The following is a 113,233-nucleotide window of genomic DNA, read 5'->3' on the forward strand; positions in this document are numbered from 1 at the left end:
GCGGAGAAGCGGAGAAGCGGAGAAGCGGAGAAGCGGAGAAGCGGAGAAGCGGAGAAGCGGAGAAGCGGAACAACAGGGGCGGGCCGGACTTTCGACAGTCCGGCCGCGTTACGCCTCAGAGGCGTTCAGGTGAAGCGTGCAACGCTTGTTGTACTCATTGCGCCTGCTGCGGCTTGTTCGACAACGCGAGTCGCAGCAGATCGGCGACCGTGTTGACGTTGAGCTTTTCCATGATGTTCGCGCGGTGTGCTTCGACCGTCTTGATGCTGATGCCGAGATCGTCGGCGATCTGCTTGTTCAGGCGGCCCGCGATGATGCGCTCGAGCACCTGATGTTCACGCGCGGTCAGCTTGCCCAGACGCTCGGCGGCGGCGCGTTGTTGCTGCACGCTGGTGCTTTCGCTGCGCGCCTTGTCGAGCATGCGCTCGACCAGCTTGCGCAACTCGGCTTCGTCGAACGGTTTTTCGATAAAGTCCATCGCGCCTTTTTTCATCGTCGACACCGCCATCGGCACGTCGCCGTGACCCGTCACGAAGATGATCGGCAGCGACGCGTTGTCGGCGATCAGGCGTTCCTGCAACTCGAGCCCGCTCATGCCGGACATCCGCACATCGAGAATCAGACACGCGATCTGGCCAGGGTGCTGATGCGGTTGCCAGGCGTCGATGAACTGCTCGGCGCTGAAGAAGCATTGCACGCGGTAGCCGTTCGCCTCCAGCAGCCAGCGCAGCGAATCTCGCACGGCCTCGTCGTCGTCGACGACAAAGACAGTTTCCTGGGTGGTGACTGGGCTGTTCATAGCTCTCCCGTAACGGTTTGTGGTGTCGGCGCCTCTGACCCGCCGTTGCTCGGGCCGTCAGGCTCTCCAATAGGCAGACTGCAATGGAACGTGGCACCTGTGATGTGGCCGTCGGATTCGACGTTGTTCACCACCCACAAGCGGCCGCGGTGCGATTCGATAATCGAACGGCAAATGTTCAGCCCCATGCCCATACCGTCGGACTTGGTACTGTAAAACGGTTCGAACAGCCGCTCGGCTGTCGCTTCGTCGACGCCCGGTCCCTGGTCGACGACGCTGATGCAGACAAACCCGCTCTCCAGTCGCACGACCACGCGTATCACCGGATCGACCGCGTTCGGCCGTGCTTCGGCCATCGCTTCGGCACCGTTCTTCAGCAGGTTGACCAGCACCTGCTCGATCAGCACCGGGTCGACATAGATCACCGGCAGGCGCGAGCGCAGATCGGTGACGATGCGAATGCGCCGCTTGCGCGCTTCGATTTCGGCCAGACCCACCGCGTCCGCGACGATATCGGCCACGCGCGTGGCCTGCCGTTTCGGCTCGCTGCGTTTGACGAACTCGCGGATGCGCTTGATGATCATGCCGGCCCGCACCGCCTGTTGGGCGGTCTTTTCGAGCACGGGCAACAGATTGTCAGGCGTCGTTCGACCGGATTTAACTAGTGCCACGGTTCCGGAGCAATAGTTATTGATGGCGGCGAGCGGCTGATTCAGTTCGTGAGCCAGCGACGACGCCATTTCGCCCATCGTCATCAGGCGGCTGGTGAACTGCAGCTTCTCGTCCTGCTGACGCGAGAGTTCCTGAGCCTGCTTGCGCGTGGTGATGTCGGTCGCGATCTGCATCTGCGCGAGGTGGCCGTCCACCCATTGAATGTACTGACGGCGCACTTCGAACCATTTCTGGATGCTTTGCACATAGATTTCCTGTGCGTCGGCGGTGCTTTCGGTCAACGCGGCGGCAGGCAGGCCCGCATAGGCGTCCACCATATCGATCGAATCGGACGACGCCTGTGCGCTATCGAACCCGGCGCCCGCCAATTCCAGATGACCGTCCGGGCGGATGCCGAAGAGGTGGCGATAGTAGCGGTTGGCGAACAGCAGTTCGGCCTCGTCGGCGGCCAGCACCGAGACGGCGGCGTCGAGGCTTTCGAGCACGGTGGTGAAGCGCTCGTGCGCGGCCGCGAGTTCCTCGCGTGCGCGTTTCGGCTCGGTGATGTCGGTCATCGACGACATCCAGCCGGTCTGGCGGCCCGAGCTGTCGATCAGCGGCGACACATAGAGACGTGCGTGGAACAGCGAGCCGTCCTTGCGGCGCACCCGTAATTCGAAACCTGAGGAGGGCGCCTTGCCGCGCAAGGTCATGTCGAGCTGCCGCTGCATCTCAGGGTAGGCGTCGCGCGGCCAGTAGGCGAACGGCGCATTCTTGCCGACCAGGTCGCTTTCGTCCCAGCCGGTCATGCGGCAAAACGCCGGATTGACGTGGGTGATGCGGCCATGCATGTCGAGCACCCGCATGCCGATCAACACCGAGTTTTCCATCGCGCGGCGAAAGAAGGCTTCGGCGTACAGCGCCTGCTGCGCTTCGAAGCGTTGCCGCGTGTGTTTCCACAGGCTCCACAGACTCCACAACACGAAGCACGACAGGCCGGCCACCAGCCAGACCAGCGTGTTGTTGGTGAAGTTGGTCATCTGCGGGAACGCGTATACGCGCACCGAAACGCCCTGGCCCGGCGGGTCGAGCGGCAGGTCGTAGAACATGTCGCGCGGCAGGCGCGGGCGGGTCGACGTGGTGGTCAACTCGCGGTTGTTCACGTCGATGATCGAGATTTTGTATTTGGCCGACAGCTCGGGCGGAATGTCGTGCTTCAGGATCCCTTCCACCGAGAACACTGCAGCGATCGTGCCGAGGAAATCGCGGTCGCGGTACACCGGCGTTTGCAGCGTGATGTAGCCGTTGCGCAGGTCGTCGTAAATGAGCGGCGAGTACACCTGGCGGCGCGTGCTGCGCGCCTCGGCGAACGCTGCTTTGACGGCCTCGTCCATTTGCGAATCGTTCGGTTTGGCAAGCCGCTGGCCGAACACCGGCAGTGCAGTATTGGGCCAGCGTGGCTGCTGCTGGCTCGTGTACCAGTTCATGTAGAGGATTTCGGGATGCCCCTGCATGATGTCCGTGGTGGACACCTGGAACGAATGCGGATCCGAATGGCCGGCGGCGAGGTCGCGGGCGAGCGCCTGGATCTGTTCCTGCGCGCCCGTCATGGACAGGCGGATCTGCTGCTGCGCCCACGCGACGTTACGGTAGAGGGTGTCTTCCTGCTGCTGCTGTTCGCGCCGGTTCAGGCTCCACAGAATCAGGCTCATGACGACCAGGAAAACCAGGATCGACAGGAGCGGCGTCAGCAAATAGGAGTTCGACCACCATGGTCCATGGTGCCAGCGGGAGGACGGCGTCGAATCCGCCGGCGAACCGGCGGTGCGCGCCGAGCGTGCGAAAAGCCGTTCGGTCAACATGCGTGGCATTGTAGCGCAGCGTGTCACTAGCAAATGGCGCAAAAAAGCACTGAAAGTAACGATAACCGGCGCAAACTAGCCGACGTATCCGTCGATCGGCAGTCAGATCAGGGTGCGCCGCAACAATTTTCCGCATTATGAGAAGTGATCTCGTAATTTGAAAATTTTGTTGCGCGGACGTCGGGACCCTTATTACAATCGGCCGAAGCTGCCGCGGCCGTGCCTCGTCCGCGTCGTCTGTCCAAAGAGCGTTCCTCTATATCCAGGAGACGAGCATGTCCGCTGTACCCGACGAAGTCATGAAATATGTCGCCGCCGAAAAAGACGACGATCCCCAGGAAACCGGCGAATGGCTGGAAGCGCTGGATGGCGTGATTTCTGCTGTGGGCCCTGACCGCGCTCACTACCTCATCGAAAAGCAAATCGAATTTGCCCGCGTGCACGGCGAACATCTGCCGTTCTCCGCCAACACCCCGTACATCAACACGATTCCGGTCACGCGCCAGACTCCGATTTCCGGCGACCAGGACCTTGAACACCGCATCCGCTCGTACACGCGCTGGAACGCCATCGCAATGGTGCTGCGCGCCGGCAAGGACACGAATGTCGGCGGCCACATCGCATCGTTCGCGTCGGCCGCCACGCTGTACGACGTCGGCTACAACCATTTCTGGCATGCGCCGTCGGATAACCATGGCGGCGACCTCGTGTTCGTGCAAGGCCACTCGTCGCCGGGTGTGTACTCGCGCGCATTCCTGCTCGGCCGTCTGACCGAAAACCAGCTCGACAACTTCCGTCAGGAAGTGGGCGGCGAGGGCATCTCGTCGTATCCGCATCCGTGGCTGATGCCGGACTTCTGGCAATTCCCGACCGTCTCGATGGGCCTCGGCCCGATCATGGCGATCTATCAGGCGCGCTTCATGAAGTACATGCAGGCGCGCGGCATCGCGAAGACCGACGGCCGCAAGGTCTGGGCCTTCCTCGGCGACGGCGAAACGGATGAACCGGAATCGCTCGGCGCAATCGGCATGGCCGGCCGCGAACGCCTCGACAACCTCGTGTTCGTGATCAACTGCAACCTGCAGCGCCTGGATGGCCCGGTGCGCGGTAACGGCAAGATCATCCAGGAACTCGAAAGCGAATTCCGCGGCGCCGGCTGGAACGTCATCAAGGTGATCTGGGGCAGCCGCTGGGATGCGCTGTTCCAGCGCGACAAGTCGGGCGCGCTGATGCGCCGGATGATGGAAGTCGTCGACGGCGAATATCAGACGTACAAGTCGGAATCGGGCGCGTACGTTCGCGAGCACTTCTTCAATTCGCCGGAACTGAAGGCGCTGGTTGCCGACTGGTCCGACGAGGACATCTGGAACCTGAACCGCGGCGGCCACGATCCGCACAAGATCTACGCTGCGTTTTCGGAAGCCACCAACACGAAGGGCCAGCCGACCGTGATCCTCGCCAAGACGATCAAGGGCTACGGCATGGGCGAAGCCGGTCAGGCGATGAACATCACCCACCAGCAGAAGAAGATGCAGGTGGATCAGCTGAAGAAATTCCGCGACCAGTTCCGTCTGCCGATCTCCGACGAAGACATCGTCAACGTGCCGTACCTCAAGTTCGAAGAAGGTTCGAAGGAACTCGAGTACATGCGCAGCCGCCGCCAGGAACTGGGTGGCTATCTGCCGGCGCGCCGTCAGAAGGCGGAGTCGCTGCCGGTGCCGGAACTGTCGGCTTTCGAGCCGCTTCTGAAGGGCACGGGCGAAGGCCGCGAAATCTCCACGACGATGGCGTTCGTACGGATCCTGAACATCCTGCTGAAAGACAAGGCGCTCGGTAAGCGCGTCGTGCCGATCGTGCCGGACGAATCGCGTACCTTCGGCATGGAAGGCCTGTTCCGCCAGATCGGCATCTGGAATCAGGACGGCCAGAAGTACGTGCCGGAAGATTCCGACCAGCTGATGTTCTACCGTGAGTCGGAAACCGGGCAGATCCTGCAGGAAGGCATCAACGAAGCCGGCGGCATGTCGGACTGGATCGCAGCCGCGACGTCGTACTCGACGCACGGCGAGATCATGATCCCGTTCTACATCTTCTACTCGATGTTCGGCTTCCAGCGTATCGGCGACCTGGCATGGGCGGCGGGCGACATGCGCTCGCGCGGCTTCCTGCTGGGCGGCACTGCCGGCCGTACGACGCTGAACGGCGAAGGCCTGCAACACGAAGACGGCCACTCGCTGCTGTGGGCCGCTTCGGTGCCGAACTGCATCAGCTACGATCCGACCTTCGGTTACGAACTCGCGGTCATCATGCAGGACGGTCTGCGCCGCATGGTCGCCGAGCAGGAAGACGTGTACTACTACATCACGGTGATGAACGAAAACTACGAGCACCCGGCGATGCCGCAGGGCGATGCTGTAGCGGCCGACATCATCAAGGGCATGTACGCGTTCAGGAAGGCAGAAGCCGACAAGAAGGCGCCGCGCGTGCAACTGATGGGCGCGGGCACGATCTTCAACGAGGTGATCGCCGCCGCCGACCTGCTGAAAAACGACTGGGGCGTCGCCGCCGACCTCTGGAGCGTGCCGAGCTTCACCGAGCTCGCGCGCGAAGGTCACGAAGTGCAGCGCTGGAACCTGCTGCACCCGTCGGAAGAAAAGAAGCTCTCGCACGTCGAGAAGCTGCTGAAGGACGCACAAGGTCCGGTGATCGCCTCGACCGACTACGTGCGTGCGCTGACCGAGCAGATCCGCGCGTTCGTGCCGCAACGTTTCGTCGTGCTGGGCACGGACGGCTACGGCCGTTCGGACACGCGTGAAAAGCTGCGCCACTTCTTCGAAGTCGACCGCTACTGGGTCACGGTTGCCGCATTGAATGCACTGGCAGATGAAGGCACGATCGAACGCAAGGTCGTCGCCGAGGCGCTCAAGAAATACAACCTTGATCCCGCCAAACCCAACCCGATGACCGTCTAAGGGCATCATTCCCCGTGTGCCACGGCGTGCGCGCCTGTCCCTGATCGTCAGGGGCGGGCCGCGTGCGCGGCCCAGGAGACACTAACAATGAGTCAAGCGATCGAAATCAAGGTGCCGGACATCGGCGATTACAAGGACATCCCTGTGATCGAGGTGCTGGTGAAGGCGGGTGATACCGTCGAAAAAGAGCAGTCGCTCGTGACGCTGGAGTCCGACAAGGCGACCATGGACGTGCCGAGCTCGGCTGCGGGCGTCGTCAAGGAAGTGAGGGTCAAGGTTGGCGACAACGTGTCGGAAGGCTCGCTGATCGTCGTGCTGAATGGAGCACAAGGCGGTGCCGCTGCTTCGCCTGCACCGGCTCCGGCTCCGGCTCCGGCTCCCGCGCCGGCCGCTGCTGCGCCCGCCCCGGCGCCGGCTGCAAGCGGCGGCGGTCTGCAAGAAGTCAAAGTGCCGGATATCGGCGACTACAAAGATATTCCCGTGATCGAAATCGCGGTGAAGGTCGGCGATCGTGTCGAGAAAGAGCAGTCGCTGGTGACGCTCGAATCCGACAAGGCGACCATGGACGTGCCGAGCACGGCCGCGGGCATCGTCAAGGAGTTGAAGGTCAAGGTGGGCGATACCGTGTCGGAAGGCTCGGTAATCGTCGTGGTGGAAGCCGAGGGTGGCGCGGCTGCGCCGGCTCCCGCGCCGAAGCAGGAAGCAGTCGAGAAGCCGTCGGATGCGCCGGCCGTACCGTCGCCCGCTCCGGCGTCGCCGTCAGCGCTCGCGCAAGCGCCGGTGATTCCGGCCGGCGAAGGCGGCGCGCGGCGCCCGAGCCATGCATCGCCGTCCGTGCGCAAGTTCGCGCGCGAACTCGGCGTCGATGTGACGCAAGTGCAGGGCACGGGTCCGAAGGGCCGTATTACGCAAGCGGACGTGACCGCCTTCATCAAGGGCGTCATGAGCGGCCAGCGTGCTGCTCCGGCAGGTGCGGCTGCACCGGCCGCGGCCGGCGGCGGCGAGTTGAACCTGCTGCCGTGGCCGAAGGTCGACTTCACCAGGTTCGGCCCGATCGATCCGAAGCCGCTGTCGCGCATCAAGAAGATTTCGGGCGCGAATCTGCATCGCAACTGGGTCATGATTCCGCACGTCACGAACAACGACGAAGCGGACATCACCGAACTCGAAGCACTGCGCGTGCAGTTGAACAAGGAAAACGAAAAGGCCGGCGTGAAGATCACGATGCTGGCGTTCGTGATCAAGGCTGTCGTGTCCGCCCTGAAGAAATTCCCGACGTTCAACGCCAGCCTCGACGGCGACAACCTCGTGTTCAAGCAGTACTACCACGTGGGCTTTGCTGCCGATACGCCGAACGGCCTGGTGGTTCCGGTGATTCGCGACGCGGACAAGAAGGGTCTGGTCGAGATCGCCAGGGAAATGACCGATCTGTCGAAGGCGGCGCGCGAAGGCAAGCTGAAGCCGGATCAGATGCAAGGCGGTTGCTTCTCGATTTCTTCGCTGGGCGGGATTGGCGGCACGAACTTCACGCCGATCATCAATGCGCCTGAAGTCGCCATTCTCGGTTTGTCGCGTGGCGCGATGAAGCCGGTGTGGGATGGGAAGCAGTTTGTGCCGCGATTGATGTTGCCGCTGTCTTTGTCGTATGACCATCGCGTGATCGATGGGGCGGAAGCGGCGCGCTTCAATGCGTACCTTGGGTCGATTCTTGCCGATTTTCGGCGTGTGATTCTTTGATCTTTTGATGATTGCCTGCGGCGCGGATTGTTTTTTTGTTAATTGGTTATCCGCGTCTCTTCGTTGAACCTGCTTTCTTATCGGTCTATTGGCGTCGCCCCTGTGCGGGGCGGCACCTACTTTTCTTTGCCTTGCCGAAGAAAAGTAGGCAAAAGAAAGGCGCGCACCCCAAGGGGACTTCCCGCGGGGCGTCCTTCGGTGGACGGCAAAGGCTGATTCCGTTCGGCGCGCCGCCAGCTTTCAGGCTGATTTTTCTCCGGTTCTTCGCTTCATCAACGATCAATAAGAGAAGGGGACACTATGAGTCTCGTCGAAGTAAAAGTGCCGGATATCGGTGACTTCAAAGACGTCGATGTCGTCGAAGTCAATATCAAACCGGGCGATGTCATCGAGAACGAACAGGCGCTGATGACGCTCGAGTCCGATAAGGCCTCCATCGAAGTGCCGAGCGATATCGCCGGCACCGTCATGGAAGTCCGCGTCAAAGCCGGCGACAAAGTCTCGCAAGGCACGATCATCGCGCTCGTCGAAACGTCAGCGGATGCAGCTCCGGCTAAAGCACCAGAGAAAGCGCCCGCTCAAGCGGCACCGCAAGCCGCGGCCGCGCCTGCACCTGCACCCAGGGCGGCCGCTCCCGCACCGCAGGCCGGTAGTTTCTCCGGCAGCGCCGACATCGAGTGCGACATGCTCGTGCTGGGTTCGGGCCCCGGCGGTTACTCCGCTGCATTCCGCTCGGCCGACCTCGGCATGAAGACGGTGCTGGTCGAACGCTATGCAACGCTCGGCGGCGTTTGTCTGAACGTCGGTTGTATCCCGTCGAAGGCGCTGCTGCACACGGCCCTCATGATCGACGAGGCGGAAGCGCTCGGCGCGCACGGCATCACGTTCGCCAAGCCGCAAATCGACCTCGACAAGCTGCGCGACTTCAAGTCGGGCGTCGTCAAGAAGCTCACCGGCGGTCTCGCCGGCATGGCGAAGATGCGCAAGGTCGAAGTCGTGACGGGCACCGGCGCGTTCGTCGATCCGTATCACATGGAAGTGCAGACCGAGGGCGGCAAGAAGGTCGTCAGGTTCAAGCAGGCCATCATCGCCGCGGGCTCGGAAGCGGTGAAGCTGCCGTTCATTCCGGAAGATCCGCGCGTGGTCGATTCGACCGGCGCGCTCGAACTGCGCCAGATCCCGCAACGCATGCTCGTGATCGGCGGCGGCATCATCGGCCTCGAAATGGCGACGGTGTATGCGACGCTCGGCGCGCAGATCGACGTGGTCGAAATGCTCGACGGTCTGATGAACGGTGCGGATCGCGATCTGGTCAAGGTCTGGGAGAAGTACAACAGCAAGCGTTTTGCCAACGTCATGCTGAAGACCAGGACCACCGCGGCGGAGGCGAAAGACGACGGCATCTACGTGTCGTTCGAAGGCGAAAAGGCCCCGCCCGAAGCGCAACGCTATGACCTCGTGCTGGTCTCCGTCGGCCGTACGCCGAACGGCAAGAGGATCGGCGCGGACAAGGCTGGCGTCGCGGTAACGGATCGCGGCTTCATCGGCGTCGACAAGCAGATGCGCACGAACGTGCCGCACATCTTCGCAATCGGCGATATCGTCGGTCAGCCGATGCTCGCGCACAAAGCCGTGCATGAAGCTCACGTGGCCGCCGAAGTCGCACACGGCGAAAAGGCCTACTTCGACGCGCTGCAGATTCCGTCGGTGGCCTACACCGATCCTGAGGTGGCATGGGCCGGCAAGACGGAAGACCAGTTGAAGGCCGAAGGCATCAAGTACGGCAAGGCAGTGTTCCCGTGGGCCGCGTCAGGCCGCGCAATCGCCAACGGCCGCGATGAAGGCTTCACCAAGCTGATCTTCGACGAAGAAACGCATCGCGTGATCGGCGGCGGGATCGTCGGTCTGAATGCCGGCGACCTGATCAGCGAAATCTGCCTCGCGATCGAAATGGGTGCGGACGCAACGGATATCGGTAAGACGATTCATCCGCATCCGACGCTCGGCGAATCGATCGGTATGGCCGCCGAGTTGTATGAAGGCGTCTGCACCGACTTGCCGCCGCAGAAAAAGAAGTAACGCTGAAGGGGGCCGTTCGCATCTGAGCGGCCTTCCAGAAGCAGGCATCAAAGAAAAACGGCGCATCCTGTAAAGGGATGCGCCGTTTTTCTATTGCAGCAAGCAGAGCAGAGCGTTTGCCGGCTGGGACATGGAACCCGCGGAACCCGCGTAAAACTCAGCAAGCCGCGGGAAAAAAAATCCCGGCCTTCGCCGGGCAAACGATACGCTGTTCAACGTATCGGAGCGTTCGGCCGTGCAGCGCGACGTAAGGCTACGTGGCACCGCGCGGCGCCGTTGCTTTCGATACCGCCGGCCTTGCTTGGCGCGAGGCCGGCTCGTTGTTGAACCTTAAACCGCCTTCTTGGTCGAGCGCGATGCTTGCGCCGCGGCTTGCGATGCAGCCTTCGATGCGGCCGTAGCAGCTGCATTGAAGTTGCTTTCGGCGATTTCGACAGCTTGCTTGGTCGCCTTGTGAACCGTTTCGTACGTGGTGTTGGCGGCGGTGATAGCCGACTTCATCACGGCGACTGCGGTTTCCGAGCCGGCCGGTGCATTCTTCGCAACGTTTTCGACGAGCGATTGAACCTTGCGGTTCTGCTCTTCGAATTGCGCTTCAGCAACGCGGGTGAATTCACCTTGCGTAGCCGAAACGATTTCATACACGTGACGACCATACGACAGCGCCTTTTCAGCCACCGGCTGCGCGAGGCTGGCTTGCAGCGCCAGCAGTTCCTGCGCGTCCTTCACCGACAATGCACGTTGCGCGTTTTCCTGGCTTTCCGCGAGCGTCGACTTCACGACTTGCAGGTTCAGCTCAACCAGCTTTTCGACACCTTCAAATGCTTTGGTCGTCAGGCCGAACAACGTTTCAAAGTTGGCTTTCTGGGCTGCGGCGAATTGCTCAGGGGTCAGCAGAGTCATGGTTTACGCTCCTGGATTACGGTCTGTCTGTGCGGACCGTATTGGGTTGATGGCGAGACGCATCAATTCGTCTCCTCCGGGCCGCGATGTTTGTGCATCGCAGCAATGGTTCCCATTTTAGGATGATGGCGAGGAATGTCAAGTGCTTTTTGTGCGTTGCACAAAATTAAAAAACTGCTTATAAAACAGCACGTTATGCGGCACGCATGACATTCTTATGACGCAGGTCAATTTAACTTTCGCCCCGCATTGGTGCGTAAAGAATCTGAACTTTTTACCGAAAAAGGGGCGGATTCTGGTCGGCGTTCGTGAGCGGCGAGGAGGGCGCAACACCCTCTCTGGGGACAAAATTTGCGCCGTTGCCCATTTGGTGTAAACCGGGAAGTGTCACGGAACGTTAATGTTCCATGCCGGTCGAATGCGCGTTGGCGGTCTCCAGCGGGTATTTAACAACCTGCGGCGAGTCCCCGGCGACGTTCCGCTGCGCGGGCCACGCTATGCAGGTTTGCGCTCAGACCGTATTTCCCCTGATCAAGGTTGTCTCGAAATTGCCGTTATGCTGAAAAGAATCACGTCGATTCCGGCGGATAGCGGCGGCGAGACGAGACGCGCGGCGATCGTTTTTTTCGATCGACGCGCAGCACTTATTCGTGTTTTTGCGATCGGAGCTTACAAGCCGGTTTAAGGAGCGCGTATAAGTGCTTAAAATTGCTAATTTTTCGTTGTTTTACTACACTTGCGGAAACCTCTCGCCGCTCCCTAACGAACACCAATGAAAACCGACATGTTTTCGTCGCTAAAAGTGATCCACGGCGCGGCTCGCAGCACCGCTCTGTCGGTGGCCGCCTCCATGGTCATCGCGGCGGCGTTCGCCACACCTGTGACTGCTTTTGCCGCAACGCCCACTGCAACTGCACAATCCCCTAAACACGCGAAAGCAGGCAAGAAGCCGGCAGCCGCCACCGCCAAGGTGTCGAAGGCCGGCAAAAGCGCGGCTGCACAGACCGGCGCCGCCGCTGGTGACGACGCGCCGCGCGCAAGCGTCAAGCGCAAGCGCGTGACGTACACGACGAACGGACGCCATCACTCGGTGATGCGCCGTGTCGCGTACGAACCGCGCCAGCCGACCGTCGGCCAGGCGTTCGGTCTGCACGAGACGCCTGACGCGCTCATGTTGCGCTCGAGCGTGGCGTACGTGATCGACCAGAACACCGGCGAATCGCTCTTCGACAAGAACTCGCGCGCCGTGGTGCCGATCGCGTCGATCACCAAGCTGATGACCACGATGGTGGTGCTCGACTCGAAAGAGCCGATGACCGACCAGATCGAAGTCACGGACGAAGACCGAGACTACGAGAAGAATACCGGCTCGCGTCTGTCGGTAGGCTCCGTGCTCTCGCGCGAAGACATGCTGCACATCGCACTGATGGCGTCGGAAAACCGCGCGGCGGCGGCTTTGTCGCGTTATTTCCCGGGCGGCCGTCCGGCGTTCCTCGCGGCGATGAACGCGAAGGCCAAGCAGCTCGGCATGACCGACACGCATTTCGAAAACCCCACAGGCTTGACGAGCCAGAACGTGTCGAGCGCGCGCGACCTCGTGAAGATGGTCAACGCGGCGTATCAGTATCCGTTGATCCGCAAGTTCTCGACCGACCGCAGCTACGAGGTGTACACCGGCAAGCGTACGCTGGCGTACAACAGCACCAACGCACTGGTGCGTAATCCGACGTGGGACATCGGTCTTCAAAAGACCGGTTTCATCAACGAAGCAGGCGAGTGCCTCGTAATGCAGGCGACCATTCATGGCCGTCCGATGATCATGGTGCTGCTCGACTCGTCGGGTAAGTACTCGCGCTTCGCGGACGCCACGCGTCTGCGGACGTGGCTCGACAACGGCGGTGACCAGCCGCGCATCACCAGCGCGGATGCCGGCGGTGCGGGCACCTGAAGCAATCTGAAGCATCTCGCCGGCAGCCGGTTTTCGGACCGGGGCTCAGGGAAGCAAGCAGGGAAACAAAAAAGCCTCGCGGACGCGAGGCTTTTTTGTTGATCGGAACCGCCGGCTTACGCGTGCTGCGAGTTCGATTGTTCCTGCTGCGCTTGCGGCCGATAACCGAGCGACTCGGAAATCATGAGCGCAGTCTGGCTGAGTTGCCCAAGCCACGAATCCTGCAGGCGATCCGCCGGCGCGGACAGCGACAGGCCCGCAACCAGCTTGCCGGTGTCGTCATAAATGCCGGCCGCGATGCAGCGCACGCCCAGTTCCAGTTCTTCGTTATCGCGCGCACAGGCTTGCTGGCGCACATGCGACAGTTCGCGCTCCAGTTTGCCCAGATCGGTAATGCTGTTTTGCGTATGACCCGACAGCCCGGTGCGTGTGGCGTAGGCCCGCACGCGGGTCGATTCGTCGGCGGCGAGGAACAGCTTGCCCACCGAGGTCAGATGCAGCGGCGCCCGCCCGCCGATGGCTCGCACCACCTGCATGCCGGAGCGCTCGGAGTAGGCGCGTTCTATATAGACGATCTCGTCGCCCTGGCGCACCGACAGATTGACTGTCTGGCCAGTTTGACGGTGCAGCTCGCGCATTGGCGTGAGCGCCGCATCGCGCACCGACAGACGCGCCTTGACCAGATTGCCCAGTTCGAGCAGGCGCATGCCGAGGCGGTAGGTGCCGGGGTCCGACCGGTCGACCAGCCGGCACATCACCATGTCGTTCAGGATGCGGTGGGCGGTGGACGGATGCAGCTCCGTGCGGATGGCGAGTTCTTTCAGGCTGACCGGGTCGCTATGCGCAGCGAGTGCGTCGAGCAAGCGCATCATGCGTTCGATCACCTGGATCGAAGTTTTGGGATCCGGGTTCGTATCGCTCATAGGAGGAATCGGTTGACGCGTCAAACAGCGGAAAATTGATTGTATCTCGTATCGTGAAAAAAGCGAACGCGGTTGGAAGGCCTCTTCCAATTTAATGTGGCGTTCGTCTTATGCCTTCCGGCCGTTGGTATTGTGCGGCAAACAGCGGATAATCAGGGACGTTTCCCCGAAGGAGGGCTCATGCGAGTCGGATTGTTCGTCACCTGCCTGATCGACCTGATGCGCCCGGAGATCGGTTTTTCGGTCATCAAGCTGATCGAGGGTGCAGGTTTCGAGGTGGTGGTTCCGCCCGCGCAAACCTGCTGTGGGCAGCCCGCGTACAACTCCGGCGAGCGGCGCATCGCGCGCGATCTGGCCGAAAAGACCCTGCGCGAATTCGAACAGTTCGATTACGTGGTCGTGCCGTCGGGTTCGTGCGGCGGCATGATCCGCGCGCATTACGGCGATCTGTTCGCCGACGATCCTGAGTTGATGAGCCGCTTCGGCAGGCTGCGGCCCAAGGTGTTCGAGTTGACCGATTTCCTCGTCAACGTCGCCAAGGTGCAATTGCAGCCGGGCGAGTTCGCGGGGCAGGTGACGTACCACGATTCCTGTTCGGGGCTGCGTGAGCTCGGCGTCAAAACCCAACCGCGCGCGCTGCTCGCGCAGGTAGGCGTGGCGGTGACCGAAATGAAGGATTGCGAGCACTGCTGCGGCTTCGGCGGCACGTTCGCGATCAAGTACGGCGACATTTCGACGGCGATCGTCGACGAAAAATGCGCGAATATCAGCGCGAGCGGCGCCGGCACTGTCGTGCTCGGTGATCTCGGCTGCATGCTCAACATCGAAGGCCGCTTGCGGCGCACCGGCGACACCGCCACACGAGTGCTGCACATCGCCCAGGTGCTGGCCGGCGATGTCGCGTAAGCGTGCTCGCCGCATTCGATTTCGTGCACGCCGGTTCGCACGTTTCAGTTCGCGCACTTTAGTTCGCGCACTTCAGTTCGAATACGCACAAGGCCGCCATGCAAGTCCAATCGATGCAATTCAAGGCCCGCGCGGGTCAGAAACTCGCCGACCAGCGCCTGCAGCAGAATCTCACCAAGCTGTCGACCAAGTTCGTGTCGGCCCGCGCCGCCGCCATTACCGCGATCGATTTTCCCGCCACCCGCGCCGCTTTGAAGGAGCGCCGCAATCGCGCGCTGGAAAATCTCGACGTCTGGCTCGAAACCTTCGAACGTGAAGCTGCCCGGCGCGGCGTCACGGTGCTGTTCGCTGAAACGACTCAGGAAGCGGCGCGTCTGGTCGGCGACATCGCGCGCCGGCACGATGTAAAGAAGGTAATAAAAACCAAGTCGATGGTCACCGAGGAAATGCGCCTGAACGAAGTGCTCGGGCAGATGGGTGTGCAGTCGATCGAAACCGATCTGGGCGAATACATACTGCAGATCAACGGCAACGAGCCGCCGAGCCATATCATCGCGCCGGTCGTCCATAAAGATAAGGACGAGATCGCCGATCTGTTCGCGAGGACGCACGATCGGCCGCGCCTGACCGAGATTACGGATATGACTCGTGAAGCGCGCGAGATGCTGCGTCCGCACTTCATGACGGCCGACATGGGCGTGACGGGCGGCAACTTTGTCGTCGCGGAAACCGGTTCGGTGGTGCTGGTCACGAACGAGGGCAACGAGGGTATGTGTACGGTGATGCCGCGTGTACATGTTGCGGTCACCGGTATCGAGAAAGTGTTGCCTACGCTGGAGGATCTGGCTATGGCAATGCGTCTGCTGCCGCGCTCGGCAACCGGGCAGGCAACGTCGAACTACTTTTCCGTGCTGACCGGGCCGCGGGGTGCGGGCGATCAGGATGGCCCCGAGCATATGTACGTCGTGCTGGTCGACGGAGGGCGCACCGGGCTGATCGGCGGCGACTTTCAGGAGATGCTTCGCTGTATCCGTTGCGGCGCGTGCATGAACCACTGTCCGGTGTATCAGAAGGTGGGTGGTCACGCGTACGGCTGGGTCTATCCGGGGCCGATGGGATCAGTGTTGACGCCGAGTTATGTCGGACTCGACAAGGCGCTGGATCTGCCGCAGGCCGCTACGCTGTGCGGCGAGTGCAATAGCGTCTGCCCGGTGGGGATTCCGTTATCCGATCTGTTGCGCAAGTTGCGCGAGAAACAGGTGGAGCGTCGCCTGCGGCCGTGGCGGGAACGGGTGGGGCTGGCCGTATGGGGTTTCCTCGCGCTGCATCCGGATGCTTATGCACTGGTGACGAAGCTCGCCGTGCGCGTGCTGGAACAGATGGGTGGGAAAAATCGTTCGATCGCGAAGCTGCCGCTGGGTGGCGCCGGCTGGACCAATACGCGCGACATGCCTGCGCCGGTGGGGCGGACGTTCCGGGAACTGTACGCGGCGCAGCGCAGCCATATTGGTTGAGCGAGCGGCTCTGCCGCCTGCTGTTGTCTCCGCTTGCCCTCGTTGTCGCCATGAGAGAGGCAAGCGGAGCAGCGCGCCGCTGGGACGCCCTGCATCGCGCTGTATGCTGAAGCTTCTCTATCGCCAGATCTCCGTCCGACAATTGCGCCGCGGACCGCGGCACACATGCACTGCGACGGATCAATGGTCCGTCATCCTTTAGCCCCCATTCATCTATCCTCGTCTTTAAGGTGCCTTGCCAGAAAGGGCTGGCAGCGAATATTCACCTTGATTGACCCCCATTGATCCAATAGAATCCAACGATAGAGTGTGGGTACAGGTGGGGGTAAATCGTGGCATCCAGAGCGGGAAAGAGCATTCACAAGCTGTCGGCAGTCGGCATCACGAAGATCAAGGCGCCGGGCTACTACGGAGACGGCGGGGGCTTGTATCTGCAAGTCTCGCCGAGCCTTTCGAAGTCGTGGATTTTCAGGTTCAAGATGCATGGGCGATCGCGCGAGATGGGCTTGGGTGCGCTCACCGCGCTGGGCCTGTCGGACGCACGTGAAAAGGCCGGGGAATGCCGGCGCCAAGTGCTCGACGGCGTCGACCCAATCGAGGCCCGCGAAGTCGCCAAGGCGCAAAGCCGGCTGGATGCGGCGAAATCCATGACGTTTGCGGCGTGTGCGACTGCCTACATCAACGCGCACCGCGCGAGCTGGAAGAACGCCAAGCACATCAGCCAGTGGGAAAACACGATTGCCACGTACACCACGCCTGCGTTTGGCGCGCTGCCTGTCCAGAGCGTCGATACGGGACTGGTGATGTGCGTGCTCGAACCGATGTGGAACGAGAAGTCGGAAACGGCCAGCCGTCTGCGCGGGCGCATCGAAGCGATTCTCGACTGGGCGACCGTGCGCGGATTGCGGCGCGGTGAGAACCCGGCACGCTGGAAGGGGCATCTTGACAAGCTGTTGCCGAAGCGTTCGCGCGTGAAGACCGTCAAGCATCACCCGGCCCTGCCGTATGACCAGATCGGAGCGTTCGTCGCTGCACTACGCCAGCGCGAAGGCGTCGCCGCGCTCGCGCTCGAGCTTGCCATCCTGACCGCCGTGCGCTCGGTTGAAGTGCGCGGCGCGCGCTGGACTGAGTTCGACCTGGCGGCAAAGGTTTGGACAGTGCCCGCCGCGCGCATGAAAATGAAGATTGAGCACGCCGTGCCGCTGTCGCCGCGCGCGGTCGAGATCATCGAGCGGCTGCGCAGGACGGCGAGCGGCCCGCTTGTCTTCCCTGGCAGCGGCGACAAGCTCCTGTCGATCAATGCGCTAGGTGCCGTCCTCAGGAGGCTGAACGGCGACACCGAGCCGCCCATCTGGCGCGACCCGAAGCAAGACGCGGCGATCGTGCCGCACGGGTTCCGCTCGACTTTCCGCGATTGGGCGGCTGACTGCACGTCATTCCCCGCTGCGGTGGCCGAAATGTCACTCGCGCACGCGGTGCCCAATCTCGAGGGCGCCTATCGACGCGGCGACCTGTTCGAGAAGCGGCGCCGACTGATGGACGCGTGGGCGCAATACTGCTCTAGCCCGGCGAAAGCGGCAGGCGTTACGCCGATCCGCAAGCCGGCCGCATAGGCGGCGACCGCCGCGCCGTCCCCTTACCGGAGGCCCAAGTCATGACCGACGTCCGTATGCCCACTCTGCTCGGCCAGATGGCCGCGCTTGCCAACTTCATGCACGTCGATGGCCGGGAGTGTTTCGCCTCGTTGAGCGAAGCCAGTCAGACGGAGATGCGCGGCGTGTTTGAGCGGCTCAGCGGCGAGCTGCAGGCGCTCGTCACCGAATCGGAGCAGCCCGCAAAGGGAGCTTTAGCGCGAGCGGGTCAGTCAGCGTCACCCCGCAAATAACTCGCAGTAGTAGATTTTATTAAAGCTATTACGTCTTTTTATTATTTTGCTGTTGGCTCAACGTCATACGCGCTGATCCACCAATCGGTCGGACCTAGAGAAATCTGAGCATTGAGGTAATGGCAATACTCTGGCACGGATTTTTCCAGCGTCGCTGTCACAGCACGTTGCGCAACTACATCAGGTTGCTCTAAAGTGCATCTCACGGGCACAAACAAACCCGTACTAGAACATCTACGCCGCACCCTCACCGACAGCCTAGATGACATTGAAATCCCTCTTGCCCGACCAGGGCAAAGGAAATGTCATCCATGCGCACCGATCATCCTGTTTCCGAAACTAAAGCGGCGCTTCGGCCTAAAGAAGTCGCGACCTATTGTGGCATTGGCAATAGCACCGTCTGGTGGCTTACGGTCAACGATCCGACCTTCCCGAAGAAAATCAAGCTTGGCACCAAGACCACCGTATTCCTGAGAAAGGACATCGACGCGTGGCTTGAGAAGAAGGCCAAAGAATCGAGGGCCGAGCAATGAAAACGGCGACCCTTGAAAAACGAATGGGCCGCTGCCGGGCGACCCAAACGAACCAAACCAAACCTTCTTCCCCCCGGATTTTACGCGATTTTCTGCGTACTCCAAAGCATCGCCGCGCGATTGCCAACACGATCGTCGGCGGTGGGGCGGCCATAGCTTTTTATGGTTCGGTTGGTCTGTTGGCTTTGGTTATGCGGGGTGGCCTATGAAATCGCGCCGGCCCGTCCGCAAGGCACGCAAAGCGCGCGGATCCATCTTTCTGTACGAGTATCTGAAGGCTTCGTGGGTCGCACGGAATCCTAAAGCCACGCCGTCCGAGTACAACCGCGCCATGCACGATATCGCGCGCCGTGTGGGGGTGTGACATGGCGAGAATCCGCACGATCAAACCAGAGTTTTTCACCAGCGAGGATATCGTCTCCCTGTCTCCCCACGCGCGTCTGCTTTACATCGCGCTGTGGTGCGAGTCAGATCGCGAGGGGCGGCTCGCGTGGAAGCCGCTCACCTTCAAGATACGGTATTTCCCTGTTGACGACGTATCCATCGAGGACTTGTGCCAAGAACTGATCGAGCGAAAGCTCGTGGAGACATATGGGAACGGTTTGGCATTCATCCCCACCTTCCTCCGGCATCAGCATATCAATCCCCGCGAGTCGGCTTCTGTGCTGGCCCCTCCCTCTACGTCGCCACGCGTCACTAACGCGTCGTCACGCGTCACTAACGCGTCGTCACGCGTCACTAACGCGTCGTCACGCGACAGTGACGTACAGGTAGGAAGGGAAGGAAAGGAAGGGAAGGATATGTCGGGCTCACCCGACGATGCAGCCGAAGTGCTGGCGCACCTGAACTCCAAAGCCGGGCGTAATTACCAGGGTGTCGCTGCCAATCTTGACCTGATCCGTCATCGAATCCGCGACGGCGCGACGGTAGACGATTGCAAGGCGGTGATTGATGCCAAGTGCGTGGAATGGGGCAGCGACCCGAAGATGGCTTCATACCTGCGCCCTGCAACGCTGTTCAACGCATCGAAGTTCGCGCAGTACATCGGCCAGCTCGGAACCGGCAATCAGGAGTTCAACCCTTGGGAGCCTGTCGTATGAGCAACTATCCGAGAAATTCCGAGCGGCTGATTGCCATGCGCAGGAGCGGTCATGTGCCCGAACTACCGGTGTTGGTCTCGATGATCGGCCCGCTGCCGGAGTTCAGCAACGTGACGCTGCTGGCAGACCCGAAGGTCGACTACGACTGGACGCCGGTTATCGCGCTCGACGTGGATTTGATCGTTGACACGAAAGTCCCGGTCACGCGCGTTCTGGCAGCTCTGGCCGCGTTGGCGAACAAAGTGCCCAGGCAGATGGTGCTCAGCTACGCCGAGGGCGCCCAGGTCGATTGTGGTCAATGGCGGCTCGCTGGAGAACAGACCTATTTCGACTGGTTCCCGATGGCTGTCAGTCCGCGTCGAGCATCGCCGAAAGATCACGTAAGGGCATACATCGAAGGCACCCAGCTCGCCCGCAGATTGTGGGAGGAACTGGGTAGAACACTGCCGATTCCGTTCGATATGGAAATGGATCGCATCCTCAACAGGATCAAGGAGCAGCAATGCGCGTAATTCCCGACAATATTAACTTCGATGCGTACCTGCGCGATGAAAACGATGGCCGCGCGGATGTACGCCCGGCATCGGAGTGGTGCGATGAAGTGATCAAGTTTTTTCATGGAGACGGAGAGGCGAGCGGCGACGAAACACCATGGTCGCACCTCGGCAACAATCTGAAATTCCGTCCGGGCGAGGTCACGTTATGGGCCGGCATCAATGGTCACGGCAAATCCGGCGCGTTGGGCTACGTCATGTTGCACGTAATGACCCAAGGGCGGCGGGCCTGCATTGCCTCCCTTGAAATGCCGATGAAAGATACCATGAGCCGCATGTGCAGTCAGGCAGCAGCCGGCAATTCTCCATCGATCGAATACATCGAAAAATTCCATAAGTGGACTGATGATCGTTTGTGGCTATATGCACAGCGCGGGCAGGTTACGCGAGACCGGATGATTGGCGTTGCTCGCTATTGCCGCGTGGAGCTGGGAATCGATCACCTTGTAATCGACAGCCTGATGAAGTGCGGCATCGCTCCCGATGACTACGCCGGCCAGAAGAATTTTGTCGATGCCCTGTGCGTGCTCGCTCGTGACACCGGGTTGCACATTCACCTCGTGCACCACATCCGCAAGGGCGAGTCAGAAAAGGCCGCGCCCGACAAGTTCGACATCAAGGGTGCTGGAGAAATTACGGACTTGGTTGATAACGTCCTGATCGTGCATCGGAACAAGACCAAGGAAACGGGTATGCAGGCTGCGCGGCAGATCCCGCAGGAGGACAAGCGCGTCGCGAAGATCGCGGAACTGCGCAAGATGCCGGATTCGCTTCTGCTGTGCGAAAAACAGCGTCATTTTTCGTGGGAAGGCCCGACGCGCCTTTGGTTCGACAAGGAAAGCCAGCAGCTGCGGGACGACCCGAACGCGCCGTTGCAGACGCTGGACATGGTTGCAAACGCATGGAAAACCACATGGGGGAACAAATGACATCCGATCAACAGGCATCGATCGCAGCAACCATTGTGCAGCTTCAGGCTCAACTCGCGGTACAGCAGCCGATCGCGGTGTGGGATCAGATAGTTGCCGCACGATGGAATCCGAGCTGGCTGGATCTTGAGCGATGCCGCACTTCGACGAACACTGTGCAGGCGCTGAACAACACGATCGCAACGCTGCAACGGCAGCAACTTGGATACTGACCATGACCGACATCACCAACGTCCAACTACTGCACACCCGCGTCATCAATGCTGAATCGAGGCTGCGCGACGCCCGTAACGCTCTCGAACGTGCCGACGCCGATCCAGCCGATGTCGGGTGCGACCTGTTCGCGGGTTTAGATGTCGAAAGCATGCGGGACAACGAAGAGACACGGGAGCAAAACCGTCTGCTCAAGGAAGAAATCCGGGCAAGGGTCGCCGATCTCGAGCAGAACGTACGCGATTTACGCGCCGAATTTGAGGCGGCGAAGCAGAAACTCATGGGCGGGTAACCCACTCTGGCGGATGCAATGTCCGCCGCACAGCCTTATCTGGAGCGGGTTTCCGGCTTGCCGCCCGTTCCTACCCGCACGCTTACCCACCGTCTGCGCGCTCGCACGGGCTCGAAACAACCCCCCGATAACCAGCCATTTATCACGCGCTAACTCTTGTAAACAATCTTAAGTACTAGGATAATGATATATCGATACTAGGATAAATGGAGTCAGCATGGCCCGCCCACGATTACCGCGCGATCCCGCCGGCAACCCGATACGCGACGCCGACGATCCCTATCTGATTGCACGGCAGACCGTTCGTGACAGTTTCCCGGACCTGATGAAGGTTGCGCTGGAACAGGCCCTGAAGGGCGATTCGACGCTGCTCGTGCGTCTTCTGAATCACCTGGAGCAGCAACCTACCCGCCTGCCCACTATCAGCGCTGACGGCGACCCCGCAAACATCGCCTCAGACATTGCACGCTGGGCCGCTGTAGGCGGCATTTCAGTCGAGACGGCCCGCAAGATGATCGCCTTGCTGCGCGAGACGCAGGCCTTCGTGAAGCGCAGTAAGACCATCGAGGCGCTGATTGCCGCGTATGAAGCCTCTGGGCAACCGATTCCTGAGCGCGTGGACGCGATGCGAGACGCCGCATGAACGATCTGACCGCACTTGATCTGGTGAAGGCACAGCGCGCGCTTGAGAGCGCCAACGCGCCCGCATTCAGCCTTGCCGATGCCATTCAGGACGCCCGTGCGCGCTTCGAGCGTGGCGAACTCGGACCTTCACGCCTGATGGACCCGGCGCGCCGCCCGCGTGACGCCAGGGGAGCGGCGTTTTGGGACTGCCTGCAACGTGCCAAAGCCCGCGTGATTGCGTACGACGCACAGCCGCAGACGGCCGCCAAGCGCCCCGAGCCGGCGCCCGAGGCAATGAGCGACGAGGAATTGAAGGCGCGCATAGCAGAGCTTCGAGCACAGCGAGGCACGCAATGACCGAACTCGAACGACTCGAAGCTGAGCTAGCCGCCAGAACGGCACCCGCACAGCCCGTCAAGCCTGCCATCAAGCCTGACGACGAAGCCGAGGCCCGTCGCATCGAGGCCGCTGAACGCAGACGTTGTGCCCAGCTGCAAAGACAGTTGGCCCAGCAAAAGATGTTGGACGGCATGGCAATGCGACAGGCCGCAGAACGCCGCGAGCGCCGTGACTGGCTTGACGACAACCCACACTGGAGAAACGACTAATGTCCCTCACCCCTGATGACCTGGCAATTCAGGCTTTGTACGGCCGCGCATACGGTCGCGCGCATCAGGATCAGGTTGCCGGCGACGAATCCGCTCGCAGCGCTGCCGATCCCAGCCGGCGCAATGCGGAACCGGAGAACTTAAGCCAACAGGCAGGCTATGTTCCGTCCCGCAGCATCTTCGGCGCAGCGCTCGATCAGGAACTCGGCGTGAAGCCCGGCGCCGCCGGTTTGATGCCGGTCGATGAGGATTGGCACGACTACGCGGAACCAGCATACGAAGCCAGCAGCGAGGCCGCAGAGCCCGTCAGCGAGCCTGCTGAGCCCGCCATTGATCCGGTGACACTCGACGACTTGGAGCCCGGCATCGATCGCGACATCCGCGCATGGATCGCGGCTAATCCCGACGCCGTGCTGACGACGCAAGCCCTCCTGAGCGGCGCGCTGCATCTCGTTGGGGAGACGACGCGCGGCGACGAAATGGAACTGGCCGCATCGATGGGCCGCCTTGGCTATACGAAAGCGCAACGCCGTATTGATGGCGCACGGGTCTGGACGTGGGTGTCACGGACCTCCGAATCTGGTGTCACGAACCTCGAACAGGAGTAACCATGCAGACCCTCGAACAACTTCGCGCCGAACTGAAGCGCCTTCAGGGCGAGGCGATCGCCGCTCATTCCCGTGCTGTCGGCGGGGACAAGTCAGCTGCCGGCCGTCGCTCCGAACTGATGACGGCCGTGCAGTTCGTGCAGGTACAGATCGCCGATCTGGAAGTCGCTGAGAATGCGACCAAAGCCGACAAGCAGATTGGACGCCTGAAAGACGGCGCTGCTGCATCGCAGTCCCTGACTGACCGCGTGCGGACCACGCTGGCCGGTCGTGCCGAACTCGCTGCTACTGCGCATCGGTTGACAACCGAGCTGGGCGAAACGCTCAATGAGCTGGCCGCGCTGCACCTTGAAGCCGGGTCTGAAGTGCGCCGCTCGATGCCGGTCGACCATGCGCTGGGGCTCGACACGGACGACGCCGGCTGTGTGCGTGCAGTGCTGTCCACGTTGTTCGCAGTCGCCAAAGTCGGTACCGCCGATGCCGTGCGCTCGCTGGAAGCGCTCAACTTCGGGATCATCTACGCGCCGGAAGACGTGCGCAATACGGTGAAAAATCAGAACTCCATATTGCTGACGATCCGCGAGAACGCTGACGCACGCTGGGCCGATCACCTGGCCGAACTCGAATCGAGCCAGCAGACCGAGCAGGAGGCCGAAGCATGATCGCCAGCGCCAAACTCGTCGCGAAGATTCGGGCATTGCACGTCGAGGCCAACGCGCTGCGCGTGCCGGCGGTGCTGGGCGACTTCGCCGCCCGGATGCGTCGCTCTGCTATTCAGACGACGCTTCTTGCAGCCGAACATGATCTCGAAAGCATCCGCGCTCTAGCGCAGGAGGAAGCGTAATGGACGCACTCGCCGCACTCTATCCGTCATCGAACACGGGTTCCGGCATCACCAGCAGCCCGCTCGCGACGCCCGCTGCTCCCGTAGCCGCGCCTGTCGCTGATGTCGTCACGGTGGTGGCCGAAGTGGTCGCGCCCGCCGAAGTGGTCGAGCAGGCACAGCCAGAAGCCGGCGAACCGGTCGAATCCGCATACGTGGAAGATCGCCCGAAGCTGGAAGCGGCGTTCAAAGACATGCGGGACAACGAAATACCGGCCGATTCTGTCACTGCATATGCACCATTTGCGCGCCCGGTCGAAGGCGTCGAACCGATTCCTGAAGGCTTGCAAGCGATGGTCAAGCTGGGCCTTGGTGTCACGCAGGCCCGCGCCGTATGGGATGCCAGCGTCGATGCAGTACGCGCCCCGGTGCAGACCACACCCGCCGGCTGCCGTCAGGCTCTGGAATCGGTCTATGGCGACAAGCTCGATTCCAATCTCCAAGCCGCCAACGCCGTGATTGATCGCGCTGCGAAGACTTATCCGGGAATCCGGCAATGGCTCGCGACGACCGGACTCGGGAATAGCCCCGCATTCGTTCGGCAGGTAATCGATTTCGCCAACAGGAACAAATAAGATGGCCGATCAAACCGCCCAGCCCGTCATCCCGTCCGGCTCGCCTTTCACCAATCCCGAGCCTGCGCCGTCCGACAACGTTTTCGATCTGGCGTCGGCCAAGCCCATCGGTGCGTTTGATCTGGCATCCGCCAAACCTGCCGCCGCGCCTTCTGGTAGCGGGTTCGATCTGGCGTCTGCGCGTCCCATAGGCGCTCCTGGCCCGAGCGAGACGCTTCAGCAGGCACAGACAACCGTTGTTGCGAACAGCCAGCAAAGCACGAGCGCAGCGCTACAGGCGGCCGGCATCGCACGTCAGACGGGCATACCGCAAGCGGCTGTCGAGGCGGACGTACCGCGCTATCAGGCACAGGCGACTGCCCAGCAGAACGCTGCCGCTGTATCGAGCAGCCCGAAGCTGGCTCAATGGGTAGCGGACAATCCGGCGAGCGCACGCGCGGCACAGGATGATCTGCCGGCGATGGCGACGATCGAGAACCTGCTGTCGGCTGGGTGGAAGGGCCTGGCAGGATATGCCAGCCAGGCGGCGCTAGGCTTTAACCGCGCCATCGCTCAAGGCATTGCGAACCAGACCGGTTATCAGCCGACGCCGGCCGAAGCCAGTTCGGACTGGTTCACGCGCAACATGATCGCGCCGGCCGCACAGAACGTTGCTGCAAATACGCTGCCGGCCAATGCAACGTTTGGCGAAAAGGCTGCGAACACTGTCGGTAGCCTGCTGGGAATGATCGGCAGCATTGCTGCGACCGGAGGCATGAGCGAAGCCGCTCCGGCGGTTGAAGCCGTTCCATCTGCGGTGAATGCCATCACGCAGGCTGTTACGCACGGTGCTCGCGCTATGGCGTTTCCGGCCCTGACAGCAGCCGTCAACACAGGCACGGACGTCTACCAGAAAACTGGAGACATCAATCAGGCCCGACTGGCGGCGCAGGGCTCGTATCTGACGACCACGCTCGGCGGCATTGTCCCGCTTGGCGTTCCGGGTGGAGTGGTTTCGCGCCTTGCTACCGGCGCCGTATCGGGTGTCGCTACCGGCGAAGTCTCCCGGCAAGTCATGAATTTCGTGCTTCCTGAATCGATGCGCCAGGGCTTCGACCCACAGCAGGCCATTCTGTCCGCGCTGGCGGGCGCCGGCCTTGGCGGTGCAATGGGACCGCGCGCATTGAGCGAGGGCGTACAGCAGGCCCATGCCGATGCGCTGAGCGCTGAGACCGCGCAACGAGGCGGTGAAGCTGTCGAGCAGATCGGCAAGATCGCCGCAGCATCGAAGTTGCGCCAGGCCGATCCCGAAGCATTCCGGCAGTTCGTAGCATCGGCGAGCGAAGATAGCCCGCTGGCGAGCGTGTATGTGGACGGCAAGACCTTTGCCGATGCCCTGCATCAATCCGAAGTCGATCCGGCGAACATTCCCGGCCTGAATGACCGTCTCAATGAAGCGACCGCGACCGGCGGCGATGTCCAGATTCCGATTGCCGACTATGCCGCGCACATCGCTGGGACGGACCTCGATAAAGCCATCCTGCCCGAACTGAAGACGGAAGAAGGCGGCATGACCTACGCCGAAGGGCAGCGGTTCTATCAGAGCGCCGCCGAAGACATGAACGCCCGCGCGCAGGACATCGTTGCACAGCAGGGCGAGCAGGACACGCAGAACGCCGACATCAAGACCATTGGTGACACGCTGTTTTCGCAGATGCAGGCGACGGGCCGATTCCCTGCCGATGTCAGCCGCGCGAGCGTTGCCCCGGCGACGGAGTTCTATCGCACCATGGCGGAACGCACGGGCATGACGCCCGCCGAACTGTTCGAACAGCATCCATTGCAGATTGCCGGCGAGCCGATCGAGGGTGCGCTCGAGCAGCCGGCACGTGGCGCATTTGATCCGGACACGAACACCATTGCACTGTTGAAGGGTGCGGATTTGACGACCGCCCTCCATGAATCAGCCCATTTCTTTTTGTCGACGATGGGTGATCTGGCGTCGCGCCCCGATGCGCCGCAGCAGATCCGCGACGACATGCAGACGGCTATCACGTGGATGGGCGGGAAAGACCTCGCTGACTGGCAAGGGCGCACGCTCGAGCAGCAACGGGAGATGCACGAAAAGTTTGCGCAGGGGTTCGAGCAATATTTGATGGACGGCCGCGCGCCGACGACTGAGCTGCAGGGTCTGTTTTCACGCTTCCGCTCATGGCTCGTGAATGTGTACCGCAGCGTCACCGGGCTGGGTGCCGAACTCACGCCTGAAGTCCGCGAGGTGTTCGATCGCATGCTGGCGACTGACGACGCAATCCGGCAGACCGAAGCGGCACGCGGGTATGTGCCGCTGGACCTGAGCGCGACCGATGCGACCGATAAACAGAAGGCTGATTACGCAGCGGCCGGCGAGCAGGCTACGCAGGATGCGATTGCCGAGATGCAGGCACGCAGCCTCAAGGACATGCAATGGGCCAGCAACGCGAAGTCGAAGGCCATCAAGGACATGCAGCGTGAGGCTAACCTGCAACGTGAGCTTATTCGGGAGGAGGTCACGCGCGAGCTGGCTGATTCGCCAGTGGAGAAAGCCCGCCAGTTCATCGCAGCCAACGATCTGAGCACGAAGGATGCCGCGTCGATGGACCTCGTTGCCGAGCAGTTCAAGCTGGGGACCGGCGCCGAACTCGTTGACGCGCTGGCGGTCGATCCGAAAGCTCAGATCGCACAGATGACTGATGAGCGCATGCTGCAACGGCATGGCGAGTTGACCGATCCGGCTGCCATCGATGCAGCAGCGAACGAGGCCGTGCACAACGAGGCGCGTGCGCGTTTCATGGCGACCGGGCTCAAGTTGCTCACGAAGTCGCCGATTCCCGTGCGCGACATGACGAAGGCCGCGACCGCTGCCGCTGAAACCGCGATTGCCGCGAAACGGGTGGGCGACCTGAATCCGCGTCAGTACGAAGTCGCAGAGACGAAGGCGAACCGCGAGGCCATCGCCCAGGCACCGAAAGATCCCGCCAAAGCCGCCGAAGCTCAACGGCAAGCCCTGCTGAGCAACCGGCTGGCGAAGGCTGCGCGCGACGCTGTGGCCGACGTGAAGAAGATCGTTGCGTCTCAAGCGCGGTATGACAAGGACTCGATCCGCGCGAAGATGGACCCCGATGTGCTCGACCAGATCGACGCATTGCGTGAGCGCTTCGATTTCCGCCAGACCCCGACGCAAGGCCCGACCAAAGAGCAGGTATCCCTGCAAACGTGGGTGGAGTCGCAGAAGGCGCTGGGTTACGTGCCCGTTGAACACCCAGGCATGATGGACCCCACGGTGCGGATGCACTACAAGCAAATGACCGTCGAGCAGTTGCGCGGCTTTAACGACACGATCCGCTCGATGGAACAGATCGCGCGTGAGCGCAAATCGATCACGATCGAGGGCAAGAAGGTCGATCTGTCCGAAGCCGTCGGCGAGCTGGTGGACAAGATGAAGGAGCGCGGCGAGAAGTTCACCCTTGAAGACCTCGTTAATCCTCCGCGCATCGGCACAGACTCCCTGTGGAGCGTAGGGCTCGACAAAATGTCCGCTTTCCTGCGCGCATCGGTGGCCGAGTTCAAGCCGCAACAGTTCAAGGCGAACCAGTTTGATCTGCATGAAGTCGGCGGCCCGTTCACGAAGGCGATTTTCGAGCGCGTGTTTGATGCGAACTATCGCAAGATCGACATGCTCAAGAGCCTGGCGAACGACTTCCGGGAAGGCGCGGCAAAGCTCGGCAAGGACTGGCAGGAGAGCCTGACAGAACGCGTCCCGAATCGAACGCTGCTCGATACCGATCTGACAAATGAAACCGGCACGACCGTCTATCGTGACCTCACGCGCGGCGACATGCTGGGCATCGCGCGACATGTTGGTAATGAATCGAACTTCGACAAGCTGACGAAAGGCATGGGCTGGGAGCCGCGCGACGTGTGGGCGTTCCTCAACGCGAACATGACGGCAAAGGACTGGGAAGCCACCCAGCGCACGTGGGACGCCTTCGAGAAGCACTGGCCGGCCATGGCTGAGATGAATCGACGGCTGGGCAATATGACGCCCGACCACATCGAGCCGCGCCCATTCAGGACGCCGGACGGCACCGAGATGCGCGGCGGCTATGCGCCGATCGACTACGATCCGAACCCGAACCGCTCGCGCCGTGCAGGACGTAACGCGAGCGCCGAATCGATCAACCCGGCAGAGGGCCTGTTCGGGCGTGAGTACTTCCGCGCCGACACGACTACCAACGGTTCGCTGAATGCACGTACCGGTTATCACGACCGGCTGGATCTGGACTTCCATTCCATTGAGCGCCGACTGCATGACACGGTGCACGACCTGGCCTATCGTGAGGCGCTGCTCGACGTGCACAAGGTGCTGACCGATAAGGAGTTCCGCCGGCAGTTCCAGTTGACGTACGGCCCCGAGGGTTACAAATCCCTCAACAAGTGGATCGGCGACCTCGCCAATGGGCAGAACCGGGACGACGCACAAACGAAAATGGAACGCGTCTTTGCAATGAGCCGTCAGGGGCTGCTGCGCGTGGGCATCGCCTTTCGGGCATCGACGGTGCTGAAACACGGTGGATCAGCCCTTGCCAAGTCAGGCAGTTATTTCAGCGGTGGCGGCGAAAAGTATTTTGCTGCTCGCGTGGGGCAGATTGCGACCGACCACGCCGGCCAGGTGGCGAGTGCCATCGATAAATTCTCCGAGATTCGCGCCCGGGCAATGCAGCAGGATCGCGACTATCGCGAAACGACCGCTTCGATGTTTGAGCCCGAGAGCCTGCAATCGAAGATGGATCGCGCTGGACATGCGACCGTGGCCTTTGCCGACCTGATGAGCGCGGTTCCGACTGCATGGGCGGCCTACGACCGGGCGATTACCGATGGCATCCCAAAGAATCGCGGCGGCACCGGCAAGCCGATGAGTGAGGCGGACGCGGTGGCATACGCCAATCAGGTCGTCCGGGAAGCCCACGGCTCGAATATCGAATCAGCCCGCTCGATGCTGCTGCAGGAGCGTAACGAACTGGTCAAGTCGGTGTCGATGCTCTACGGCTTCATGAACAATTCGCTCGGGCAGACACTCGACATCGCCGACAAGTTGCGTATGACGGGTTTCAGCAAGCCTGAGTTGTTCGCTCGTGTGCTGGGCTCGATCATCGTGCCGGCGCTGGTGAGTGGCGCCCTGGCGAGTCACAAGAAGGGCGAAGGCTGGGCCGAATGGGCGGCCAAGGCAATCACTGGCGAAGTGGCCGGCATGGTCCCGCTGGTGCGTGATATCTGGTCGGCGGCTGAAGGGCATAACAGCGCGGGCATCAATCCGTTTATGCAGGGCGTGAGCAGCATCGGCAAGGCGGCCCGGGATGTGATTCACCTCGTGGAGGGCAAGGAAGTGAAGGCCCCGATCAGGGACATCGGCAACGCGATCGGGCTCGCGATTCCGGGGATGGGCCAGGCCGGCACCAGCCTGCAATACCTCGCCGACGTGCACAGCGGCAAGCAGCAACCGAAGAACCCGCTGGACGTGGCACGCGGCGCGGCGCTCGGACAGGGCAACCAGTAATCCAAAGGAGCAGCACCATGGCAACGAAGGGCACACTCAACAACGTCGATTCCGGCCGCACGGTAGCCGGCCGGCACGCGAGCGGCAACAACGCGCCTGGCACGAAGACGGTCACTGACCTGATGGGCAAGAGGCACCCCGAAGGCCCGCTCGCCTCGAAAAGCCGCGTGCAGACGACGCAGAACGGTCTCGACAAGGGCCGAAAGGCAAACGACGCGGGGAAGCAGAGGACGGACGGCGGGAAGCCTAACGGCAGCCTGAAGGCCAAGCCGACGCCGGCAGGCGGCACGACCAGCACCGAATCGCCGATGGGCAAGGCGGCCAGGAAACTGTATCCGAGTGCCAGGTGACAGACGATAAGCGCCGTCTCCTGTTGGCCGAACTGGCGCACACCCGCGCGTCGCTGGAGGCTCTCTGGTTCCAGCGGGTCGAGATTGCTGAAGCGCTGCCGGCGGCCGATCGCGAGCTGGCGCACCGGCTCAGGCAGCGGGATGCGGCGCTACTGGAAAGCGAAGTTGCGCCTACGTGGCGACTGGTCGAGCTGGAATATCAGTTGGCCGGCGGACGCCTACTCGGATCTCAAATCTGATTTCGCCAGTGGAGGCACCGATGGCCGTCTGGACAAAAATCGTCGAACACATGATCCGGCAGATCGAGGCGGGCCAGCGCATGCCCGTGCCGGACCGGAGCGAGATCGGGCGTCGCATCGCAGAGGGGCGGGCGGCAGCGGCGCGTAAGCGCGAAGCCTGTGCGGTGGCGGACTAACCAATCCTCCCGCCGGGAGTCGCTGGCGGGTTACCACCCGTAGTCTTTCTTCATACTTGTCCTACGATTCCACTGCGAGGCACCGCTCACGCGCTCCGCGCTGCGGGCCGGCAGTGCCTCGCCATTGATGGAAGGGGGCGGCGATGCAAAAAATCGATAAGGACTTGTGGACGGATATGGAAGGCGACTATCGGATTTACGTCACGACCTGTCCCGCCCTCAGGAATGGCGTCCCAGTGAGCGGCGGCGGCCCATATCGCTACGAAACAGAGATACTGCCGCCGGACGCAGATCCAACCACAGGACGGATACATGGACCCTGCTATACGCAGGGAGAGGGACTGCCAACAGAAGAAGAGGCGCGAGATGCCGGCGAAGACGAGGTGCGCAAGTACACCCGCAAGCGCTTCATTGATGAGTCTGGTGGTTCCGATATCGACGGCGGAAGCGCGGATATCTGAGTGTGGGTACCGGTGGGGGTAGAAATTAAAAACGGGCGCTAAGGCCCGTATTCATTGGTTTCATGACGGATCAATGGTCCGTCATCCCCCCTGATTGACGGCCGGGAACGCCTCTCCTCGTTTCCATGTTGCCGCCGTTGCCGCGCCCACCTCCGCCGCCTGCCTGTTGCGGCGGCGGGTTGGCCGGGCCCGGACGTCCCATATTCGAGCCGCCAGGTCCGCCGGGGCCGCCGGCTGCGCCTTGCGGCGGCGGACCGCCGTGCTGGCCACCTCCATTCGGCTGCCCACGCCAGCCGCCGTTATCGCCGCGGTTGCCGTTATCCCGGTCCCGGTCCCGGTCTCGGTCCCGATACCCCGGGTAGCCACGATAGCCCGGCCCTGGTCCGTAGTAGCCCGGTCCCCAGTAGTTGCCGTAACCCATGTAGACGTTGGTTTGCGGCACGACGGGCACCCCGGTGGCATAGCCGTCGTAACCGTCATAGCCATTGTAATAACCGCCGCCATAGCCGTTGCCGTACATCGGCGTGCCGTCCGGATAGACGGCACAGCCGCCCAGCAAGGCAGCCACGGCTAGACCGACGAGTGAAGCGATGCGTTTCATTTTGTGGATCACTTGCGAAAGTACATGACTATAAGACAACTATTATCGCCAACCGGCGCATCAGCTTTGTATGTGTTTGTAAGGATTTATTTTCCGTGCCACGACGCATGTCGATGAGATGTGCCGCCAACCTCGCGATCGACTGTTCCTCCCAGCGCAACGCTGTATCTCGCGCAGGCCGGTTTTTCCCGATTGTTTTCTTCTATAGAATTTTGACTGGGCATAGTGGGTCACGAGCTCATGAGCCCCTAATCGGAAGAAACGACATCATGAAAAAGACAATATCGGTGTACTGGCCACTTGCCATCGTTGTGCCGCTTGCCGCGGCAGCCTACCTGCACATTTGCGGCGACGCCGCCTCGCACGACTCGCGAGCGCCGCTCGCCGCGGATCAATTGACTGCTGAACTCGCACGCGTCGTCTCGTACGGCATGGTCGGCGACGCCGCGAAGCTGCCGGCCAAGGCCATGCGTGCCGTCGCGTCGATGCCCGTCGCGCAAGCGTCCTGAGCGCGCAGGAGTTATTAGCCGCCGCGCCGCACGCAATGCGCTGAGCCGGCGCTGCGAGGCGCCCGGCGCGATCTGGCTCAGCTTTGTATAATCGCGGCACCGTTTCCTAACTTGTTGCTCCGCGCGAGCGTCGCGCCAGAAAACCCCTGATGAAAACCGTGTCCATCTGCTTCGTCTGCCTCGGGAACATCTGCCGTTCGCCGACCGCGGAAGGTGTGATGCGGCATCTGGTGGCCGAGGCGAATCTCGCAGAGCGCATTTTGATCGATTCCGCCGGTACCGGCGACTGGCACATCGGCCAGCCACCGGACGACCGGGCGCAGCGGGCCGCCGGCCGGCGCGGCTACGAGCTGGCCGCCCTGCGCGGGCGCCAGATTGCCGCGGCGGACTTCGAGCGCTTCGATTTGCTGATCGCGATGGACGGCAAGAACGTCGCCGCGCTGAGCAAAATCTGCCCGCCGGCCCAGCGCGACAAGATCCGTCTGCTGATGGCGTTTGTTCCGGAGACGGACAGCCGCTGGGGCGGCGCCCGCGAAGTCGCCGATCCGTATTTCGGCGGAGCGGAGGGGTTTGAGCAGGTGCTGGACCAATGCGAAGCGGCCTGCCGCGGTTTGATCGCAGCGCTCCGTCCCCAGTTGCCGCCCTGAAAGCACGCCAACACTTCGCCGAACGTACCCACACCGGACGTATCCGGTTAATTAAGCAAATGACCCAAATCGCGATAGGGATACTTGACTAAATCGCTCATGTATTTATACTTGACCAAACTTGTCGAGAATAGCGGTTCCCACACCATATGAGACTCACCACGAAAGGCCGTTTCGCCGTCACGGCGATGATTGACCTGGCGCTGCGCCAGGAGCAGGGCCCGGTGACGCTTGCGGGTATCAGCCAGCGCCAACATATCTCCCTGTCGTACCTCGAGCAGCTGTTTGGCAAGCTGCGTCGTCACGAAATCGTCGAATCCGTGCGCGGACCAGGCGGCGGCTACAATCTTGCCCGCCGCGCTGAAGACGTGACGGTGGCCGACATCATCATTGCTGTGGACGAGCCGCTCGATGCCACCCAATGCGGCGGCAAGGGCTCGTGCGAGGGCACCAAACAGCACGACGGCCATTGCATGACGCACGAATTGTGGTCGACGCTGAATCAGAAAATGGTCGAGTACCTGGATTCGGTCTCCCTGAAGGATCTGGTCGATCAGCAGCGTTCGCGTGAAGGCGCGCCGGCGGTGTTGCGCGACCGGCGCAACGAGGCGCCGGCGGTCGAACCCGCGCGCGTGGTGCCGAAAGGGCCCAATTCCGTTTTCAACATGGCCGGTTCTTAGGGCGCGGCGAGTCGACTACTTGCGAAATCACCGCAGCCTGACAGAGAACCCAGAAGCCTGAGCACATGACGTCCCCGGAGCGATAGATGAACAACGACATTCCCCACCTGCCCATTTACATGGACTACAGCGCCACGACCCCGGTCGATCCGCGCGTGGTGGACAAGATGATTCCGTATCTGCGCGAGCAGTTCGGCAACCCCGCATCGCGTAGCCACTCGTATGGCTGGGACGCGGAGCGTGCGGTCGAAGAAGCGCGCGAGAATGTCGCCGCGCTGGTGAATGCCGATCCGCGCGAAATCATCTGGACTTCGGGTGCAACCGAATCGGACAACCTCGCGATCAAGGGTGCCGCGCACTTCTACAAGAGCAAAGGCAAGCACCTCGTCACGGTGAAGACCGAGCACAAGGCCGTGCTCGATACCTGCCGCGAACTCGAGCGCGAAGGCTTCGAAGTCACGTATCTGGATGTGAAGGACGACGGTCTGATCGACCTCGATGTGTTCAAGGCCGCGCTGCGCCCGGACACGATTCTGGTTTCGGTGATGTCGGTGAACAACGAAATCGGCGTGATCCAGGACATCGAGGCAATCGGTGAAATCACCCGCGAAAAGGGCATCATTTTCCATGTCGACGCGGCGCAGGCCACCGGCAAGATCGCGATCGACCTGCAAAAGCTGAAGGTCGACCTGATGTCGTTCTCGGCGCACAAGACGTACGGTCCGAAGGGTATCGGCGCGCTGTACGTGCGCCGCAAGCCGCGTATCCGCATCGAAGCGCAGATGCACGGCGGCGGTCACGAGCGCGGCATGCGTTCGGGCACGCTGGCCACGCACCAGATCGTCGGCATGGGCGAAGCGTTCCGCATCGCGCGTGAAGAAATGGCGACGGAAAACGAGCGCATTCGCATGCTGCGCGACCGCCTGCTGCGCGGCCTGTCGGAAATGGAAGAAGTGTATGTGAACGGCGACATGGAACAGCGTGTGCCGCACAACCTGAACATCAGCTTCAATTTCGTCGAAGGCGAATCGCTGATCATGGCGGTGAAGGACGTGGCGGTGTCGTCGGGTTCGGCGTGCACGTCGGCTTCGCTGGAACCGTCCTATGTGCTGCGCGCATTGGGCCGTAACGACGAGCTGGCGCACAGCTCGATCCGCTTCACGGTGGGCCGCTTCACGACCGAGCAGGATGTCGATTACGTGATCAATCTGCTGAAGACCAAGATTTCGAAGCTGCGCGATCTGTCGCCGCTGTGGGAAATGCACAAGGACGGGATCGATATTTCGACGATCCAGTGGGCAGCGCACTGACGCGCCGGTTTGGATGCCGAATTCATCGAACTCAGATTGAAACGAATCAAGGAGTGTAATCATGGCTTATAGCGACAAGGTTCTGGACCACTACGAAAACCCGCGCAACGTAGGTTCTTTCGCGAAGGACGACGATGCGGTCGGCACCGGCATGGTCGGCGCGCCCGCATGCGGCGACGTAATGAAGCTGCAGATCCGCGTGGGCGCGGACGGCATCATCGAAGACGCGAAGTTCAAGACGTACGGCTGTGGTTCGGCGATCGCGTCGAGCTCGCTCGTCACCGAATGGGTGAAGGGCAAGACGCTCGACGAAGCCATGTCGATCAAGAACACGCAGATCGCCGAAGAACTGGCGCTGCCGCCGGTGAAGATCCACTGCTCGATCCTCGCGGAAGACGCGATCAAGGCAGCGGTCGCCGACTATAAGCAACGCCACGGCGAAGCGGTCGTCGAAGGCGACAAGCAGCACGCGTAAGCGCGCGGCCGAGTGTGAATCGAAGCGGACGGCGCGCAGCAGCAATGCACCGTCCGGCATGAGCGATATTTGAAGCAGGCAGGGCAGCAGCGCGTCACGAGGCATATGAATGCCGGATACGCGCCGCGCAATGAGAAACGCTATGGCAATTACGTTGACCGAAAAGGCAGCACAGCACGTCCGGAAGTATCTGACTCGTCGCGGCAAGGGTGTCGGGCTGCGCGTCGGCGTGCGTACGACCGGTTGCTCGGGTTTGGCCTACAAACTCGAGTACGTGGATGAACTCGCGCCCGAAGACGAAGTGTTCGAATGCAACGGCGTGAAGATCATTGTCGACCCGAAGAGCCTCGCCTATATCGACGGTACGGAACTCGACTTCGCGCGTGAAGGGTTGAACGAAGGCTTCAAGTTCAACAACCCGAATGTGAAGGACGAATGCGGTTGCGGCGAGTCGTTCCGCGTGTAAATCGGAACACTTCCGCGTGCAGCGGAAAAAAGGCGGCGCGGGCCGCCTTTTTAGTTTCATCCGCGCCTCTTCGATCGCCGAATCTTCGTGCCCTTTTGATTTGCATTGATCTGCACTTCGGTGCGCTTCCTGAACGGACTCCTTTTATCCGATGGCCTCGCTGAACGACAGCCACTTTGACCTGTTCGATCTGCCGGCGCAATTCGCGCTCGACGCGTCCGCGCTCGACCACGCGTATCGCACGGTGCAGGCGCAAGTGCACCCGGACCGCTTTGCCGCGGCCGGCGACGCGCAAAAACGCATTGCGATGCAATGGGCGACGCGTACCAACGAGGCATATCAGACGCTGCGCGATCCGTTGAAGCGCGCGACTTATCTGCTGCACCTGCGCGGCATCGACGTCGGCGCGGAGAACAACACGGCGATGGAGCCGGCGTTCCTGATGCAGCAGATGGAATGGCGCGAAGGGATCGAAGACGCGGCTGCGGCGAAGAACGTCGATGCTCTCGACGCCTTGCTGACCGAACTGCGCGACGAAGAGCGCATGCGTTTTACCAAGCTCGGCGCTTTGCTCGACAGCGGCGCGAACCAGGCGGCGGGCGAGGCGGTGCGGCAATTGATGTTCATCGAGCGGGTGGCGTCGGAAATCGGCACGCAGATCGAGCGGCTCGAAAACTAGCATCGCGCGCGTGCCGTAGACGCACGAAGAGGCGCACAAACGTACGCAAACGCACGCAAACGCAGCCGTAGCATTACCATCCAGCAACGCGAAAATTCAGGACGGGGCCAGGCGGTCCCGAGAAGATCCAGATGGCCTTACTGCAAATCTCCGAACCCGGCATGGCGCCGGCGCCCCATCAGCGGCGTCTCGCGGTCGGTATCGATCTCGGCACCACCAATTCCCTCGTCGCCGCGGTGCGCAGCGGCGTGCCTGATGTGCTGCCCGACGAGCACGGCCATGTGCTGCTGCCGTCGGTGGTGCGCTACCTGGAAAAGGGCGGCCGACGCATCGGCCGCACCGCCAAGGCCGAGGCCGCGACTGATCCGCGTAACACGATCGTGTCGGTCAAGCGCTTCATGGGCCGCGGCAAGGCGGAAGTCGAAGGCGCAGAGAATGCGCCGTACGACTTTATCGACGCGCCCGGCATGGTGCAGATCCGCACCGTCGACGGCGTGAAGAGCCCGGTCGAAGTCTCGGCGGAAATTCTCGCGACGCTGCGCCAGCGCGCCGAAGACACGCTCGGCGACGAGCTGGTCGGCGCGGTCATCACGGTGCCCGCGTATTTCGACGAAGCGCAGCGCCAGGCGACCAAAGACGCCGCGCGTCTGGCCGGCCTGAACGTGCTGCGCCTGTTGAACGAGCCGACCGCGGCGGCGATCGCCTACGGCCTCGACAACGGTTCCGAAGGCCTGTACGCGGTGTACGACCTCGGTGGCGGCACCTTCGATCTGTCGATTCTCAAGCTCACCAAGGGCGTGTTCGAAGTGCTCGCGGCAGGCGGCGATTCCGCGCTCGGTGGCGATGACTTCGACCACGCGCTGTATCGTCATGTGCTGGAGAAGGCGGGCATCGCGCCGCAGACGCTTGCTCCGGAAGACGTGCGTCTGCTGCTGGACAGCGTGCGCGTGGCCAAGGAGGCCTTGTCGGACGCATCGAGTGCGAAGCTGCAGGCAACGCTCTCGAGCGGCACCCAGCTCGATCTGACGATCGACGAAGCCACTTTCGAAGCGATCACCCTGGCGCTGGTTCAGCGCACGCTCGGCCCGACGAAGAAAGCACTGCGCGACGCCAAGGTCACGACCAAAGAGATCAAAGGCGTGGTGCTGGTCGGCGGCGCGACGCGCATGCCGGTGATCCGCCGCGCGGTCGAGTCGTTCTTCGGGCAGCCGCCGCTCACCAATCTGGATCCGGATCAGGTCGTCGCGCTTGGCGCGGCGATCCAGGCTGATCTGCTCGCGGGCAATCGCGGCGCCGACGGCGACGACTGGCTGCTGCTCGACGTGATTCCGCTGTCGCTCGGCGTCGAGACGATGGGCGGCCTGACCGAGAAGATCATCCCGCGTAATTCGACGATTCCTGTCGCGCGCGCGCAGGATTTCACGACCTTCAAGGACGGCCAGACGGCGATGGCGATCCACGTCGTGCAAGGCGAGCGCGAGCTCGTTGCCGATTGCCGCTCGCTCGCGCGTTTCGAGCTGCGCGGCATCCCGCCGATGGCCGCCGGCGCCGCGCGGATTCGCGTCACCTATCAGGTGGATGCGGACGGCCTGCTGTCGGTGTTCGCGCGTGAACAGGGCTCGGGCGTGGAAGCGTCGGTGGTGGTCAAGCCGTCGTACGGACTCGCCGACGACGACATCGCCAGGATGCTCGAAGACAGCTTCTCGACCGCCGAAGTCGACATGCGCGCCCGCGCGCTGCGTGAGGCGCAAGTCGAAGCGCGGCGTCTCGTGGAAGCGACCGACGCCGCGCTCGCCGCCGACGCCGAATTGCTCGACGACAGCGAGCGTGCCGAACTTGACGCGCTGCTCACCGCTTTGCGCAACATCGCGCAAAGCGACGACGTCGATGCGATCGAAGCCGCGACCAAAACGCTCGCCGAAGGCACCGACGAATTCGCCGCCCGCCGCATGAACAAGGGCATTCGCCGCGCGCTGGCAGGCCGCAAGCTCGACGAGATCTGAGCCTTTGCGGTAGCGGCAAGCGAGCCGGAATGCCCGAAGCCGGCATGCCCACAACAAACCGCGACGAACGAAAACGCGCCGCGTGTCTTAAAAAAGCATGCGGCGCCAGTAAAATGGTACGGAGCCGGACTGCGGCAGCCGTGCCTCAGACCCAAACGGAAAATGTATGCCTCAAATCGTTGTGCTGCCTCACGTCGAACTGTGCCCGGAAGGCGCGGTGATCGATGCCGTGCCCGGCAAGAGCATCTGCGACACCCTGCTCGATAACGGCATCGAAATCGAGCACGCGTGCGAGAAGTCCTGCGCGTGCACGACCTGTCACGTGATCGTGCGTGAGGGTTTCGCCGCCTTGACGCCGTCCGAGGAAGACGAGGACGATCTGCTGGACAAAGCATGGGGGCTCGAGCCGGCCTCGCGTTTGTCGTGCCAGGCGATGGTGCCGGCGGAGCAGGATCTGGTCGTCGAAATCCCGCGTTATTCGATCAATCACGCGAAGGAAAACCACTAACAGGAGGATGCAGCCATGAAGTGGACCGATACTCAAGACATCGCGATGGCCCTGACTGATAAGCACCAGGACATCGATCCGCAGCAGGTGCGCTTTACTGATTTGCACCGCTGGGTCACCGAACTGGAAGGCTTCGACGACGACCCTAACCGGTCGAACGAGAAGATCCTCGAAGCGATTCAGGCTGCATGGATCGAAGACGCGGATTATTGAGTTTTCCGCCCGCGGCGCGTGATTCGTTTCTGTCGCGACAAAGAAAAAGGCGATTCCATTGGAATCGCCTTTTTTAACGCCTGGAGAATCTTCAGGCTGGCATCGGTCAGCTTGCCACCAGCGTGCCGTTTTCGACCCGCACGCGCTGACCTTGCTGGAACGGCGGCGCCTCATGGTATGTGAAGTAGCGCATCTTGCCGTTTTCCATGCGCACGCGCACCGAATACGACGTGGTGCTGCGCAGATGTTTTTCGACCGAGTTGCCGGCGAGGCCGCCGCCGAGCGCGCCGAGAATCGTCATTGCGGTACGGCCGTTGCCGCTGCCGAACTGGTTGCCGACCACGCCGCCGGCCACCGCACCGCCGACCGCGCCGATACCGGTGCCATGACCTTCCTGACGCACCGCCGAGATGCCGACCACCGTGCCGCAGGTCGAACAGTAAGCCGGTTGTGAAGGTTGCTGCTGCGCGTATTGCGGCGCCGGCTGGGCTTGTTGCTGCTGGGCATACTGGGGTTGTTGCGCAGGCACCGGGGCAGGCTGACGTTGGACCGGTTGCTGAGCCTGTTGTTGGGCCGCGGCCTGTTGAGCCTGCTGTTGAGCCTGTTGCTGCGCTGCCTGTTGGGCTGCCTGCTGCGCCGCCAGATTCGCCGGCGCAGCCGAATCGACCACCGCCGGTTGCGTGGTCACTTGCGCGGCCTGGGTCTGGTCGGTTTGCGCGCCGTTGCTCGACGCGTTCGGGAACAGGCCCGTGATGGCCGCCGTCGCGGCAAGGCTGGCGATGATGACGGCGCCGACTGCGGTTGCTACAAGCGGGTGAAGACGACGTTGTTGCGCGGGTTTGGTATCTGGATTGTCCATACTGGCCTCCATCTTAAGCAGAGTCGGCTGTTATTGAGACACAGTGTCGGTCAAATCGATCCGTGGAGCGTTTCAATTTGTAACCATTTCCGGGCAATCCTCTTGCAGGAGAGGCGTCGAAGGCCCGGTATACCGTGGAGACCCTCGGTTCACGCCGCGCTCGGTAGGGGATGGGCAGGGCAGCCGACAACCCTGATGCGCACCTTTTACCGATGGTTACAAACTGTCAGCTAGCCGCCCGTCCGTTTTTCCCGGCTCGAAAACCCAAAACGCCCGGCGTCGAGCCGGGCGTTTTGTCTGGGCGCTAACGCAGCGAACCAATCAGTCTTCGCGGCGGAGATGCGGGAACAGGATCACGTCGCGGATGCTCGGGCTGTCGGTCAGCATCATCACCAGACGGTCGATACCGATCCCGCAACCGCCTGCCGGCGGCATGCCGTATTCCAGTGCGCGGATGTAGTCGGCATCGTAGAACATCGCTTCTTCGTCGCCCGCGTCTTTCTGGTCGACCTGCTTCCTGAAGCGCGCGGCCTGGTCTTCCGGATCGTTCAGCTCCGAGAAGCCGTTGGCGATTTCGCGGCCCGTGATGAACAGCTCGAAGCGCTCAGTGATGCCGTCGAACTTGTCCGACGCGCGCGCGAGCGGCGACACTTCGATCGGGTAGTCGATGATGTAGGTCGGTTCCCACAGCTGCGACTCGGCGGTTTCCTCGAACAGCGCGAGTTGCAGCGAGCCCACGCCCGCATTCAGGAACTGCGGCTGCGATGCGTCCACGCCGAACTTCTTCAGCTCGGTGCGCAGGAACGCGCTGTCGGCGAGTTGCTCGCTGGTGTACTGCGGCGCGTACTTCTGGATCGCCTGGGTAATGGTCAGCCGATGGAACGGCTTGGCCAGATCGAGCTCACGGCCCTGATAGGTGATGGTGGCGGTGCCCAACGCGTCGATGGCGGCCTGGCGGATCAACTGCTCGGTGAAGTCCATCAGCCACTTGTAATCGGTGTACGCGGCGTAGAACTCGATCATCGTGAATTCCGGATTGTGGCGCACCGACACGCCCTCATTGCGGAAATTCCGGTTGATCTCGAACACGCGCTCGAAGCCGCCGACCACGAGGCGCTTCAGATACAGTTCCGGCGCGATCCGCAGGAACATTTGCATGTCGAGCGCGTTGTGGTGCGTGGAGAACGGCTTGGCCGCGGCGCCGCCCGGAATCGGGTGCAGCATTGGCGTTTCGACTTCCATGAACTCGGCGTCGGCCATGAACTTGCGGATCGACGAAATCGTCTTGGTACGCGCAACAAAGGTCTTGCGCGTTTCCGGCGTGACGATCAGATCGACATAGCGCTGGCGGTACTTCATTTCCTGGTCGGACAGGCCGTGGAACTTGTCCGGCAGCGGACGCAGCGACTTCGACAGCAAACGCAGTTCGGTGCAGCGCACCGACAACTCGCCCTTGTTGGTGCGAAACAGCACGCCGCGCGCCGCGACGATGTCGCCCATGTCCCACTTCTTGAACGCGTCGTACGTTTGCTGGCTGACGTCGGCCGGCGTGATGAAGAACTGGATCTGGCCGGAACCGTCGCGCACGGTCGCAAAGCTCGCCTTGCCCATCACGCGCTTGAGCATCATGCGGCCGGCGACGGCGACTTCGAGCGGATTCGCTTCGAGCGTTTCCTTGTCGGCATGCTCGTATTGCGATTGCAGATCTTCGGCGTGGTGCGTGGGTCGGAAATCGTTCGGATAGGCGACGCCTTGTTCACGCAACTCGCGCAGCTTTTCGCGGCGCTCGGCGATGATCTTGTTGTCGTCTACCTCGGGCACGACATTCGGCTGGATCGATTCGGTCATGATGGTTTGGTATTCGGTGGGCCGCATGCGGCTGGCCAGTGAGTAATAAAAACTCAGAAAAACTCAGGCGGTAAAAAGATGCGGCGCGGCAATGCGATGCATGCCGCGCCGATTGCGCTTAGACGCCCTGTTTCAGGCTCGCGCTGATGAACGGATCGAGGTCGCCGTCGAGCACGCTCTTGGTATTGCTGATTTCGACGTTGGTCCGCAGATCCTTGATACGGCTGTTGTCCAGCACGTACGAGCGGATCTGGTGACCCCAGCCCACATCGGTCTTGCCCGCTTCGAGCTTGTCCTGCTCGGCCTGACGCTTGCGGATTTCCGCTTCGTACAGGCGCGACTTCAGCATGGCCATGGCTTCGGCGCGGTTGCGGTGCTGCGAGCGGTCGTTCTGGCACTGCACGACGATGCCCGACGGCATGTGCGTGATCCGCACCGCGGAGTCGGTCTTGTTGATGTGCTGACCGCCCGCGCCGGACGCGCGGTACGTATCGATGCGCAGATCAGCCGGATTGATGTCGACTTCGATCGAGTCGTCGACTTCCGGGTACACGAACACCGACGAGAACGACGTATGACGGCCGCCCGACGAATCGAACGGCGACTTGCGCACGAGGCGGTGCACGCCGGTTTCGGTGCGCAAAAAGCCGTACGCGTATTCGCCTTCGATCTTGATGGTCGCGTTCTTGATGCCCGCGACGTCGCCTTCGGTCTGTTCCAGCACTTCGGTCTTGAAGCCCTTGCGCTCGCAGTAGCGCAGGTACTGGCGCAGCAGCATCGACGCCCAGTCGCACGCTTCGGTGCCGCCGGCGCCGGCCTGAATGTCGAGGAACGCGTTGTTCGGGTCGGCCGGGTTCGCGAACATCCGGCGGAATTCCATGTCGGCGACGCGCTGTTCGAGGCCTTGCGCATCCGCTTCGCAGGCGAGGAGGGTGTCCTCGTCGTTTTCTTCGCGGGCCATTTCGAACAGGTCCTGCGCGTCGCGCAGGTCGTTATCGAGTGCCGTGAGTTTGCCGACGACGTCGTCGAGCAGCTTCTTTTCCCGGCCGAGAGCCTGGGCGTGTTTCGAGTCGTTCCAGACGTCCGGGTCTTCGAGTTCCCGGTTGACTTCGATCAGACGACGTGACTTGTCGTCGTAGTCAAAGATACCCCCGTAGGTCGGCCGCGCGCGTGCGCAGGTCCGCCAGAGAGGCTTCGATCGCGTTGAGACGTTCCGCTTCCATGTCGATCTTTTATAGCTTCGTAAAAAGGGGAAATTATAGCCGATCGGCGCGCCGCGCCGGAGCCTTGCAAGCGATCCGGCGCGTGTTTGGGGTTGATTTTGCGGTGATTTTCGATGGTTTGCGGCTTGCCGGGCAGACGTGCCGGGCAGACGTGAGGCGGCCCCTGAGCCAGCCTCGGGCTGCCGCTTCAGCTCACCGCGTGCTCGACGATCAATTGCACCCGCGACACGCCGTTCCACGTGTCGCTCGCGAGCCGGTAGGCGACGGTGGTGCGCGCCGGCAGCGTGTCGGTATGGTTGAACCAGATCGCGTTGAAGCGCTGGCGGCCGCGCACCAGTTGCAGCTTCAGGTGCTTGTCCTTCACCAGCGCCTGCGAGGCGATGTCGAATTCGCCGGAGAACACCGGCGCCGGGAAGCCTTGGCCCCAGACGGCGGCGTCGAGCATTTCGACGAATTGCGGCGTGAAGTAGGCGTCTTCGAGTTCGCCGTCGGTTTCGACGGTGCGCGAGAGCGCCTCTTCGGAGAGCCATTCGCGGCCGACCGCTTCGAACGCGGCGGTGAAGCGCGGCACGCCGGTGGCGGCGAGGGTGAGACCGGCCGCCATCGCGTGGCCGCCGAATTTGACGATCAGGCCCGGCTCGCGCTTCGAGATCAGATCGAGCGCGTCGCGCAGATGGAAACCCGCGATCGAGCGGCCCGAGCCTTTGACCAGCGTGCCGCTCTCGTCGGCGAGCGCGAAGGTGAAGGACGGCCGGTGGAACTTCTCTTTCAGCCGCCCGGCGACGATACCGATCACACCCTGATGCCAGCCCGGATTGAACAGCGTAATGGTGGTCGCGCCGTCGGGGTCGATCGCCGAGAGATCCTCGAGCGCCTGCTGCTGCATGCCGGCTTCGATCTCGCGGCGTTCGCGGTTCATCGTGTCGAGCTGCTGCGCGAGTTCCCACGCGCGGCCGATATCGTCGGTGGTCAGGCATTCGATGCCGAGCGACATGTCCGACAGGCGGCCCGCCGCGTTCAGGCGCGGGCCGAGCGCAAAGCCGAGGTCGAAGCCCGACGCGCTGCGCGCATCGCGCGCCGCGGCGCGAAACAGGGCGGCGATGCCCGGCTGCATCTTGCCTTTGCGGATCCGCTGCAAGCCTTGCGCGACCAGCACGCGATTGTTGCCGTCGAGCTTGACCACGTCCGCGACCGTGCCGAGCGCGACCAGATCGAGCAGGCCGTCGAGACGCGGCTCGGGAAACGCGTCGTTGAAGGCGCCGCGGCGGCGCAGTTCCGCGCGCAACGCCAGCAGCACATAAAACATCACGCCGACGCCCGCGATGCATTTGCTCGGAAACGTGCAGCCCGGCTGATTCGGATTGACGATCGCGCGCGCGGCGGGCAGTTCGTCGCCGGGCAAGTGGTGATCGGTCACCAGCACGTCGATGCCGAGCGCGTTGGCCGCTTCCACGCCGTCGACGCTGGCGATGCCGTTATCCACCGTGATCAGCAGTTCCGGCTTGCCGGACGCGCTGCGCGCGGCCAGTGCGACGATCTCGGGCGTCAAACCATAGCCGTACTCGAAGCGGTTCGGCACAAGGTACTCGATCTGTGCGCCGAACTTCCGCAGGCCGCGCACCGCGACCGCGCAGGCGGTGGCGCCGTCGCAGTCGTAATCGGCCACGACCAGCATCCGGCGCTTGCCCTGAATCGCGTCGGCGAGCAGCGCGGCGGCGTCTTCGCAGCCTTTGAGCGCGGCGGGCGGCACGAGCCGCGCGAGGCCGGTTTCGATCTCGTCGGGCATGCATACGCCGCGCGCCGCGTACAAACGGGCGAGCACCGGATGCAGGCCGTGGCGGGTGAGGATTTCGGCGTCGACCGGGGAACAGGCGCGCGTAACGATTCGAGTCATTCGGAAAGGCCGTTGAGCAGGCGGTAAATCATTCGATGAAGAGCGAGGCGAGCACGCGCCGCCGCCAGAATTTGCGCAGGTCGCCGCGCGTGACCGACAGCGTCACCGAGCCGGTGTCGCCGCACAGCGTCAGGTCCAGTTCGCCGAGCCGGCCCGTTTGCAACGCTTCCAGCGCCGGTTCGAACCAGTCGCTTTGCAACGCGGCGAAGGCGTCGTTCCAGCGCGCCCAGTCCTGCTCGATGTAGGGCGCGGAGAACGGATCGAGTTCGACCAGCGTGGCTCCGCCGCTTCCATCGGCATTCGTGTTTGCGGTGATTGTGGTGTTTGCGCTGCCGGACGCAGCGGCCAGCGCCCCGAAGGAGGCCGGCGGCGCGCCGGTCTCGACCCCGGCGGTCAGCGCGAGGCCGCGCGTGGCCGCCGCGTCGGAGAACACTCGCGCGAACGGGCTCGTCACCGGTTGCGCCGCGCCTTGCGCGTGAAACCAGATCGAGTTGACGGCCGGCAGGCCGCGCGCCTCGCGCGCCTCGTTCACCGGATGCTCGAACCAGGCCATCTGCACTTCGTTTTGCAGCTTCATCCACGCGCGCGAACGCTCGCCGGAATGCGCCTCGTGCGGCAGCCAGATTTCGATGTTGCGCCCGCTGGCGCGCAACGGCGAGGCGCCCGCCAGCGTGCCGAAGCCTTCGCCCGACAAATACCAGCGCGCGGGCCTCGGCGCTTCGATGCGCACGCCGAGCTCCTCGATCAACGGCCGGGCGACCGCCAGCAGCGCGCTGGCTTCGTCGTCGGAGAGGTCGAGCGATGCCGGATCGATCAGCACCAGATGATCATGCGCGATGCGCACGTGCACCGGCTGCACGCAGGCCCACGTTGCGTTGCCGGGTTCGCCGCCGTCGGCGCGCAGCATGTAGGGGGCGAGCGGCGCTTCATCGGCGGCCGCCGCGCCGCCCGGCAGCGCGCCGAACTGGCGCGCCACCCAGCGTTCGTGCGGCAGCGTGCGCTGAAAATCCTCGCCGACCACCCGTTCGACCAGCGTCGCGCGGGCGATCAGCCGGTCGAGGGCCGGACTCTGGATGTCGTGCAGTGCGGTGGAGGCGTCGGCTGCGGCGGGCAGCGCGAAGGGCAGAAGAAGATGAAGACGGTTGGCGTGCATGATGCTGCGCATTGTAGGGCAAAGAGTGCGAGTATTCCGACCATATCGGCGGATTCCGGGCGCCGCACCGACGTCCCGCCGATGGCAGCAGCCGCGCGCGGCGGCACCGCGCACATGACGATGTGGAGACCGACATGTCGCGTGAACTGAAAACCGAGCGGGAGTTGCTCGAGCTTGTCGTGAAAGCGCTCGACGCCAACCCGGAGACGGCCGGCTGGATCCCGACCGGGCTCCACGAGACCGTCGAAGACGAGGAAGGCTGCAACTGGGACATCACGCACCTGCATCGCGACCGCGCTGACGCCGACGTGCGCGAAGTCGCCGTCAGCGCGGCGGCGCGCCTCATCAACGATCTGCGCAGCCGCTACAACCTGCGTTAGCGGGCTTGCGCCGGGTGCCTCGCGTTGCGCCGCGAGCCCTGTGCGGAAGGCCTTTGCGCGAAGCCGCGGCATTGTATGGCAAACTTCGCGCTTGATTGACGGCAGCAGCGCGGGCAGCCTTGGTGGCGATGGCGATGGCGATGGCGATGGCGATGGCGATGGCGATGGCGATGGCGATGGCGATGGCGATGGCGGCCCCGGCGGCGTGGGCCTCGCCGGCGGTGCCGGAACCATCGGCGCTGCCGCGACACCAACGATCACGACGCTCGGCCCGCATGACGAGTGCCGCTTATGCGGCTAGCTGCCCTCATGCGCAGCACAAAGCCGAAGAACGCAGAAAAGGATTCGCTTGAAATTTCCCTACGAATGGCAGATAGGCTGGCGCTACACCCGCGCCGGCAAACGCACGACCGGCAACGGCTTCATTTCGTTCATCGCACTGGTGTCGATGTCGGGCATCGCGCTCGGCGTCGCGGCGCTGATCGTCGTGTTGTCTGTAATGAACGGCTTCCAGAAAGAGGTGCGCGACCGGATGCTGTCGGTGCTGGCGCACGTCGAAGTGTTTTCGCCGACCGGTTCGATGCCCAACTGGCAATTGACCGCGCAGGAAGCCCGCCAGAACAAGGAAGTGGTCGGCGCGGCGCCGTACGTCGAGGCGCAGGCGCTGCTCACGCGCCAGGATGCGGTGAGCGGCGTGGCGCTGCGCGGCGTCGAGCCGACGCTCGAGCCGCAGGTATCCGACATCGGCAAGGAAATGAAGGGCGGCAAGCTGACCGACCTCGTGCCGGGCGAGTTCGGCATCGTGCTCGGCGTGGACCTCGCCACCAACCTCGGCGTGACGGTCAACGACAAGATCACCCTGGTCGCGCCCGAAGGCACCATCACGCCCGCCGGCATGCTGCCGCGGCTGAAGCAGTTCACCGTGGTGGGCGTTTTCGAGTCGGGGCATTACGAATACGACAGCACGCTCGCGCTGATCAACATCAAGGACGCGCAGGCGCTGTTCCGTCTGCCCGCACCGACCGGCGTGCGCTTACGCCTGACGGACATGCAGCGGGCGCCGGAGGTCGCGCATCAACTGGCGCGTACCTTGTCGGGCGACCTGTACATCCGCGACTGGACCCAGCAGAACAAGACCTGGTTCTCGGCGGTGCAGATCGAAAAACGCATGATGTTCATCATCCTGACGCTGATCATCGCGGTGGCGGCATTCAATCTGGTTTCGTCGCTGGTGATGACGGTGACCAACAAGCAGGCCGATATCGCGATCCTGCGCACGCTCGGCGCGCAGCCCGGCTCGATCATGAAGATTTTCGTCGTGCAGGGCGTGACGATCGGCTTTATCGGCACGGCCACCGGCGTGGCGCTAGGCTGCCTGATCGCGTGGAGCATTCCGTGGCTCGTGCCGATGATCGAACATCTGCTCGGCGTGCAGTTCCTGCCGCCGTCGGTGTATTTCATCACCGAATTGCCGTCCGAACTGGTTCCCTCGGACGTCGCGCGAATCGGCCTCATCGCGTTCGTGTTGTCCGCTCTGGCGACGCTGTATCCGAGCTGGCGCGGTGCGAAGGTCCGTCCGGCGGAGGCGCTGCGCTATGAATGACCTTTCCGCTACCCTGGCCAAGCCCAATATGTCCAACGAGACGGCGCTGCATCCCTACGTGCTGGAGGCGACCGGTATTTCGAAGTCGTTCGTGCAGGGCGGCCTCAACGTGCAGGTGCTCAACAACACGCAATTGAGCGTGCGGCGCGGCGAAAAGCTGGCGATCGTCGGCGCGTCCGGTTCCGGCAAGAGCACGCTGCTGCACGTGCTCGGCGGCCTCGACGATCCGAGCGCAGGCCATGTCTCCGTGATGGGCAAGCCGTTTACGAAGCTCTCCGAGCGTGAACGCAACGATTTGCGCAATCGCGCGCTCGGTTTCGTGTATCAGTTCCACCATCTGCTGCCGGAGTTTTCGGCGCTCGACAACGTCGCGATGCCGCTGCGGATTCGCCGCATGACGACCGAAGCCGCGCGGCGCCAGGCGCTCGAGGTGCTGGAGCGCGTCGGCATGGGGCATCGGGCGAAGCATCGTCCAGGCGAGTTGTCGGGCGGCGAACGTCAGCGCGTGGCGATTGCCCGGGCGCTCGTCACCAAACCGGCCTGCGTACTGGCCGACGAACCGACCGGCAACCTCGACGGCGGCACCGCGGATACTGTATTCAACCTGATGCTCGAACTGTCGCAGACGCTCGAAACCAGTTTCGTGATCGTCACGCACGATCCTGAACTGGCCGGCCGCTGCGACCGGATCATGCGGTTGCGCGACGGCGTGCTGCACGAAGAGCCGCCGGTGCCGGTGTAATCACCGCGCAGCACCGCGCGAAGCCGAAGCTCAGGTTGAAGCCCAGGTTGAACCCCAGCGAAACCCTGCCGCTAACGAGGCGCGCCATGTGGATCGATACGCACTGCCATCTCGACGCGTCGGAATTCGACGCCGACCGCGACGCGGTCGCGGCGGCGGCGCGCCGCGCGGGGGTGGGGCGTATCGTGATTCCGGCGATCGGCCGTGAGAATTTCACCGCGGTGCGTGAGCTCGCGCACCGGACCGACGGCGGCGCGTATGCGCTCGGCATTCATCCGCTCTACACGCCGGCCGCGCAGGAGCGCGATCTCGAACTGCTGCGGATGGAAATCGAAGCGAGCCTCGACGATCCGCTGTTCGTCGGCGTCGGCGAGATCGGTCTCGATTACTTCGTGCCAGACCTCGACGCTGCGCGCCAGCAGTTCTTCTACGACGCTCAGCTGCAACTCGCTCGCGAATTCGATCTGCCGGTGATTTGCCACGTGCGCAAATCGCAGGATCAGGTGCTCAAGGGGCTGCGTCGGCACCAGATTCATCGCGGCATCGCGCACGCGTTCAACGGCAGTTTCCAGCAGGCTCAGGCGTATATCGACCAGGGCCTGCATCTGGGTTTCGGCGGCAATCTGACCTTCGAACGGGCGCGGCAAATCCGGCGTCTGGCCGAGCAATTGCCGTTCGATGCGCTGGTCGTCGAAACCGACGCACCCGACATCGCACCTTCCTGGCTGTACAGGCAGCGCAACACGCCGGATCAGATTCCGGCCATCGGCGCGGGCCTCGCGCAACTGCGCGGCATTGCCGCGGACGAAGCCGCCCTAGGCACAACGGCTAACGCGCTCGCCGCGCTGCCGCGGCTCGCGCTTTCCTCTGCATAATCAAACTTGATGGTTCAAGTGGTTCGCGTCGGGCGGAACACTCGCCCGGCGGGCCTGCGGCTACCTGCGCGGTGAGCGTTGCAGCGTCCGGCGCTGGTCGAGCGGAGGACGAATGCGGGCATGGTGGTGCGGATTTGCGTTGGGCGTGGTCGCCTTGCAGCAGCAGGCAGCATTGCCGGGGCGGGGTGCGTGGGGCGCGTTGGTTCTGGCCGCATGTGTCGCGAGCGGTGTCGCGGCGTGGGCGTTGCGCGGTGTTCATTCCGTAGAAGCGGACGACGGCTCGGCTCCCGGGGCATTTGATCTTCGTGGCCGGTTCGGCGCACTTTTCGGCGTGCTTTTAGGCGCACGTCCAGGCACAGGAATTAGCACAGGAATTAGCGCAGGAGTAAGCACGGGAATAAGCACGGGAATGAGCGCAGGTCTTTCTGCACAAATGCGCTCACGGCTCGGCTGGAGCGCGCTGTGGATTGCGGCCATTTGCGTGGGCTTCGGCTATGCGGCCTGGCGCGCGGAAACGCGGCTCGCCGTGAGCCTGCCGAGCGCCTGGGAAGGGCGCGATATCGACGTCGTCGGCAGCATCAAGGGTCTGCCGGCACGCGACGCAAAGGGCGCGCGCTTTCTGTTCGAGGTCGAATCGGCCGACGCGCCGATCGCTGCTTTTCCGCGTGTGATTCAGCTGTCGTGGATTGCTGGGGATGCGCCGCCGCCGTTGCTTGAGCCCGGCGCGCGCTGGCAATTGGCGGTGCGGCTCAAACGGCCGCATGGCAATGCGAACTTCGGCGTTCGCGATGCCGAAGCAAACCTGCTCGCGCGTAATGTGCGCGCTACCGGCTATGTCAGCGCACCCGCTGCCGCCGTGCGTTTGCCGGGCAACGCGCGCGGCGTGGGCGTCGCCTTCGATCGCTGGCGCGCCGCGCTGCGCGCGCGGATCGACACGGTGCTTGCCGAAGCGCCGCATCGCGGGATCGTGGTGGCGCTGGCGATCGGCGCGCAGGATGAAGTCAGCGCGGCGGACTGGCTGCTGATGCGCGGCACGGGCACGAGTCATCTGGTGGCGATTTCGGGGCTGCATATCGGCTTTGTCGCGGGGCTTGCGGGTTGGCTCGCCGGGGCGTGGTGGCGGCGCTCGGGATTCATCGGCCGCAATTGGCCATTGCGGTTGCCCGCGCAGATCGTCGCGGTGACGGGTGGCGCGTTGTTCGCCGGCTTGCACGCCGCGCTGGCCGGTTTCAACGTGCCGGCGCAGCGGGCGTTGTGGATGGCGGGCGTGGTCGCGCTTGCGTTTGTCAGCGGGCGCAATATCGCGCGGTCCGCCGTGCTCGCGTGGGCGTTGGGGCTCGTGCTGCTGATCGATCCCTGGGCGGTGGTGTCGGCGGGATTCTGGCTGTCGTTCTGCGCGGTGGCGGCGATTCTGTTCGCGATGTCGGGGCGGCCCCGCGTGCAGGATCACGCGCAGGATCGCGAGGAAGACAGCGAGGACGGCGAGGGCCGCGGGATTTCCCGGCTCACGCGCTGGCGCTCCGCGTTGCGCCGTCGGGTGCGCGCCTTTGTCGAACGTCTGCGCAGTGCCGCGCATGTGCAGTTCGCGGTGACGATTGCGCTCGCGCCGCTCACCGTCTACTGGTTTACGCAGATTCCGCTGATCGGCCCGCTCGCCAATGCCTTTGCGATTCCCTGGGTGAGTCTGCTGGTCACGCCGGCCGTGCTGGCCGGCGTCGCGCTGCCCGCGCCGCTCGATGGCTACGCGTTCCAGGCTGCGCACGCCTTGCTCGAACTGCTGGCCGCGGGCCTGCGGACGCTGTCAGGTCCCGCATGGACGCTCTGGCGTCTGCCGCAACCGGATGCGTGGGCGCTGGCCACGGCTGCCATCGGCGTGCTCTGGTGTCTCGCGCCGCGCGGCTGGCCGCTGCGCTGGGCCGCGCCGCTGACTTGGCTGCCGTTGCTGATGCCGGCGCCGCCCGGACCGCCGCACGGCAGCTTCCGGTTGACCGCGCTGGATGTCGGCCAGGGCACCTCGGTGCTGGTCGAGACCGCGCATCACGCACTGCTGTTCGATGCGGGGCCGGGCCCGGAATCGACGCATGCGGGCGAGCGCGTCGTCGTGCCGTTTTTGCAGGCGCACGGCGTCACGGCGCTCGATACGCTCGTCATTAGCCACTCCGATTCCGATCATGCGGGCGGCGCGCCTGCCGTGCTGGACGCGATCGAGGTGCATCAACTGCTGGCGGCATTGGCGCCGGCGAATGCGCTGTGGAGTAGAGCGCGGCAACGCGGTGTGGATACGCTGCGCTGCGCGGCGGGGCAGCGCTGGCAGTGGGACGGCGTCGAGTTCGCGATGCTCTGGCCGGATGCCGGGCCGCTGCAAGGCAAACCGAACGCGCATTGCTGTGTGTTGCGCGTGAGCACCCTGCATCCTGCCGCGAGCGCGTCGGCCGCGGGCGTTCAAACGGATGCGCCCCGCATGAGCGCCTTGCTGGCGGCGGACCTCGAAGCACCGGCCGAACGCACGCTGCTCGCGCGCGATCGCGGCGCGTTGCGAGCTCAGGTGCTGGTCGTGCCGCATCACGGCAGCAAGACCTCGTCGACCGAACCGTTCCTCGACTCTATCGACCCGCTGGTCGCACTATTTCAGGTAGGCTATCGCAACCGTTTTCATCATCCGAACGCGGGCGTGTTCGAGCGCTACAAGGCGCGGCATATCGAACTCGCGCGCAGCGACACGGACGGCGCGGTGCGGGTCGACGTTGTCCCGGGCATCAACCCGGACGTCGATTCCGGCGCCGAGCCGAACGCCGTCCCGCACCCGAATGGGGCCGCGCTCACGCTCGAGCGCTATCGCGACACGCGGCGCCGCTACTGGATGGATCGCTGACGGACTGCCGAGGGTCGTCCCGCGTCGCTGGGCGGATAGATAACAGACAGATAAGAAGCAGAAACGCGCCGCAGGGCCCGCGGCCTGCGCGCAAATTAGAACGGAGATCGCCGCAGTTGAAAAACATCATCCACTTCTCGCACGCGAACGGTTTTCCCGCATCGACGTACCGGACCATCTTCGCCGAACTCGCGGACGACTACGAACTTCGCTCCATCGAGCGTATCGGGCATGACGCGCGGTATCCGGTCACTCAGGATTGGCCGCATCTGGTCGAGCAGCTGCTCGACGATGTCAGCCGTTCTTACGAGCAGCCGGTGTGGCTGGTCGGCCATTCGCTCGGTGGATATCTATCGTTGATGGCCGCGCTGAAAAAGCCGCAATGGGTGAGGGGCGTGGTGATGCTGGATTCGCCGGTGATCGCCGGCTGGCGCAGCAGCATGTTGCGCGTGTCGCAATGGACCGGGCTCGACGAGCGGCTCTCGCCGGCGGCGGCCACGCGTACGCGCCGCACCCACTGGGCCAGCCGCGACGAGGCGTGGCGGCATTTTCATTCGAAGCCGGCGTTCGCGCGCTGGGACGAACGGATGCTGTCCGACTACATCGACTTCGGCATTCCGCAGACCTCGCCCGACGGCTCGCGGTCGCTGGCCTTCGACCGGCGCACCGAATACCAGATCTACAGGACCTTGCCGCATACGCTCGGCTCGCGCCTCGCACGCGGCGCGCCGGTGCCGGTCGGTTTCATCGCCGGCACGCATTCGAAGGAAATCCGCCAGGCCGGACTCGATGCGACCCGGCGCGCGACCGGCGGTCATGTGGAATGGATCGAAGGCAGCCATCTGTATCCGATGGAGAAGCCGCTCGAAACCGCGCGCGCGGTGCAGCGGATGTTGCGCGAACTGGAGCGGCGCGCTTGAGTTCGTGCTTGAGCTAGTTATGGCGGCGGGCGGCGGCGTGCGTCATCCGTCGGCGCAAAAAACGGTGCGTGATCCGCGCGCGGCGACTGCCGCCGTCGCGGCATGCATTCGTGCGGATGCCGCTCGGAATTTGCTGGGGCGAGCCCCTGCTTTACGGTATAATCCGTTTTTCCCGCGAGCATCCAGCGATGACCAAATATGTTTTCGTCACCGGCGGCGTAGTATCTTCCCTCGGCAAGGGTATTGCCGCCGCTTCCCTCGCCGCGATCCTCGAATCGCGCGGTCTTAAAGTCACCCTCCTCAAGCTCGATCCCTACATCAATGTCGACCCCGGCACGATGAGCCCGTTTCAACACGGCGAAGTGTTCGTGACGGAAGACGGAGCGGAGACCGACCTCGACCTCGGCCACTATGAGCGCTTCATCAGCACGAAGATGCGCAAGGCCAATAACTTCACCACAGGCCAGATCTACGAATCGGTGATCCGCAAGGAACGCCGCGGCGATTATCTCGGCAAGACGGTGCAGGTCATCCCGCACATCACGAACGAAATCCAGGCGTTCGTCGAACGCGGCGCGGCTTCCGCGACGTGCGGCGAGCCGGACGTCGCGATCGTCGAAGTGGGCGGCACGGTGGGCGACATCGAATCGCTGCCGTTCCTCGAGGCTGCGCGTCAGATGAGCCTGCGCATGGGCCGCAACAGCGCGTGCTTCGTGCACCTCACGCTGGTGCCGTGGGTCGCCACCGCCGGCGAACTCAAGACCAAGCCTACCCAGCACAGCGTTCAGAAGCTGCGTGAAATCGGCATCTCGCCGCACGTGCTGCTGTGCCGCGCCGACCGCCGTATTCCGGACGACGAACGCGCGAAGATCTCGATGTTCTCGAACGTGCCGGAAGACGCGGTAATTTCCGTGTGGGACGCCGACAGCATCTACAAGATTCCGCAGATGCTGCACGACCAGGATCTGGACGCGATCATCTGTGAAGAACTCAAGCTCACGCCAAAGCCCGCCGATCTGTCGATGTGGTCGGGCCTCGTCGAGAAGCTGCAGAATCCGAAGCACGAAGTGACGATCGGCATGGTCGGCAAGTATGTCGATCTGACCGAGTCGTACAAGTCGCTGATCGAAGCGCTGCGTCATGCGTCGATGCACACGTCCACGCGCGTGAACATCGAGTACATCGATTCGGAAGAAGTCGAGACGCAAGGCGTCGAGAGCCTCAGGCATCTGGATGCGGTCCTCGTGCCGGGCGGCTTCGGCCGTCGCGGCACCGAAGGCAAGATTGCCGCGATCCGCTATGCACGTGAAGCGAAGGTGCCGTACCTCGGCATCTGCCTCGGCATGCAGCTGGCCGTGATCGAATTCGCCCGCGACGTGGTCGGCCTGAAGGACGCGAACAGCACCGAGTTCGATCAGGAAACCGAAAACCGCGTGGTCGCGCTGATCACCGAGTGGTACGACCGTGAAGGCCGTGTCGAGAAGCGCACTGAAGAATCGGATCTGGGCGGCACGATGCGCCTCGGTTCGCAACGTTGCCCGATCAAGCCCGGCACGATGGCCGAAGAGATCTACGGCAAGGATGTGAACGAGCGCCACCGTCACCGTTATGAAGTCAATAACCGCTTCGTGCCCCAGCTCGAAGCCGGCGGCCTTATCATCAGCGCCCGTACCCCGAGTGAAGATCTGCCGGAGATGATGGAATTGCCGCGCAGCATGCACCCGTGGTTCGTCGGCGTGCAGTTCCACCCGGAATTCACGTCCACGCCGCGTGACGGCCATCCGCTGTTCAAGTCGTTCGTCGAAGCGGCGCTCGCGCATCAGCAGTCGCGCGTCGAGGAGAAAGCATGAAACTGGGCGATTTCGAAATCGGGCTCGACAAGCCGTTTTTCCTGATCGCCGGCACCTGTGTCGTCGAATCCGAACAGATGACGATCGACACGGCGGGCCGCCTGAAGGAAATTTGCGCGAAGCTGAACATTCCGTTCATCTACAAATCGTCGTACGACAAGGCCAATCGCAGCAGCGGCAAGTCGTTCCGCGGTCTGGGCATGGACGAAGGTTTGCGCATCCTGTCGGAAGTGAAGCGCCAGCTCGGTCTGCCGGTGCTGACCGATGTTCACTCGGAGCACGAGATCGAGCAGGTTGCGTCGGTGGTCGACGTGCTTCAAACGCCGGCGTTTCTGTGCCGTCAAACCGACTTCATCCATGCTTGCGCGCGTTCGGGCAAACCGGTCAACATCAAGAAAGGCCAGTTTCTCGCGCCGCACGACATGAAGAACGTGATCGACAAGGCGCGCGATGCCGCGCGTGAAGCGGGCCTGTCGGAAGACCGCTTCATGGCGTGCGAACGCGGCGTGTCATTCGGCTATAACAATCTCGTGTCGGACATGCGGTCGCTTGCGATCATGCGCGAAACCAACGCGCCGGTCGTGTTCGACGCGACCCACTCGGTGCAGTTGCCGGGCGGGCAGGGCACGAGCTCGGGCGGTCAGCGTGAATTCGTGCCGGTGCTGGCACGCGCGGCCGTGGCAACGGGCGTGGCGGGTCTCTTCATGGAAACCCATCCGAAGCCCGCGGAAGCGAAATCGGACGGCCCGAATGCGGTGCCTTTGCATCGCATGGCCGATCTGCTCGAAACGCTGGTCACGCTCGATCAGGCCGTCAAGCGCGCGCCGTTCCTCGAAAGCGATTTCAACTGATTCAGGCGTTCGCGGCGTGTCACGGTTGGCCGGGCCACGGTTGGCTTGCATAATCGGCACAGTCGACAACACGCGGCGGATGCACGCAATGGTCGTCGAACGCATTGGCGCGAAAGTTGTCTGCTGGGGAGACCAGCATGCGTCCGGTGCAGTGTCACAGTAAAGAATTCAACGTCATTTCTTGAGGAAACCATGAGTGCTATCGTAGATATCATCGGTCGAGAGATTCTCGATTCGCGAGGCAACCCCACCGTCGAATGCGACGTGCTGCTCGAGTCGGGCACGATGGGCCGCGCCGCGGTGCCGTCGGGCGCGTCGACGGGCTCGCGCGAAGCGATCGAACTGCGCGACGGCGAAACCGGCCGTTACGGCGGCAAGGGCGTGCTGAAGGCCGTCGAGCACATCAACACCGAAATCTCCGAAGCGATCATGGGCCTCGACGCTTCCGAGCAGGCTTTCCTCGACAAGACCCTGCTGGAACTCGACGGCACGGACAACAAGTCGCGCCTCGGCGCGAACGCGATGCTGGCTGTTTCGATGGCCGTCGCCAAGGCTGCCGCTGAAGAAGCCGGCCTGCCGCTGTACCGCTACTTCGGCGGCTCGGGCGCCATGCAACTGCCGGTGCCGATGATGAACATCGTCAACGGCGGCGCGCACGCGAACAACAGCCTGGACATCCAGGAATTCATGATCGTGCCGGTGAGCCAGCCGACCTTCCGCGAAGCACTGCGCTGTGGCGCCGAAGTGTTCCACGCGCTGAAGAAGATCCTGTCGGACCGCGGCATGAGCACGGCAGTCGGCGATGAAGGCGGCTTCGCGCCGAACTTCGGCAGCAACGACGAATGCCTGTCGACCATCCTGCAGGCTATCGAGAAAGCCGGCTACCGCGCCGGTGAAGACGTGCTGCTTGCGCTCGACTGCGCAGCGAGCGAGTTCTATCACGACGGCAAGTACCAGCTGGCCGGTGAAGGCTTGCAACTGTCGTCGGCGGAATTCACCGACTACCTCGCCACGCTCGCGGACAAGTTCCCGATCGTGTCGATCGAAGACGGTATGCACGAAAGCGACTGGGCGGGCTGGAAGCTGCTGACCGACAAGCTCGGCAAGAAGATCCAGCTGGTGGGCGACGACCTGTTCGTGACCAACACGCGCATCCTGAAGGAAGGTATCGAGAAGGGCATCGCCAACTCGATCCTCATCAAGATCAACCAGATCGGCACGTTGACGGAAACCTTCGCTGCGATCGAAATGGCCAAGCGCGCCGGCTACACGGCCGTGATCTCGCACCGCTCGGGCGAAACGGAAGATTCGACGATCGCGGACATCGCGGTCGGCCTGAACGCCGGCCAGATCAAGACGGGTTCGCTGTCGCGTTCGGATCGCATCTCGAAGTACAACCAGTTGCTGCGTATCGAAGAAGATCTCGGCGATATCGCCAGCTACCCGGGCAAGTCGGCGTTCTACAATCTGCGCTAATCGGCGTGTTTGCTAGCGCTGACCGATGAGCGGGTTCACCTTCGTTTCTGATTGACCACGCCGCCCTGCGTATAGCGCAGGGCGGCGTGTATTTATTGTGCTTACTTCATGCGGCTTGTCACTGCTGTCCTGATCGTTTTGCTGGCGCTGATCCAGTACCCACTCTGGTGGGGGCACGGCGGCTGGTTACGCGTGCACGAGTTGCAGCAGCAGCTGGCGCAGCAACAACAGCAGAACGCGGATGCAAAGCTGCGCAACGAGCGCATCCAGGGCGAGGTGCAGGACTTGCAGAACGGCACGGCCGCCGTCGAAGAGCGTGCGCGCTACGAAATGGGCATGGTGAAAGACGGCGAAGTGTTCGTGCAGTTCGTGTCGCCGAACGCGCCGTTGCCCACTGCGAATACGCCTTCGGTCACCACCTCGACTCGTGGCGAGATGTCGGCCGCGCCGCTTCATGTGGTGCCGAATCCGGAGTCGCGTGCGAAGCCGGATCGCAAGCACGGCGGTAAGGTGGTGAAAGAGAAGAAAGCGACGCACTAAGCGTTGCCACGTCAATCGGGTTCAGGGTGCCGGAAACAACAAAGGCGCGGTGAAAACCGCGCCTTTGTCGTTTCCAGACTGTCAGGCCGGCGTGTCTCTCCGTCTCCCCGCCGGTGCGCGCTTCGCGTTACCAGCCCCAGTACGGTCCGTAACCGACGCCGACACCGGTGCCCCAGCCGTGTCCCCAACCGCCGCCGTAATAACTGCCGTACATGCTGACGGGCGGCGCGTAATAACGCGACCACACCTGCGCGGCATTTTCGGCGGCAATCGCCTGATTCTGTTCGGACAGCACCTGCCGATCGATCGCGTCGTAGCGCTGGCGCTCTTCGGGTGTCAGCGGGCGGGCCGTGCTGGCTATGCCCGACTGATCGGCCGGCAGGCGGCTGTAAATCGGCGACGGGCCCGGCGGGTCCATGACGCAGCCGGTCAGCGCAGCGCTGCCCGCGAGGACGGACAGCATGATTAACGTGCGCGCGTCATGCTTCAGGTCACACATCAACGAAGTAGGGATGTTCATTTTCGATCTCCATCGGTCGGACGCCTAAGCAAAACATGCGCAGTGCACACCGCCAATGATCCAACGCAATGATCAAAGATACCGCGCCGCCCGGCCCCTGAAAAGGCAGCGGGCGGCGCGGTATTTTACTGCCGTAATACGGGTATCGCAGGTGGACGCCGCCAAGCCGCGTATCGCCGCCGGGTCAATGCCGCCGCTCGGCAGCCGGCGTCACTCCTTCTGAGAGCGCCTTGGCGACAAAAAGTTGCGCCACGTCGACCGGGTCGAATTCATACCGCTGGTTACAGTATTCGCAATGGATCTCGACGTGGCCGCGTTCTTCGATCACGCCATCCACTTCGTCACGGCCCAGCATCTTCAGCATGGCGCCGACTTTTTCACGCGAGCACGTGCATTCGAAGCGCGCCGTGGCCGGTTCGAAATGCTGGACGTTTTCCTGCCAGAAGAGGCGCCGGAACACCGTTTCGGGCTCTTCCTTCAGCAGTTCGTCTTGCGACAGGGTGCCGCCGAGCGTGCAGACACGCTCCCACGTATCCGCGTCCAGATCGCCCGGATGCGGGACGATGCCGCCGTCGCCGGGCAGTTTTTGCAGCAGCATGCCCACTGCGCGCTCGGTGTTCGCCGCGAGCCACAAACGCGTGTCGAGCTGCTCCGAGTGGTGCATGTAGTGCTCGAGCACTTCGGCCATCGATTTGAGCGGGCCATCCTCGCCCGACAGCGGCACGATACTTTGATATGGCTGCTGGCCGGGCTTCTTGTCGCGCGGATCGAGCGTGATCACGCAGCGGCCGTGACCGCTCGCGTTCACCAGTTCGATCATGGTGACATCGTCGCCGATCGTATTGCCGGCTTCGCCGGACAGCTTGGCGGTCGCTCGCATCGACAGGTCGGAGCTGCACTGCACCACCAGCATTTTGGCCGGGCCGTCGCCGAAAATCTGCATGATGAGCGTGCCGTCGAACTTGAGATTCGCCGACAGCAGCGCGCACGCCGCCATCATCTCGCCGAGAATCGTGCGCACCGGCGCCGGGTAATCGCGGCGCGTCAGCACTTCCTGCCAGGTATTGCGCAGCGAAACGATCTCGCCGCGCACCGGCGCCGCGCTGAACATGAATTTTTGCAACTGGTCGTTCACAACTTTTCCTCGATCGAATGGCGCAGCCTGATGCCGCGCCTCGCGCGCCGCGCGCTACGGCTGGTTAGCCGATGCGCACGAGCTGCGCCTTGAAATAGTCGCGGCGTTCGGCGTAGCTCGCCGTGCCGCGCTGCATGTTGGCGATGTCCGTCTCGGTCAGTTCGCGCACGACTTTGGCGGGCGCGCCGAGAATCAGCGAATTGTCGGGAAACACTTTGCCTTCCGTGACGATGGCGCCCGCTCCGACCAGACAGTTGCGGCCGATTACCGCACCATTCAAGACCACCGCCTGAATTCCGATCAGCGAGCCTTCCTTGATGGTGCAGCCGTGCAGCATGACCTGGTGGCCGATCGTCACGTTCGGCTCGACCGTCAGCGGGAAGCCGGGGTCGGTGTGCAGCACGGCGTTTTCCTGCACGTTGCTGCCGGCGCCGATGGTGATCGGCTCGTTGTCGCCGCGAATCGTCGCGCCGAACCAGACGCTCGAATTTTCCTCGAGCGTCACGTTGCCGATGATGTTCGCCGAATCCGCGACGAACACGCTTTCATGGATGGTCGGGGCTGCTTCGCCAAGCTTGTAGATTGTCACGGTGTCTCCTGTTGGTCGGTCGCGGCGCGGGCCGGCCGGCGCAGGGGCCGCCGGAAACGTCCGATCGGGACCGGTTGGCCTGCCGCCGGGCCAGCACAATGGGCGCGCGCGATAGTCGAATCGAGTATTGTAAACGCTTGTGTGGTTGGGCCGCCCGGCGTTGCCGCCGGCCTGTCCGACGCGCTGCCTCGCCCTTTACCACAAGCTTTGCCGTTCCAATTGCCGATCTGGTTGCCATGATTTCCGCAGCTCCGTCTGTTCCATCCGCTTCCTTTGCTCCATCCCTGTCGAACTGTGCGCGGAACTGCGCGCGCACCGGCGCGCTTGCCGCGTTGCGCGAAATCGACCCGGCGAGCAAGGCCGCCGCGGCTCGCGCGCTATATGCAGCCGTGCTCGACGGCAGCCAGGCATGCGCCGAAGACCTCCAGCTCGACGAGCCTTCCGGGCTGCCGGGCCGTCCCGCGCGGCCCGAACTGGTCGAGCCGCGCAAGCTCGGGCGGCGCAGCATGCAATCGCCGCAAGGGCGGGCCGTCTTGCTGCACGCGCTTGCGCACATCGAATTCAACGCAATCAACCTTGCGCTGGACGCCGTCTGGCGCTTTGCCGGCATGCCCGCCGCGTTCTACGTCGACTGGCTCAAAGTGGCGGCCGAAGAGGCCCGTCATTTCTCGCTGCTGGTCGCGCGGCTCGCGGAATTCGGCCACGCCTACGGCGACTTCCCGGCGCACGACGGTCTGTGGGACATGTGCGAACGCACCCGCGGCGACGTGCTCGCGCGCATGGCGCTGGTGCCGCGCACACTGGAAGCGCGCGGCCTCGACGCCTCGCCGCCGATCCGCGCCCGCCTGCAACAGGCCGGCGACCACGCGTCGGCGGCGATTCTCGACGTGATCCTGCGCGATGAAATCGGCCACGTGCTGATCGGCAATCGCTGGTTCCGCTATCTGTGCGAGCAGGCCGGCCTCGATCCGCACGTCACCTATGCGCGCCTTGCCGCCCAGTATCACGCACCGAAATTACGCGGTCCGTTCAATTTCGAAGCGCGCCGCGACGCTGGTTTCGACGAAGCCGAGCTCGCCGAACTGGTCGCTCTGGCCGGTCTGGACCGGGCGCAGTCCGGCGCGGACTGAGGCGTTCTTCCAGATATCATCCAAGCGCGGCGTCCGGCTATCTCGTTATAATCGAACGACCATTCTTTTTTTGGGCGCGTCGTTCATGAATACCTGTCAGTCTGAGTTCATCGCCGTGCGCGGCATCCGTTTGCACGTGCGGCGCTGGGGCAATCCGGATGCGCCGAAGCTGTTCATGCTGCACGGCTGGATGGACGTGGCGGCGTCGTTCCAGTTCGTCGTCGATGCATTGGGCGGCGACTGGCAGGTGATCGCGCCTGATATGCGCGGTTTCGGCCTGTCCGACTGGCCGGTGGCCGAGCGCGGCGGCGGCAACTATTGGATTCCGGACTATCTCGGCGATCTCGACGCGCTGCTCGATCACTACGCGCCGACCGGCGAAGTCAATCTGGTCGGCCACAGCATGGGCGCGAACATCGTCTGCCTGTATGCGGGCGTGCGGCCGGAGCGGGTGCGGCGCGTGGTCGACCTGGAGGGCTTCGGTCTCGCGCCGTCGCACTCGGCGCAAGCGCCCAGGCGCCTGCGCAACTGGCTCGACGAATTGCGCGATCCGCCGCAACTGAAGCGCTACGCGTCGCTCGACGAGGTCGCCGGCCGTCTGATCAAGACCAATCCGCGGCTCGCGCCGCAGCGCGCGCAGTTCCTTGCCCAGCATTGGTCCAAGCCGGATGGAGAAGGGCGCTTCATGCTGCTCGCCGATCCGGCGCACAAGCTGCGCGGGCCGACGCTGTACCGGCTCGACGAAGTGATGGCCGTGTGGCGCAAAGTGAGCGCGAAGGTGCTGCACGTCGAGGCGGTCAACTCGCCGACGCTCGCGCAGATCGCCGGCGAAATCCCGCTCGACGAATTCAAGGCGCGCTTTCAGGCGTTTCCGAACTGGCGCGAGAAAATCATCGACGAAGCGGGGCACATGGTGCACCACGACCAGCCGGAGCAGATCGCCGCCTTGATCGAAGGGTTTTGCGCGTAATTTCTTTACAAAAACTTTTTACAAAAACTTCAGCGAATCAGGTCGGCTGCGAGAGATAGCTCTGCGTCCGCTTACTGCGTTGCAGTAAAATGGCCGCAGAACCTTTTCAAGACACAGATGAACGCTGACCTCCACTGCCACTCCACCGTCTCCGACGGCCAGTTCGCACCGGCCGATGTCGCGCGCCGCGCGCACGCGGGCGGCGTGACGCTGTGGGCATTGACCGACCACGACGAACTCGGCGGCCAGCACGAGGCGCGCAGCACGGCTGAAGCGCTCGGCATGGGCTATCTGAGCGGCGTGGAGATTTCGGTGACGTGGGCTTCGCGCACGGTGCACATCGTCGGCCTCGGTATCGATCCAACCAATGCGGCGTTGATCGACGGCCTCGCGCGCACGCGCGACGGCCGCGCCGCGCGTGCGGAAGCGATCGGCGAGCAGCTCGCCACGCTCGGCATTCCGGATGCCTACGAGGGCGCGCTGAAGTACGTCTCCAACCCGGACATGATTTCGCGCACGCACTTCGCGCGCTTCATGGTCGAAAGCGGGTATGCGAGCTCCACGCAAGACGTGTTCACCCGCTATCTCGGCGACGGCAAGCCCGGCTACGTGCCGCATCGCTGGGCCAAACTGGCTGACGCGGTCGGCTGGATCCGGACAGCCGGCGGCGAGGCGATCATCGCGCATCCGGGCCGTTATGCGTACACGCCGGTCGAATTCGACGCGTTTTTCGCCGAATTCATCGATCTGGGCGGCAAGGCGATCGAAGTGGTGACGGGCAGCCACACGCCGGATCAATATCGCGAATACGCGGACGTCGCGCGCCGGTTCGGCTTCGAGGCGTCACGCGGTTCGGATTTTCACGCGCCCGGCGAGGGCCGCATCGAACTCGGCACGCTGCCGCCGCTGCCCTCCGATCTCAAGCCCGTCTGGGAACGCTGGCTGTGACCGCGCGCCGTGCCACGGCGGCACGACACGTGAAGCAGCCGTCATCCCGAGCGCGTGCGCCCGTCCGATTCCTCCGCTGTAGCGACCCGCTGTAGCGACCCGCTGTAACGACCGTTAGTCAGCTAGTCATCATGTCCCAATACTTTCGGCTTCATCCGGACAATCCGCAGCCGCGCCTCGTCAAGCAGGCCGCGCAGATCATCAACGACGGCGGCGTCGTCGCGTTGCCGACCGATTCGAGCTACGCGCTCGCCTGTCATCTCGACGACAAGGACGCGGTCGAGCGTCTGCGGCGGATTCGCGGTCTCGACGAGAAGCAATTGCTGTCGCTGCTGGTGCGCGACCTGTCGGAGCTGGCGAACTTCGCGATGGTGGATAACCACCAGTACCGGCTGATCAGGTCGGTGACGCCAGGGCCTTACGTATTCGTGCTGCAGGCCACCAAGGAAGTGCCGCGGCGCCTGTCGCATCCATCGCGCAAGACGATCGGGCTGCGGGTGCCGGATCACGCGATCACCCTCGCGATTCTCGAAGAACTCGGCCAGCCGCTGCTCGGCTCGACGCTGATCATGCCGGGCGAAACGCAGCCGCTGAACGACCCGGAAGAAATCCGCGCACGCCTGGAAAAGCAGCTCGATCTGGTGATCGACGGCGGCGCGTGCGTGTGCGAGCCATCCACCGTGATCGATCTGACCGGCCCCGAGCCGGTGCTGGTGCGGGCAGGGCGCGGCTCTCTCGCGCCGTTCGGTCTCGAAGAGACTGCTTAAGCGAAAGCGGACAGACGCACGCCATCGCGTTGTTACAATAACGAGTTATGGATTCTTCATTAATACAGACCATTGCGGTATACGCGTTGCCGGTGATTTTCGCGATCACGCTGCACGAAGCCGCGCATGGCTACGTTGCGCGCTGGCTCGGCGACAATACCGCGTACGTGCTTGGCCGCGTCTCCCTCAATCCGATGCGGCATATCGATCCGCTTGGCACGATCGCGATTCCCTTGCTGCTGTACTTTGCGACCGGCGGCGCGTTCATGTTCGGTTACGCGAAGCCCGTGCCGGTCGCCTTCGGCAATCTGCGCAATCCGCGCTGGGGCAGTCTGTGGGTTGCGGCGGCCGGACCGCTGTGCAATTTCGTGCAGGCGCTGGTGTGGGGTCTGTTCGGCGTCGCGCTCGCTGTGCTGAGCGTCGACGAACCGTTCCTCACGCGCATGGCCGCGGCCGGTGTCGGCGTGAACCTCGTGCTCGGCGTGCTCAACCTGTTTCCGTTGCCGCCGCTCGACGGCGGCCGCGTGCTGATGGCGCTGTTGCCGCCGCGGCAATCGATCGCGCTGTCGCGCCTCGAACCGTACGGGTTTTTCATCGTGATGGCGCTGGTGATGACGGGCACGCTGACGCGTTATTGGCTGAGCCCGCTCGTTACGCTCGGCTACGCTGCGATCACCGCAATTCTGACTCCACTTGTTTCGCTTTTCTAAATAACCATGTTCCCAGACCGTATCTTCTCCGGCATGCGGCCCACCGGGTCGCTGCACCTCGGCCACTACCACGGCGTGCTGAAAAACTGGGTGCGGCTGCAGTCCGAATACCCGTGTTTCTTCTGCGTGGTCGATTGGCACGCGCTGACGACGCACTATGAAACGCCCGAAGTGATCGAAAAGAACGTGTGGGACGTGCTGATCGACTGGCTCGCCTCCGGCATCGATCCGGCGCAGGCTACGCTGTTCATCCAGAGCAAGGTGCCCGAGCATGCTGAACTGGCGTTGCTGCTCGGCATGAGCACCCCGCTCGGCTGGCTCGAACGCGTGCCGACCTACAAGGAGCAGATGGAGAAGCTGAAGGACAGGGATCTGTCCACCTACGGCTTCCTCGGCTATCCGGTGCTGATGGCGGCGGACATTCTGCTGTATCGCGGCTCGCTCGTGCCGGTCGGCGAAGACCAGGTGCCGCACGTCGAAATGACGCGTGAAATCGCGCGCCGTTTCAACTATTTGTACGGCCGCGAGCCAGGCTTCGAAGAAAAGGCCAATGAAGCGGCGAAGAAGCTCGGCGGCAAGCGCGCCAAGCTCTATCACGAACTGCGCAACGCCTATCAGCAGGAGGGCGACGACGAAGCGCTCGAACAGGCGCGCGCGATGCTGCAGGAGTCGCAAAGCCTGTCGATGAACGATCGCGAGCGCCTGTTCGGCTACCTCGAAGGTTCGCGCAAGATCATTCTGGTCGAGCCGCAGGCTATGCTGACGGAGGCGTCGCGCATGCCGGGCCTCGATGGCCAGAAGATGTCGAAGTCGTACGGCAATACGATCGGCCTGCGCGAAGACGCGGAAACGATCACGAAGAAGGTCCGCACCATGCCGACCGACCCCGCGCGCGTGCGCCGCACCGACCCGGGCGATCCGGACAAGTGCCCGGTGTGGCAGCTGCATCAGGTCTACACGGACGAAGCCACGCACGAATGGGTGCAGAAGGGCTGCCGCTCGGCTGGGATCGGCTGCCTCGAGTGCAAGCAGCCGGTGATCGAAGGCATCCTGCGCGAACAGCAGCCGATGCTCGAGCGCGCGCAGAAGTACATGGACGATCCGTCGCTGTTGCGCGCGATCGTTGCCGACGGCTGCGACAAAGCCCGCAAGTTCGCCACGGAAACGATGCGCGACGTGCGCGAGGCGATGGGCCTGTCGTATAACTGATGCGCACGTCTGCGTGATGAGCACTCGCGTCGCCGCGCCGCACACTGCATCGCACGGAAACGGCGAACCGTCGCGCTGGGTGTGCCATTGGGCGCATCTGGTCGCGGCGGGCGGCGCGGTGCTCGACGTCGCGTCGGGAGCGGGGCGGCATGCGCGGTTTTTCGCGTCGCTGGGTCATCCGGTAACCGCCCTCGACCGCGACGCGGCCGCGCTCGACACGATGCGCGACGAGCCGCTCATTACCACACTCGCGGCGGATATCGAAGGCGCCGCGTGGCCCTTGCCCGACAGTGCGAAATTCGCCGCGGTCGTGGTCACGAACTACCTGCATCGGCCACTTTTCCCGCAGCTTTTACGCTCGCTCGCGCCGGGCGGCGTACTGGTTTACGAGACCTTTGCGCAAGGCAACGAAAGGGTCGGCAAACCGTCTAATCCGGCGTTTTTGCTCGCACCCGGCGAGTTGCTCGACGTGGTGCGCGGCCACCTTCGCGTGGTCGCTTTTCAGGACGGTTTTCTCGCGCAGCCGCGCCCGGCTTACGTCCAGCGGATCTGCGCAATTCTGGGGGCGGAGCGCTCAGCCGACCTTGCAGAGGCGGCACTGCCGCCTTGTTACGAGTTGGCTGGCTAATCCGCTACAATCGCGGTTTACCTGATCAAATTCATGGCGTTTCATGACTAACGGCAACCAAAGCGGCAACCAAAGCGGCAATCACGGCAGCACTGGCGGCGTTCAGATTCGCGGCAGCATTCCTGCCATCATCACCCCGATGCTTGAAGACGGCAGCCTCGATCTGCCGGCGTTTCGCAAACTGATCGACTGGCACATCGCAGAGGGCACGAACGCGCTGGTCGTGGTCGGCACGAGCGGCGAATCGGCCACGTTGTCGGTCGAAGAACACGTGCTGATGGTCAAGACCGCGGTCGAGCACACGGCGGGCCGGATTCCGGTGATCGCGGGCTCGGGCGGCAACTCCACCACCGAAGCGATCGAGCTCACGAAGCAGGCCAAAGAGGTCGGTGCGGACGCCACGCTGCAGGTCGTGCCGTATTACAACAAGCCGACTCAGGAAGGCATCTATCGCCACTTCGCGAAGATCGCCGAAACCGTCGATCTGCCGGTGATCCTGTACAACGTGCCGGGCCGCACCGTCGCGGACATGAGCAACGAAACCATTCTGCGTTGCGCGCAGGTGCCGGGCATCGTCGGCGTGAAGGAAGCCACCGGCAACATCGACCGCGCTGCGCATCTGATCAAGTCGGCGCCCGCGCATTTCGGCATCTACAGCGGCGACGATCCGACCGCGATCGCGCTGATGCTGCTCGGTGGTCACGGCAACATTTCGGTCACTGCGAACGTCGCGCCGCGTGCCATGAGCGAGCTGTGCAAGGCGGCGCTCGCCGCGGACGCCAGGACCGCGCGTGAGATTCACCTGAAACTCCTGTCGCTGCATAAGAACCTGTTCATCGAATCGAACCCGATTCCGGTGAAATGGGCGTTGCAGCAACTCGGTCGTGTGCAGGGCGGGATCCGCCTGCCGCTCACGCCGCTCGACGCGCAGTACCACGAAGTGGTGCGCGCCGCGCTGCGCGAAGCGGGCCTGTTGGGCTAAGCGGACTCAGAGCCGCAGCGCCCGCCAGCGCCAACCCGAGAAAGACTGCCCACCGGCATTCCCTTAACCGACGTCGATCCAGCCCACGTTCCCGGCACACTGAACCAGGCACCGCGTTCCAGCATCACGAAGGACCTCATGAAACGTTCCGCACTTTCCCTCCACGCAACCCGCATGGCGGCGCTGGCGCTTGCCCTCACGACGCTCGCCGGCTGTGACACGCTGAACGACTGGTTTGCTTCCGACCGCGTCAACTACAAGGGCGCGGGCAGCGCGCCGCCGCTGGCCGTTCCGGGCGATCTGACCACCACGCCGACCGATCAGCGCTACGTTGCGCCGCCTGCCAACCTCGCACTGGGTGGCGCGACGCAGCGTGCGGTGACGGCAGCCGGCAACACGACCGAAGGCCAGCCGACTGCGCAAGACCCGCTCGGCATGCACATCGAACGCGACGGCGATCGCCGCTGGCTGGTGGTCGACGGGCGCTCGCCGGAACAACTGTGGTCGCAACTGCAGGAGTTCTGGCAGGAAAACGGCTTCGTGCTGAAAACCGACGCGCCGGCCACCGGCATCATGACGACCGACTGGGCTGAAAACCGTGCCAATATTCCGGACGACTGGTTCCGCCGCACCGTCGGCAAGGTGATCGACTTCGCGTACTCGTCGGGCATCCGCGACAGCTTCCGCACGCTGGTGTCGCGCGGGCCGTCCGCCACCACCGACATTTCGATCACGCATAGCGCGATGGAAGAGATGCTGACGGGCCAGGACAAGACGTCGTCGCGCTGGGAAGAGCGTCCGCGCGATCCGGCGCTCGAAGCACTGTTCCTCACCAAGCTGATGCAGAAGTTCGGCCTGACCGAAGCCCAGTCGAAGCAGTTGTTGACCGATGCACGCCCGGCTACCGCACCGGCCACGATCGACCAGAGCGCGGGCGCATCGACGCTTGACCTGCAGGAATCGTTCGACCGCGCGTGGTTGCGCGTGGGTCTCGCGCTCGATCGCACCAACTTCACCGTGGACAACCGCGATCGCGCAAAGGGCATCTACTACGTGCGCTACGCAGATTCGATGCAGGAACTGAAGAAGGAAGGGATCCTCGGCAAGCTGTTCTATAGCGGCAATTCGTCGTCGAAGAAGCCGGCTCAGGAATTCCTCGTCAACGTACGCTCGAAGGGCGACACGGTAACGCAGGTAGCGGTGCTGGACGCGAACGGGCAGGTGGATAACTCGTCCGACGCGCAGCGCATCGTGTCGCTGCTGCACGCGCAACTGAACTAAGCGGGCCGTGCGGTTCGCCAGTCTCGGCAGCGGCAGTGAAGGCAATGCCTTGCTGGTGGAGGCGCAAAGCGGCGCGACCAGCACGCGCGTGCTGCTGGACTGCGGCTTTTCGGCCAAGGAAGTCGAGCGGCGCCTGACGCGGCTCGGCGCTGGCGTCGAAGGCCTCGATGCCATTCTGATCACGCATGAACACAGCGACCACATTGGCAGCGCGCTAACGCTGGCGCGCAAGTGGTCGATTCCGCTGTATATGAGCTGGGGCACCGCCCGCGCGGTGGGCGCCGACGAAGCCGATGTCGACCTGCAGGTGCTGTGGGGCGACGAAGCGGTGGCGATCGGCGACCTCAGCATCCTGCCTTACACCGTTCCCCACGACGCCCGCGAGCCGCTGCAATACGTGCTCTCGAATGGTGCAAGCCGGCTCGGCGTGCTGACCGACGTTGGCACCTCGACGCCGCATATCAGTGCCGTACTGAGCGGTTGCGACGCGCTGGTGCTCGAATGCAATCACGACGTGCGGATGCTGGCGGGCAGTCGCTATCCGCAGTCGCTGAAGGCGCGCATCGGCGGCAATCATGGGCATCTGAACAACGACGCGGCGGCTGAAATTCTGGCTTCGCTCGACCGTTCACACTTGCGCCATCTGGTCGCTGCGCATCTGAGTCAGCAGAACAACTTGCCGGAGCTGGCGCAAGCCGCGATGGCGGGTGTGCTGGGTGCGGCGCCGACCGAAGTGGTAGTGGCTTCGCAGGATGAAGGCTTTGCCTGGCTGAGTCTCTGAGTCTTGAGGCCGCCGGGTTTGGCTGTTGACGCCGTGAGTAATGTCTGGCGCGACGCCGCGCAAAGAAAAACGCCCATGACGAGCAATCGTCATGGGCGTTTTTTGAGGCGGGTGCTTGCCGCGCCACGCCTCGAGGTCAAGCCTTAGTTGCGGTTGCCGCCGAAGATGCCGAGCAGCGCGAGCAGGTTGACGAACACGTTGTACAGATCCAGATAGATTGCAAGCGTGGCGGTGATGTAATTCGTTTCGCCGCCGTTCACCACCCGCTGCACGTCAAACAGCATGTAGGCCGAGAAGATCACGATCGCCATCACCGAGACCGTCAACATCAAGGCCGGCAGATGCAGGAACACGTTGGCCACCGATGCCAGCAGCAGCACGATCACGCCCATGAGCAGCCACTTGCCGAGGCCGGAGAAGTCGCGCTTGCTGACCGTGGCGATCGTTGCCATCGACGCGAAGATCACACCAGTGCCACCGAAGGCGAGCATGATCAGCGACGGGCCGTTAGAAAAACCGAGCACGAAGCTCAGGATGCGCGACAGCATCAGGCCCATGAAGAACGTGAAGCCGAGCAGTACGAAGACACCCGCTGCGTTGTCTTTGGTTTTCTGGATGGCGAACATGAAGCCGAAGGCGATCGCGAAGAAAGCCAGCATGCTCATGGCGGGACTGGTGGCGGCGAACAGCGAGAAACCGGTTGCTACGCCCACCCACGCGCCGAGCACTGTCGGAATCATGGACAGTGCGAGCAGCCAATAGGTGTTTCGTAGTACGCGGTTGCGCGTTTCGACCGTGCTGACCGCGCCAGTGCGGCCAAAGCTGTACGGATGTTCGTTCATGGTCTCTCCTTACGTCAGAAGCGTGTTGCGTCGTGGTTGTGCTGCGCCGGCCGGGATTGGGGCCGCCAGTCGCAGTGTGTCCATCCCTAAGATTGATGCGAAGGCAGGGAGTTTCAATGCCCCGAAAATGTCCACCCGGCCTACGCTACCAGCATTCAGACACGTCTGCTTGGAGTCTTTCAGTGCTGTAAGGGTTCAATCGCAATCATACACGGGAACATGCTACAATAGCGGATTCATTTAAATCTGTAACCTCTTAATTTTTTGGAGTTTTTATGGCGATCGAACGCACCCTGTCGATTATCAAGCCGGACGCAGTGGCAAAGAACGTGATCGGTCAGATCTACAGCCGCTTCGAAAACGCTGGTCTGAAGATCATTGCTTCGCGCATGGTTCACCTGTCGCGCGCGGACGCAGAGAAGTTCTACGCCGTGCACGCCGCACGTCCGTTCTTCAAAGACCTGGTCGAATTCATGATCTCGGGCCCGGTGGTCGTGCAAGTGCTGGAAGGCGAAAGCGCGATCCTGACGCACCGTGACCTGATGGGTGCAACGGACCCGAAGAAGGCGGAAAAGGGCACGATCCGTGCTGATTTCGCCGACAGCATCGACGCTAACGCGGTGCACGGTTCGGACGCAGCTGAAACGGCTGCTGTCGAAGTCGCATTCTTCTTCCCGCAAGTGAACGTCTACTCGCGTTAATAGCCGGTTGATGCCGGTTTAACGCCTGGTTAAGCCGGGTTGATGCCTGGTTGATGCCTCGCGCGATTCGTGCAGCCGATTTGATTAATCGCACGAATCGCCAGGCAAAGTAGTAAGGTAAAGCAGCAGGAATGAGCGCGAACGGCATTGCGTTCATGCAGCTTGTTGCATGAACGCAGTCTCGCACTGAAATGGCAGGATTCGATATGACGAGCAGTCCCTCCGTCAACCTTCTCGACCTCGACGCCCAAGGGCTTGTCGCTTACTGCGACAGCCTGGGTGAGAAGCCGTTTCGCGCCAAGCAATTGCAGCGCTGGATTCACCAGTACAACGCTGCCGACTTCGACGGCATGACCGATCTGGCGAAGTCCTTGCGCGAAAAGCTCAAGGGGCGCGCCACGATCTCGATGCCCGGCATCGTCAGCGATCATATTTCTACCGACGGCACACGCAAGTGGCTGATCGACGTCGGTAACAGCAACGCGGTCGAAACCGTCTTCATCCCCGAAGAAACTCGCGGCACGCTGTGCGTGTCGTCGCAAGCCGGATGCGCGGTCAACTGCCGCTTCTGTTCGACCGGCAAACAGGGCTTCTCCCGCAATCTCACCACCGGCGAAATCATCGGTCAGTTGCGCATGGCCGAGTTTGCGCTGCGCGCGTCGCTTGGCGCGGCCGGCGGCCGTGCTGCGGGTGGCGAAGGCAAGGGCGAGCGCGTCGTCACGAACGTCGTGATGATGGGCATGGGCGAGCCGCTGCTGAATTACGACGCGGTGGTGCCCGCCATGCGCCTGATGCTCGACGACAACGCGTACGGCCTGTCGCGCCGGCGCGTCACGCTGTCCACCTCGGGCGTGGTGCCGATGATGGACCGGCTCGGCGCCGATCTGCCGGTGGCGCTCGCGGTATCGCTGCATGCGCCCAGCGACCCGCTGCGCGACATGCTGGTGCCGCTGAACAAGAAGTACCCGCTGCGCGAATTGATGGCGGCTTGCCAGCGCTATCTGAAAGTCGCGCCGCGCGATTTCATTACGTTTGAATATTGCATGCTCGACGGCGTGAACGACAGCGAAGCGCAAGCGCGCGAATTGCTGGCCGTCACGCGCGACGTACCTTGCAAATTCAATCTGATTCCGTTCAATCCGTTCCCTGAATCGGGCCTCATCCGCTCGAAGCCGGAACAGATCAAACGGTTTGCGCAAGTGCTGATGAACGCTGGCGTCGTCACCACGGTGCGCAAAACACGCGGCGATGATATCGATGCTGCCTGCGGTCAGTTGGCCGGTGCGGTGAAAGACCGCACGCGCCTTGCTGAACGCACCGGGAAGGCAGCGAAGATAATCGAGGTTCGCGCCGTGTAATCGCACGAGGCGGCAGGGCGCAGTTGTTCGGCGGAAAGCTCCGCGAACATGTAAAACCCTTCCGCGCCGCTGGCGATTGAAAAGAAAGTTTGCAGAAGCGATCGGAAGCGGCGCACAAGGCCGCACATTTTGTTATAAACGGTCTGCGATTCGGACTTGGGGCAGTTCGCCCAGCCGGGTTGCACAAGTGAAAAAAGAATCGACGCGAAAGGATTTGGGATGAGTGAGCCGCAGCACCCGCAGCCGCACGACGCAGACACGAACGCAGACCATCCGGCGCCGGTCGCTCGGGCGGTGGTGCAGCCTGTTGGACCGTCCGGGCTGGATTCGTTGGCGGCAGTGGGCGCGCGCCTGACCCAATTGCGCGAATCGAAAGGCTGGACGATCGACGACGTATCGGCGCGCCTGAAAGTGCCCGGGGTCAAATTGCGTGCGCTCGAATCGGGCGACATCAGCCATCTGCCGGATACGACGTTCGCGCTCGGCGTGGTGCGCAGCTACGCGAAGATGCTCGGCGCGGATCCCACGCCGTTTACTCAGGCGCTGCGTCGCGAGAAGGGCGTGCCGGCGCCGGATCTTTCGATGCCGGCGTCGTCGGGCAAGGATTTGCCGCGCGGCCGGGTGTCGTTGTCGCTCGGCGGCAGCGGACAAAAAAGTCGTTCGTGGTTGTGGGGTATTGCAGCGGTCATCGTCGCGGTGATCGCGCTCGGTATGTGGCATACCAATGGCGGTGATTCGTCGGCGTGGCTCGCGCGTTTGAAGGCGAGCGCGAACGGCGCGGCTGGCAGCGCGACCGGAGCGTCGGGCGCGGTGGCGCAAGGGCCGGCGGCAGGCTCCGAGGCGGTCGCTGAAGCTGCTTCCGAGGCTGCGTCCGCGCCGGAAGCGCAAGCCGCAGCGGATAACGCAGGGTCGGCTACACCGATGCCCGCGCCGCTGCCGACCGGTACGGCACCGGCGTCCGCGCCGCCGGTGACGGCAGCGACCGCGGCCGCGCCGAAGGCCGGCTCGCAGGTTCAGGTCGCCGCCGCGCAAGGTGCGAGTGCGCCCACGGGCGCCGCAGCCGGCGCATCTGCCGCGGAAGCGGTAACCGCAGGCGAGGCGATCGTCGCGCTGCGCGTGACGCAAGACAGCTGGTTCAGCGTGCGTGGCAAGGACGGCAAGGAGGTATTTTCCGGCCTCGTGCACGCGGGCGATACGAAGGAAGTGACAGGCGCGGCCCCGTTCAAGGTCACGATCGGCAACAGGGCCGGTCTCGAGTCGCTGACGCTCGACGGCCAGCCGGTCGAGCCGTCGAAATATTCGGCAGCCAAGGGGAACGTGGCACGCTTCGCGCTGCCTTGATAGATACGGTATGCGTCGCGGCCAGCCGGCTGCGGCGCTTTTTCAATTCAGGCGCCACGGCTTTGGTGTGGCGCATGCGGCGTAAATGGGTTTTTCGATGCAATCCGAAGCTCAATCCCAATCCAGTAGCAAGCTTGTTTCAAGCGAGCCGGTGTTCGGCGGCCACGCGGCGCGGCGCAAGTCGCGCGCGGTCGACGTCCGTTGGGGCGGCCAGCTCGTCACGATCGGCGGCGACGCGCCGGTGCGCGTCCAGTCGATGACCAATACGGATACCGCGGATGCAATCGGCACTGCGATCCAGATCAAAGAACTGGCGCAGGCCGGTTCGGAGCTGGTGCGTATCACGGTCAACACGCCGGAAGCGGCCGCGGCCGTCCCGTCCGTGCGTGAGCAGCTCGACCGCATGGGCGTGTCGGTGCCGCTGGTCGGCGATTTTCATTACAACGGCCATCTGCTGCTGCGCGATTACCCCGCGTGCGCGGAGTCGTTGTCGAAGTACCGGATCAATCCGGGCAACGTCGGTCATGGCGCGAAGCGCGACACGCAGTTCGCGCAGATGATCGAAGCCGCGGTGAAGTACGACAAGCCGGTGCGGATCGGCGTGAACTGGGGCAGCCTCGATCAAGACCTGCTCGCGAAAATGATGGACGAAAACGCCGCGCGTTCCACGCCGTGGGAAGCGCAGAGCGTCATGTACGAAGCGCTGATCCAGTCGGCGATCGGCTCCGCGGAACGCGCTGTCGAACTCGGTTTGGCTCGCAACAAGATCATCCTGTCGTGCAAGGTCAGCGGTGTGCAGGATCTGATCGCGGTGTATCGCGAACTGGCGCGCCGTTGCGACTTCGCGCTGCATCTGGGCCTGACCGAAGCGGGTATGGGCTCGAAGGGCATCGTCGCGTCGACGGCGGCGCTGTCCGTGTTGCTGCAGCAAGGCATCGGCGACACGATCCGTATCTCGCTGACGCCGGAACCGGGCGCGCCGCGCACTGGCGAAGTGATCGTCGGCCAGGAAATCCTGCAGACCATGGGTCTGCGTTCGTTCACGCCGATGGTGATCGCGTGCCCGGGTTGCGGCCGTACCACCAGTACGCTGTTCCAGGAACTGGCGTCGCAAATCCAGACCTATCTGCGTACGCAGATGCCGGTGTGGCGCGATCAGTATCCGGGCGTCGAGAAGATGCACGTCGCGGTGATGGGCTGCATCGTCAACGGTCCGGGTGAGTCGAAGCAGGCGAACATCGGCATCAGCTTGCCGGGTTCGGGTGAAAATCCGGCCGCGCCGGTGTTCATCGACGGCGAGAAGGTCAAGACGCTGCGCGGCGAGAATATCGCGCAAGAATTTCAGCAAATCGTGAGTGACTACGTCGAGCGCCGCTATGGTCGCGCCGAAGCAGACCGCGCCGAAGCACTCAACTAAACACCGTCAATCGAAGACAGATGACTGAACAGAAGAAAAAGCTCGAAAAGCTGTCCGGCGTGAAGGGCATGAACGACATCCTTCCGCAGGAAGCCGGGCTGTGGGAATTTTTTGAAACGACCGTCAAGTCGATGCTGCGTTCGTACGGATACCAGAACATTCGTACGCCGATCATCGAGCATACGCAGTTGTTCAAGCGCGGTATCGGCGAAGTGACCGACATCGTCGAGAAAGAGATGTACAGCTTTACCGACGCGTTGAACGGCGAAAATCTGACGATGCGCCCGGAAAATACCGCGGCTGTCGTGCGCGCGGCGATCGAACACAACATGCTGTACGACGGCCCGAAGCGCCTGTGGTACGTCGGGCCGATGTTCCGTCACGAGCGTCCGCAACGCGGCCGTTACCGGCAGTTCCATCAGGTCGGCGTCGAGGCATTGGGCTTTGCCGGCCCGGACGCGGACGCTGAAATCATCATGATGTGCCAGCGTCTGTGGGACGACCTCGGCTTGATGGGCATCAAGCTCGAAATCAATTCGCTGGGTCTCGCCGAAGAGCGCGCGGCGCATCGCGTCGAGTTGATCGCGTACCTCGAAAAGCACATGGACGTGCTCGACGAAGACGCGAAGCGCCGTCTCTACACGAACCCGCTGCGCGTGCTGGATACGAAGAATCCGGCGCTGCAGGAAGTCGCGCAGAACGCACCGAAACTAATCGATTTTCTCGGCGAGGAATCGCGCGCGCACTTCGAAGGTCTGCAGCGCATTCTGAAGGCGAACAACATTCCGTTCACGATCAATCCGCGTCTCGTGCGTGGTCTCGATTATTACAATCTGACCGTGTTCGAATGGGTGACGGACAAGCTCGGCGCGCAAGGCACCGTCGCGGCCGGCGGCCGTTATGATCCGCTGATCGAACAGCTCGGCGGCAAGCCGACGGCCGCATGCGGTTGGGCGATGGGCGTCGAGCGGATTCTCGAGCTGCTGAAAGATGAAAACCTCGTGCCGGAAGACGAAGGTTGCGACGTGTACGTGGTCCATCAGGGCGACGCGGCCCGCGAGCGAGCCTTCATCATCGCCGAGCGTTTGCGCGATACGGGTCTCGATGTGATCCTGCATTGCAGCGCAGACGGCCAGGCCGCCAGCTTCAAATCGCAGATGAAACGTGCCGACGCAAGTGGCGCGGCATTCGCGGTGGTGCTCGGCGAAGACGAGATTGCCAACGGCACGGTCGGCGTCAAACCGCTGCGCGATACAAATGCTAACAGCGGTAAAAACGAGCAACATAACGTGCCCGCCGAAGACTTGACCGAATTTCTAATCAATGCGATGGTTGCAACCGCCGAAGATGGCGACGACTGATCGCAATGTCGTCGAGCCCAATGGTTCGACACGCACACGTAGCAAGAAAGAGGAAATCGCCGGGCGATGAGTTACCACGACGAACAAGAATCGATTGAAAGTCTGAAAGCATGGTGGACGCAGTGGGGCAATGCAACCACGTGGATCGTGCTGGTGGCGCTGGTGGCCGCAGCCGGCTGGAACGGCTGGAATTTCTGGCAGCGGCGTCAGGCGGCGGAAGCGGCGGTGCTGTATGACCAGGTGCAGCAAGCCGTGGCATCGGGCGACAAGGCGAAGATCACGCGCGTCGCCACCGACATGGAAGACAAGTTCAGCCGCACCGCGTATGCGCAGATGACCGCGCTGGGCGCCGCGAAGGCGCTGTACGCCGCGGGCGACGAAGCTGCTGCGAAGGCCCAGTTGCAATGGACCATCGATCACGCGAAAGACGACGAGTTCAAGCAGATCGCCAAGCTGCGCCTCGCTTCTCTGCTGCTCGACGAGAAGGCCTACGACCAGGGTCTCGCGCTGCTCGCCGAACCGCAATCCGATGCGTTCAAAGGCATTGCGGCGAACGGCCGCGGTGACCTGCTCGCCGCTCAAGGCAAGCGTGACGATGCACGCGCTGCCTACAAGCTCGCGCTCGACTCGCTGTCGAAAAACGATAGCTCGGCACGCCAGTTGATTCAGTTCAAGCTGGACGCGTTGGGCGGCTAATCGTTGCATGCGGCGCGCCGCGTGCAACGGCCAACCGGTCTCCTTTAATTAATTTCCTGAATGCTTCGTCCACCGATGAATCTGCTGAAACGTTACGCTGTGCCCGTTGCCTGTGCGATGACCGTCCTCACCATGGCGGCTTGCTCATCCACGAAAGACGAGCGCCGCGTGCCGACGCCGCTCACCGAGTTCAAACCCGTGCTCGACGTGCAGCAGGCGTGGAAGACGAGCGTGGGCAAAGCAGGGCGCTATCTGTTCTCGCCGGTCGCGGTCGGCAACGCGGTGTACGCGGCCGGCGCGAACGGCTCGGTCGCGAAGATCGATGCGCAGACCGGCAAGGACATCTGGCGCGTCAAGCTGCACGACGACCTCTCGGCGGGCGTCGGCAGCGACGGCACGCTGACGGCGGTCGGCGGCCTGAAGGGTGACGTCTACGTGCTCGGCGCTGACGGCAAGCAACTGTGGACGGCGAAGGCGCCCGGCGAAATCATTTCGCCGCCCCTAGTCGGCAACGGTCTCGTGGTCGTGCGCACGGTCGACGGTCAGATCGTCGCGTTCAATGCGCAAACCGGCGAGCAGAAGTGGAATTACCGCAACCGCGCGGTGCCGCTGAATCTGCGCGTGTCGTCGGGCATGACGTTCGCGGGCGACGTGGCGGTGCTGGCCGGTTTCCCGGGTGGTGCGTTCGCTGCGATCAACCTGCAAACCGGCGATAACTACTGGCAGACGCCGGTGTCGTACCCGAAGGGCGTGACCGAAGTCGAGCGGATCAATGACGTGACGGGTCCGCCCACGCTGGTCGGCTCGCAAACGTGCGCCGTGACTTTCCAAGGCCAGATTGGCTGCTTCGATGCGAACTCCGGCCGCGCGGTCTGGGAAAAAGCGTTCTCGAGCACGAGCGGTCTGGCGCAGGATGATCGCGCCGTGGTGGCGGGCGACGACTGGTCGGTGGTGTCGGCGTTCGACGTCAACACTGGTGCGCCGCTCTGGAAGAACGACAAGCTGAAGAACCGCGACGTCGGCGTGCCGTACCTGCTGGGCCACGCCGCAGTGCTGGGCGACTATCAGGGCTACGTGCATTTCCTGTCGCGCGACGACGGTACGCTCGTGGCTCGAGTGAAGACAGACGGCAGTGCGATTACCGCCGCGCCGGTTCTCGCCGGCGAAACGCTGGTGGTGCAGACGCACGACGGCGATCTGTACGGCTACCGCCCGCGATAATCTCACGGGCATTGGAGTTAAGCGTGCAGGCCGGCTTCGCCGGCCGCGCGCGTTTTTAGAGAAAAATATTCCGCCGGACTGGCTGGTCCGGCAAGTCGGATCAGAAACGGCCCGCGTGGCCATGGGTGGCTGCTTGCGGCGCCATCTTCGACGGCAACAGCAGTGAATCGAATTGAACTGGCATGCGCGCCGTCGAGCAAGGAAGACTGAACCTGGCGGCCCATTGGCGCTGCCCATACAGCCAAACCCCCGTCCGCCCGGGTGCGCATATTGACAGCACATCCGGGGCCGGCCGAATTCGTGATAATTTTCGTCAAACGCTGCCGTGTAGCGGCCGCATGGCGTCGCTACGCGGGCGGTCGATTCCGATCCCGCGTTTCACCGTGAACAACATCTGATGAAACCCGTTATTGCCCTGGTTGGGCGCCCCAATGTGGGGAAATCCACGCTGTTCAACCGTCTCACGCGTTCGCGTGATGCGCTGGTTGCCGACCTGCCCGGTCTCACCCGCGATCGCCATTACGGCGAAGGGCGCACCGGCGAGCGGCCGTATCTGGTCGTCGATACCGGCGGCTTCGAGCCGGTCGCGAAAGAAGGCATCCTGCACGAGATGGCGCGTCAAACCCGCCAGGCGGTCGAGGAATCGGACATCGTCGTGTTCATCGTCGATGGCCGTAACGGTCTCGCGCCGCAGGACAAGACGATCGCCGACTACCTGCGCAAGACCGGCCGGCCGATCTTCCTCGTCGTCAACAAGGCGGAGGGGATGAAGTACAGCACGGTGGCCGCCGACTTCTACGAACTCGGTCTCGGCGACCCGCGCGCGATTTCCTCGGCGCACGGCGACGGCGTGACAGAAATGATCAACGAGGCGCTCGGCGTCGCTTACGCAGGTCAGCCGGAAGAAGGCGAAGACGAGAAAGAAGCGCGCGGCGTGAAGATCGCCATCGTCGGCCGGCCGAACGTCGGCAAGTCGACGCTGATCAACGCGCTGGTCGGTGAAGAGCGCGTGATCGCGTTCGACATGCCGGGCACCACGCGCGATTCGATTTATGTCGACTTCGAACGCCAGGGCAAGCCCTACACGCTGATCGACACCGCCGGTTTGCGCCGCCGCGGCAAAGTGTTCGAAGCGATCGAGAAATTCTCGGTAGTGAAGACGCTGCAATCGATCTCGGACGCGAACGTCGTGATCCTGCTGCTCGACGCGCGCCAGGACATTTCGGAACAGGACGCGCACATCGCCGGCTTCGTTGTGGAGCAGGGCCGTGCGCTGGTGGTGGGCGTGAACAAGTGGGACGGTCTGGATCCGCATGTGCGCGAGCGCACCAAGGCCGACTTGCAACGCAAACTAAAATTTCTGGACTTTGCCAAATTCCACTTCATTTCCGCTGCGGAAAAAACCGGAATTGGCCCGCTGATGCGCTCGGTCGACGATGCCTACAAGGCGGCCATGGCCAAGCTGCCGACGCCGAAGCTCACGCGCGCGCTGATCGACGCAGTGGAATTCCAGCAGCCGCGCCGACGCGGTCCGGTGCGCCCGAAACTGCGTTACGCGCACCAGGGCGGACAGAATCCGCCGATTATCGTGATTCACGGGAACGCGCTCGACGCGATCACCGAAACGTACAAACGCTACCTCGAAAACCGCTTCCGGGAAACTTTCGCGCTGACCGGGACTCCATTGCGCATAGAGTTCAGATCATCCACGAACCCTTACGCGGACAAAGGCTGAAACCCGCGTGTGCGTTGGGTTTGGCCGGGTGGCCAGGGCCCTCGCGCAAAAATGAAAATCGGCTATAGTGTAGCGGTTGACGGCGGATCTCTTTTTCCTTCGTCGTCAATTCAGTCAACCTGCAAAAAAATACGGAGTTTGCTATGAGCAACAAAGGGCAATTGTTACAAGACCCGTTTTTGAACGCACTGCGTAAAGAGCACGTGCCGGTGTCGATCTATTTGGTCAACGGCATCAAGCTTCAAGGGAACATCGAATCGTTCGACCAGTACGTCGTGTTGCTCCGGAATACGGTCACCCAGATGGTCTACAAGCACGCCATTTCGACTGTTGTGCCTGCCCGTCCGGTGAATTTCCACCCGGATTCCGAACAGTCCTAACCCCCGTCGCGGCCGGCGTAGCGTCGCCCGTTGGCGATTACTCCCGGCCGCCTCATTTTGATACCCTCCAATTTGATCAATGCAGCGCTTGTCGGCATCGACTTCGGTAAGATCGATTTCGAAGCCAGTCTCGAAGAACTCAGCCTGCTCGTGCAAAGCGCGGGTGCGAATCCCTTAGTCACCCTCACCGGACGCCGGTCCAGCCCCGATGCCAAGATGTTCGTCGGCAGCGGCAAGGCCGAAGAACTGCGTCTTGCGTGTGAGGCGAACGACATCGAACTCGTCATTTTCAACCACGCTCTGGCCCCTGCGCAGCAGCGCAATCTGGAGCAGGCGCTTAACCGCCGCGTGGTCGATCGCACCAGTCTCATCCTCGACATTTTTGCGCAACGCGCCCGCAGCCATGAAGGCAAGCTTCAGGTGGAGCTCGCGCAATTGCAGTATCTGTCGACGCGGCTGATCCGCGCGTGGACCCACCTCGAACGGCAGAAGGGCGGTATCGGTTTGCGCGGTCCCGGCGAAACGCAGCTCGAAACCGACCGCCGTTTGATCGGCGAGCGCATCAAGGCGCTCAAGACGCGGCTCGAAAAGCTGCGCCGCCAGCACGGCACGCAGCGCCGCCAGCGCTCGCGCAACCAGACCATGTCTGTCTCGCTGGTCGGCTACACGAACGCGGGCAAATCCACGCTCTTCAACGCGCTGACCAAGGCCCAGGCGTACGCCGCCGACCAGCTGTTCGCCACGCTGGACACCACGTCGCGGCGCGTCTATCTCGGCGACGAGGCCGGCCAGGTGGTGGTGTCCGATACGGTCGGTTTCATCCGCGAATTGCCTCACCAGCTGGTCGCGGCTTTCCGCGCCACCCTCGAGGAAACCATTCACGCCGACCTGCTGCTGCATGTGGTCGATGCGTCGAGCGCCGTGCGGCTCGATCAGATCGATCAGGTGAACGAGGTGCTGCACGCAATCGGTGCGGACACCATCCACCAGGTGCTGGTGTTCAACAAGATCGATGCGGTGCCGGAGCTGGCGGCCCGTGGCGAGGCGGTCGAGCGGGACGAGTATGGTAATATTTCGCGCGTCTTTTTGAGCGCGCGCACGGGGCAAGGGCTGGATACATTGCGCGCTGCCATCGCTGAAATCGCTACTGCCGAACCTCTTCCCGATACGCTGGTCGATCTGTCGGAAGAAGACCGGTCGGCAGCACCACGCGACGACCGCAAGGTCCCAGAACTCGGGCACTGACCCGTTCCAATTGCACTGACCCGCTGTCTACTCTGGTGAACGAACACAGGTGAACGATTACAACGAGCGGAGTATCTGGCTGCGCATGCGCGCCATGCTTTCACTGAACGATCCGCGCTGGGGCCGGGGCGACGGCAATGGCGACCGGCAACGGCCCAACGAACCCAGGCGTCCGCAGAACGGAAAGGACGGCGAAGGCCCACCCGATCTCGACGAAATGTGGCGCGATTTCAACCGCCGCCTGAGTCGCGTGTTCGGCCGCAAAGGCGGGGGCATCGGCGGTGGCCGCCCGGACAACGGCCGCGGTGCGCGTATCGGTGTGGGCATCGTAATCGGCGTGCTGATCGCCATCTATCTCGGCAGCGGCGTGTTCGTCGTGCAGGACGGACAGGCCGGCGTCGTGATGCAGTTCGGCCAGTACCGCTACAGCGCGGGGCAGGGTGTGCACTGGCGTCTGCCGTATCCGTTCGAAACACATGAGGTCGTCAATGTCGGCCAGATCCGTCAGGTGGAGATCGGCCGCAACAACGTGGTGCGTCTCGCGAATGTGAAGGACGCGTCGATGCTGACGCACGACGCCGATATCGTCGACGTGCGCTTTGCCGTGCAATACCAGGTGCGCAAGCCGACCGACTATCTGTTTCGCAGCGTCGATCCCGATCAGAGCGTGATGCAGGCCGCGCAGGCGGCGGTGCGCAGCGTCGTCGGCGCACGCAGCACCAACGACATTCTCTATCAGGATCGCGAAACAATTCGTCAGCAACTGATGGCGTCGATCCAGCAATCCCTGGATGAATACCAGTCCGGCCTCGCCGTGACCGGTGTGACGATCCAGGGCGTGCAGGCGCCCAGCCAGGTGCAGGCCGCTTTCGACGAAGCCGCCAAGGCGCGTCAGGATAACGAACGCGCCAGGCGCGAAGCGCAGGCCTATGCCGCAGAGCTGCTGCCGCGCGCGCAAGCCGACGTGGCGCGCCAGATCGACGAAGCGAAAACCTACAGCGACAAAACGATCGCCCAGGCGCAAGGCGATGCCGAGCGGTTCAAGCAGGTCTACGCGCAGTACTCGAAAGCGCCCGCAGTGATTCGCGAGCGCATGTACATGGAAACCATGCAGCAGATCTATTCGAATACGACCAAGGTGTTTGTGGACAGCAAGAGCGGCAACAACGTGCTGTATCTGCCGCTCGACAAGCTGGTCGAGCAGACTCGCCAGCGCGTCGCCGAGGCCGCGTCCGCCACGGCGGGTGCCGCGTCCGCTGCCGCACCGCAAGTTGCGAGCGGCGCTGCCGCATCGTCTGCGGCAACTGCGGGTGCCTCCGCGCCAGCCGCGGTCGCGACGCCGGCCAGCCAGCCTGCCTCCGGCAGCGACGCGCTGCGTTCACGCGACTCCTTCCGCAGCCGCATGCGCGAAGACGACGTTCAATAAGGGGCGCAGAACATGAATAAAATCATTGCGCTCGTCGTGGCTATCGTCATCGTGCTGTTCGCGGCATCGTCGACGGTGTTCGTCGTCGATCAGCGGCATATGGCAGTGCTGTCGTCGCATGGCGACACCGCGCCCACCTTGCTCGGCCCCGGTCTGCACGTGAAACTGCCGCCGCCGCTGCAAACGGTCACGCTGGTCGACAACCGCATCCAGACGCTCGACGCGCCGGATGAAGACCGCTATGTCACGTCCGACAAAACCGATCTGCTGGCCAATCCGGTCATCAAATATCGCGTTACCGATCCGCTGAAGCTGCTCGCCGAAACCAGGGGCGACGTGCAAAGCCTGCCCGACCGGCTAGCCTCGCTGTCGCGCAGCGCGCTCGGCGATGCATTCGGCAAGTACACGCTGTCCGATGCGCTCGCCAAACAGCAGAACCTCGCTGACGAAGCGCGCGGCACGATGGAAAAGACCGCGGCCTCGCTAGGCGTCTCGGTGCTCGCTGTGCAATTGACGCGCGTCGATTTTCCGGCGGCAATGGCCGATTCAGTCTACAAGCGCATGATCGCCGCGCGCCAGCAGGTCGCGAATGACGAGCGTGCGAAGGGCGCCGCCGAGGCCGGTCAGATCAAGGCCGATGCAGTCGGCCAGCAACAGGCAATACTCGCGGACGGCTACCGTCAGGCGCAGACCATCAAGGGCGAGGGCGATGCCAAGGCCGCGGAAATTGCCGCCGACGCGTTCGGCCGCGATCCGCAGTTCTACCAGTTCTATCAAAGCATGCAGGCGTACAAGAGCACCTTCAAGCCGGGCGACGTCATCGTGGTCGACCCGAGCAGCGAGTTCTTCCGCTTCATGCGTAGCCCGACCGGTGGCGGCGCCGCCCCGGACGCCGCCGCGGCACCGCGCAAACACTGATAACCGGAGCGCCGCGGCATCCGCATCGCGGCACCTTCACTCGCATGGACATAGCCGGCTCGTTACTGCTCGCGATCGCATTGATGCTGATTATCGAGGGGATGTTCCCGTTCGTTTTTCCGAGCGCCTGGAGCGACACGTTTCGTAAAATAGCGGAGCGTCCGTCGCATCAGATTCGTATCGGCGGCCTGATCGTGATGGTGCTCGGGCTGATTCTGCTGTTTATCGTGACCTGAAGGGGCGCTCCGTCACGACCTGACGGCGCGCTCTGCTGCGCAACGGCAGCGAGCGTCGCGGCACGGGTCGAGGGCCGAGGCCGGCGGCAAAGTCTGTCCAGATGCCCGGCGATAGCCGCCAGAATCGAGGCGCCGCCCGCCATTCACTTTCACTTACCGGCGCACCCAGCCGCCGTGTGCAACGTCGTAGGACTGTATCGATGTCGACCTGGTTACTTCCCGAGAATATTGCCGACGTGCTGCCGTCGGAAGCCCGCAAGATCGAAGAGTTGCGGCGCCACTTGCTGGACCGTTTCCGCTCGTACGGCTACGAGATGGTGATGCCGCCTCTGCTCGAGTACATCGAGTCGCTGCTCACGGGCGGCGGGCACGATCTGAACCTGCGCACCTTCAAGCTCGTCGATCAACTGTCCGGGCGCACGCTCGGTCTGCGCGCCGACATGACACCGCAGGTCGCGCGTATCGATGCGCACTTGCTGAACCGTCAGGGCGTGACGCGTCTTTGCTATGCGGGCAACGTCGCGCATACGCGTCCGCGCGGCTTGCACGCCACGCGCGAGCAGATCCAGATCGGCGCGGAAATCTACGGTCACGCCGGCCTCGAAGCGGATCTGGAAATCCAGCAGCTGATGCTCGACGCGCTGCGTCTGGCCGGCCTCGCGAAAGTGCGGCTCGATTTGTGCCACGCGGGCGTGCTCGCTGCGCTGATCGACGGCGAACCGGCCGCGGCCGAACTGGGCCAGTCGCTCTACGATGCGCTGGCGGGCAAGGACGTGCCGCGTCTGGCCGAATTGACCGCCGATCTCGCGCCCGTCACGCGCGACGCACTGCGCGCGCTGCCCACGCTGTACGGCGACGCTTCGGTGCTTGCCGACGCCCGTGCGCGTTTGCCGAACGCGCCGGCCATCGCCCGCGCGCTCGACGACCTCGCGTTCCTCGCGAGCCAGGTGGACGGCGCCGAAGTGATGATCGATCTCGCCGATCTGCGCGGTTATGCGTACCACAGCGGCGTGATGTTCTCGGCGTATGTCGACGGCGTGCCGAATGCGGTCGCACGCGGCGGCCGTTACGACCACGTCGGCCAGGCCTACGGCCGGGCGCGCGCGGCAACCGGCTTCTCGCTCGATCTGCGCGAGGTGGCGCGCATCTCGCCGGTCGAAGCCCGCAGCAGCGCTATTCTTGCGCCGTGGCAGCATGACGATGCACTGCGCGTGAGCGTCGCCGCGTTGCGCGATGCCGGCGAAGTGGTGATCCAGGCGCTGCCGGGCCACGAACACGATCTGGACGAGTTCGCTTTCGACCGCGTGTTGGTCGAGCGCAACGGCGCGTGGGTCGTCGAGGCTCGTTCCTGAGCGCAAATTTGCAGGCCGCCTTGGGGGGCTCCCAAGGGCATTTCAAAAGGCGTCCGAAGCGGCTTGCAAAGCGGCATACAACACCTGCGCGGCCACCGGCTGCGCTATTTTCGATATACCCACCATAACGTGCATACCGTTGAGCGGAAACGGAAAAATTCGGAAGGTTCCGCGAACATAGGTAGAATACGTTTTTAACCAGCTTACGAAACAACATGTCTGCCAGCGCAGTGAATGTGAACCCCGGGCGTAACGTCGTCGTCGTGGGGACCCAGTGGGGTGATGAAGGCAAGGGCAAGATCGTCGACTGGCTGACGGACCACGCCCAAGGCGTCGTTCGCTTCCAGGGCGGTCACAATGCCGGTCACACGCTTATCATCGGCGGCAAGAAAACCATCTTGCGTCTGATTCCGTCGGGCATCATGCATCCCGGCGTCGCGTGCTACATCGGCAATGGCGTCGTGTTGTCGCCGGAAGCGCTGTTCAAGGAAATCGGCGAGCTCGAAGCCGCCGGGGTCGATGTGCAGAATCGCCTCTTCATTTCCGAAGCCACCACTCTGATCCTGCCGTACCACATCGCCATCGACCAGGGCCGCGAAGCGCGCCGTGGCGCGAGCAAGATCGGCACGACCGGCCGCGGCATCGGCCCGGCTTACGAAGACAAGGTGGCGCGCCGCGGTCTGCGCGTGCAGGATCTGTTCGATCCGGTCACCTTCGCCGAACGTCTGCGTGAAAATCTCGACTATCACAACTTCGTGCTGACGCAGTACCTGGGCGTCGCCGCTGTCGACTTCCAGCAAACGCTCGACACGATGCTGAGCTATGCCGACCGTCTGAAGCCGATGGTGACCGACGTGTCGCGCCGTCTGTACGACGAGAACGCCGCCGGCAACAACCTGCTGTTCGAAGGCGCGCAAGGCACGCTGCTCGATATCGACCACGGCACGTATCCGTTCGTCACGTCGAGCAATTGCGTGGCCGGTGCGGCCACCGCGGGCGCTGGCGTCGGTCCGCAAAAGCTGAACTACATTCTGGGCATCACCAAGGCGTACTGCACGCGCGTCGGTTCGGGCCCGTTCCCAAGCGAACTGTACGACGCGGATAACGCCGCCCGTCAGGAAGCAATCGGCCTCGAACTGGCGACTGTCGGCAAGGAATTCGGTTCGGTCACGGGCCGTCCGCGCCGCACCGGCTGGCTCGACGTCGCCGCGCTGCGCCGCTCGATCCAGATCAACGGCGTGTCAGGTCTGTGCATGACCAAGCTCGACGTGCTCGACGGCCTTGACGAAGTAAAGCTGTGCGTCGGCTATAGGGTCGACGGCAAGCATGTCGACCTGCTGCCGCGTGGCGCATCGGAAGTTGCGCGTTGCGAACCGGTGTACGAAACCTTCGCGGGCTGGAAGGAAAGCACCGTCGGCATCAAGGAATGGGACAAGCTGCCGGCGAATGCGCGTGCGTATCTGTCGCGTGTGCAGGAAGTCGCGGGCATTCCGATCGACATGGTGTCGACCGGTCCGGATCGCGACGAAACCATTCTGCTGCGTCATCCGTTCAAGGTTTAAGCCATGGTGCAAGGTGTGCCCATGATTGCGATGAAAGATCCGCGCAACGACGACAAGAACCTGTGGGTCGGCTGGGACGAGTATCACCGGCTGATCGAACTGTTGGCGCTGGCCGTGCATGAATCGGGCTGGAAGTTCGACCAGATCCTGTGTCTCGCGCGCGGCGGTTTGCGCGTCGGCGATCAGCTGTCGCGCATCTACGATCTGCCGCTGGCCATTCTCGCCACCAGTTCGTACCGTGAAGCGGCCGGCACGGAGCAGGGCGAACTCGACATCGCGCAATACATCACGATGACGCGCGGCGAGCTGTCCGGCAACGTGCTGCTGGTCGACGATCTGGTCGATTCCGGCGTGACGCTGGCGCGTGTGCAGCAGCATCTGAAGGAACGCTATCCGGCCATCACGTCGGTGCGCTCGGCGGTGCTGTGGTACAAGGGCTGCTCGAAGGTGAAGCCCGACTATCACGTGCAGTATCTGCCCACGAACCCGTGGATTCATCAGCCGTTCGAGGAGTGGGACACGGTTCGTCCGCATAACCTCGGCGCATGGATCAAGCGCGGTATGGCGCAGGCGCAGGAGTCGTCGGGGGCGTGATGCGCGCAGCGACATCGCGCGTATTGAGTCGCATCCAGAAGACGGAGCCCGGTTGGGCTCCGTTTTTTTTGTGTCTGCGGCGTGCGAATGGCGCTTCGGATGCGCCGTCGCTATGGTGGTGCCGGCGAAGGTCCTGATGTGGCAGACGCCTTCAAATCGCAGTGCTACACTGCGCGGACCATCCACGTGGTGTATCCACAACAAACCGGGCGGCGCTAAGCGGGCAGTTTAGAATAGCGGTCGTTTTTTCCGCCCAGGGAACGGATTTCCTCGCGTCTATGACAGATAACAATCACGTGCACAAACAGCCTCTGCCTTCCCTCGCGCTTGCCGCAATCGGAGTGGTGTTCGGCGATATCGGCACGAGCCCGTTGTACGCGCTGAAAGAAGCGTTCAGCCCGTCACACGGCATTCCGCTGACCGATCAATCGATTCTGGGCGTGATTTCGCTGCTGTTCTGGGCGATCGTGATCGTGGTCTCCATCAAGTACGTGTTGTTCGTGATGCGCGCGGACAACAACGGCGAAGGCGGTGTCCTCGCGCTGATGGCGCTGGCGCTGCGCTCGTTCAGCGAGAAGTCGAAAGCGGCCGGCTTGCTGATGATGCTCGGCATCTTCGGCGCCTGCATGTTCTATGGCGACGCGGTGATTACGCCCGCCATCTCGGTGATCTCGGCGGTGGAAGGTCTGGAGATCGCCGCGCCCAATCTGTCCCATCTCGTGGTGCCGCTGACGATCGTGATCCTCGTGCTGTTGTTCTGGATCCAGCGGCACGGCACCGCCACCGTCGGCCGCCTGTTCGGACCGATCATGGTGCTGTGGTTCCTGGTGCTCGCCGCGCTTGGCCTGTGGCATATCGTGCAATCGCCGAACGTGATCCGCGCACTGAACCCGTATTACGCCTACACCTTTATGGCCGCGCACGTGTTGCAGGCCTACGTGGTGCTCGGCTCGGTCGTGCTGGTGCTGACCGGCGCCGAGGCGCTGTACGCCGATATGGGTCACTTCGGCGCGCAGCCGATCCGCATGGCGTGGTACGTGCTTGTGATGCCTTCGCTGGTGCTGAATTATTTCGGCCAGGGCGCGCTTCTGATGCACGACGCGAAGGCCATCGAAAACCCATTCTTCCTGCTCGCACCCGATTGGGCGTTGCTGCCGCTTGTCGTGCTGTCTACCGTGGCGACAGTGATCGCATCGCAAGCAGTGATTTCCGGCGCCTATTCGTTGACGAGCCAGGCGATCCAGCTCGGCTACGTGCCGCGCATGAAGATCCTGCACACGTCCGAACTGGCGATCGGCCAGATCTACGTGCCGGTGGTGAACTGGATGCTGCTGTTCATCATTCTGTGCATCGTGATCGCGTTCAAGAGCTCGGATAACCTCGCCGCCGCGTACGGTATCGCGGTGACCGCGACCATGGTGATCACCACGGTCCTCGCCTGCGTCGTGATGGTGAAGGTGTGGAAATGGAACAAGCTCCTCGTGGCGCTGATCATCGGCGTGTTCATGGTGGTCGATCTGGGCTTTTTCGGCGCCAATCTGCTGAAGGTCGAAGAGGGCGGCTGGCTGCCGCTCTGTATCGGCGCGCTGCTGTTCTTCCTGCTGATGACGTGGTTCAAGGGCAGGATGATCGTCAAGGAGCGTACAGCCGCCGACGGTATTCCGCTGATGCCGTTCCTGCAAGGTTTGCTCGCACATCCACCGCATCGCGTGTCGGGTACCGCGATCTATCTGACCGGCAGCGATTCGCTCGTGCCGGTGAGCCTGCTGCACAACCTCAAGCACAACAAGGTGCTGCATGAGCGCACCATCTTCCTGACTTTCGTGACGCGAGATATTCCGTACGTGAACGACGCGGAACGCGTGACGGTGAAGGATATCGACGGCGGTCTGTATCTCGTCAAGGCGGCGTACGGTTTCAATGAAACGCCCGACGTGAAGGCCGTGTTACTCGAGGTGGGCCGCACGCACGACATGACGTTCGAGATGATGGACACGTCGTTCTTCCTCGCGCGTGAAACGGTGGTGCCGACGCAATTGCCGGGCATGTCGGTGTGGCGCGAGCGCGTGTTCGCGTGGATGCATCAGAACGCCGCCAAGCCGACCGACTTCTTCAGCATTCCAGCGAATCGGGTCGTGGAGTTGGGCACGAAGATCGAGATCTGACGGACCTCGTTTCAACGTGCCTCGCATGTTGAGGCGGCAAACAAAAAGCCCACGCAGTTGCGTGGGCTTTTTGTTTGCCGCCTGATCTCATGAGTGAGCATCAGCGACGTCAGCGCGCGAGTGCATCACGCGCTGAACGCACGAGCTTATTTCTGCTTGAGCTTGGCGAACGCAGCGGCCATCGCGCCGCCCGGTTCCGGCTCGCGCGAGCGCTGTTGCGGTGCGCCGCGTCCGCCGCCGTTCGAACGGCCGAAGCCGCCGCGATCCTGCTGGGCGCCGCCGCCGCTGCGCGGTGCTGCCGCTGCGCCGAACTCGTCATCCAGACGCATCGTCAGCGCAATCCGCTGGCGCTTGACGTCGACCTCAAGCACTTTCACCTTGACGATCTGACCAGCCTTGACCACTTCGTGCGGGTCTTTGATGAACTTGGTCGACATCGCCGACACGTGCACCAGACCATCCTGATGCACGCCCACGTCGATGAACGCGCCAAAGGCCGCCACGTTCGTCACGACGCCTTCGAGCACCATGCCCGGCGTCAGATCGCTGACCTTCTCGACGCCTTCGCGGAAAGTTGCGGTCTTGAACTCGGGGCGCGGATCGCGGCCCGGCTTTTCGAGTTCGAGCAGAATGTCGCGCACGGTCGGCAGGCCGAAACGTTCGTCGACGAATTCCGCCGGCGACAGACCACGCAGCGCGTCGCGATTGCCGAGCACTTCACCCACATGCTTGCTGATCTTCGCGAGCATCCGTTCGACGACCGGATACGCTTCCGGGTGAACCGACGAGCGGTCGAGCGGGTTCTCGCCGTTGTTGATACGCAGGAAGCCCGCGGCTTGTTCGAACGTCTTGTCGCCCAGACGCGGCACCTTGCGCAGGTGTTCGCGCGACGGGAACGGGCCGTTCGCATCGCGGTAATCGACGATGTTGCGCGCGAGTGTCGCGTTCAGACCCGACACGCGCGCGAGCAGTGCGACCGACGCCGTATTCGCATCCACGCCGACCGCGTTTACGCAATCTTCGACCACCGCATCCAGCGAACGCGCCAGTTCGCGCTGATTCACGTCGTGCTGGTACTGGCCGACACCGATTGCCTTCGGCTCGATCTTCACGAGTTCAGCGAGCGGGTCCTGCAGACGGCGCGCGATCGACACCGCACCGCGCAGCGACACGTCCATCTCGGGGAATTCCTTCGCCGCGAGTTCCGACGCCGAGTACACCGACGCGCCGGCTTCGGACACGACGATCTTCTGCAGCTTGAACTCCGGATGGCGCGCGATCAGTTCGCTCGCGAGCTTGTCCGTCTCACGCGACGCCGTGCCGTTACCGATGCTGATCAGCTCGGCTTGCGTCTGCGCGCAGATGCGCGCGAGTTTCGCGATCGAGCCGTCCCAATCGCGGCGCGGCTCGTGCGGATAGATCGTGTCGGTGACGAGCACCTTGCCGGTCCGGTCGACCACGGCGACCTTCACGCCGGTGCGCAGCCCCGGATCGAGGCCGATCACGGCCTTCGGGCCCGCCGGCGCGGCCAGCAGCAGATCCTTCAGATTGCGTGCGAACACGCGAATCGCTTCGTGCTCGGCTTCGTCGCGCAGATTGGTCAGCAGTTCGTTTTCGAGGTGCGGCTGCACCTTCACGCGCCAACACCAGCGGCACACGTCGGAGAGCCACTTGTCGGCCGGCCGGTTCTGATTGGCGATGCCGAAATGCCGTGCGATCAGCGCTTCGCCCGGATGCGGCACCTGCGCGTCGAGTTCTTCGCCGAGGCCCAGCTTGACCATCAGCACGCCCGCGTTGCGGCCGCGGAACAGCGCCAGCGCGCGATGCGACGGCACGGTCTTGATGGTTTCCGCATAGTCGTAGTAATCGCGGAATTTTTCTTCTTCCGCGTTTTCCTTGCCTTCGACCACCTTGGACGACACCACGCCCTGGTTGAACAGGTAATCGCGCAGCTTGCCGAGCAGTTCGGCGGTTTCGCCGAATTGTTCGGAAAGGATATCGCGCGCGCCGTCGAGCGCGGCCTTGACATCCGCGACGCCTTTCTCGGCGTCCACGTAAGCGGCGGCTTCGGTTTGAGGGTCGAGCAGGGGATTGGCCAGCAGCGCGTCGGCAAGCGGCTGAAGGCCGGCTTCGCGGGCGATCTGCGCACGCGTACGACGCTTGGGCTTATACGGGAGATACAGGTCTTCCAGAACCTGCTTGCTGTCGGCGCCTTCGATCGCGGCGCGCAACTCGTCGGTGAGCTTGCCCTGTTCGTCGATGCTGGCGACGATCGCGGCGCGCCGGTCTTCCAGCTCGCGCAGATACAGCAGGCGTTCCTCTAGATTGCGCAGTTGCGTGTCGTCGAGGTTGTCGGTCACTTCCTTCCGGTAGCGGGCGATGAACGGAACAGTCGCTCCTTCGTCGAGAAGTTGCACCGCGGCCGCGACCTGGCGCGGCTGGACGGACAGTTCGGCGGCGATGCGCTGTACGATCTTGAGTGCTACGGTTTCCGTCATAAGGTCTTGGTGTTCCTGCCGGACTCAATCAAAGGCCGCGCTACGACACGTCGGGGCACGCCGGGCGTGCGCACTGCGGCCAGGTTGCTGAAGCGGGGCATTTTGCCATAAATGCCAAAGGGCTCAACCGCAGGGTGATAGAATTTCGGGCATGTTCCGTTGACGATCTACGACGTTGCCGATCTCCTTGTCCCTCAACCGCCTAGGCTCCCGCTTGGTCTCTCGCTTGTCACAATTGCCGTCACTTTTGCCGCTTTCGCCACTCACTTCGCTTATGTCGTCGGTGCGGTCCGTGTTCAAGTTCGCGCGCATGTCCAATAGGACGTCTTTTGTGTCGTGCGCCATCGCCGCCTCGATTACCGCCTCGATCGCCGTATGTGCGCCAGCTTCGGCGCAGCAGCAGCCCGCAGCGCCGATCGGCAGCAGCGCGGCGTTGTCCGCGGGTGGTCTCGCGCCGGCGGCCGCGTCCGGCGCGCAGGCCTCGGGCGCTGTGGACAATACGGGCGCCGGCAGCGCGGGACCCTTCGGCAACAGCTTCGAAGCGCGGCAAAAAGTCCTGGACCAGCGCAGCGAGGAGAACAACTATCGCTACGCCGTCGCCGAGCACGATTGTTATAGCAAGTTCCTGGTGAACTACTGTCTCGGCAAGGCGCGCGACAAGATGCGTATGGTGCAGGCCGACATTCGCAAGGAGCAGCTCGCGCTCGACGGCGAACAGCGCGCGGCGCGGGCCCGTCAGCGCGACGAACAGGCTGCGCTCAAACGCGCGCAGGACGAAGCGAACGCGCCGCAGCGCGCCGCCGAGGACGCGCGTAACGCGCAGGCGTACGAGGACAAGCAGCGTCAGCACCAGCTCGATCAGGCGCAGCGCGCAGCCGAGGCGCCGCAGCGCAGCGCCAACGCCCAGGCGTATCAGGAAAAGCAGCGTCAGCACGCACTGGATCAGGCGCAGCGCGGCATCAGCCCGTCGCAAGCCGCCGCCAACAGCCAGGCGTACGATCAGAAGCAGGCCGACTTCCAGCGCAAGCTCGACGAGGCGCATCGGCAGGCTGCGCAAAAGGCCCAGGAGCGCGTCCAGAAACAGCAGAGCTTCGAGAAGAAGCAGGCCGATGCGGCGCAACACAAGGCCGACGTCGAGGCGCGTCAGAAGCAGGCGGCCGAGAAGGCCGAACAGAAACGCCAGGACCAGTTGAAACAGCAGCAGCAACTCGAACAGCAGCAAAAGCAGCAAAAGCAACAGCAGCAAGGGCAGTAGTCGTTCGGTAGCCGGCTCCAGCTGGGTTGTAGCAGGGCAGTAGTCGCCAACACGTGTTTTAAGCCGGACAGCAACCTCAGGCATCGGGCCGAACCGCGCAGCCCGTGCCGCTCACGAGAGGAGGCGAGCATGCGCGATCAACATCACGTCGTCGACGCGAACACACTTCGCGACCGAATTCTGCAACTGGAATCGGAGCATAGTGGGCTCGATCGTTTGATCGACCGAATGTCGGATGAGCCCGGCATCGACGACTTCGAGTTGCAGCGCCTGAAAAAGCGCAAACTCAAAGTCAAGGACACCATCATCTTGCTGCAATTGCAGCTCGAACCGGACGCGCGCGCCTGAGTTCGCGGCCTGGCAGGCGCCGGGTCGCGTCGCGCGCGCCGGACTTTGCAGGAAACGCTTGCCTTGAATTCACCGCTTGTAACTTCATCCCGCACGAGCCCGGACGATGACGCCGCTGCGGCCGGCACTGCGCCGGCCCGCGCTGGTGCGCCCACGTTGGCCGCCGCGCTGAATCCGCGCCGCGTCGCCGAGCTCGACGATATCTTCGCCGCCGACGGCCTGCTTGCGCGTCAGATCGACGGTTACCGGCCGCGCGCGTCGCAGATCGAAATGGCGCGCTCCGTGGCCGCGGCTATGGAGGCATCGGGCCGCGCCATGCCCGAGCCCGCGATGTTCGAAGCGCAGAAGCGTCCCGCACGGCGTCTGCCGACGCAGGGCGCAGACGGAGCTGCGCCGGCCGCAGAAGCATCGGCAACCGACGAAGCGAGCGGTCTCGACGGCAGCGAAAACACGCTGATCGTCGAGGCGGGGACGGGCACCGGCAAGACCTATGCGTATCTGGTGCCGGCCATGCTGTGGGGCGGCAAGGTGATCGTCTCCACCGGTACCAAGCACTTGCAGGACCAGCTCTTTCAGCGCGACATTCCGACCGTGCGCGATGCGCTGGCCGTGCCGGTGTCGGTCGCGATGCTCAAAGGTCGCGCGAACTACCTGTGTCATTACTACCTGCAGCGCACCGCGGATAACGGACGCCTGCCGTCGCGTCAGGAAACCTCGTATCTGCAGGACATCGTCCGCTTCGCGAAGATCACGCGCACCGGCGACAAGGCCGAGCTCGCGAGCGTGCCGGAAACGGCGGCGGTGTGGTCGATGGTGACGTCGACTCGTGAGAATTGTCTCGGCCAGGAGTGCCCGCATTACAAGGAGTGCTTCGTGATGCAGGCGCGGCGCGAGGCGCAGCAGGCCGATATCGTGGTGGTCAATCACCATCTGTTTTTCGCCGACATCATGTTGCGCGATACCGGCATGGCTGAATTGCTGCCCACGGCCAACACGATCATCTTCGACGAAGCGCATCAATTGCCGGAGACCGCAACGCTGTTCTTCGGCGAGACGCTGTCGACCGCGCAGTTTCTCGAACTCGCGCGCGATTCGGTGGCGGAAGGCCTGGGCCATGCGCGTGAGGCGATCGATTGGGTGAAGCTGGGCGCGACGCTCGAACGCGCGGCGCGCGACGTGCGGCTCGCTTTCAAGGAAGACTCGGTGCGCCTGTCGATCGGTCAGTTGCCCGACGATCATCCGCTGTTCCCCGCGCTCGAAACGCTCGAAACCGAACTCGATGCATTGGCGTCTGCGTTGGCTGGCCAGGCCGAGCGCGCCGAATCCATCGGCGCGTGTTTGCGCCGCGCGCGCGAGCTGCAAGGCGTGCTCGCGGGCTGGACTACGCCACCCACCGAAACCGAGCGCGAAGCCGCTGACGCCGCCGCGGCGGATGCCAAGGGAGAGCGCGTCGATCCGAATGAAAAGGTGCGCTGGATCGAAGTCTTTTCGCATACGGTGCAATTGCACGAAACACCGCTGTCGGTCGCGCCGATCTTCGCCAGGCAGCGTGCCGGCGTGCCGCGCGCATGGATCTTCACGTCGGCCACCTTATCGGTGCGCGGCGACTTCACGCACTACGCGGCGCAGATGGGGCTGAACGCGAAACGTTCGATGACGCTGCCGAGTCCTTTCGATTACCCGACGCAAGGGCTCCTGTACGTACCGCGCAATTTGCCGCAGCCTTCGTCGCCGATGTTTACCGACGCCGTGTTCGACGCCGCGTTGCCCGCGATCGAAGCGTCGGGCGGCGGCGTGTTCATGCTGTGCACGACGCTGCGCGCGGTCGACCGTATCTCGGCAAAGCTGCGCGATACGATCGAAGCGCGTGGCTGGAATTACCCGTTGCTCGTCCAGGGCGACGCGAGTCGTACGGAGTTGCTCGATCGCTTCCGCTCCTACGGCAATGCGATTCTGGTGGGCAGTCAGAGTTTCTGGGAAGGTGTGGATGTGCGCGGCGATGCGCTGTCGCTGGTCGTGATCGACAAGCTGCCGTTCGCGCCGCCTGACGATCCGGTGCTGTCGGCGCGGCTCGACGCGCTGACGAAGAAAGGGTTGAGCCCGTTCGCCGTTCATCAGTTGCCGCAGGCTGTGATTACGCTCAAGCAGGGCGCAGGGCGCCTGATTCGTGCTGAGACCGATCGCGGCGTGCTGATGATCTGCGACACCCGTCTCGTCGACAAGCCCTATGGGCGCCGTATCTGGCAGAGCCTGCCGCCATTCAAACGCACTCGCGAGATCGACATCGTGCGCGAGTTTTTCGAAGAGAATGCAACGCCGGCTCAGTAAACCAAGTAGTGGGCGCCGTTATAAAAAGACGGCCCTTAAATGACAAAACGCCACGGAGGTGAATCCGTGGCGTTTTGCTTTACTGCCCGGGAAATCAAGGTGATTTCCCGATACAGTTTTCGCCCAGAGGCGAACCCTATGCGACAGCTTACTGGCTTGCGCCCGAAGCCGGAGCAGCAGCCGAAGCAGCAGCGCCTGCGTCCGAAGCAGCGGCAGTAGCCGAAGCACCAGCATCGCTCGCAGCAGCAGCCGCACCCGAAGCAGCAGCAGCTGGCTCCGAAGCAGCAGCAGCCGGTGCCGAAGCAGCAGCTGCTTCGCTAGCCGGAGCTGCAGCTTGGTCGCTGCTCTTGTTGCATGCAGCCAGTGCCACAGCTGCCAACAGGGATGCTACGAGGAGGGATTTCTTCATGATCACGTCCTTTTATGGTTAAAGGTAAGCAACAGCGCAAAATAATACCGGTAAATGTGCTCCAACACCGACCTGGGCCGCTGGTGGAGACGCTCTTTTTGGCGAGCGTGAATCTTCCCTACGGCTTGGGCGGAAATTATATGCACTTTCGTACTGACAGTCGATCAATCCGGGGTCAATACGTTGTCTTTCTCATACAAAATTTCACAGTACGGTATTACAAGCAGGCAGACTTACACAAGCTCGCCCACTTGTATCCAGCCCGCACAATACCACTCGTGCAGCAGTGCTGTCACCGACGAATCGTATGAGAGTGTTACAAAGCGTTTCGCACTCATAGACCGCAGATCGGCGAGATCAAACAACCACTTTTTCCCGCCAACAAACGCTGTTTCCTCTCCATTTACGAAGAAAAAACGGCGGTTGTACAACAAACTGGTCTTGCGATCCAGCCGAACGCCTGACTTCGACGCCTGGCTGATGAAACGGGCCTCATTGAGGGGCCGCTGCGGCGGATCGAAGACGACACTCGGCTTCGGTTCGCTGAGATATGAGCCCAGGAACGACGCAATGTCCTGCTCATTCCATTTGACGGCAGCAAGGATCGCTCCAACCCTTCCGACTAGCGCCGCCGGCAATTCTGCCGGCCGGTCGACGGCGGGTTGCTGCGGATCGCGATAAAGCGCATTGGGTCGCATGGCCGACTCGCCGCGCTCGGCCAGGTGGTAGAGAAACTGCGCGGTCAGCTCGCTCGCCGACGGCGCGCGAAAGCCGATCGAGCAGGTCATGCATTCGCCTTCCGCGACACCGTCGTGCGCGATATGCGGCGGCAGATACAGCATGTCGCCGGGCTCGAGCAGCCATTCCTCTTCCGGTTCGAAGTGCTGTAAAACTTTCAAAGGCAGTCCCGGTTGCAGCGTCAGGTCCTTCTGCGCGCCGATGCGCCAGCGGCGCTTGCCTTTGACCTGCAACAGAAACACGTCATAAGAATCGAAGTGGGGGCCCACGCCGCCGCCGTCGGTCGCGTACGAAATCATCAGGTCGTCCAGACGCGCATCCGGCACGAAGCGGAAGCGGTCGAGCAACGCCCGCGCGCGATCGTCGTAAAGATCCACGCCTTGCACGAGCAGCGTCCATGCGCGCTGCTTGACCGACGGCAGTTCGTCGGCCGCGAACGGGCCGTGCTCCAGTTGCCATTTGTTGCGAAAGTGCGTGATCAGGCGTGCTTCGACTTCGTCTTTATCCGCCAGATCGAAAAATTCGTCGCGCGACAACGGCGCCTCGACGTTCGGGATCGCCTGGCGGATCAGCAGGGGCTTCTTCTGCCAGTAGCGGCGCATGAATTGCGACGGCGTCAGATTGCCGAGCAGCGGCGTTGGCGTGTCAGGCGAGGGGGGCAGAACCGGCTTCGAAGCCGGTGAAGAATTCCGTGCCGAAGCTGTGTCGGCCGGGTGGTCAGTGGGCCGCTTGGGCATCGTATAATGTGAGTTGTATTCTGGAGAATCGAATGAAAATCGCAAAGAACACCGTCGTGTCGGTCGCTTACAAGCTGTCGGATGCGCAGGGCAATCTGATTGAAGAAAGCGACGAGCCGATGGTCTATCTGCACGGCGGCTATGATGGCACGTTCCCCAAGATCGAGGAAGAGCTCGACGGCCACGAGGCCGGCTTCGAGACCCAGATCCAGCTCGAGCCGCAAGACGCGTTCGGCGAGTACGATCCCGACCTCGTGAAGATCGAGCCGCGCGATCGCTTCCCGGAACCGCTCGAAGTCGGCATGCAGTTCGAAGGCACGCCGGAAGAAGGCGACGAGGACCTCGATTCGCTCGTCTACGTGGTGACCGACGTCGCGGAAGACAAAGTCGTGCTCGACGGCAACCATCCGCTCGCCGGCATGGCGCTGCGCTTCGCGCTGACGGTCAAAGACGTGCGTCCGGCAACCGAAGACGAAATCCAGCACGAACATGCGCACGGCGCTGACGGCCTGGAAGTCCTCGACGAAGACGAAGACGACGAAGAAGACGGCAAGTCAGGGCCCACGCTGCACTGAGCTGGCCGGCGCACCGGGAATGCCTGGCGCGCTTGTTGGTGTGCTTGTTGGTGTATGAGGCAGAGCGGTCGAGGCGGGAGCATTCCCGTTTTCGTCCACTGGCGCGTGGCGTTGCTGATCCAGTTGCTGTTGGTCCAACTGCCTCTGATCCAGCTGCTTTTGATCCAATTGTGGCTGCCCCGGCATCTGCAACAAAGGCGGCAATTCCGAAGCGGGGCCAAGCGCCGGCACAGCCGGCATCGACGCTGCCGGCTCCTCATGTGCTGGCGCAGGTTGCGCCGTGGGCATCGGCATCTGCTTGGGCACGTCGCGCACACTTACGCGGAACGGCGGCTTCTTGCCAAGATCCGCTTCAATTCGAATCCACTGGTTAAGACGATCATGCGGCGCAAGCGCGACACGCGTGAGATTCGTTACCAGCATCCCCTTGTCATTGCGTAACGGCTGATCGATCACGAAGCCGGCGCTCGCGCGCTCGTCGTTGCAATGAATCAGCAGCACCGGTCCGTGAAAAATCTGCGCGAGTTTGACGAGGCTGCGTTTGAATTCCAGAAAGCCGTCCCGGCGCGTGTTGCGCGTAAAGCGCAGCCATGCGAAACGGTCAGGCCGTTCGTAACGCTCCGCCTCGGGATCGCCCTGAATGAACACAACGATCGCGCGCGCGTCGCGCCGTTTCGCGTATTCGGCGGCATGTTCGAGCCAGAACGCATTGGCGATCACGCGATCTTCGAATTCGCCGTTGCGCCCGCCCGCGGTCAGATAGTGATTGTTCGGACCCGGCGCGTTCAGGCCGACGAAAACCGTATCCCCGACTTGCCAGCGCACGTTCTCGCGAAACGGTCGAAAGCGCGACACCTCGCTTTCGCGCGTCAACGCGATCGGGTTCTGGCCCATCGACGTGGCGTCGGCGAACAGCGTCTGGCGCAACTGATCGAGCCGTTCGACCGGATCGAAGCCGCCGGCCTCAGCGGTGCCGCAGTCGGTCCAGTCGTGTTGGCCCGGAATGAAGAAGAGGGCGGGCCGCGACGTTTCGAGCAGCGTGTGACGCCGTTCGTATAACGCGTCGCGGCAAGCTTCTTTCGCACCCTTCAGGTTGCCGTCGTAGACGACGAAAGATATCTCGCGGTCACGGCCGATCGCGTCGATCAGCCGTTGTGTCGGCGCTTCGTCCGCGGGACTTTGCATTGTTCCGGCGATGATCGCGAACGCGAAACGCGGCGCTTCCGCGTGCGCGAGCCGCATACCGACGCCCGCAAGCGTCAGCGTAAGGGCAACGGTCAGCGCCGCGCACCGTGTGCGCGGGCGCTGCGAGGGCCTGGGTGTGTCAATGATCCGCATCCGGCGCGGCGGCCAGGTCGTGCAGTTCGTACAGCAGATCGAGCGCTTCACGCGGGCGCAAATCGTTCGGGTCGATTGCGCGCAGGCGCTCGACGAGTGCCTGCATGGCCGGCGGTGCCGCCGCCGTGCCCGGCTTGACGTCGGGTTCGTCGTCGGTGTCTTCGAGCAGCATCGGCATGGGCGCCGCGAACAGATCGAGTTGCGGCGCGGGCTGCGCCGCCGATTGCTGTTCGAGATGCGCGAGATGCTTGCGCGCCGCGCGAATCACCGTGTTCGGCACGCCGGCCAGTTGCGCGACCTGCAGGCCATAGCTCTGATTCGCCGGCCCCTCGCTGACCGCGTGCAGGAACACGATGCCGTGCCCATGCTCGACCGCCGACAAGTGAACGTTGGCCGCGTGCGGAAACTCAGCGGGCAACTGGGTCAACTCGAAGTAGTGGGTCGCGAACAGTGTGTGGCAGCCGTTGTGCGCGAGCAGATGCCGCGCGATCGCCCACGCCAGCGCGAGACCGTCGAAGGTCGAGGTGCCGCGGCCGATTTCATCCATCAACACGAGGCTTTGCGGCGTCGCATCGTTCAGGATCGCGGCGGCTTCCGTCATCTCGACCATGAAGGTCGAACGCCCGCCCGCCAGATCGTCGGCCGCGCCGATACGCGTGAAGATGCGGTCGATCGGCCCGAAGGCGGCGCGCCGTGCCGGCACATAACTGCCCACATACGCGAGCAACGCGATCAACGCGGTCTGCCGCATGAAGGTCGACTTACCGCCCATGTTCGGGCCGGTAATCAGCAGCAGTTTGCGCTCCGGCGCGAGCGTGCAGTCGTTCGCGATGAACTGCTCGACCTGCGCCTCGACGACCGGGTGGCGGCCTTGTTCGATTTCGATGCCGGCGGTCGGCGAGAACGTCGGCGCGACCCAGTCGAGCGCGCGAGCGCGTTCGGCGAATGCCGCCAGCAGATCCAGCTCGGCGAGCGCTGCGGCGACGCGCTGACAGTCCGCGATAAACGGCAGCAGCGCTTGCAGCAGCGCGTCGTACAGCGAGCGTTCGCGGGCCAGCGCGCGCTCCTGCGCGGACAGCGCCTTGTCCTCGAAGGTTTTCAGTTCGGGCGTGATGTAACGCTCGGCGTTCTTCAGCGTCTGACGGCGGCGGTAGTCGCCCGGCACCTTGTCGGTCTGGCCGCGCGTGACTTCGATATAGAAGCCGTGCACCTTGTTGTACTCGACGCGTAGATTGCTGATGCCGGTGCGTGCCCGTTCGCGCGTTTCGAGGTCGATCAGGAATTGCCCGCAATTCTCCGAAATATCTCGTAACTCGTCGAGTTCCGCGTCGTAGCCGCGCGCGATCACACCGCCGTCGCGCACCATCGCCGCGGGTTCCTCGGCGACCGCGCGCTTGAGCAGTTCGACACATGCTTGCGGCGGTTCCAGCGACGCGTCGATGCGCGCCAGCGAATCTGCATTAGACGAGATGATCGCGAGCTGCGTGCGCAGTTCGGGCAACGCAATGAACGTATCGCGCAGGCTCGACAGATCGCGGGGCCTAGCCGACAGCAGCGCCAGACGCCCAGTGATCCGTTCGATATCGGAAATCTGCCGCAACGCGCCGCGCAGCGAATCGACGCTCGCGCCGGCCGGCGCGTCGAGCAACGCGCCGATCGCCTGCTGGCGCGCTTGCGCAATCGCGGCTTCGCGCGGCGGATGATGCAGCCAGTGACGCAACAGGCGGCTGCCCATCGTCGTGCAGCAGGTGTCGAGCAGTGAACACAGCGTTGGCGATTCAGTGCCGCGCAGCGTTTCCGTGAGTTCGAGGTTGCGACGGGTGGCGGGGTCGAGGCCGATGTATTCGGATTCGTATTCGACTTTCAGGCTGCGCACATGGCGCAATTGCTGGCCTTGCGTGGCCGCCGCATACAGCAGCAACGCACCGGCCGCGCCGCATGCGCTTGTCAGCGAATGCGCGCCGAAGCCGTCGAGCCCCGCTACTTCCAGCTGGTCGCACAGGCGTTGCGTGCCCGACGCGATATCGAAGTGCCACACCGGCACGCGGGTGAGGGCCCCGGCATTGACCGGCGGCTGCCAGCTTGCGGAGTCAGTCGACGTATCGGCCACGAGGATTTCCGCGGGACGAATCCGCTCGAGCGCGGCGGCGACCTGATCCGGTGCGACCTCCGCGAGGCGCAACGCGCCGCTCGCCAGATTCAGCCACGCGAGCCCGACGCTGGTCGCTACGCCGCGGCGGTTATGCGCGACGCACATGGCGAGCAGGTAGACGTCGCTCTTATCGGATAGCAGCGCGGCATCGGTCAGCGTGCCCGGCGTGACGACGCGCACCACTTTGCGCTCGACCGGACCTTTCGAGGTGGCCGGATCGCCGATCTGTTCGCAAATCGCGACGGATTCGCCGAGCTTCACGAGCTTGGCCAGATACTGTTCGACCGCGTGGTGCGGTACGCCCGCCATCTTGATCGGATTGCCCGCCGATGCGCCACGCTGCGTCAGTGTTAAATCGAGCAGACGTGCGGCCTTTTCCGCGTCTTCGAAAAAGAGTTCGTAGAAGTCGCCCATCCGGTAGAACACCAGCGTGCCCGGATGGTCCGCTTTGATGCGTGAATACTGCTGCATCATCGGCGTGTGTTGTGCGACGTCATTGGCCGCTGCGGTTTGAATGCCCATCCTCGGTGTCTTCTTGCGTTAGCTGTTCAGGGCGTGAGTTTAACCTGCCGGCGCGGTGAACGGACCCTGGCCGAACGGCCAATCCGTATCCCAAAGCGCGCGCCGTCACGCGAAATTTCGCGCCGTCACTCTTCGACCAGCGCTCGCATGTCCACCGTGCGCTCATTCACCGCGCTGCGCCGTTTCGCGAGCCACATCATGAACGTCACGAAGCTGCCGAACACGACGATGATCCATTGCGCCGGCATCTTCGCCGTCAACAGCAGCGCGTAGGCGCCGAGCATCAGCAGCACGGCCAGATTCTGGTTGAAATTCTGCACCGCGATCGAATGCCCTGCAGAGAGCAGCGTCGCGCCGCGGTGCTGGAGAATCGCGTTCATCGGCACGATAAAAAAGCCGGATAGCGCGCCGAGCAGGATCATCAGCGGATAGGCGAGCAAGATATAGAACGGCGCGACGTACGAGCCGATGCGGATGCCGGCGCCCGCGGGAAACAGGTCCTTGTTGTAGAACGCCACGGCGATCGCGACCGCGCCGGTGAGGATGCCGACCGGCAGCACACGCAGCGAGCGGCGCAAGGGTATCCACGCAGCCGCGGCGGCCGCGCCGACTGCAATGCCGAGACCCGTGACGCCTTGCATCACCGCCGCTTTGGACAGCGACAGCCCGAGGTTCACGTTGGCCCATTTGAGCACCAGCAATTGCAGCGTGACCGCACCGCCCCACATCAGCGTCGTCACCCACAGCGCGATCTGCGCGAGCTTGTCGGCCCACAACACGTTGAAGCAGTTCACAAAGTCGCCGACCAGCTTCTTCGGCTCCGTCAGACGGTTCGGATAACGTGCGCCGGTATCGGGAATGAAGATGTTGATCGCGGCGGCGATCGCGTAGGTCACCATCACCGCGAACATCGCCAGATCGGCGGCGGAGCGGATCAACGGCGGATGCGCATGCGCGACGAATTTCTCCGCGAAGGTGCTGATCAGCGCGCCGCCGACCATCGTGCCGACGATGGTCGAGAGCACCGTGGCCGATTCGAGCCAGGCGTTCGCCTTGACGAGTGTTTCGGCGGGCAGCAGTTCCGTGAGAATGCCGTACTTGGCCGGCGAATAGGCAGCCGCGCCGAAGCCGACCACGCCGTACGCGATCATCGGATGAACGCCGGCGATCATCATCAGGCAGCCGCTCGCCTTCAGCGCGTTCGAGATGAACATCACGTGCCGCTTTTGCATCGCATCGGCGAACGCGCCCACGAACGGCGCGAGCAAGACGTATGAGACGGTGAAGAAAATCTGCAGGAGGGGCGTGACCCAGGCGGCCGAGCGGATCACCGACAGCAACGCGATGGCGGCGATCAACAGTGCATTGTCCGCGAGCGACGAAATGAACTGCGCCGCGATGATTGTGTAGAAGCCTTTTTTCATGAAGCGGATTGGAAGCTGCGCGGCACTCTCGCGCGAAGCGGGGCGCTGCAAAAAAACGCGCACAACGCACCTGACGTTTCGAGGCGCGCCGGCGCGGCTTCCTGCTTTGTAGCACGAACGCCCGCCGCATGCAGGCGCGCCAACGACAAAGCGGCCGAAGCCGCTTTGTCGTGCTGCCCGGAGCCGGCGCGCAATCCGCCGGACAACGGCCTTAGGCCGGTTGCTGGCGGGTACGGCTGAAGCGCGACAGGATAGGGATCATTTGCGCATACACCTTCGGATTGCCAGCGACGATTTCGCCCACGTGCAGGAAGTCCGAGTCGCCCGTGTAGTTGCCCACCAGACCGCCGGCTTCCGTGATCAGCAGGCTGCCCGCGGCGACGTCCCACGGACTCAGACCCTGCTCGAAGAAGCCGTCCATGCGGCCCGCGGCGACGTTCGCGAGATCCAGCGCGGCGGCGCCCGGACGGCGCAGGCCGGCACAAGCCGCGGTCATTTCGGCGAACTGGCGGGCGTAGGCTTCGATGCCGTCTTTTTCGCGGAACGGGAAGCCCGTGCCGATCAGACCGTCGGCCAGACGGTCGCGCTTGGCCACGCGAATGCGGCGATCGTTCAGGTACGCGCCGCGGCCGCGCGAGGCGGTGAACAGGTCGTTGCGGGTCGGATCGTAGACCACGGCCTGCGACACGACGCCTTTGTGCGCGAGCGCGATCGACACGCAGTAATACTGGAAACCGTGGATGAAGTTGGTGGTGCCGTCGAGCGGATCGATGATCCACTGAAATTCGGATTCGTTATCCGACAGACCGGATTCTTCGGCGAGAATTGCGTGATCGGGGTAGGCGGTCTTCAGCGTATCGATGATCGCCGCTTCAGACGCTTTGTCGACCTCCGTGACGAAATCGTTGTGCTGTTTCTTGCTGACCTGGAGCAGATCGAGGTCGAGCGACGCGCGGTTGATGATCTGTGCTGCGCGGCGCGCGGCCTTCACAGCGATATTGAGCATGGGATGCATGAGCCTGGATCCTTGTGCCGGGGCAGCACGGCTGCTTACCGGTAAATGAGCGATGAATGAGCGATGAATGAGCTGTAATTAAGCGCAAACGACGCGCAAACTAAACGCGGAAACAACACGGAACGCACGTCCGATACAGGACCCGGTGCGCATTCCGCCGACGGAGACAAATTGAATAAGAACGAGGCGCTCGTACGAAGACGGCGCGAATTTTAGTATTTTACCTGAGTCCGGGACGCTCCGGCAGCGCACGCGGTATTGGCCGCCGTATCGGCGCATTGATGGCCACGTTCGTGCGCCTGGCGTGGACAATTCGGAGCCGGCCCCGGTTGGCGCTACCATACGCGTTCTTCAGCTTGCCGAATTCCATCGTGGACCACACCCACCATTCTTCCGATCCTGCCGTCATGGACCTGCGCGGCGGTTTCACGTCGACCCGTTTCGTACTCGTCGAACCGAGTCATCCCGGCAATGTGGGGGCGGCGGCGCGCGCGCTGAAAACCATGGGCTTTTCGCGCCTCGTGCTGGTGTCGCCGCGCGTGCCGCACGTGCAGAGCGATCCTGAAGCCGTCGCCATGGCGAGCGGCGCCGACGACGTGCTGGCGTCCGCGCACGTCGTGCCGACGCTGGCCGACGCGTTGAACGGCGTGCATTGGTCGATCGCGCTGACCGCTCGGCTGCGCGAATACGGGCCGCCGCAACTGACGCCGCGTGCGGCCGCAAGCGTTGCGCGCGAGCACGCGGTGCACGGCGAGATCGCACTGGTGTTCGGTAACGAGCGCACCGGTTTGTCGAACGAGGACGTCGAGCGCTGCAGCGCGCTCGCGCACATTCCGGCCAATCCGGCCTACAGTTCGCTCAATCTGGCGCAGGCCGTGCAGGTGCTGTCGTATGAGTTGCGCACGGCGTACCTGGCCGCGGACGACGCCGTGCCCTCGGCGGTTCAGGCGCCCGCGGGGCAGAGCGAGCCGGTCGGTGCACGGGCGGCGAGCGACGAAATCGAAAGCATGTACGCGCATCTGGAAAGTGCGCTGGTCGCGCTCGATTTTCTCGATCCCGCCAATCCGAAGAAGCTGATGTCGCGCCTGCGGCGGCTATTCGCGCGTTCCGGGCTGGAGCGCGAGGAAGTGAACATCGTGCGCGGCATCGCCAAGCACATTCTGCTGAAGACCAAACGCCCCGGTGACGACGACTCTTAACCGGGCCACCGACCCACCGGGCCGCAAGCCAGGCTGCGGGCGGCAATCTCGATGCACCAAAGAGCGGTCTGGCCGACGGCCCCGCGACGGCCTTGCGCCCCTGCCGGCAGCGTGGGCTTCCGGCAAGTTCGGCGCAATCGACCTACAATCGCTCGAAACGTTCTAAGCAAAGCTGCCGGTCTGCTATGCGGCAGGCATCCGTCGCTCGTGGTTTTTCCGCGTCGACGGTTTTTTTCCCCACAACCACGTCCCTGCCATGTTCACGAGACTTCGCGAAGACATCGCCACGATCCGCGAGCGCGATCCCGCCGCCCGCAGCGCCTGGGAAGTCCTCACGTGTTATCCGGGGCTGCACGCACTCGTGCTGCACCGGCTCGCACATGCTTGCTGGAGCGCAAAGCGCCGCTGGCTCGCGCGTTTCATCTCGCAGATGGCGCGCTTCATGACCGGCATCGAGATTCATCCGGGCGCGACGGTAGGCCGCCGCGTGTTCATCGATCATGGCATGGGTGTGGTGATCGGCGAAACCGCGCAAATCGGCGACGACTGCACGATCTATCAGGGTGTGACGCTCGGCGGCACCTCGCTTACGCGTGGCGCCAAGCGTCATCCGACGCTCGAGCGCGGCGTGATCGTCGGCGCGGGGGCGAAGGTGCTCGGCGGCTTTACGATTGGCGCGGACGCGAAGATCGGCTCGAACGCGGTGGTCACCAAGCCGGTGCCGGCACGCGGCACGGCGGTGGGCAATCCGGCGCGGATCATCGTCCCGGCGGGCGCTGCCACGGCTTTGGCCGAGGCGGGCGCGTCCGCGATCGGCGCGGCGCGCGAGTCGAAAGCCGCCACGGAACGCAGCGCGTTTTGTGCGTATGGCATCACGCCGAATGCGGACGATCCGGTGTCGCTGGCGATTCACGGGCTAATCGATCACGCGGCCACGCAGGCTCAGCGTATCGATGAAATCGTCGTCGCGCTGGAGCGGCTGGGGACCAGCCTGGAAGGACTGCAAGGCGCCGATGCGGCGCTGCTCGATCTGCGGCGTCTGTCGGCCGCGATTGCAGGAAAAGTGGAAGGGACGGTGGCGGAGCGCTAACGCGCTTGCCCTGATGGGCTTGCTTCAAGCTCGTTTCAGTCGAGCGGCCATGCCCGGATTCCTTCCGCGTCGATCCGCAGATAACCGCCCCGGCGCACGCCGTGGTCGAGATCCCAATCGGGCAGGACCCAGCGCGTGCCGCCCGGTTCGCGATGCCGCGCCGGCCGATGCGTGTGCCCATGAATGATCGTGGCCGTTTTCGTCGACTTGAATAGCGCCGCCACGCCTTTCGCCGTTACGTCGTACTTGGACGAAACCGGGCGCGAGCGGCCTTCTTCGCTCTTCGAGCGCATGCGTTCCGCGAGCGCCTGGCGCCAGCGAAACGGCCACGCGAGAAACAGCATCTGCGCGAAACCGCTGCGCGCAAAGCACCGAAACAACTGATAGCCATGATCGGCTGTGCACAGCCCGTCGCCGTGCGCGAGCGCAATGCGCGTGCCGAATGCGGTGATCACGAACGGATCGGGTAGCCAGATTGCGCCGGCCGCTTTCATGAAACGCTTGCCCAGCAGAAAATCGCGATTGCCGTGCATGATGTAAAGCGCAATGCCGCGCTCGGACAGCGTGTGCAGCAACGCCGCCATGCGCGCCGCGAACGGTTCGACGAGCATGTCGTCGCCGATCCAGTATTCGAACAGATCGCCGAGAATGAAAACCGAATCCGCCTGCTCGGCGGTGACGCGGACAAAGTGTTCGAACGCGGCGACTGTGCGCGGGATCGCCTCGCTCAGATGAATATCGGAGAGGAAAAAAAACGGGCGTGCGGCGTGCGGGCGTTTGCCCTCGCTAGGCACGCCCGCGGCGACGCTTCGCAGCGGCGTTTCTTGCAGCATTGAAGGTGCCTGAAATCAGTTCAAACTTCGGTTCAAACGAGCCGACCTTAGTCGACGATCACTGCTTTCTCGATCACGACGTCGTCGACCGGCACGTCCTGATGGAAGCCCTTCGAGCCCGTCTTCACTTTCTTGATCTTTTCGACGATGTCGAGACCTTCGACCACCTTGCCGAACACGGCGTAGCCCCAGCCCTGCGGCGTCGGCGACGAGTGGTTCAGGAAGTCGTTGTCGTTCACGTTGATGAAGAATTGCGCGGTTGCCGAGTGCGGGTCGTTCGTGCGAGCCATCGCGATCGAGCCGGTCACGTTCTTCAGACCGTTGTTCGCTTCGTTGGTGATCGGCTCGGCCGTCGGCTTCTGCTTCATGCCGGGTTCGAAGCCGCCGCCCTGGATCATGAAACCGTCGATCACGCGATGGAATACCGTGTTGTCGTAGTGACCGGCCTTCACGTAGTTGACGAAGTTCTCGACCGACTTCGGCGCCTTTTCAGCGTCCAGTTCGAGTTTGATGACGCCGTGGTTCGTATGCAGTTCAACCATGATGGAATCCTTTGATGAATGAACGGGGTGGATAAAAGGCGCGGCGCGCCGTCACATGAAATGACGGCGGGCCGCGCCGGAGCGTAGATCTGGCGCTTGCCTGTTGTTGTGCGCTTACTTGCCGATAACCGTTGCCGACTCGATCACGACCGCCTTTTGCGGCACGTCGCTCATCGGCCCGCGCGTGGTGGTGGGCGTGCCCTCGATCTTCTTCACGACGTCCATGCCGCCCGTGACCTTGCCGAACACCGCGTAGCCGTTGCCGTCCGGATTCGGATAGTCGAGACCGGCGTTGTCCACCGTGTTGATGAAGAATTGCGCGGTGGCCGAATTCGGATCGCTGGTGCGCGCCATGGCGAGCGTGCCGGCGGTGTTCTTCAGACCGTTACGGCTTTCGAGCGGAATCGGCGCGCGCGTCGGCTTCTCGGCGAAGCTCTGCGTATAGCCGCCGCCCTGAATCATGAAGCCGCGAATCACGCGATGAAAGATCGTGCCGCTGTACTGGCCGGATTTCACGTAGTCGAGGAAGTTGGCGACAGTCTTGGGCGCCTTCTCAGGATACAACTCGACGCGGATGTCGCCTTCCGATGTCTTGAAGAGCACAGACGAATGCGCGGCTTGCGAGCCGGACTGGGCAAATGCGGGTGCGTTTGCGATCAGGGCGGCGCTGCCGAGCGCCAACATCAACCATTTCATGAAGATCCTCAGGGTTGGAAAAAACGTATTGGCGAAAACGGTGGCGGGCCTAGTTCGACGGCGCCATGTAGGGCGGCATGGCGAGCGAGCCGTTCGCGCCGCCGAACTGGAAGCTTGGCGTCTCCGTCATATTCGACGTGGCGCGTCTGGTGTATTCCTCGTCGGGCGTGACGGCGGCTTTCTTCGCCGGCGGCGTTTTCGTTTTGGGCGGCGAGACAATCTTCTGGATCTCGGCGAGGCGTTGCGAGGTCGTGGCGCTCGCCTTGCCGAGGCCTTGCGCGCGGCGGTACGCGGCGTCGGCCATGCGCAGATACAGGTCGCCCAGATTCTCGTACGCGAGACCGTAGCCCGGATTCACCTTGGTCGCCGTTTCGAGCGCGGCGCGGGCTTCGGCATAGCGGCCGTGTTTCGCATAGAGCGCGGCGAGATTGTTGTACGGCTCGGGCAGTTCCGGATACAGCTGCGTCAGCTCGGTGAACGCGGCGATCGCGTCGTCGTCGCGATTCAGGTGGGCCAGCACCGTGCCGCGCTTGAATTTGGCCTGCGCGTCGCGCGGATTCGACGCGATGCGCGCGTCGAGTTGCGTCAACGAGGCTTCCCAGTTCTTCTGCGCGATCGACGCGTCGATCTCCGGCGTGTTGTCGCGCACGGCGGGGCCTGTCGGCAGCGTGGCGGCTTTCTGCGCGTACGCGGCAGTGACCGGCAAGACCGTGAGGGCGAGGCCGAGAGTGGCGCCGAGGGATGCACTCCTCAAGGCCGTCGCGGCGAGGGTCGCAGCGCTGCGCGCGCGGCCGCTGGAAGGTTTCATAGGCTCAGGTCTGGATGTTATACTCCGAGCCATTCTAACAAAAGGTCTGCGCGTTCCGTCGAGCCGCCGACTGTCTTTTCGCCACTCGTGGTCGTCTCCGCCTTGATCGCAGCCTGACCGCCGCACCAGGTGCACCGGTTTGTTGCTGCTTGTTGCTGTATATGACGTTCCCGCCAGTCTGCTTGCGGGGGCGCGGCAGTCACGAAACAGCACGAAACACATTGCGGATTTCTTTCGGCCCACGCACCGTTCTCTATGGAATCACTGCGCATCTACAACACGCTCGCGCGTGACAAGCAAACTTTCGTGCCGCTGCAAGAGGGCGTTGTGCGGATGTACGTCTGCGGGATGACCGTGTACGACTATTGTCACGTCGGTCACGCGCGGGTGATGGTCGTGTTCGATATCGTGCAGCGGTGGCTGCGCACGCTCGGTTACGAGGTGACCTATGTGCGCAACATCACCGACATCGACGACAAGATTATCCGGCGCGCGGTGGAGAACGGCGAGACGATCAAATCGCTGACCGATCGCTTCATCGCGGCGTTGCATGAAGACGCGGATGCGCTCGGCATCGAGCGGCCCGATATCGAGCCGCGCGCCACCGATTTCATTGCGCAGATGCTCGGCATGATCGAGAAGCTCGAAACGAACGGCTACGCGTACCAGGCGAGCGACGGCGACGTGAACTACGCGGTGCGCAAGTTCGCCGGCTACGGCAAGCTGTCGGGCAAGTCGCTCGAAGATCTGCGCGCGGGCGAACGCGTCGCGGCGAACGACGCGAAGCAGGACCCGCTCGACTTTGTCCTTTGGAAACAGGCGAAGCCGGACGAACCGGCCGATACCGGCTGGGATTCGAAGTATGGCCGCGGGCGCCCTGGCTGGCATATCGAATGCTCGGCAATGGGCTGCACATTACTCGGCGATCAGTTCGACATTCATGGCGGCGGTCAGGACCTGCAGTTTCCGCACCACGAAAACGAAATCGCGCAAAGCGAAGGCGCCACCGGTCGGCCGTTCGTGAATTACTGGATGCACAACGGCTACGTGCAGATCGACAACGAGAAGATGTCGAAGTCGTTGAATAATTTCTTTACGATCCGTGAAGTATTGGCGCAGTACGATGCCGAGGTCGTGCGCTTTTTTATCGCGCGTGCTCATTACCGTTCGCCGTTAAATTACAGCGACGTGCATATCGACGACGCCCGCAACGCCCTTGCGCGTTTGTACACTGCGCTGAAGGACGTCACGCCGGACAGCGCGGAACTCGACTGGAACGAAGTGCACGCGCAGCGTTTCCGGGCAGCAATGAACGACGACTTCAACACGCCGGTGGCGGTATCGGTGTTGTTCGAGCTGGCAACTGAAGTCAACCGCACGCGCGACCCCGCGCTGGCCCGTCAATTGCGCTCGCTCGCGCAGGTGATCGGACTGCTCGGCCGTGATCCGC

The 113,233-nt window shown here is 63.1% G+C and carries 108 protein-coding genes (1 of these 108 cut by a window edge); 83 read left to right on the forward strand and 25 right to left on the reverse strand.

Annotation, left to right across the window (positions count from 1 at the left end):
- Positions 1–154 precede the first annotated feature (154 nt).
- A complete protein-coding gene (gene fixJ / locus AC3WLT_RS16915) occupies positions 155–799 on the reverse strand; it encodes an oxygen response regulator transcription factor FixJ (protein WP_492592847.1) in 645 nt (214 codons plus the stop codon).
- Entirely contained in the window at positions 796–3,312 is a 2,517-nt protein-coding gene (gene fixL / locus AC3WLT_RS16920) for an oxygen sensor histidine kinase FixL (RefSeq protein WP_492592848.1), read from the reverse strand. Before fixL ends, fixJ begins: the two co-directional genes overlap by 4 nt.
- 275 nt (positions 3,313–3,587) lie before the next feature.
- Here fixL and aceE point away from each other — a divergent pair, with 275 nt between their 5' ends.
- From aceE to lpdA, 3 genes are all read left to right on the forward strand, one after another.
- Complete coding sequence (aceE, locus tag AC3WLT_RS16925; protein WP_492592849.1) at positions 3,588–6,284, forward strand: pyruvate dehydrogenase (acetyl-transferring), homodimeric type; 2,697 nt, start codon at positions 3,588–3,590, stop codon at positions 6,282–6,284.
- Positions 6,285–6,371: 87 nt separating this feature from the next.
- Positions 6,372–8,021, forward strand: a complete 1,650-nt coding sequence (aceF, locus tag AC3WLT_RS16930; RefSeq protein ID WP_492592850.1) for a dihydrolipoyllysine-residue acetyltransferase — start codon at positions 6,372–6,374, stop codon at positions 8,019–8,021.
- A 300-nt stretch (positions 8,022–8,321) separates the two neighbouring features.
- Positions 8,322–10,100, forward strand: coding sequence for a dihydrolipoyl dehydrogenase (gene lpdA / locus AC3WLT_RS16935; RefSeq protein ID WP_492592851.1), 1,779 nt, complete (start codon positions 8,322–8,324; stop codon positions 10,098–10,100).
- Between the two features lie 330 nt (positions 10,101–10,430).
- On the opposite strand, the gene AC3WLT_RS16940 is transcribed toward lpdA, so the two are convergent.
- Positions 10,431–11,003: a phasin family protein gene (locus AC3WLT_RS16940; RefSeq protein ID WP_115105003.1), complete on the reverse strand. Its 573-nt coding sequence runs from the start codon at positions 11,001–11,003 to the stop codon at positions 10,431–10,433.
- Between the two features lie 400 nt (positions 11,004–11,403).
- On the opposite strand from AC3WLT_RS16940, the gene AC3WLT_RS16945 reads away from it, so the two are divergent.
- Positions 11,404–11,688, forward strand: coding sequence for a hypothetical protein (locus tag AC3WLT_RS16945; RefSeq protein WP_492592852.1), 285 nt, complete (start codon positions 11,404–11,406; stop codon positions 11,686–11,688).
- Between the two features lie 87 nt (positions 11,689–11,775).
- Entirely contained in the window at positions 11,776–12,951 is a 1,176-nt protein-coding gene (pbpG, locus tag AC3WLT_RS16950; protein ID WP_492592853.1) for a D-alanyl-D-alanine endopeptidase, read from the forward strand.
- A gap of 116 nt (positions 12,952–13,067) precedes the next feature.
- Here pbpG and AC3WLT_RS16955 read toward each other — a convergent pair whose 3' ends face one another.
- Entirely contained in the window at positions 13,068–13,874 is an 807-nt protein-coding gene (locus AC3WLT_RS16955) for an IclR family transcriptional regulator (protein ID WP_492592854.1), read from the reverse strand.
- Between the two features lie 180 nt (positions 13,875–14,054).
- Between AC3WLT_RS16955 and AC3WLT_RS16960 the strand changes: the two genes are divergently transcribed.
- The 23 genes from AC3WLT_RS16960 (at position 14,055) to AC3WLT_RS17070 (ending at position 31,899) form a co-directional block, all read left to right on the forward strand.
- Complete coding sequence (locus AC3WLT_RS16960) at positions 14,055–14,780, forward strand: (Fe-S)-binding protein (RefSeq protein WP_492592855.1); 726 nt, start codon at positions 14,055–14,057, stop codon at positions 14,778–14,780.
- Between the two features lie 98 nt (positions 14,781–14,878).
- Positions 14,879–16,294, forward strand: a complete 1,416-nt coding sequence (locus AC3WLT_RS16965; RefSeq protein ID WP_492592856.1) for a lactate utilization protein B — start codon at positions 14,879–14,881, stop codon at positions 16,292–16,294.
- Positions 16,295–16,626: 332 nt separating this feature from the next.
- Positions 16,627–17,907 carry a tyrosine-type recombinase/integrase gene (locus AC3WLT_RS16970; RefSeq protein ID WP_492592857.1) on the forward strand — a complete coding sequence of 427 codons (1,281 nt, stop codon included), beginning with the start codon at positions 16,627–16,629 and terminating at the stop codon, positions 17,905–17,907.
- A 41-nt stretch (positions 17,908–17,948) separates the two neighbouring features.
- A complete protein-coding gene (locus AC3WLT_RS16975) occupies positions 17,949–18,179 on the forward strand; it encodes a hypothetical protein (RefSeq protein ID WP_492592858.1) in 231 nt (76 codons plus the stop codon).
- A gap of 311 nt (positions 18,180–18,490) precedes the next feature.
- Positions 18,491–18,712, forward strand: a complete 222-nt coding sequence (locus tag AC3WLT_RS16980) for a helix-turn-helix transcriptional regulator (RefSeq protein ID WP_492592859.1) — start codon at positions 18,491–18,493, stop codon at positions 18,710–18,712.
- Positions 18,709–18,921 carry a hypothetical protein gene (locus tag AC3WLT_RS16985; RefSeq protein WP_492592860.1) on the forward strand — a complete coding sequence of 71 codons (213 nt, stop codon included), beginning with the start codon at positions 18,709–18,711 and terminating at the stop codon, positions 18,919–18,921. The genes AC3WLT_RS16980 and AC3WLT_RS16985 overlap by 4 nt, the downstream gene beginning before the upstream one ends.
- Positions 18,922–19,077: 156 nt before the next feature.
- Complete coding sequence (locus AC3WLT_RS16990; protein WP_492592861.1) at positions 19,078–19,812, forward strand: conserved phage C-terminal domain-containing protein; 735 nt, start codon at positions 19,078–19,080, stop codon at positions 19,810–19,812.
- Positions 19,809–20,324 (forward strand): histidine ammonia-lyase, encoded by a 516-nt coding sequence (locus tag AC3WLT_RS16995; RefSeq protein WP_492592862.1) that lies wholly within the window; start codon positions 19,809–19,811, stop codon positions 20,322–20,324. The genes AC3WLT_RS16990 and AC3WLT_RS16995 overlap by 4 nt, the downstream gene beginning before the upstream one ends.
- Positions 20,315–21,295, forward strand: a complete 981-nt coding sequence (locus tag AC3WLT_RS17000; protein ID WP_492592863.1) for an AAA family ATPase — start codon at positions 20,315–20,317, stop codon at positions 21,293–21,295. The genes AC3WLT_RS16995 and AC3WLT_RS17000 overlap by 10 nt, the downstream gene beginning before the upstream one ends.
- Positions 21,292–21,507: a hypothetical protein gene (locus tag AC3WLT_RS17005; RefSeq protein WP_492592864.1), complete on the forward strand. Its 216-nt coding sequence runs from the start codon at positions 21,292–21,294 to the stop codon at positions 21,505–21,507. Before AC3WLT_RS17000 ends, AC3WLT_RS17005 begins: the two co-directional genes overlap by 4 nt.
- A gap of 2 nt (positions 21,508–21,509) precedes the next feature.
- A complete protein-coding gene (locus AC3WLT_RS17010) occupies positions 21,510–21,800 on the forward strand; it encodes a hypothetical protein (protein ID WP_492592865.1) in 291 nt (96 codons plus the stop codon).
- A gap of 217 nt (positions 21,801–22,017) precedes the next feature.
- On the forward strand, positions 22,018–22,443 hold the full coding sequence (locus AC3WLT_RS17015) for a hypothetical protein (protein ID WP_492592866.1): 426 nt from the start codon (positions 22,018–22,020) through the stop codon (positions 22,441–22,443).
- Complete coding sequence (locus tag AC3WLT_RS17020) at positions 22,440–22,781, forward strand: hypothetical protein (RefSeq protein ID WP_492592867.1); 342 nt, start codon at positions 22,440–22,442, stop codon at positions 22,779–22,781. Before AC3WLT_RS17015 ends, AC3WLT_RS17020 begins: the two co-directional genes overlap by 4 nt.
- Complete coding sequence (locus AC3WLT_RS17025; RefSeq protein WP_492592868.1) at positions 22,778–23,032, forward strand: hypothetical protein; 255 nt, start codon at positions 22,778–22,780, stop codon at positions 23,030–23,032. Before AC3WLT_RS17020 ends, AC3WLT_RS17025 begins: the two co-directional genes overlap by 4 nt.
- Positions 23,032–23,640, forward strand: coding sequence for a hypothetical protein (locus AC3WLT_RS17030; RefSeq protein ID WP_492592869.1), 609 nt, complete (start codon positions 23,032–23,034; stop codon positions 23,638–23,640). Before AC3WLT_RS17025 ends, AC3WLT_RS17030 begins: the two co-directional genes overlap by 1 nt.
- Before the next feature lie 2 nt (positions 23,641–23,642).
- The gene (locus AC3WLT_RS17035) at positions 23,643–24,302 is read left to right on the forward strand and encodes a hypothetical protein (protein ID WP_492592870.1); all 660 of its coding nucleotides are present in this window, start codon (positions 23,643–23,645) and stop codon (positions 24,300–24,302) included.
- Positions 24,299–24,484 (forward strand): hypothetical protein, encoded by a 186-nt coding sequence (locus tag AC3WLT_RS17040; RefSeq protein ID WP_492592871.1) that lies wholly within the window; start codon positions 24,299–24,301, stop codon positions 24,482–24,484. The genes AC3WLT_RS17035 and AC3WLT_RS17040 overlap by 4 nt, the downstream gene beginning before the upstream one ends.
- Positions 24,484–25,098 (forward strand): hypothetical protein, encoded by a 615-nt coding sequence (locus tag AC3WLT_RS17045; protein ID WP_492592872.1) that lies wholly within the window; start codon positions 24,484–24,486, stop codon positions 25,096–25,098. Before AC3WLT_RS17040 ends, AC3WLT_RS17045 begins: the two co-directional genes overlap by 1 nt.
- Position 25,099: 1 nt before the next feature.
- The gene (locus AC3WLT_RS17050) at positions 25,100–30,673 is read left to right on the forward strand and encodes a hypothetical protein (RefSeq protein ID WP_492592873.1); all 5,574 of its coding nucleotides are present in this window, start codon (positions 25,100–25,102) and stop codon (positions 30,671–30,673) included.
- Between the two features lie 17 nt (positions 30,674–30,690).
- Entirely contained in the window at positions 30,691–31,023 is a 333-nt protein-coding gene (locus tag AC3WLT_RS17055) for a hypothetical protein (RefSeq protein ID WP_492592874.1), read from the forward strand.
- Positions 31,020–31,262 (forward strand): hypothetical protein, encoded by a 243-nt coding sequence (locus tag AC3WLT_RS17060; RefSeq protein ID WP_492592875.1) that lies wholly within the window; start codon positions 31,020–31,022, stop codon positions 31,260–31,262. Before AC3WLT_RS17055 ends, AC3WLT_RS17060 begins: the two co-directional genes overlap by 4 nt.
- Before the next feature lie 20 nt (positions 31,263–31,282).
- Positions 31,283–31,438 carry a hypothetical protein gene (locus AC3WLT_RS17065; protein WP_492592876.1) on the forward strand — a complete coding sequence of 52 codons (156 nt, stop codon included), beginning with the start codon at positions 31,283–31,285 and terminating at the stop codon, positions 31,436–31,438.
- A 143-nt stretch (positions 31,439–31,581) separates the two neighbouring features.
- Entirely contained in the window at positions 31,582–31,899 is a 318-nt protein-coding gene (locus AC3WLT_RS17070) for a hypothetical protein (RefSeq protein WP_492592877.1), read from the forward strand.
- Between the two features lie 70 nt (positions 31,900–31,969).
- Here the strand turns inward: AC3WLT_RS17070 and AC3WLT_RS17075 are convergent, their stop codons facing one another.
- Positions 31,970–32,500, reverse strand: a complete 531-nt coding sequence (locus tag AC3WLT_RS17075; protein ID WP_492592878.1) for a hypothetical protein — start codon at positions 32,498–32,500, stop codon at positions 31,970–31,972.
- 269 nt (positions 32,501–32,769) lie between these two features.
- Between AC3WLT_RS17075 and AC3WLT_RS17080 the strand changes: the two genes are divergently transcribed.
- From AC3WLT_RS17080 to iscX, 10 genes are all read left to right on the forward strand, one after another.
- The gene (locus AC3WLT_RS17080; RefSeq protein ID WP_492592879.1) at positions 32,770–33,009 is read left to right on the forward strand and encodes a hypothetical protein; all 240 of its coding nucleotides are present in this window, start codon (positions 32,770–32,772) and stop codon (positions 33,007–33,009) included.
- A gap of 149 nt (positions 33,010–33,158) precedes the next feature.
- Positions 33,159–33,656, forward strand: a complete 498-nt coding sequence (locus AC3WLT_RS17085; protein WP_492592880.1) for a low molecular weight protein-tyrosine-phosphatase — start codon at positions 33,159–33,161, stop codon at positions 33,654–33,656.
- A 149-nt stretch (positions 33,657–33,805) separates the two neighbouring features.
- Entirely contained in the window at positions 33,806–34,336 is a 531-nt protein-coding gene (iscR, locus tag AC3WLT_RS17090; protein ID WP_028199491.1) for a Fe-S cluster assembly transcriptional regulator IscR, read from the forward strand.
- A gap of 86 nt (positions 34,337–34,422) precedes the next feature.
- Positions 34,423–35,646: an IscS subfamily cysteine desulfurase gene (locus AC3WLT_RS17095; RefSeq protein WP_492592881.1), complete on the forward strand. Its 1,224-nt coding sequence runs from the start codon at positions 34,423–34,425 to the stop codon at positions 35,644–35,646.
- A 61-nt stretch (positions 35,647–35,707) separates the two neighbouring features.
- Entirely contained in the window at positions 35,708–36,121 is a 414-nt protein-coding gene (gene iscU / locus AC3WLT_RS17100; RefSeq protein WP_492592882.1) for a Fe-S cluster assembly scaffold IscU, read from the forward strand.
- Positions 36,122–36,263: 142 nt separating this feature from the next.
- Positions 36,264–36,587, forward strand: coding sequence for an iron-sulfur cluster assembly protein IscA (iscA, locus tag AC3WLT_RS17105; RefSeq protein WP_492592883.1), 324 nt, complete (start codon positions 36,264–36,266; stop codon positions 36,585–36,587).
- Between the two features lie 151 nt (positions 36,588–36,738).
- A complete protein-coding gene (hscB, locus tag AC3WLT_RS17110) occupies positions 36,739–37,266 on the forward strand; it encodes a Fe-S protein assembly co-chaperone HscB (RefSeq protein ID WP_492592884.1) in 528 nt (175 codons plus the stop codon).
- 131 nt (positions 37,267–37,397) lie between these two features.
- Positions 37,398–39,269 carry a Fe-S protein assembly chaperone HscA gene (hscA, locus tag AC3WLT_RS17115; RefSeq protein ID WP_492592885.1) on the forward strand — a complete coding sequence of 624 codons (1,872 nt, stop codon included), beginning with the start codon at positions 37,398–37,400 and terminating at the stop codon, positions 39,267–39,269.
- A gap of 166 nt (positions 39,270–39,435) precedes the next feature.
- Positions 39,436–39,777: an ISC system 2Fe-2S type ferredoxin gene (gene fdx / locus AC3WLT_RS17120; protein WP_074282931.1), complete on the forward strand. Its 342-nt coding sequence runs from the start codon at positions 39,436–39,438 to the stop codon at positions 39,775–39,777.
- Positions 39,778–39,792: 15 nt separating this feature from the next.
- A complete protein-coding gene (gene iscX / locus AC3WLT_RS17125) occupies positions 39,793–39,990 on the forward strand; it encodes a Fe-S cluster assembly protein IscX (RefSeq protein WP_007181290.1) in 198 nt (65 codons plus the stop codon).
- A gap of 106 nt (positions 39,991–40,096) precedes the next feature.
- On the opposite strand, the gene AC3WLT_RS17130 is transcribed toward iscX, so the two are convergent.
- The 5 genes from AC3WLT_RS17130 to AC3WLT_RS17150 form a co-directional block, all read right to left on the reverse strand.
- A complete protein-coding gene (locus tag AC3WLT_RS17130) occupies positions 40,097–40,849 on the reverse strand; it encodes a glycine zipper 2TM domain-containing protein (protein ID WP_492592886.1) in 753 nt (250 codons plus the stop codon).
- A 321-nt stretch (positions 40,850–41,170) separates the two neighbouring features.
- A complete protein-coding gene (gene lysS / locus AC3WLT_RS17135) occupies positions 41,171–42,697 on the reverse strand; it encodes a lysine--tRNA ligase (RefSeq protein WP_492592887.1) in 1,527 nt (508 codons plus the stop codon).
- Between the two features lie 118 nt (positions 42,698–42,815).
- Positions 42,816–43,920, reverse strand: a protein-coding gene (prfB, locus tag AC3WLT_RS17140) for a peptide chain release factor 2 (RefSeq protein ID WP_492592888.1) whose coding sequence is annotated in 2 segments (ribosomal slippage) — positions 42,816–43,838 and positions 43,840–43,920 — 1,104 coding nt in all. Because the reading frame shifts where the segments join, the coding sequence is not laid out codon by codon here.
- Positions 43,921–44,107: 187 nt separating this feature from the next.
- Entirely contained in the window at positions 44,108–45,814 is a 1,707-nt protein-coding gene (recJ, locus tag AC3WLT_RS17145) for a single-stranded-DNA-specific exonuclease RecJ (protein ID WP_492592889.1), read from the reverse strand.
- A 28-nt stretch (positions 45,815–45,842) separates the two neighbouring features.
- A complete protein-coding gene (locus AC3WLT_RS17150; RefSeq protein ID WP_492592890.1) occupies positions 45,843–46,979 on the reverse strand; it encodes a regulator in 1,137 nt (378 codons plus the stop codon).
- A 122-nt stretch (positions 46,980–47,101) separates the two neighbouring features.
- Between AC3WLT_RS17150 and AC3WLT_RS17155 the strand changes: the two genes are divergently transcribed.
- From AC3WLT_RS17155 to ftsB, 11 genes are all read left to right on the forward strand, one after another.
- The gene (locus AC3WLT_RS17155; protein WP_492592891.1) at positions 47,102–47,347 is read left to right on the forward strand and encodes a hypothetical protein; all 246 of its coding nucleotides are present in this window, start codon (positions 47,102–47,104) and stop codon (positions 47,345–47,347) included.
- Positions 47,348–47,438: 91 nt separating this feature from the next.
- Positions 47,439–47,648: a hypothetical protein gene (locus AC3WLT_RS17160; RefSeq protein ID WP_492592892.1), complete on the forward strand. Its 210-nt coding sequence runs from the start codon at positions 47,439–47,441 to the stop codon at positions 47,646–47,648.
- Between the two features lie 48 nt (positions 47,649–47,696).
- Entirely contained in the window at positions 47,697–48,950 is a 1,254-nt protein-coding gene (locus AC3WLT_RS17165; RefSeq protein WP_492592893.1) for a lipoprotein-releasing ABC transporter permease subunit, read from the forward strand.
- The gene (gene lolD, locus AC3WLT_RS17170; protein ID WP_492592894.1) at positions 48,943–49,692 is read left to right on the forward strand and encodes a lipoprotein-releasing ABC transporter ATP-binding protein LolD; all 750 of its coding nucleotides are present in this window, start codon (positions 48,943–48,945) and stop codon (positions 49,690–49,692) included. The genes AC3WLT_RS17165 and lolD overlap by 8 nt, the downstream gene beginning before the upstream one ends.
- Before the next feature lie 86 nt (positions 49,693–49,778).
- Positions 49,779–50,567, forward strand: a complete 789-nt coding sequence (locus tag AC3WLT_RS17175; RefSeq protein ID WP_492592895.1) for a TatD family hydrolase — start codon at positions 49,779–49,781, stop codon at positions 50,565–50,567.
- Positions 50,568–50,679: 112 nt separating this feature from the next.
- Positions 50,680–53,439, forward strand: coding sequence for a DNA internalization-related competence protein ComEC/Rec2 (locus AC3WLT_RS17180; protein ID WP_492592896.1), 2,760 nt, complete (start codon positions 50,680–50,682; stop codon positions 53,437–53,439).
- A gap of 116 nt (positions 53,440–53,555) precedes the next feature.
- On the forward strand, positions 53,556–54,359 hold the full coding sequence (locus tag AC3WLT_RS17185) for an alpha/beta fold hydrolase (protein ID WP_492592897.1): 804 nt from the start codon (positions 53,556–53,558) through the stop codon (positions 54,357–54,359).
- 188 nt (positions 54,360–54,547) lie between these two features.
- Positions 54,548–56,209 (forward strand): CTP synthase, encoded by a 1,662-nt coding sequence (pyrG, locus tag AC3WLT_RS17190; protein ID WP_492592898.1) that lies wholly within the window; start codon positions 54,548–54,550, stop codon positions 56,207–56,209.
- A complete protein-coding gene (gene kdsA, locus AC3WLT_RS17195; protein ID WP_115106944.1) occupies positions 56,206–57,060 on the forward strand; it encodes a 3-deoxy-8-phosphooctulonate synthase in 855 nt (284 codons plus the stop codon). Before pyrG ends, kdsA begins: the two co-directional genes overlap by 4 nt.
- A 192-nt stretch (positions 57,061–57,252) precedes the next feature.
- Positions 57,253–58,536, forward strand: coding sequence for a phosphopyruvate hydratase (gene eno / locus AC3WLT_RS17200; RefSeq protein ID WP_492592899.1), 1,284 nt, complete (start codon positions 57,253–57,255; stop codon positions 58,534–58,536).
- Positions 58,537–58,644: 108 nt separating this feature from the next.
- Positions 58,645–59,076: a cell division protein FtsB gene (gene ftsB / locus AC3WLT_RS17205; RefSeq protein ID WP_492592900.1), complete on the forward strand. Its 432-nt coding sequence runs from the start codon at positions 58,645–58,647 to the stop codon at positions 59,074–59,076.
- 127 nt (positions 59,077–59,203) lie between these two features.
- On the opposite strand, the gene AC3WLT_RS17210 is transcribed toward ftsB, so the two are convergent.
- From AC3WLT_RS17210 to AC3WLT_RS17220, 3 genes are all read right to left on the reverse strand, one after another.
- Positions 59,204–59,596 carry a hypothetical protein gene (locus AC3WLT_RS17210; RefSeq protein ID WP_492592901.1) on the reverse strand — a complete coding sequence of 131 codons (393 nt, stop codon included), beginning with the start codon at positions 59,594–59,596 and terminating at the stop codon, positions 59,204–59,206.
- A 184-nt stretch (positions 59,597–59,780) separates the two neighbouring features.
- A complete protein-coding gene (hslO, locus tag AC3WLT_RS17215) occupies positions 59,781–60,731 on the reverse strand; it encodes an Hsp33 family molecular chaperone HslO (RefSeq protein ID WP_492592902.1) in 951 nt (316 codons plus the stop codon).
- Between the two features lie 64 nt (positions 60,732–60,795).
- Positions 60,796–61,320 carry a gamma carbonic anhydrase family protein gene (locus AC3WLT_RS17220; RefSeq protein ID WP_492592903.1) on the reverse strand — a complete coding sequence of 175 codons (525 nt, stop codon included), beginning with the start codon at positions 61,318–61,320 and terminating at the stop codon, positions 60,796–60,798.
- A 236-nt stretch (positions 61,321–61,556) separates the two neighbouring features.
- Here AC3WLT_RS17220 and AC3WLT_RS17225 point away from each other — a divergent pair, with 236 nt between their 5' ends.
- The 10 genes from AC3WLT_RS17225 to AC3WLT_RS17270 all read left to right on the forward strand — a co-directional run bounded on the left by AC3WLT_RS17225 (position 61,557) and on the right by AC3WLT_RS17270 (position 70,726).
- Positions 61,557–62,450 carry a ferritin-like domain-containing protein gene (locus AC3WLT_RS17225; RefSeq protein WP_492592904.1) on the forward strand — a complete coding sequence of 298 codons (894 nt, stop codon included), beginning with the start codon at positions 61,557–61,559 and terminating at the stop codon, positions 62,448–62,450.
- Between the two features lie 85 nt (positions 62,451–62,535).
- Entirely contained in the window at positions 62,536–63,420 is an 885-nt protein-coding gene (locus AC3WLT_RS17230) for an alpha/beta fold hydrolase (RefSeq protein ID WP_492592905.1), read from the forward strand.
- A 117-nt stretch (positions 63,421–63,537) separates the two neighbouring features.
- Positions 63,538–64,368 carry a 3',5'-nucleoside bisphosphate phosphatase gene (locus AC3WLT_RS17235; RefSeq protein ID WP_492592906.1) on the forward strand — a complete coding sequence of 277 codons (831 nt, stop codon included), beginning with the start codon at positions 63,538–63,540 and terminating at the stop codon, positions 64,366–64,368.
- A gap of 131 nt (positions 64,369–64,499) precedes the next feature.
- The gene (locus tag AC3WLT_RS17240) at positions 64,500–65,135 is read left to right on the forward strand and encodes an L-threonylcarbamoyladenylate synthase (RefSeq protein WP_492592907.1); all 636 of its coding nucleotides are present in this window, start codon (positions 64,500–64,502) and stop codon (positions 65,133–65,135) included.
- 47 nt (positions 65,136–65,182) lie between these two features.
- Positions 65,183–65,845, forward strand: a complete 663-nt coding sequence (locus AC3WLT_RS17245) for a site-2 protease family protein (protein ID WP_492592908.1) — start codon at positions 65,183–65,185, stop codon at positions 65,843–65,845.
- Positions 65,846–65,851: 6 nt separating this feature from the next.
- Positions 65,852–67,054 carry a tryptophan--tRNA ligase gene (locus AC3WLT_RS17250; protein ID WP_492592909.1) on the forward strand — a complete coding sequence of 401 codons (1,203 nt, stop codon included), beginning with the start codon at positions 65,852–65,854 and terminating at the stop codon, positions 67,052–67,054.
- 16 nt (positions 67,055–67,070) lie between these two features.
- Positions 67,071–67,682, forward strand: coding sequence for a class I SAM-dependent methyltransferase (locus AC3WLT_RS17255; protein WP_492592910.1), 612 nt, complete (start codon positions 67,071–67,073; stop codon positions 67,680–67,682).
- A gap of 43 nt (positions 67,683–67,725) precedes the next feature.
- Positions 67,726–68,664: a 4-hydroxy-tetrahydrodipicolinate synthase gene (gene dapA, locus AC3WLT_RS17260; protein WP_492592911.1), complete on the forward strand. Its 939-nt coding sequence runs from the start codon at positions 67,726–67,728 to the stop codon at positions 68,662–68,664.
- Between the two features lie 138 nt (positions 68,665–68,802).
- Positions 68,803–69,945, forward strand: coding sequence for an NlpB/DapX family lipoprotein (gene bamC / locus AC3WLT_RS17265; RefSeq protein ID WP_492592912.1), 1,143 nt, complete (start codon positions 68,803–68,805; stop codon positions 69,943–69,945).
- A gap of 7 nt (positions 69,946–69,952) precedes the next feature.
- Complete coding sequence (locus AC3WLT_RS17270) at positions 69,953–70,726, forward strand: MBL fold metallo-hydrolase (protein ID WP_492592913.1); 774 nt, start codon at positions 69,953–69,955, stop codon at positions 70,724–70,726.
- Between the two features lie 143 nt (positions 70,727–70,869).
- On the opposite strand, the gene AC3WLT_RS17275 is transcribed toward AC3WLT_RS17270, so the two are convergent.
- Positions 70,870–71,568, reverse strand: coding sequence for a Bax inhibitor-1/YccA family protein (locus AC3WLT_RS17275; protein ID WP_492592914.1), 699 nt, complete (start codon positions 71,566–71,568; stop codon positions 70,870–70,872).
- 275 nt (positions 71,569–71,843) lie between these two features.
- On the opposite strand from AC3WLT_RS17275, the gene ndk reads away from it, so the two are divergent.
- The 17 genes from ndk (at position 71,844) to AC3WLT_RS17360 (ending at position 91,276) form a co-directional block, all read left to right on the forward strand.
- The gene (gene ndk, locus AC3WLT_RS17280; protein WP_492592915.1) at positions 71,844–72,269 is read left to right on the forward strand and encodes a nucleoside-diphosphate kinase; all 426 of its coding nucleotides are present in this window, start codon (positions 71,844–71,846) and stop codon (positions 72,267–72,269) included.
- Between the two features lie 206 nt (positions 72,270–72,475).
- Positions 72,476–73,627, forward strand: coding sequence for a dual-specificity RNA methyltransferase RlmN (rlmN, locus tag AC3WLT_RS17285; RefSeq protein WP_492592916.1), 1,152 nt, complete (start codon positions 72,476–72,478; stop codon positions 73,625–73,627).
- 219 nt (positions 73,628–73,846) lie between these two features.
- Positions 73,847–74,968, forward strand: coding sequence for a helix-turn-helix domain-containing protein (locus AC3WLT_RS17290; protein ID WP_492592917.1), 1,122 nt, complete (start codon positions 73,847–73,849; stop codon positions 74,966–74,968).
- Positions 74,969–75,053: 85 nt separating this feature from the next.
- Complete coding sequence (ispG, locus tag AC3WLT_RS17295; RefSeq protein ID WP_492592918.1) at positions 75,054–76,385, forward strand: flavodoxin-dependent (E)-4-hydroxy-3-methylbut-2-enyl-diphosphate synthase; 1,332 nt, start codon at positions 75,054–75,056, stop codon at positions 76,383–76,385.
- Positions 76,386–76,405: 20 nt separating this feature from the next.
- Positions 76,406–77,746: a histidine--tRNA ligase gene (gene hisS, locus AC3WLT_RS17300; RefSeq protein ID WP_492592919.1), complete on the forward strand. Its 1,341-nt coding sequence runs from the start codon at positions 76,406–76,408 to the stop codon at positions 77,744–77,746.
- A gap of 66 nt (positions 77,747–77,812) precedes the next feature.
- Complete coding sequence (locus AC3WLT_RS17305; protein ID WP_492592920.1) at positions 77,813–78,442, forward strand: YfgM family protein; 630 nt, start codon at positions 77,813–77,815, stop codon at positions 78,440–78,442.
- Between the two features lie 75 nt (positions 78,443–78,517).
- Entirely contained in the window at positions 78,518–79,663 is a 1,146-nt protein-coding gene (gene bamB / locus AC3WLT_RS17310; protein ID WP_492592921.1) for an outer membrane protein assembly factor BamB, read from the forward strand.
- A gap of 397 nt (positions 79,664–80,060) precedes the next feature.
- A complete protein-coding gene (gene der / locus AC3WLT_RS17315; protein ID WP_492592922.1) occupies positions 80,061–81,398 on the forward strand; it encodes a ribosome biogenesis GTPase Der in 1,338 nt (445 codons plus the stop codon).
- A 143-nt stretch (positions 81,399–81,541) separates the two neighbouring features.
- Positions 81,542–81,778 (forward strand): RNA chaperone Hfq, encoded by a 237-nt coding sequence (gene hfq, locus AC3WLT_RS17320; RefSeq protein WP_006051315.1) that lies wholly within the window; start codon positions 81,542–81,544, stop codon positions 81,776–81,778.
- Between the two features lie 30 nt (positions 81,779–81,808).
- Positions 81,809–83,023: a GTPase HflX gene (hflX, locus tag AC3WLT_RS17325; RefSeq protein ID WP_492592923.1), complete on the forward strand. Its 1,215-nt coding sequence runs from the start codon at positions 81,809–81,811 to the stop codon at positions 83,021–83,023.
- 49 nt (positions 83,024–83,072) lie between these two features.
- Positions 83,073–84,449 (forward strand): FtsH protease activity modulator HflK, encoded by a 1,377-nt coding sequence (gene hflK / locus AC3WLT_RS17330; RefSeq protein WP_492592924.1) that lies wholly within the window; start codon positions 83,073–83,075, stop codon positions 84,447–84,449.
- A 12-nt stretch (positions 84,450–84,461) separates the two neighbouring features.
- Entirely contained in the window at positions 84,462–85,367 is a 906-nt protein-coding gene (gene hflC / locus AC3WLT_RS17335) for a protease modulator HflC (protein ID WP_492592925.1), read from the forward strand.
- Positions 85,368–85,411: 44 nt separating this feature from the next.
- Complete coding sequence (locus tag AC3WLT_RS17340; protein ID WP_341315067.1) at positions 85,412–85,603, forward strand: DUF2065 domain-containing protein; 192 nt, start codon at positions 85,412–85,414, stop codon at positions 85,601–85,603.
- A gap of 200 nt (positions 85,604–85,803) precedes the next feature.
- A complete protein-coding gene (locus AC3WLT_RS17345; RefSeq protein WP_492592926.1) occupies positions 85,804–86,955 on the forward strand; it encodes an ATP phosphoribosyltransferase regulatory subunit in 1,152 nt (383 codons plus the stop codon).
- A gap of 215 nt (positions 86,956–87,170) precedes the next feature.
- Positions 87,171–88,517, forward strand: a complete 1,347-nt coding sequence (locus AC3WLT_RS17350; protein ID WP_492592927.1) for an adenylosuccinate synthase — start codon at positions 87,171–87,173, stop codon at positions 88,515–88,517.
- Positions 88,518–88,520: 3 nt separating this feature from the next.
- Positions 88,521–89,111, forward strand: a complete 591-nt coding sequence (locus AC3WLT_RS17355) for a phosphoribosyltransferase (protein ID WP_492592928.1) — start codon at positions 88,521–88,523, stop codon at positions 89,109–89,111.
- Between the two features lie 278 nt (positions 89,112–89,389).
- Complete coding sequence (locus AC3WLT_RS17360; RefSeq protein WP_492592929.1) at positions 89,390–91,276, forward strand: potassium transporter Kup; 1,887 nt, start codon at positions 89,390–89,392, stop codon at positions 91,274–91,276.
- 146 nt (positions 91,277–91,422) lie between these two features.
- Here the strand turns inward: AC3WLT_RS17360 and AC3WLT_RS17365 are convergent, their stop codons facing one another.
- Complete coding sequence (locus AC3WLT_RS17365; protein WP_492592930.1) at positions 91,423–93,774, reverse strand: Tex family protein; 2,352 nt, start codon at positions 93,772–93,774, stop codon at positions 91,423–91,425.
- Between the two features lie 274 nt (positions 93,775–94,048).
- Between AC3WLT_RS17365 and AC3WLT_RS17370 the strand changes: the two genes are divergently transcribed.
- The 3 genes from AC3WLT_RS17370 (at position 94,049) to yoaA (ending at position 97,705) form a co-directional block, all read left to right on the forward strand.
- A complete protein-coding gene (locus tag AC3WLT_RS17370) occupies positions 94,049–95,029 on the forward strand; it encodes a hypothetical protein (protein ID WP_492592931.1) in 981 nt (326 codons plus the stop codon).
- A gap of 129 nt (positions 95,030–95,158) precedes the next feature.
- Positions 95,159–95,377: a DUF465 domain-containing protein gene (locus AC3WLT_RS17375; protein ID WP_492592932.1), complete on the forward strand. Its 219-nt coding sequence runs from the start codon at positions 95,159–95,161 to the stop codon at positions 95,375–95,377.
- A gap of 63 nt (positions 95,378–95,440) precedes the next feature.
- A complete protein-coding gene (gene yoaA / locus AC3WLT_RS17380) occupies positions 95,441–97,705 on the forward strand; it encodes a DNA repair helicase YoaA (protein ID WP_492592933.1) in 2,265 nt (754 codons plus the stop codon).
- A 148-nt stretch (positions 97,706–97,853) separates the two neighbouring features.
- Here the strand turns inward: yoaA and AC3WLT_RS17385 are convergent, their stop codons facing one another.
- Both AC3WLT_RS17385 and AC3WLT_RS17390 read right to left on the reverse strand, forming a co-directional pair.
- Positions 97,854–98,114, reverse strand: a complete 261-nt coding sequence (locus tag AC3WLT_RS17385; RefSeq protein WP_492592934.1) for a hypothetical protein — start codon at positions 98,112–98,114, stop codon at positions 97,854–97,856.
- Between the two features lie 233 nt (positions 98,115–98,347).
- Positions 98,348–99,589, reverse strand: a complete 1,242-nt coding sequence (locus AC3WLT_RS17390; protein WP_492592935.1) for a JmjC domain-containing protein — start codon at positions 99,587–99,589, stop codon at positions 98,348–98,350.
- Between the two features lie 32 nt (positions 99,590–99,621).
- On the opposite strand from AC3WLT_RS17390, the gene AC3WLT_RS17395 reads away from it, so the two are divergent.
- Positions 99,622–100,164, forward strand: coding sequence for an FKBP-type peptidyl-prolyl cis-trans isomerase (locus AC3WLT_RS17395; RefSeq protein ID WP_492592936.1), 543 nt, complete (start codon positions 99,622–99,624; stop codon positions 100,162–100,164).
- On the opposite strand, the gene AC3WLT_RS17400 is transcribed toward AC3WLT_RS17395, so the two are convergent.
- The 4 genes from AC3WLT_RS17400 to AC3WLT_RS17415 form a co-directional block, all read right to left on the reverse strand.
- Positions 100,144–101,502 (reverse strand): hypothetical protein, encoded by a 1,359-nt coding sequence (locus AC3WLT_RS17400; protein ID WP_492592937.1) that lies wholly within the window; start codon positions 101,500–101,502, stop codon positions 100,144–100,146. The genes AC3WLT_RS17395 and AC3WLT_RS17400 overlap by 21 nt on opposite strands.
- Complete coding sequence (gene mutS, locus AC3WLT_RS17405; RefSeq protein ID WP_492592938.1) at positions 101,489–104,176, reverse strand: DNA mismatch repair protein MutS; 2,688 nt, start codon at positions 104,174–104,176, stop codon at positions 101,489–101,491. Before mutS ends, AC3WLT_RS17400 begins: the two co-directional genes overlap by 14 nt.
- 125 nt (positions 104,177–104,301) lie before the next feature.
- The gene (gene lplT / locus AC3WLT_RS17410; RefSeq protein WP_492592939.1) at positions 104,302–105,600 is read right to left on the reverse strand and encodes a lysophospholipid transporter LplT; all 1,299 of its coding nucleotides are present in this window, start codon (positions 105,598–105,600) and stop codon (positions 104,302–104,304) included.
- Positions 105,601–105,811: 211 nt separating this feature from the next.
- Positions 105,812–106,615, reverse strand: a complete 804-nt coding sequence (locus AC3WLT_RS17415; RefSeq protein WP_492592940.1) for an inositol monophosphatase family protein — start codon at positions 106,613–106,615, stop codon at positions 105,812–105,814.
- A gap of 371 nt (positions 106,616–106,986) precedes the next feature.
- Here AC3WLT_RS17415 and AC3WLT_RS17420 point away from each other — a divergent pair, with 371 nt between their 5' ends.
- The gene (locus tag AC3WLT_RS17420) at positions 106,987–107,814 is read left to right on the forward strand and encodes an RNA methyltransferase (protein WP_492592941.1); all 828 of its coding nucleotides are present in this window, start codon (positions 106,987–106,989) and stop codon (positions 107,812–107,814) included.
- Positions 107,815–108,070: 256 nt separating this feature from the next.
- Complete coding sequence (gene cysE / locus AC3WLT_RS17425) at positions 108,071–108,904, forward strand: serine O-acetyltransferase (RefSeq protein ID WP_492592942.1); 834 nt, start codon at positions 108,071–108,073, stop codon at positions 108,902–108,904.
- Between the two features lie 35 nt (positions 108,905–108,939).
- Here cysE and AC3WLT_RS17430 read toward each other — a convergent pair whose 3' ends face one another.
- From AC3WLT_RS17430 to AC3WLT_RS17445, 4 genes are all read right to left on the reverse strand, one after another.
- Positions 108,940–109,737, reverse strand: a complete 798-nt coding sequence (locus AC3WLT_RS17430; RefSeq protein ID WP_492592943.1) for a UDP-2,3-diacylglucosamine diphosphatase — start codon at positions 109,735–109,737, stop codon at positions 108,940–108,942.
- A 47-nt stretch (positions 109,738–109,784) separates the two neighbouring features.
- Positions 109,785–110,279, reverse strand: coding sequence for a peptidylprolyl isomerase (locus AC3WLT_RS17435; protein ID WP_492592944.1), 495 nt, complete (start codon positions 110,277–110,279; stop codon positions 109,785–109,787).
- Between the two features lie 114 nt (positions 110,280–110,393).
- On the reverse strand, positions 110,394–110,975 hold the full coding sequence (locus AC3WLT_RS17440; RefSeq protein ID WP_492592945.1) for a peptidylprolyl isomerase: 582 nt from the start codon (positions 110,973–110,975) through the stop codon (positions 110,394–110,396).
- 49 nt (positions 110,976–111,024) lie between these two features.
- Positions 111,025–111,783, reverse strand: a complete 759-nt coding sequence (locus AC3WLT_RS17445) for a tetratricopeptide repeat protein (protein WP_492592946.1) — start codon at positions 111,781–111,783, stop codon at positions 111,025–111,027.
- Positions 111,784–112,038: 255 nt separating this feature from the next.
- On the opposite strand from AC3WLT_RS17445, the gene cysS reads away from it, so the two are divergent.
- A protein-coding gene (gene cysS, locus AC3WLT_RS17450) for a cysteine--tRNA ligase (protein ID WP_492592947.1) crosses the window boundary here: on the forward strand, positions 112,039–113,233 show its 5' portion. It continues 203 nt past the right edge of the window; 1,195 of the gene's 1,398 nt are visible here — the first part of the coding sequence; it begins with the start codon at positions 112,039–112,041; its stop codon lies beyond the right edge, outside the window.

The sequence above is a fragment of the Paraburkholderia sp. FW306-2-2C-D06C genome (assembly GCF_058781505.1).

What these genes read in the sequence shown, in the direction of transcription:
- AC3WLT_RS17075 (WP_492592878.1), bottom strand. Translation starts at nt 32,500, where the DNA reads ATGAAACGCATCGCTTCACTCGTCGGTCTAGCCGTGGCTGCCTTGCTG.
- AC3WLT_RS17415 (WP_492592940.1), bottom strand. Translation starts at nt 106,615, where the DNA reads ATGCATCCCATGCTCAATATCGCTGTGAAGGCCGCGCGCCGCGCAGCA.
- AC3WLT_RS17390 (WP_492592935.1), bottom strand. Translation starts at nt 99,589, where the DNA reads ATGCCCAAGCGGCCCACTGACCACCCGGCCGACACAGCTTCGGCACGG.
- AC3WLT_RS17035 (WP_492592870.1), top strand. Translation starts at nt 23,643, where the DNA reads ATGCAGACCCTCGAACAACTTCGCGCCGAACTGAAGCGCCTTCAGGGC.
- AC3WLT_RS16975 (WP_492592858.1), top strand. Translation starts at nt 17,949, where the DNA reads ATGACCGACGTCCGTATGCCCACTCTGCTCGGCCAGATGGCCGCGCTT.
- hfq (WP_006051315.1), top strand. Translation starts at nt 81,542, where the DNA reads ATGAGCAACAAAGGGCAATTGTTACAAGACCCGTTTTTGAACGCACTG.
- AC3WLT_RS17345 (WP_492592926.1), top strand. Translation starts at nt 85,804, where the DNA reads ATGTCGACCTGGTTACTTCCCGAGAATATTGCCGACGTGCTGCCGTCG.
- AC3WLT_RS17020 (WP_492592867.1), top strand. Translation starts at nt 22,440, where the DNA reads ATGAACGATCTGACCGCACTTGATCTGGTGAAGGCACAGCGCGCGCTT.
- AC3WLT_RS17445 (WP_492592946.1), bottom strand. Translation starts at nt 111,783, where the DNA reads ATGAAACCTTCCAGCGGCCGCGCGCGCAGCGCTGCGACCCTCGCCGCG.
- AC3WLT_RS17180 (WP_492592896.1), top strand. Translation starts at nt 50,680, where the DNA reads ATGCGGGCATGGTGGTGCGGATTTGCGTTGGGCGTGGTCGCCTTGCAG.
- pbpG (WP_492592853.1), top strand. Translation starts at nt 11,776, where the DNA reads ATGAAAACCGACATGTTTTCGTCGCTAAAAGTGATCCACGGCGCGGCT.
- AC3WLT_RS17045 (WP_492592872.1), top strand. Translation starts at nt 24,484, where the DNA reads ATGGACGCACTCGCCGCACTCTATCCGTCATCGAACACGGGTTCCGGC.
- cysE (WP_492592942.1), top strand. Translation starts at nt 108,071, where the DNA reads ATGTTCACGAGACTTCGCGAAGACATCGCCACGATCCGCGAGCGCGAT.
- AC3WLT_RS16985 (WP_492592860.1), top strand. Translation starts at nt 18,709, where the DNA reads ATGAAAACGGCGACCCTTGAAAAACGAATGGGCCGCTGCCGGGCGACC.
- fixL (WP_492592848.1), bottom strand. Translation starts at nt 3,312, where the DNA reads ATGTTGACCGAACGGCTTTTCGCACGCTCGGCGCGCACCGCCGGTTCG.
- AC3WLT_RS17290 (WP_492592917.1), top strand. Translation starts at nt 73,847, where the DNA reads ATGAGTGAGCCGCAGCACCCGCAGCCGCACGACGCAGACACGAACGCA.
- AC3WLT_RS16945 (WP_492592852.1), top strand. Translation starts at nt 11,404, where the DNA reads ATGTTCCATGCCGGTCGAATGCGCGTTGGCGGTCTCCAGCGGGTATTT.
- lplT (WP_492592939.1), bottom strand. Translation starts at nt 105,600, where the DNA reads ATGAAAAAAGGCTTCTACACAATCATCGCGGCGCAGTTCATTTCGTCG.
- AC3WLT_RS16995 (WP_492592862.1), top strand. Translation starts at nt 19,809, where the DNA reads ATGAGCAACTATCCGAGAAATTCCGAGCGGCTGATTGCCATGCGCAGG.
- dapA (WP_492592911.1), top strand. Translation starts at nt 67,726, where the DNA reads ATGACTAACGGCAACCAAAGCGGCAACCAAAGCGGCAATCACGGCAGC.
- AC3WLT_RS17000 (WP_492592863.1), top strand. Translation starts at nt 20,315, where the DNA reads ATGCGCGTAATTCCCGACAATATTAACTTCGATGCGTACCTGCGCGAT.
- AC3WLT_RS17245 (WP_492592908.1), top strand. Translation starts at nt 65,183, where the DNA reads ATGGATTCTTCATTAATACAGACCATTGCGGTATACGCGTTGCCGGTG.
- hscA (WP_492592885.1), top strand. Translation starts at nt 37,398, where the DNA reads ATGGCCTTACTGCAAATCTCCGAACCCGGCATGGCGCCGGCGCCCCAT.
- AC3WLT_RS17350 (WP_492592927.1), top strand. Translation starts at nt 87,171, where the DNA reads ATGTCTGCCAGCGCAGTGAATGTGAACCCCGGGCGTAACGTCGTCGTC.
- AC3WLT_RS17010 (WP_492592865.1), top strand. Translation starts at nt 21,510, where the DNA reads ATGACCGACATCACCAACGTCCAACTACTGCACACCCGCGTCATCAAT.
- AC3WLT_RS17435 (WP_492592944.1), bottom strand. Translation starts at nt 110,279, where the DNA reads ATGGTTGAACTGCATACGAACCACGGCGTCATCAAACTCGAACTGGAC.
- AC3WLT_RS17400 (WP_492592937.1), bottom strand. Translation starts at nt 101,502, where the DNA reads ATGCGGATCATTGACACACCCAGGCCCTCGCAGCGCCCGCGCACACGG.
- AC3WLT_RS17040 (WP_492592871.1), top strand. Translation starts at nt 24,299, where the DNA reads ATGATCGCCAGCGCCAAACTCGTCGCGAAGATTCGGGCATTGCACGTC.
- hflC (WP_492592925.1), top strand. Translation starts at nt 84,462, where the DNA reads ATGAATAAAATCATTGCGCTCGTCGTGGCTATCGTCATCGTGCTGTTC.
- AC3WLT_RS16940 (WP_115105003.1), bottom strand. Translation starts at nt 11,003, where the DNA reads ATGACTCTGCTGACCCCTGAGCAATTCGCCGCAGCCCAGAAAGCCAAC.
- recJ (WP_492592889.1), bottom strand. Translation starts at nt 45,814, where the DNA reads ATGACTCGAATCGTTACGCGCGCCTGTTCCCCGGTCGACGCCGAAATC.
- AC3WLT_RS17150 (WP_492592890.1), bottom strand. Translation starts at nt 46,979, where the DNA reads ATGCGCAGCATCATGCACGCCAACCGTCTTCATCTTCTTCTGCCCTTC.
- AC3WLT_RS17440 (WP_492592945.1), bottom strand. Translation starts at nt 110,975, where the DNA reads ATGAAATGGTTGATGTTGGCGCTCGGCAGCGCCGCCCTGATCGCAAAC.
- AC3WLT_RS17210 (WP_492592901.1), bottom strand. Translation starts at nt 59,596, where the DNA reads ATGAACATCCCTACTTCGTTGATGTGTGACCTGAAGCATGACGCGCGC.
- AC3WLT_RS16980 (WP_492592859.1), top strand. Translation starts at nt 18,491, where the DNA reads ATGCGCACCGATCATCCTGTTTCCGAAACTAAAGCGGCGCTTCGGCCT.
- AC3WLT_RS17365 (WP_492592930.1), bottom strand. Translation starts at nt 93,774, where the DNA reads ATGACGGAAACCGTAGCACTCAAGATCGTACAGCGCATCGCCGCCGAA.
- AC3WLT_RS17155 (WP_492592891.1), top strand. Translation starts at nt 47,102, where the DNA reads ATGTCGCGTGAACTGAAAACCGAGCGGGAGTTGCTCGAGCTTGTCGTG.
- AC3WLT_RS17370 (WP_492592931.1), top strand. Translation starts at nt 94,049, where the DNA reads ATGTCGTCGGTGCGGTCCGTGTTCAAGTTCGCGCGCATGTCCAATAGG.
- AC3WLT_RS17175 (WP_492592895.1), top strand. Translation starts at nt 49,779, where the DNA reads ATGTGGATCGATACGCACTGCCATCTCGACGCGTCGGAATTCGACGCC.
- AC3WLT_RS17080 (WP_492592879.1), top strand. Translation starts at nt 32,770, where the DNA reads ATGAAAAAGACAATATCGGTGTACTGGCCACTTGCCATCGTTGTGCCG.
- AC3WLT_RS17085 (WP_492592880.1), top strand. Translation starts at nt 33,159, where the DNA reads ATGAAAACCGTGTCCATCTGCTTCGTCTGCCTCGGGAACATCTGCCGT.
- AC3WLT_RS17360 (WP_492592929.1), top strand. Translation starts at nt 89,390, where the DNA reads ATGACAGATAACAATCACGTGCACAAACAGCCTCTGCCTTCCCTCGCG.
- AC3WLT_RS17230 (WP_492592905.1), top strand. Translation starts at nt 62,536, where the DNA reads ATGAATACCTGTCAGTCTGAGTTCATCGCCGTGCGCGGCATCCGTTTG.
- AC3WLT_RS17095 (WP_492592881.1), top strand. Translation starts at nt 34,423, where the DNA reads ATGAACAACGACATTCCCCACCTGCCCATTTACATGGACTACAGCGCC.
- AC3WLT_RS17015 (WP_492592866.1), top strand. Translation starts at nt 22,018, where the DNA reads ATGGCCCGCCCACGATTACCGCGCGATCCCGCCGGCAACCCGATACGC.
- eno (WP_492592899.1), top strand. Translation starts at nt 57,253, where the DNA reads ATGAGTGCTATCGTAGATATCATCGGTCGAGAGATTCTCGATTCGCGA.
- pyrG (WP_492592898.1), top strand. Translation starts at nt 54,548, where the DNA reads ATGACCAAATATGTTTTCGTCACCGGCGGCGTAGTATCTTCCCTCGGC.
- AC3WLT_RS17385 (WP_492592934.1), bottom strand. Translation starts at nt 98,114, where the DNA reads ATGAAGAAATCCCTCCTCGTAGCATCCCTGTTGGCAGCTGTGGCACTG.
- iscR (WP_028199491.1), top strand. Translation starts at nt 33,806, where the DNA reads ATGAGACTCACCACGAAAGGCCGTTTCGCCGTCACGGCGATGATTGAC.
- AC3WLT_RS17305 (WP_492592920.1), top strand. Translation starts at nt 77,813, where the DNA reads ATGAGTTACCACGACGAACAAGAATCGATTGAAAGTCTGAAAGCATGG.
- AC3WLT_RS16965 (WP_492592856.1), top strand. Translation starts at nt 14,879, where the DNA reads ATGCAAGTCCAATCGATGCAATTCAAGGCCCGCGCGGGTCAGAAACTC.
- bamC (WP_492592912.1), top strand. Translation starts at nt 68,803, where the DNA reads ATGAAACGTTCCGCACTTTCCCTCCACGCAACCCGCATGGCGGCGCTG.
- AC3WLT_RS17235 (WP_492592906.1), top strand. Translation starts at nt 63,538, where the DNA reads ATGAACGCTGACCTCCACTGCCACTCCACCGTCTCCGACGGCCAGTTC.
- fixJ (WP_492592847.1), bottom strand. Translation starts at nt 799, where the DNA reads ATGAACAGCCCAGTCACCACCCAGGAAACTGTCTTTGTCGTCGACGAC.
- fdx (WP_074282931.1), top strand. Translation starts at nt 39,436, where the DNA reads ATGCCTCAAATCGTTGTGCTGCCTCACGTCGAACTGTGCCCGGAAGGC.
- kdsA (WP_115106944.1), top strand. Translation starts at nt 56,206, where the DNA reads ATGAAACTGGGCGATTTCGAAATCGGGCTCGACAAGCCGTTTTTCCTG.
- AC3WLT_RS16955 (WP_492592854.1), bottom strand. Translation starts at nt 13,874, where the DNA reads ATGAGCGATACGAACCCGGATCCCAAAACTTCGATCCAGGTGATCGAA.
- bamB (WP_492592921.1), top strand. Translation starts at nt 78,518, where the DNA reads ATGAATCTGCTGAAACGTTACGCTGTGCCCGTTGCCTGTGCGATGACC.
- lolD (WP_492592894.1), top strand. Translation starts at nt 48,943, where the DNA reads ATGAATGACCTTTCCGCTACCCTGGCCAAGCCCAATATGTCCAACGAG.
- rlmN (WP_492592916.1), top strand. Translation starts at nt 72,476, where the DNA reads ATGACGAGCAGTCCCTCCGTCAACCTTCTCGACCTCGACGCCCAAGGG.
- AC3WLT_RS17130 (WP_492592886.1), bottom strand. Translation starts at nt 40,849, where the DNA reads ATGGACAATCCAGATACCAAACCCGCGCAACAACGTCGTCTTCACCCG.
- iscX (WP_007181290.1), top strand. Translation starts at nt 39,793, where the DNA reads ATGAAGTGGACCGATACTCAAGACATCGCGATGGCCCTGACTGATAAG.
- AC3WLT_RS17340 (WP_341315067.1), top strand. Translation starts at nt 85,412, where the DNA reads ATGGACATAGCCGGCTCGTTACTGCTCGCGATCGCATTGATGCTGATT.
- AC3WLT_RS17070 (WP_492592877.1), top strand. Translation starts at nt 31,582, where the DNA reads ATGCAAAAAATCGATAAGGACTTGTGGACGGATATGGAAGGCGACTAT.
- AC3WLT_RS16990 (WP_492592861.1), top strand. Translation starts at nt 19,078, where the DNA reads ATGGCGAGAATCCGCACGATCAAACCAGAGTTTTTCACCAGCGAGGAT.
- lysS (WP_492592887.1), bottom strand. Translation starts at nt 42,697, where the DNA reads ATGACCGAATCGATCCAGCCGAATGTCGTGCCCGAGGTAGACGACAAC.
- iscU (WP_492592882.1), top strand. Translation starts at nt 35,708, where the DNA reads ATGGCTTATAGCGACAAGGTTCTGGACCACTACGAAAACCCGCGCAAC.
- mutS (WP_492592938.1), bottom strand. Translation starts at nt 104,176, where the DNA reads ATGGGCATTCAAACCGCAGCGGCCAATGACGTCGCACAACACACGCCG.
- AC3WLT_RS17055 (WP_492592874.1), top strand. Translation starts at nt 30,691, where the DNA reads ATGGCAACGAAGGGCACACTCAACAACGTCGATTCCGGCCGCACGGTA.
- AC3WLT_RS17430 (WP_492592943.1), bottom strand. Translation starts at nt 109,737, where the DNA reads ATGCTGCAAGAAACGCCGCTGCGAAGCGTCGCCGCGGGCGTGCCTAGC.
- ispG (WP_492592918.1), top strand. Translation starts at nt 75,054, where the DNA reads ATGGGTTTTTCGATGCAATCCGAAGCTCAATCCCAATCCAGTAGCAAG.
- aceE (WP_492592849.1), top strand. Translation starts at nt 3,588, where the DNA reads ATGTCCGCTGTACCCGACGAAGTCATGAAATATGTCGCCGCCGAAAAA.
- AC3WLT_RS17275 (WP_492592914.1), bottom strand. Translation starts at nt 71,568, where the DNA reads ATGAACGAACATCCGTACAGCTTTGGCCGCACTGGCGCGGTCAGCACG.
- aceF (WP_492592850.1), top strand. Translation starts at nt 6,372, where the DNA reads ATGAGTCAAGCGATCGAAATCAAGGTGCCGGACATCGGCGATTACAAG.
- iscA (WP_492592883.1), top strand. Translation starts at nt 36,264, where the DNA reads ATGGCAATTACGTTGACCGAAAAGGCAGCACAGCACGTCCGGAAGTAT.
- AC3WLT_RS17225 (WP_492592904.1), top strand. Translation starts at nt 61,557, where the DNA reads ATGATTTCCGCAGCTCCGTCTGTTCCATCCGCTTCCTTTGCTCCATCC.
- AC3WLT_RS17025 (WP_492592868.1), top strand. Translation starts at nt 22,778, where the DNA reads ATGACCGAACTCGAACGACTCGAAGCTGAGCTAGCCGCCAGAACGGCA.
- AC3WLT_RS16960 (WP_492592855.1), top strand. Translation starts at nt 14,055, where the DNA reads ATGCGAGTCGGATTGTTCGTCACCTGCCTGATCGACCTGATGCGCCCG.
- der (WP_492592922.1), top strand. Translation starts at nt 80,061, where the DNA reads ATGAAACCCGTTATTGCCCTGGTTGGGCGCCCCAATGTGGGGAAATCC.
- ftsB (WP_492592900.1), top strand. Translation starts at nt 58,645, where the DNA reads ATGCGGCTTGTCACTGCTGTCCTGATCGTTTTGCTGGCGCTGATCCAG.
- AC3WLT_RS17240 (WP_492592907.1), top strand. Translation starts at nt 64,500, where the DNA reads ATGTCCCAATACTTTCGGCTTCATCCGGACAATCCGCAGCCGCGCCTC.
- AC3WLT_RS17355 (WP_492592928.1), top strand. Translation starts at nt 88,521, where the DNA reads ATGGTGCAAGGTGTGCCCATGATTGCGATGAAAGATCCGCGCAACGAC.
- ndk (WP_492592915.1), top strand. Translation starts at nt 71,844, where the DNA reads ATGGCGATCGAACGCACCCTGTCGATTATCAAGCCGGACGCAGTGGCA.
- AC3WLT_RS17030 (WP_492592869.1), top strand. Translation starts at nt 23,032, where the DNA reads ATGTCCCTCACCCCTGATGACCTGGCAATTCAGGCTTTGTACGGCCGC.
- lpdA (WP_492592851.1), top strand. Translation starts at nt 8,322, where the DNA reads ATGAGTCTCGTCGAAGTAAAAGTGCCGGATATCGGTGACTTCAAAGAC.
- hisS (WP_492592919.1), top strand. Translation starts at nt 76,406, where the DNA reads ATGACTGAACAGAAGAAAAAGCTCGAAAAGCTGTCCGGCGTGAAGGGC.
- AC3WLT_RS17050 (WP_492592873.1), top strand. Translation starts at nt 25,100, where the DNA reads ATGGCCGATCAAACCGCCCAGCCCGTCATCCCGTCCGGCTCGCCTTTC.
- AC3WLT_RS17005 (WP_492592864.1), top strand. Translation starts at nt 21,292, where the DNA reads ATGACATCCGATCAACAGGCATCGATCGCAGCAACCATTGTGCAGCTT.
- AC3WLT_RS17065 (WP_492592876.1), top strand. Translation starts at nt 31,283, where the DNA reads ATGGCCGTCTGGACAAAAATCGTCGAACACATGATCCGGCAGATCGAG.
- AC3WLT_RS17250 (WP_492592909.1), top strand. Translation starts at nt 65,852, where the DNA reads ATGTTCCCAGACCGTATCTTCTCCGGCATGCGGCCCACCGGGTCGCTG.
- hscB (WP_492592884.1), top strand. Translation starts at nt 36,739, where the DNA reads ATGGCCTCGCTGAACGACAGCCACTTTGACCTGTTCGATCTGCCGGCG.
- AC3WLT_RS17375 (WP_492592932.1), top strand. Translation starts at nt 95,159, where the DNA reads ATGCGCGATCAACATCACGTCGTCGACGCGAACACACTTCGCGACCGA.
- AC3WLT_RS17255 (WP_492592910.1), top strand. Translation starts at nt 67,071, where the DNA reads ATGAGCACTCGCGTCGCCGCGCCGCACACTGCATCGCACGGAAACGGC.
- AC3WLT_RS17395 (WP_492592936.1), top strand. Translation starts at nt 99,622, where the DNA reads ATGAAAATCGCAAAGAACACCGTCGTGTCGGTCGCTTACAAGCTGTCG.